Origin of the sequence: Pelagibius sp. 7325 (assembly GCF_037652055.1) — a bacterium.
Taxonomy (GTDB): Bacteria; Pseudomonadota; Alphaproteobacteria; order Kiloniellales; family Kiloniellaceae; genus Pelagibius.
In genome coordinates this window covers 1-113,546 of record NZ_JBBKAH010000009.1, presented here as the reverse complement: position 1 = coordinate 113,546, position 113,546 = coordinate 1, and the positions used below count along the sequence as shown (strand labels likewise).

Below are 113,546 nucleotides of genomic sequence, written 5' to 3'. Positions count from 1 at the left end.
ACCGCCCACCTGCGTTTCCACCGGGGTCACGCTGTCGGCAGTCACGAAGATCAACTCCTTCAAGCCGGCGGCCAGGGCCTCCTTGACCGCGCTCCGCACGGCGGCGCTGTCGCTGTACGGCAGGATGGCGCTGTCGGTACGATCCGGGGTGTCGAAGCCGAGGAGAATCACGGCCTTGTGCGGCGATTTTTTCATCTGGCGTTCACCTTTGTAGCTGGGCGCAGCTGGCTGGAGCTGACGGTAAGACCGCAAATGGGGGGTATTTATTCATCGGACATAACGGCGGCGGCGGGGAAAGGTTTCCGCCCGGTTGCACAATTTCCTCATCAATAGGCCTCGCGATCGCCGATCACCACCAGGGCGGTGCGCAGCAGGATCTTGAGGTCCAGCAGCAGCGACCAGTGCTCGATATAGAACAGGTCGTACTCGACGCGGCGCTGGATCTTTTCCAGGGTATCGGTTTCGCCGCGCCAGCCGTTCACCTGGGCCCAACCGGTAATGCCAGGCTTGACCCGGTGGCGCGCCGCGTAGGCGTCGACCGCTTCCTCGTAGAGCCGTCCCGCCGCCTTGGCGGAGGTCGCATGCGGCCGCGGGCCGACCAGCGACATATTGCCTTTCAGCACGTTGATGAGCTGGGGCAACTCGTCCAGGCTGGTCTTGCGCAAGAAGCGGCCGACCCGCGTCACCCGGGCATCGCCGCGCTGGGTCAGCACCTCGGCGTGGGCGTCGCTCATGTGGTGATGCATGGTGCGGAACTTCCAGCAATCGAAGAGATTGTGGTTGAAGCCGTAACGCTTCTGGCGGAACAGGACCGGACCCGGCGAATCCAGCTTCACCGCCACCGCGATGGCGAGCAGCACCGGCGACAGGAACAGCAGCAGGCCGCCGGCGAGAATGCGGTCCTCCAGGCTCTTGACGATGAAGGACCAGCCGGAGATGGGGCGCTCGAAGAGCTGCATCATCGGCAGATGACCGACCATGGTGAAGCTGCGGTCGGGGAAGCTGAAGGCGGCCAGATCCGGCGCCAGACGAATCGGCACCGGCGTCTTCTCCAGCCGGCCCACGACCTCGCGCAGGCGCTCGTCGGCGGTCCATGGCAACGCGACGATCACCTGATCGACTTGGTCCCGTCGGATGAGATCGATCAGGTAGTCGACGGTGCCGAGCAAGGGAACCCCCTCGCTCTGCTGCGGCACCCGGGTGGCACGGTCGTCGACGAAACCGATCACCCGTGTGTCGGCATCGCCGTGGTTCAGCAGATAGCTGGCAAGGCGGCGCCCCTGATCGCCCGCGCCGACGATCACCGTGCGATTGGCAAAACATCCGGCGATGGAGAGGCCGCGCACCATCTGGCGCAGCGCCAGGCGCCCCGCTACGAGGCCGACGCCGCCGCCGGCGAACCAGCTCAGCGCCCAGGCCCGCGAATAGGTGTCGGACAGCTTCACGAGAAAGGCGACCGCCAGTAGGATGCAGAAGGTCACCGCCCAGGCGGAGAACAAGCTGCCGAGCGGAATGCGCTTGAAGAGAAAGTCGTCACGGTAGACGTCGAAGCGGTGCAGCATCGGCATGGCGATCACCATGCCCAGGAGAATCGCGCCGAGATACTGACCGGAATCCAGCTCCGGGTTCTCAGTCTGCCGCAGGAAGAAGGCCGCCAGGCCTACCAGCCCCAGCATCATCAGATCGCAGATTCGAAACCCGAGTTCCACGGCGATGCGCGAAATCGGACCGGTGTCCTGAATACTCCGCTTGAATCCCAATGCCGCCAGCGCAGCGTCCATCGCAAGTTCCCTCTGTCCAGTCTTTAGTTCGCGTCCCGCGGCAGCGGGCGCTGGTCTCAGGTCAGTGGCAATGCGATCCATAGGTGGTTCCCGCAGTGCGCCGGACCGATTCTTGACGTGGTCCTTGACGCGTGCGGTCGCCTCGACCCGAGCTTCGAATGGGGCACCGGCCGAGACATCCCCTCAACTACTGCACTGCAAAAGACTAACCAACCGAGCGGCGATTCGCTTGTGACTTCGCATGGTTCAAGTTGTGGCTTTTTGCGGTCATGGCGCCGATTGATATGCAGGCGTCTGGAATTGTGCGTGCGCGAAGCTTACCCTGTTTGAATCAGCTTCGGCGCTACGCCGAAGGAATGTTCCGATGTGCACCAATGACGCTTGCCGGCGACACAAGGACCATCCCGGAAACCGTGCGCGTGCCGCGCGCCGAGGGCGTTCGCATGCCAGGGTTCCTGATCATCGGCGCCATGAAATGCGGCACCACAAGCCTCTACCGCCACCTCGGCCAACACCCTGAGATCGGTCTGTCGCGAGACAAGGAGACGGACTTTTTTCTATCGGAGAGCAACTACGCGCGCGGCATCGAGTGGTATGCCGAGCAGTTTCGCGGCGCGCCAGCGGCGGCACGCATTCTCGGCGAGGCCTCACCGAACTATACGAAGTGCAACGAATTCCCCGGAGTCGCCGAGCGGATCTTCCAAACCCTGCCCGACGTCCGGCTGATCTACATGGTGCGCGATCCCGTCGAGCGCTTCGTCTCGCAGTATCTTCACCACGCCAACGCCGGCGAGGTCACTCTCGATCCGCAGGGCATCCTGGACAGCCGCGCGGGCAGGCACTATCTCGACTGCAGCCGTTACTACCGGCAGCTGAGCGAGTATCTCCGCTTTTTCCCTCGGCAACAGGTGCTGGTCGTCTGCCTCGACGAGCTGCACGGCAATCCCCGGGGCCTGCTGCGCGACGTCTTCGGCTTTCTCGGCGTCGATCCGCACGCGGCACTCTGCGACCTGGAGCGTGCTCATAACAGCCGCAGCGACCTCCAGCGTCTGCCGGCCTGGTACTTCGCGGCGCGGCGCTCGCCACTGCTGCGCGGCGTGAAGCAGCGGCTGCCCGCCGGGGTGCGGCGTCTTCTGGTTACGGGCATCAGCCGGGCGGCGGCGCGGCCTCTCCCGGCGGTTGACGATGCGCTGCGCGCCGCGCTGCGCCCGCTGCTGGCCGAGGATGCCGCCCGCTTCCGTGCATTGACGGGCCTGCCCTTCGCCCACTGGTCGGTATGACGTTCAGCCAGGATTTTCCGCAGGAGGCCGCCGAGCCGCCACGCCTCACAGCCGACTGGCTGCGCGTGGGCGAATGGCTGTTCCTGCTCTTCGTTCTGACCATCGCGTCCTATGCGCTGTCGCTGCAGCCGCAGGTGCAGACGCTCTGTTGGTACGCCGCCTATCTCGGCGCCCTGGGACTTTTCTTGCTGCGCTACGGCGCCTTCCTGGGTGGCCTGTGGATCGCCGTGCCGCTGCTGCTCTGGCCGCTCATCGCCGGGCTCTCGTATTTTTGGTCCGACGCGCCCGGGCACACACTGCGCGCCACGGTCCAGCTGGGCATGACGGCGCTGATCAGCCTTTATTTCGGGGCGCGCTTCAACCTTTTCGACCTGGCGCGGGCACTCTTTGTCGTGCTGGTGATCGCCGGGCTCGTCTCCCTCGCGGCGATCCTGGTCCAGGCGCACTTCGCTTACGATCACAACGGCATCGCGCGCGGCATCTTCCCGCACAAGAACGTGCTGGGCGGACGCATGGTGCTGCTGGTGATCTGCTGCCTCGTGCTCTTCGCGGCCGGCTGGCACCGCCTGAGCGTCACCGGTGCCGCGGCGATGGGACTGGTCCTCGTCGCCTTCAGCCAGTCCGGCACCTCCGTCGTGATGGTGCTGGGGCTCTGCGTCCTGGCGCCGCTGCTGCTTTCCTGGCATGCGCCGGCGCCGCTGCGGCTGATCGCCTATCTCGCCGCTGCCATGTTGGCGGCTTGCGGCGTCTGGGCCCTGCTCGCGTTCGACCTCGATCCCTTCGGCATGGCGCTGGATGCCCTCGGCAAGGAGCGCACGCTGACAGGTCGGTCGGTGCTGTGGGACTACGCGGCGGATCTCATCGAGGCGCGTCCACTATTGGGCAGCGGTTTCGACGCTTTCTGGAACGGCGGCGACGCCTCCGCGGCGGGCTACGTCCAGGCGTTGCTGCAGCAGAACGTGAAAAACTTCCACAACAGCTATCTCGACATCTGGGTCCAGCTTGGTGTGGCCGGCCTGGCGATCACCGCGGTGTTCCTTTTAACCTTCGCCTGGCGCGCCTTCGCCCTGCTGCAGCACCACCGCGGCGCCCTGGCAACGCTGCCGCTGTTCTTCCTGGCTTTCGTGGTGACCTATTCGCTCAGTGAATACGCGCTCTTCCGGCAGCACTCCCTGATCCAGCTGCTGCTGGGCGCGCTCTACGTCTCGACCGTCCTGGCCCTGCCCGATCCCAGCCGCCTCCCGGCCCGGCGCCAGGCCTCGCCGGCGAGCTGGGCCGAGACATAGGTAAAGACATGCCAGCCCTTGAAGCTCGCGCCCAGGGCGCTGAGCCAAGCCCGGCGCTTCACCGCGTCGATGACCACACGCCAGTAGAGCCGCTGGTCGATGCTCCGCTTATGACGCTTAAGGGCGGAGAGGAACGCGCCCTCAGCCGCGCCGGCATGGTCGCGCAGCAGCATCCGGTCGACCTGCTGCAGGCGGCGCAAATCCTCCGTCGAATGGCGGGCGGTCAGCGAGTCGGCGCGCACCCGGTAGCGGTAGAGCGGCTGCTGCACCAGGTAGAAGCGCGCGCCGGCGGAATAGCAGGCGAGGTAGAAGGCAAAGTCCTCGGCAAAGCGCAGGCCCTCGTCGTAGCGCAGCGCGTGCTCGGCGAGGAAGCCGCGCCGGATGAGCGGCTTCAGAAAGCCGTAGCTCTTGCGCGGGTGCGCCGGGTCCGGGAGGTTGCCGACGAGGAACTGCGCGGCGCTGAGCGGTGCCGAGTTGGCGCCCTCGCCCGGCGGCAGCATCGGCTCGACCGTACCATCCTCGTCCTCCAGCAGCAGGTTGTCGGCCAGAAGGTCCGCCCTGCAGTCACGCGCCGCGCCGACCAGGGCGGCCAGACGGCCGGGCTCGAAGGCGTCGTCGGCGTCGAGCAGCGCGATCCAGTCTCCCTTGGCATGGGCAATGCCCAGGTTGCGGGCGCCCGCCGGGCCGCGATTGTCGCCCGCCGCGATTGCCTTCACCCGCGGGTCACCCGCCGCGAGACGGCGTGCCAGCGCCAGGGTGCCGTCGCCCGAGGCGTCGTCGACGATCAGGATCTCGATGTCGGTGAGACTCTGTCCCTGCGCCGAGGCCACCGCCGCGGCGAGGCTGTCTTCTGCATTGAAGGCGGGGATGACGACCGAAACGACCGGCATGCGGGGGGCTCCCATCCTGGGACGAGGTCGGTATTCTCGAGGGCGCATCCTAACGGGCCGACCGCCGCCGGCCGCTGGAACAACTTTGTGGCATGGTTGCCAGGATGGCCATGGCCATACTAATGATTCATTTCGCGAAAGCTGCGCCCCATAAACTCCTGATCTCGCAACCAGAGGGCGCGCCGCGGCAGGAAATGCTGAGCTTGCTCTGGACACGCGGTCATAGACGCCCGCTGGCCGGGCCCATTCAAGGGTGACTGCTTGGCAGATATCCGACGCTCCTTCGTGCTTTCCTTCGCCCAGCGCTATTCGGCCCTGGCGATCCAGTTGGGCGCCATGGTGGTGCTCGCGCGTATCCTGACACCGGCGGAGTTCGGCACCTTTGCGGTGGCCAGCGCCCTCGTCACCCTGGCGACGGTGCTGCAGGACTTCGGCGTCGGCAACTACCTGGTTCAGGAGCACACCCTCGATCGCGCGAAGCTGGCCACCGCCTACAGCGTCGCCTTCGTCATCGCCTGGCCGCTCGGCTTTGTGCTCTACTTCGGCAGCGACGCCATCGCCGCCTGGTACAAGCATCCGGACCTTGCGCAGGTGATCGCCACGCTGAGCCTCAGCTTTTTCGTCCTGCCCTTTGGGACGCCGGTGCAGGCGATGATGCGTCGGGAGATGCAGTTCGGGCGCCTTTACGCCCTCGGTGTCGCCGCGGCGGCGGCCACCGCGGGCATCTCGCTCGGCATGGCGCTTGCCGGCTACGGGGCGGTCAGTCTCGCCACGGGTCTCGTTGCCGGCAGCCTCGTCATGGCCTTCGGCGGCCACCTGCTGCGGCCGGGTTTCCTCCTGTTGCGCCCGGGGTTCGCCCATTGGTCCGCGGTCATCAGCTTCGGCGGCAAATCGGCGGCGATCAGCCTGCTGAGCGAAGCCGGCAGCCAGGCCCCCAGCATCGTGGCCGGGCGCATGCTGGGTTTCGATGCCGCCGGCCTGCTGCATCGGGCCACGTCGACCATTCATCTGTACCGCAAGACCGTTCTCGACGGCTTGATGCCCGTTGTGCTGCCGGCCTTCTCCCATCGCCTGCGCAGCGGCGGCTCGGTCGCCAAGCTCTATTTGAAGGGCCTCAGCTATCTCACCGCCATTGCCTGGCCCTTCGCCCTGGGGGTGATCTTCCTGGCCGATCCGTTGATCCGCGTCCTCTTTGGTTCGCAATGGGTCGCGGCGGCACCCCTGGTACAGATCCTATCGGTCATCGCGGCCACCAGCCCGCTGCTGCGCCTCAACCGCGCGGTCTTCGTCGCTTACAACCGCATCGGCACAAACCTCAAGATCGAACTCTTCATTCAGCCGCTGCGCATCGCGCTCGTGATCTACGCCTGCTTCTTCGATCTGCGGACCCTGGCGATCGCGCTGGCCGTGCCGCCAGTGCTCAACGCCATCATCTCGCAGGCGCTGCTGAGGCGCATCGTCAATTACGACATCCGCGACTACTGGCGCAGCCTTGGCCACAGCCTCTTCATCTGCCTGCTGACAGGCCTGCCGCCGGCCGTCACGGTCGCCATCTGGGGCTGGCATCCGGCCGTGCCGCTGCTGTCTCTCGTCGTCGGCGGTGTGGGCGGCGGCCTTGTCTGGCTGCTGGCGATCGTCCTCCTCAATCATCCGGCCCGGCAGGAGCTCGTCACCCTGTGGGCCCGCCGGCCCATGTTGCGTGCAGGCTAACCGGAGAACTGTCCCCTTATGACCGCTAAGTCCAAAAGCAGGCCAGGTGTCGCCATACCCAACCTCTTCCTGGTCGGCGCGGCCAAATGCGGGACCACGGCGATGGCCAGCTACCTCGGCCAGCATCCCGAGATTCACTTTTCCAACCCAAAGGAGCCGATCTTCTTCGGCCGCGACCTGCAGCACGCCTGGCGGCTGCCGAGCCTCGAGAGCTATCTGGCGCTCTTTGAGGAGGGCCGCGACTGCCGCTATCTGGGCGAAGGCACCGTCTGGTACCTCTACTCGCGGACGGCCGCCGAGGAGATCAAAGCATTCAATCCGGATGCCAAGATCCTCATCATGCTGCGCAATCCGGTCGATGCGCTGTACTCCCTCCACGGCCAGTTCCTGTTCAGCGGCAACGAGAGTCACGCCAACTTCGAAAAAGCATTGGCGGCCGAGCCACGGCGCCGGCAAGGCCGCGGCATTCCCCGCGCGGCGCACTTCCCCTCCGGCCTGCTGTATTCCGAGGTGGTGCGGTATACCTCACAGGTCCAGCGCTACCTTGACGTCTTCGGCCGCGACAACGTGCACATTGTGGTCTACGACGACTTCGCGCGGGATCCTCAGGGCGTCTACCGCAACGTGCTGGAGTTCCTCGGCGTCAGCACCGATCATCGGCCGGACTATGCCGTGGTGAACTCGGCACGCAGCATCCGCAGCATCGCGCTGCACCGCTGGCTGATCAACCCACCCGTCGACATCTGGAATCCCGGCCGATGGCTGCCGAAGGGATACCTTGCCCACAGCTTGCAATGGCGAGCCCAGCACCTGCGCGGCAGACTCTACGATCTCAACGTGACCCAGACCAAGCGCGCACCCCTTGCGCCGGCAACCAAGAAGCGCCTGAAGGAGTCGATTGTCGGCGAGGTCGAGGACCTCAGCCGGCTTCTGGACCGCGATCTCAGCGTGTGGATCTGACGACGAGCAAGGGTTTCCAATGATGCAGAGCGTTCCGGCCACAGCGACAGTCAACCGTCTCGCGCAAAAGTCCCTGCGAGCCACCACCGCGCCCCTGCGCCGGCTGCCGGACTTCCTGATCATCGGCGTCATGAAGGCCGCCACCAGCAGCCTCTTCGGTCACCTGCAGCAGCACCCGCGCATCGTCAGCCCCTACAAGAAGGAAGTCCATTTCTTCGACAGCAATTTCGATCGCGGCCCGCTGTGGTACCGCGCCCATTTCCCCCTGGCTGGCGGTGGTGATTCACTGACCGGTGAAGCGACACCCTCCTACATCCTCAATCCCCACGCGCCGGGACGCATCCGCCGGACGTTGGGTGACGTTCCGCTGATCCTGATGCTGCGCGATCCGGTGGACCGCGCATTCTCGCACTATCGCCACATGGTGCGGGTCGGCAAGGAACAGCACTCCTTTGCGGAAGCCATCGACAACGAGGATTTCGTGGCGGCGGAGATGGCGAAGGTGATGTCCGACCCGCGCTACGCGGATACCCAGCTGCGGGACAAGTCCTACCTGCTGCGCGGTTTGTACCTGGAGCAGATCCAGCGCTACCTCGCCCATTTCGACCGCGAGCGCATCCACATCGTCGGTTACGAGGACTTCGTGCGAGCCCCGCAGGAGGCCATGGCCGGCGTCTGCCGCTTCCTCGGGATCGAGCCCTTCACATTCGACTGCTCGCGCCAGCATAATGTCGGCATCGGCGGCAAGCTTGAGCCTGCCATGAAGGCTCGCCTGGTCGACCACTACCGCGAACCCAATCGGGCCCTCTACGACTTTCTCGGCCGCGACTTCGGTTGGACGTCGTGACTGCGCCCGCCCGGGTCTCCGCCGGCATCAGGCAACTCGCGCGAAGCTCCGCCGGATTCCTCACCCGGCTCATCGGCCCCGGCATGCGGGAAGTCCTCTGTCCCGGCCCTGACGAGAGTCCGGTCGCCATGCGCCCTTACCGTCCGGAGACCACGGCCTACCCCGTCTGGGTCGTGGAACCCAAGGATCCGGCGGCCGCGGCCTACGAGTATATCCATACCTTTTTCGACATCTGCCCCTTCAGCCCCAGCCAACGCTACCTGGCGGTGACCCGCATGCCCTATGCCGACCGGCAGCCGGTCTACGGCGACGAAGCCGATGTCTGCGTCATCGACCTTGAAAGCGGCATCCTGCGGCGGCTCTACACGACGAAGGGCTGGGCACTGCAGCTGGGCGCACAGGCGCAGTGGGGAGCGGACGACCGGACGCTTTACACCAACGACGTCATTGGCGGCAGAGCGGTCGGCGTACGCCTCGACGTCACCGGCACAACGCCGCCGCTCGTGCTCGATGGACCGGCCTACCATGTCTCGCCGGACGGTCGGCGGGCGATCGGTCCCGCCCTGGACCTGCTGAACGCCACGCAGCTTGGCTATGGCGTGCCGGAGCCGGTCGGCCGGGAACGCCGCCTGCCGCCGGGCGCCAGCGCGGATGAGGGCCTCTGGTGCAGCGATACGGGAGGCCGCGGAAGCTGGCTCTTCGTCAGCCTCGCCGACTTCGCCCGCCACCTCGGGCTCGACCCAGCCGACAGCAGCGGCACCCTCTATCTCTTTCACAGCAAGCTCAACGCCGACGGCAGCCGGATCATGCAGGTGATCCGCCGCAGCTACCCCAAGGCCAGCGGACGCAAGACCGACCGCTGGGTGGTCAGCCTGGACGCAGCGCAGGAGATGACGGCGAAACGCCGGGACACGGCCATGGCCACCGTCGTCGGCGCCGATGTCCTCGCCCGGCGCGGCCACCACCCCAACTGGCATCCCGACGGGCGCCGGATCGTCCTGAACGCCACCCCCGAAGACGGTGCGCCGATGCTGTTCTGCCAAGCCGCGCAGGACGGCTCCGGCCTCGCGCCGCTGTCCGAACGGATTCCGGGCAGCGGGCACCCCAGCATCGATTCCGGCTCCCGCTACCTCCTGACCGATACCTATCCCTTCGAGCTGCAGCGCTTCCTTGCGCCCTACTACGCCGAGCGGGGCATCGCCTTGCCGGCCGGCGAAGTGCCGCTCCGCCTGGTCGATCTCGGCGCCGAGGAGGAAACCACGCTCTGCACGGTGAACACGCTCGGCATCGACGGGCCGCTCCGCCTCGATCCGCATCCGGCCTGGAGCCGCGACTTCAAGCGGATCTGCTTCAACGGCGCTCCCGAGGGCCGGCGCCGCGTGATGCTTGCGCATCTCGACCGCCTCGCGGTCTGACGGCTACTGCTGTTTGGCCGCCACCGCGCGCGGCTTGAGCGTCCGCGCCAGGCCGTCGCTCCAGCGCTGCGGCACCACGAACTGCGAGGCGAGCCGGACCGCATAAGGTGTCGAGATGTAGCCCGCGCGCCAGCAGCGCCAGAGGGCGCGCAGCACCAATCCCGGATCGCGCCAGACGTAAGGCGGCATCTTGGCGGCGAGCTGTGCGGCGAACTTCCGTCGCGCCGCGAAGGGCAGGATGTCGTGAACGGTCTCCAGCCAGTCGAGCGACAGCAGGAACTTCGGTCGGTGACTCATGCGGTCGGCGCGCTCGTCAGCATGCCAGCGGGTCAGCGGTTCCGCCTGGAAGCGGAAGCGTGCGCCGGCCTGCTGCAGGCGCAGGCAGAAATCGATGTCCTGATGAATGCGCAGTCCGTCGCGAAAGCGCACCCGCGCGGCGAGATCGCGGGCCATGAGCAGCGAGGATGTCTGGATCAGGTTGCCGCGCCAGGGAAACAGGTAGTCACCGATCCCCTCGCCTTCGGCCAGCGGCCGCTCCGGCAGCGTCAAGGTCTCGTGGCCGCGGTCCAGCACCACCTGGCTGTAGTAAACGGCATTACCGGGGGCGCCGTCGGCCAGATATGCCGCCACCTGGCGGCTCAGTTTGCCGGCCGTCCAGACGTCGTCGGAATCGAGGAAGGCGACCAACTCGCCCGCGGCGGCGTCGATACCGGCATTGCGCGCGGTGGCGCCGCCCTGGTTCACCGCCAGGCGGACCCAGTGCACGCGGTCCTGCGCCGCTGGTGGGACCTCCAGCCGAATGGGCCGGGTCGATGCGTCGTCGACCACCACGACCTCGACGGCCGGGTAGTCCTGCGCCAGCACGCTGTCCACCGCGCGCTGCAGTTCGGCCTCCCGGTTGAAATTGGGGACGACCACGCTGACGAGAGGGCGGATTTCTTCCCCGCTCATCACGCTCTTACCCCCAGGGCCTTCGCCTTCACTTGGCGGAACAGCCGCCGCGTCGGGTAATAGGCATCCGGCAGGCGGTCGCGGAAGGCTGCCTGCGGCGCCCGCGCGAGCCGCGTCAACAGGCTGCCGAGCCCCCGGTCACGGGGTTGGAAACTGCTGTAAGGCGTCTTTGCAAGATACTGATAATAAGTACCTTTATACGGATGCATATTGCTGAAATGCCAGGGTTTCGAGGGTGTCGTGTAGTGCACGATCCCCGGATCCGCCAACAGCCGGCGGTAGGCGGGATAACTGAGGGAAAGACCTTCCGGCTCGCTCCACAGCATCGAGGTCTGGAAGTTCCACACCGGCGCCAGTTCACGGATTTCTCCACGGAAAACCGCGTTCAGCGCGTCCTGGTCGTGCGCCCAGAGATGGTCGTGGTGCGCCTCGATGAAACGGATGAGCTTTGCCGTGCCGTCCAGTTCGCGCCAGCGCTTGAGGTTCATCAGCAGGACGCCGGCGTTGAAGTAGCTGGTATCCGGCGGCAGGCCGAGGTCGTCGTGGCGCACGAAGAAGGGGTTGCGCACCGCCCCCAGTACCTTGTCGCCCAGCTCGCTGTTCCACAGCGGCGCGATGTCGTGGCGGATCACCATGTCGCAATCGAGGTACAGCACCTTCTCCTCGCCCTCGGGCAGGATCTCCGGAATGAAAATGCGCAGGTAGGAGGCGTGGGAGATGTGGCCGTCGGTGCGGAAGTGGCTGTAGCGGCTGATGTCGAAGGGCTGGAAACGCAGCGCCGCGTTGCCGAAGCGCGCCGCCACCGCGGCGACCTTGTCGCGGTCGGCGGCGCTCATGTTGAGCGTCACCACCAGGATGTCGAAGCGGTTCGCCGGGTTGTTCTCCAGCAACGAGACCAGGGTTACCGCCAGATGCTGGCTGTAGCCGCCGTCGACGCCGAAGATGAGCTTGATGGGCTGCCCGGTCATAGCTGCCTCAACCGGCGAGTTGCACCGGAGGCGCCGGGGGCGCCTGGGGCGGCCTGGTGCTTTCCGCCAGGATCGCCGCCAGCTCGGCGACCTGGCGCCGGGGATCGATCTCCGGCCGCCGGGCATAGGCGAGCGCCGCGTCGGAGGCTGCCCGGTAGACCGCCGGGTCGTTCCAGAACACCCTCAGTGCCGCCGCCCAGTCGGCCGCCGGGGCATCGTGCGGCAGCACGCGCCCGCCGGCGCCAACCGCCTCCGGCAGCCCGCCGCGGTCGCTGGCCAGTACCGGGATGCCGCTGTAGTGCGCCTCGGTCGCGACGCGTCCCCAGGCCTCCTCCCACTGGCTCGGCACCAGCAGGGTATGGGTCGCGCGGTAGACCTCCCGCATATCATGGGTGCGGGGCTGCAGGGACACGTTCGGATGCGCGGCCACCCGCGCCGCCAGCGCCGCCTGCTCTTCGGCATTCATCGGCCAGCCTTCGACGAAGCGGAACGGAATTTCCGGGCAGAGCGCGGCAATCCGGAAGGCCAGGTCGACGCCCTTAACCGGGTGCGGATTGACGAAGGTGACCTGCTTTGGCTTGCGCAAGGTGCGGTAACGTTCGGCGCGGAACAGCGGGCGGATCACGTCGGGCTCGGGGCCATAGGCGTCACGGAACCGCTCGGCGACGAACCGCGAATTGGCGATGTAGCGCAGCCCGGGCAGCGCGGCAGGATCGCCGCCCAGCTCGTGGAATTCCACGTCGCGCAGATAGACCAGGGTGCGCACGCCGGTCGCCTGGAAGGCCGCCGCCATGCGCAGCGGCTCACCGGCCTGAACCAGGACCACGTCGGGCCGCTCGCGCGCCACGGCTTCGGCGGCGTGGCGGTCGGGATACCAGGCGCGGTGGACGCGGTAACCCGGCAGGCTGTCGGCGATCAGCGGACGGCGGCTGAGCTTCATCAGCACCCGGTTGCGCAGCGCCAGCTTGCCATTGCCCTGCAGGTGAGCCAGAACGGCACAGTCGTGCCCCTGCTCGCGCAGGGCCAGGATCAGCTCGTGGCTGGAGGTTTCCGAGCCGCCGACCCGCTGCGGCAGGTAGCCGTGTCCGGTGGCGAAAAGAATTTTCAGGGGACGACCGGAAAATCGATGTTCAGACAAGGCGGCGTCCTCCAGGTAGGCGCTTGCGCAGGCTCTCCAATCCGTAGAACGCGAGAAAGGGGGTCAGATCTGGATTGCGGGCGAAGATGGATCCCGCCGCCAGCATCCGCCGCCCTTTCAGCGCCTCGACGAAAAGCATGAAGTTGATGTTGAGGTCGGCCGACCACTGGCGCCGGGTCAACGCCTTGTACAGGACCTTGTCGGTCCGCACTTCGTGCAGGCTCAGCAGCGCGCGGTTGGCCGCGCTGAGGGTCCTGAGGTCGGCCAGGGAAAGTTCGCGCGACAGCGACCCCGGCGCCTGCCGGTAGTCGTAGCCGGCCTCCGGATCCGCAACCACGCGCGCACCGGCCAGCAGGCAATCGAGCAGGAAGTGGAAGTCCTCGGCGATGCGCAGCGCCTCGTTCTGACGCAAGTCATGCGCTTCGAGGAATCGCCGCCGGAACAGCGGCTTCAGATATCCCAGCTTGAATCCGCCGGTGAGAAAGAGGTTACGGCACACGAAGGCCGCGGCGGTCAGTTCGCTGCCGAACAGAGGATCGTCCTCCCGCAACGCGTTATGCCACACCTCGCCCGCCGCATCGACCAGGCGCAGGTTGTCGACGATCACGTCGGCATCCCTCGCCTCGCCCAGCATCGTCAGGCGCTCCAGGCGGTCCGGCGCGAAGCGGTCGTCGGCATCGAGCAACGCCACCCAGTCGCCGCGCGCGGCCTTCATCGCACGGTTGCGCGCCGCCGCGGCGCCGGCGTTGCGGTGGGCCCGCAGGACACGGACACGGGGGTCCCCGCGCGCCAGGTCGGCAGCAACCTCGGCGGTGCCGTCGCTCGAGCCGTCGTCGGCAATGACCACCTCCACCGACGCGAGGCTCTGGTTCAGCGCCGAGGTGACGGCGGCGGGCAGGCTGCCGGCAACGTTGTAGGCCGGCAGGACCACGGAGACGCGGGGCGTCGCATTCACCACAGGCACCTCAGTAGTACTTCCGGAAGCTGCGGTCGGCATAGCCCACCATGTAGGGATTGCTCTTGGCGCTGCGGGTCACCTTGGCCTGGCTCATCACCACGCCGGAGACGTGGGCGTGGCAGCGCCGCAACTGCTGCAGGGTCGCCGCCACGAAATGACGCGGGGTCTTCATCCAGCGCACGATCACCACCGTTTGGTCCGCCATCTCCGCAAGAGTTGCGGCATCGGAGACCGCCAAGACCGGCGGCGCGTCGAGGCAGACGAGATCGTACTGCTGCGACGCCGCCTTCAGGAACTTGGCGAGCTTGGGCGAGCGCAGCACGGCCAGCGGATCCTCCACCCGGGTTCCCGGTGCCAGCATCGAGAGGGTCGATTCCTCGTCGATCTTGACGGCCTGCTCCAAGGGACAGTCACCCAGCACGAAGTCGGAAAGCCCCAGCCGCCGCTCCTCCTCCGAAGCGCGCAGATCGCAGTCGATCAGCAGCACATTGAGGCCGCTGTTGGCCAAGGCGGCGCACAGGCTGCGCGAGAAGATCGATTTGCCCTCGTTGGGTACCGACGAGGTGATCAGCAGAACGTTGCCGAGGCTGAATTGCCTGCGATCGACGCGCAGGCCCGCATAGACGTTCTTGTGCGCCTCCGCAAAGGCCGAGTTCGGCTCGCTCTCCAGGAAACGCCCCAGGCCGGTGCCGAGCACCTTGCCGGCCGACACCCTGGGGATCACCGCAAGCACCGGCAAGCCGGTCCCATCCTGCAATTCTTCGGGCGCGCGGTAGCCGCGCACGGAAAGCTCCAGCGCCAGGATGATGAGCGCGCCGACACCACAGGCCAGCACGAAAGCGATTGCATAGTTCAATTTGGTCTTTGGAAACGACGGGCCGGTTGGGATGCTGGCGAGCGAGAGAATGCGCGACTGTGCCTGGTCGTAGTCGAGCTGCGAGGTTTCCTTGTAGCGGTTGAGGAAGCTCTCGAAGACCTGCCGCGTCGCCTCGGCCTCTCGCTCCAGGGCACGCAGCTTCAGTTGTGCGCCATTGAGCGTGTCGGAATCCTGTTGCAGATTTGCGAGCGACGCATTGATGGAGCCGAGCCGCTGCAGCGCGATCTCCTGTTCGTTCTGCAGACCGCCTAGCAGGCGCTGCGCCTCCTCCCGCATCTGTTGCCGCCGCTTGGCAAGCTCGGAGCGCAGCGACACGACGTTTGGATGCTTGGGTCCCAGCGTACTCATCAACTGGGACTCTTCCTGGCGCAGACGCATTTCCTCCAGGCGCAACTCGTCAATCACCGTCGAGGCGACCCCATCGAAGGCGGTTCTGCCGCCGGCGCGCATCGCGGCCTGGAGCCGGGCCAGCCGCTCGTTGATGGTGTCGAGCTCCAGCTGCGCGTCCATCTTCTTGCGGTTCAGCGCGTAGACCTGCTCGGCCAGCAGGGTGCCATCGTCTTCCGAGATGATCGGCGTGGTCTCACGGAACGCCTCCACCGAATGCTCGGCCTCAACCACATCGGTGCGCAGCTGTTCGATACGGCCGCTGAGGAAGGTATTGGCACCGGCGAGGGCCTGCGACTTTAGATTCACCTGGTCCTGGATGTAGGCCTGCGCGACCGCATTGGCGATCTGCTGTGACAACAGCGGATCGTCGGTGGTGTAGGAGACCTCGATCACCCGCGAGGAACCTTGAATGGCAACATCGAGATTGGCGAGGAAGCGGCCGACAACGCGCGTCTCACTGGAACCGCGGCGCTGCCCGTCGGGCGGCGTGTCCCAGGTGCCCGGCGCCTGCGCCAGTTCGACCCCGCGGCGGTTCGCCGGCTCATCGCGCAGCCAGGCGATGACCGGCTGGAACAGGCCCTTGACCGCCGACTTGATCTCGTCGGCGATGCCCGGGTCGGACTCCTCCAGGGCCGGGTTGAACTCGGCGAGGGCGGCAAGGCCCAGAGAGTCCACGACCCGCTTGGCCACCGTCGGCGACTTGATGACCTGCACCTCGCTCTGCATGGTCTCCAGGCTCACCGGAAGGCTGGAGATCACCGACTCGATCTCGATCACGGTCTGTTGGCGCGGCTCGACGATGAGGGAAGCGGTCGCCGTGTAGCGCGGTGTGATGACACCGTTGGCAACGATCGCGGCGGAAAGCGCCACCACGATGCAGGCGGCGATGATCCACTTGCGGCGCCAGACAATGCCCAGCACCTGGAGGATCGAGAGACTCATCAGGCCGTCGGATCGGCGGCTGTCGGGTATCGGCTGTCGCTGCATCGTCATCGACGAGGGTGCTCTCCGCGTTGGTTGAATCCGAACCTATCAAAGCCGTTCAGGAACGTGCTCCTGCCCCCCACCAATGCTCGACAAAAGTCACAGCCGGCGGCGGTAACGCCAAGCACACCAACAAACGACGCTTGAGCGCGCATCATGTTCCGTGCACCTCGCGATATTCGCTGTAGTTCCAGCCGAGGCTGCTGGAAAGGATGCCGAATCCGCGGCAGACGGTATAGAGCGGCCGCACGATGCGGTGCTTGCTCCCAAAGCCGAGCACCAACAGGTTTGCAAGGAAAAGGCCACCGCCCACCGCCACCCGCAGCAGCCCGCGCAGCACATTGAACGGACGCCGCCAGGCACCGCGGCGGCGACCGCGCAGGTAGAGCGCGGCTTCGACGTTGCCCGTGCGGTACCAGCGCCGCAGCAGCCAGGTAAGCCGCGCGCGGCTGGCCGGCACCGTCTCGTAAACCACCGCGTCGGCGGCATAGACGATGCGCCCGCCGGCGTCCAGCAGGTCGCGGAACAGCATGGTGTCCTCGCCGCCGGTCAGCGCGTAGCGGTGATCGAAGCGCAGGCCGAGAGCGGCCAGACGCTTGAGATCGATCAGCACGTTGGCGGTATGGGCATCGTCGATCTCGGCCCCGTCGGCAAAAGCGTGGGTCTCGAAGAAGCGCCCTGCAATCAGCCATTCGGGCGTCGCCGGAGGAAAGACCGGCTCGACCGCGCCCAGCACGGCCGTTGCGCCGCTGCGCCGCTGCGCCGATAGCAAGGCGTCCAGCCAGCGCGGCGCCGGCACTTCGTCGTCGTCGATGAAGGCGACGAAGTCGGCGGCCAGCGCTGTCGCCTTTTCCAAGGCGGCGTTGCGCGCGAAGGTGATGCCGCGGCGCGGCTCGGCGACGTAGTGCAGCGGCCAGGGAAAACCGTCGCGCGCGGCGGCCACCTGCGCCCTGGCCTCGCCCGCCGCGCTGTTGTCCACGATGACGACGGCGAGATCGAGGTCCGCGTTCGCCGGCGCCTGAAGCGCGGCCACTGCCTGCAAGAGACGGGCGAGGCCTTTAGGGCGCTGGTAGGTTGCTGCGCAAAGCGCTACACGCATGACACAGTCCCTCCCGCGCCGGACCGATAGACTGCTCGCTGCCCCGCACCCGCAATCCAGGAGGGTTCTTTTCCATGCGTCCTTCCCGCAGCGGCCTCGCGATCCTCGCCGGCCTGGCGCTGCTCACCGTCGCGGCGCGCGCCGTTGACTCGCCCCCCTTCGTCGACCGCTTGAGTACCTACGACAAGGCGTTCTGGCGCAAGTCGCACAACTGGGCCAACGGCTGGAAGAAGAACGATACCGGCTGGCTGGCCGAGCACGCGTCGGTCGAGGACGGCCGTCTCGTCCTGCGCCTCAGCGATAGCGGCGCCGCCGGCCGGCCCTACGCCTCCGGCGAATACCAGACGCGCGCCTTCTTCGGCTACGGCCGCTACGAAGCCCGCATCAAGGCCGCCGCGGCACCCGGCGTGGTCACCGGCTTCTTCACCTATACGGGTCCCAGCTTCAACGGCGACCCCCACCACGAGATCGACTTCGAATTCCTGGGCAAGTCGCCGCGTCAGGTTCAGGTCAACTACTTCACCGACGGCGTCGGTGGCAAAGAAACCATGATCGATCTCGGCTTCGATGCCTCCGAGGACTTCCACCTCTATGCCTTCGAGTGGCGTCCGGACAGCATCCGCTGGTTCGTCGACGGCCGCCTGGTACATGAGGAGACGGGCGCGCGCGGCCCCCTGCCCTCGGCACCCGGCAAAATCTTTCTGCACCTTTGGGCCGGCAAGGATCTCGACCGCTGGCTCGGGCGCTTTGCCTATCCCGGCCACCCGCTGACGGCGGAGGTCGACTGTGTCGCCTTCCAGCCGCTCGACTCGCCCGATCCGGGGTGTCAGTTCTAGGCGTTCCGTCAAAGGCTGCATGGTCACCCTGCCTTCCGGCTGCTCGCCGGCAGCTCCCAGGTCTGGAAGCGCTCCCCCTGGCGCGACTTCATGAGGCCGATGCCGGTCGCCGCCATGGCGCGCAGGATCTCGACGAACTTCGCCAGTACTTTCGGTACGCCGGCGCGACCGGCGAGATAGAGCACCCCGGCAACCGGCAGTCCGGCCAGCGCCACCAGGCCGAAGCCTTGCAGCGTCAGCCAGAGGCCGGCGGCCAGGGCTCCCAGGGCAAGGAAGTAGATGCCGAACCAACGCAGCACCTTGTGGGACAGGTATTTGAAGCGGTCGAGCGGCGCCAGGCGCTTGAGACGCGGCCGCAGCAGCCGGTGGCAGTTGAAGGCCTGGCAGGCGATACGAATCTTGCGGCGGAACTCGTCGCTACTGTCGGTCGCCGCGCGTTCGTAGGCGATCACCGCGTCGTCGCGCACCACCCGGTAGCCGTCGCAGAGAATCGACAGCGACACATACATATCGTCGATGATGTCCGGCGGCACGGGGCGGTAGAGCGCACGGCGTACGGCGAAGATGGAGCCGTCCGCCCCCATGGTCGAGCCGCTGCGGCTCTCCAGCGCCTTGATCCGTTCCTCCAGGCGCCAGTAGAGCGAGCCGGTGGCCGCCGTCGCCCCTTCGTCGCCGTTGGTGTAGATGAGGTGGCCGCAGACGCAGCCGACGCTGCCGTCGCCGAAAGCACGGCGCAGCGCCGGCAGCGCCGCCGGGTCGAGCATGACGTTGGCGTCGGTGAAGACCACGATGTCGCCCTTGGCCGCCTGCACGAGGGTATTCATGCCGTGGCTCTTGCCGTGACGGTCGGGCGAGGGAAAGACGCGCAGCCACGAGGTTTCGGCCTGCAGCAGCGCCACGGTGGCATCGCTGCTGCCGTCCGAATAGGCGAGAACCTCCAGTTCCGGGTCGTTATCTCGCAGGCGCTTCAGGTTCTCCAGCTTGGCCGGCAGCACCGCTTCTTCGTTGTAGGCGCAGAAGGCGAGCGAAAGGCGCGGCGCTCCGCCATCCGGCGTGGCAGCGGGCCTCAACGCGCGCGCCGGCAGGCGTGAGAGGATCATCGGATAGATCAGATAGGGATAGACCACGGCCAGCGCCGCAAGACCGCAGAGGATGAGCAGGAGGACCGACACGATTCTACTCTCCGCTCGGTTCGAGAAGTTCGGATGCACGCGAAGGGATCGCCGCCCTTCCCCCGGCTCGGCGGGACAAGCCGAGGACCAGTTCACAGAGGTCGCGGGTGTCGTACAGATCGCAGAAGGTCTCGGGCGGCAGCGACAGGATGTGCGCACGCCGCGCCAGATGCTCGTCCATCGAGTACCAGCGCAGGAAGGCGACGAGGTTCTCCACAAACGGCGGCGCGAAGGTATAGCCGAGGCCGAGTTCGCACAGCTTCTCGCCGGTCTGGGTGCCGCTGGCAGCCAGTGCGACGGCACCGAAGTAGCCGCCCTCGTAGACCCGGTTCGGCAGCAGCCAGTCGGAGTTGGTGCCCGCGTCGAGAAAATCGAAGGCCCAGGTCAGGTGCACCCGCTCGTAGATCGCCGCCAGGTCGTCCGGGTTCCGGTACTCGCCATCGTAGATCATGTTGGGATGGTCCGCGATGGCATGGCGGAAAAAGTCCAGCCCGGTCTCCGTCGGCACGCCGCGCAGGTAGATCTCCACCTTGTCCGGCAGCGCCGCGGCGATCTCGCAGAGCATCGCCAGGCTCCTGGGGCAGCGCAGGGTGCCAAACCAGCCGATCACCCACTTGTCCGGCGCCGCTTCGGCCAGCGGCGCCGCAGGGCGCTCGACGGCGGCGGCCTGGGCGAAGCTGATCTTGTTCTCCAGCAGGAATGTCCGTCCCCGATAGCCTTGCAGGCGGCGGAAGTAGTGGCGCTCGAAACCCGGCGAGGAGATCACCAGCAGGTCGGTGCGGCGCAGGATCCGGCGTTCGGCCCAGCGGAACAGCGCCGCGACCGGCCCCTTGCCGACGAAGACCCGCTGCACGTCCAGCACCTCGTAGACGAGCGGCGCCGTCGACCGGCTGAAGACTTTTGCGGCCAGCGCCAGCGCGGCCATGTCGATGTTGCGCGCATAGATGAAGTCGGCATCGCGCAGGGCCGCGCGGTGCCGCCACAGCTTCGGCAAGGCCCCCAGCAGAGCCCTCAGCCGCCTGCCGTAGTGGCGATCCTCCGTGGTGCCGAGGTGCAGGTTCTCCCAGAACGGCGTGAAGTCGCGGGCGAACTTGTCGCGCCGAAAACAGAACCCGACGACGCGCAGGCCCAGCCCCGTGAAGGCGCGGATGCGCTTGATTACCGTACTTTCGGCTGAATCGTGGCCGAAGAAAGCGACGCAGCCGGTGAGCGGCGGCGCAGGCGCGGCTCCCTCACGCACGGCTCCCTCACGCTCTGGCACGGGCAGCCTCCTCGCGCTGGCTCGCCGTGACCGACTTCTCCCAGTCCACCGCGGTGGTGATGATGACGTCCAGATTGTCGTAGCGCGGCGACCAGCGCAGGGTCCGGCTCAAGGCGCCGACCTCGGCGACCAGGATCGGCGGATCGCCCGGCCGGCGCGGCGCCCGGCGCGGGTTGAGCGCCTGGCCGGTGCAGCGCTCGACCGCTGCCAGGACCTCGCGCACCGAATAGCCGTGGCCGTAGCCGCAATTGAGGCTGCAGCTGTCACCACCCGACTCCAGATATTCCAGCGCCGCCAGATGTGCCGCGGCGAGGTCGGACACATGGATGTAGTCGCGCACGCAGGTGCCATCCGGCGTGTCGTAATCGTCGCCGAAAATGGCGATGGAGTCGCGAACGCCGGCGACCACCTGGCTGGCGATCTTGATGAGATGGGTGGCGACGGGCCCGAGCTGGCCGCTGCGGCCTTGCGGGTCGGCGCCGGCGACGTTGAAGTAGCGCAACGCGACGTAGCGCAGGTCCGTCGCTGCGGCGAGATCGCGCAGCATCCACTCGATGACCAGCTTGGAATTGCCGTAGGGGTTGATCGGCCGGGTCGGCGCGTGCTCGGCAATCGGCACCTGCGGCGGGGCGCCGTAGACCGCCGCGGTCGAAGAGAAGATAAAATGTTCGATTCCGGCGCGGCTGCAGGCTTCCAGCAGGTTGCGGCTGACCGCGACGTTGTTGGCGTAGTAGAGCAGCGGCTCGCTGACCGACTGTTCGACCAGGATGCTGCCGGCGAAGTGAATGACCGAGCCGATGCCGTGCTCGGCGATCAGCGCCTCCACCAGCCGCCGGTCCCCGGCGTCGCCCTCGATGAAGGTGACGTCGTCCGGCACCAGGCTGCGGCTGCCGGTAGAGAGATTGTCGAGAACGACGACGGGCCTGCCCGCCTGGCGCAGCGCGATCACCGTGTGGCTGCCGATGTAGCCGGCGCCGCCGGTGATCAGGGTCGCTTGCCGTTCTGCCATTGCTGGATCTCTCCGTTCCGCCTCACGCCCTACGCAACCCAATCCTTCCGGCCGCACGCAACAGCCGGTCGCCGCCAGCGGTGCCGGCAGCGCGGATCCAATCCTCCTCCCAAAGAATGCCGAACCAGTGCCCGTCCGCTTGCGCGGCGGACGGCGGGCGATTGCCTGTGCGGCCTGGCCGCTTGCGCTCCTTACGGAGCCAAGCCGACCAAACTCACCCACCCAGCTACGGCGGCCCGATTAACTCGGTCTCGTTCGTTGATTCCAGTTCCAATGGCAACGCAGAGTGTTAACCGCTTTGGCCTCTTCTGCCTGTAGCAATTGTTTGTCAGATTTGGGCACCGCGATGTGCACACCTTGGTAATCGCAACGGTAGTTGTAGGTAATCGAACTTTTCACCCGCCCAGCCGTTGATTAAAAAGGCAGGCGTTGCGCCGTCTGATCCATTGCCGCGAGTCGGCTTGCGGGTCCCCGGAGGCGACCAGGCAGACAACTCTCAGACGGGCAGCAGGCGGCGATCGTGACCTTCGAGCAGCGGCTTCACGCAGAGGCTCTCAAGTTCCTTTACAATTATTGGCGACAACTGGTGCGCGGCCGTCTGGTTCCCAGCCGCGCCGACATTGATCCCGGCCGCATCGCCGCGGTTTTGCCCCATATCGGCTTATTCGACGTCGAGTCGAATCCGCGCCGCTACCGAATCCGGCTCATGGGCACGCGCATCGTCAGCTGGTACGGCTGCGATCTCACCGGCCGCTACCTCGATGAAATCGACTTCGGCACCAGTGACAGCTTCACCTTCTCGGTGCTGGACCAGGTGGTCGACCGCTGCGTTCCCGGCTACATGAGCGGGGAGTACACCAAGCAGGACGGGCGGGTGATTCGCTACGAGCGGCTCTATATGCCGCTCTCCAACGATGGTGCGACGGTGAACATGGTGATCGGCGCCGCCCTGCGGCTGCCGCCCGAGGCCGCGATCACCGGCGATTGCCTGGACCTGAAAACGCCGGCCGGGAGCGCTGCGGACAGCGAAGCAGCCACCGCCGAGGCCTGATAACCAATTGTTAAGAGTCGGCCGTCACGCTTGGCAGCAAGCGGCACCAGGAGTCGCCGCCTGTTGCGAGACACCCTCGGCCCCGGCCCCATTGGGCGGGCCAACCACTTCGGGACGGATAGCAGCCGTGGCCAGCGCAGTAGCCTCACTGGGCGCCAAGACCACCACGCAGAACCGGCGTGAATGGCCGCGCTATCAGGCGGAGAAGAATTTCGCCCTGGCGGCCAGGGTCGGTGGCAAGCTGCTGCCCTGCACCGTCGCGGACGTCTCCCTCGGCGGCGCCAGGGTGGTGTTCGACTCGGAGGTGGCCGTGGGGGAGACCTTCGAACTCAGCCACACCGGCGGCGAAGCCGTGGTCTGTGCCCGGGTATGGCAGAGCAGCCGCGAGGTCGGCATCGAGTTCGACTTCTCGGAAGAGTCGCTCGGCCTCATCTCGGTCTGCATCCGCAGCATCGTCGATCTCGAGCCCCAGACCGCCGGATAACCCCCGCCGGGCAGCTCGCCCACCCCGCATCGGAAATGAAACGGGCCGCTTCGCAGCGGCCCTTCTTGCATCGGCTGTGTCAGAGGCCCCGCCAGCGAAAAGCGGAGCGGATGCCGTCAGTCGGACGCGACCGCACGGTTGCGGGATAACGCCCAAGTTGCAGACCCGTACTCGGAGCCCTCGTCGTTGACGGCCTCCTGCAACAGCGCGTCATCGCTCCTTTCCTCGCGCTCGCTCAGCACCTTGTCGAGGGGCCGAAGCGGACGCCGAAGGTAAGGGCTGACGAAGGTAGCGCGGCTCCCTGAGCCAAACTTTTTCACGAGGTTTGCCCGAATTTCTGCTGTTTGTCTGACGGTTGCGCAGGATGCTCGCACCGGCCCGTTAACCTGTCAACGAAGCCGCCCCCCGGCCGCCTGTGGAACTTGGGGGTAAGTAGGATTTCAACTTTGGCTTCAATGACTAAGAAGGGTCCCACGACCACCGCGAGGGTCGGCCGCCGGCAAGGCAAATACCACTTTTGCGTGAATAGGAACCCTTGCGCGAGCGGCCCGGGTTCAGCCGGCCAGGGACCGGCGCCGCTCGGTCTGGCGGGACAAGACCTCGAAAAGCGCGGTATCGCCGTCCAGTCTGCCCGCCCGAATCGCCTCGACGAGCAAAGCCTGCACCGCGGCGTCGGATGATGACTCGGGTCCGGGCTCCCCCCGCCCGGCAATTTCCCGCAACAGCCGCCGGGTTTCCCCATCCACCGTGGCGCCGGCTTCCGCTTCCCGCGCGGCAATCTTCATGGCGTTGGCAATCAGCCGCGCACGATAGCGGGCGTCGCCCTGCAACTGCGGCAGCAGCGTCTCGAGCAGTTCGCGCCGGGCCAGCTCAAGAAGACGCGGGGCGGCGGGCTCGCCGCCGCGGGGCTTTTCCGCCGTCATGCGGTTTTCTCCCAGCGCTGCGGCGCGGTCTGGCGCAGAATCTCCGCCTCTACTTCCGGCGGGTAGACGCGGCCGGTCAGCGCCAGCTCCAACGAATCCTCGCCGCCCGAGAGCGTGCGCTCGCCCTGCTGGAGGGCGATGACTGCCCAGCGGATGTGCGCCATGACTTCCCAGAAGGCGACCGCCGCGGGGTCGACGCGCCGCCCGGAGCCGCTTTCGTAGCCGTGGTAGAACGGAGCGCGCGGTGCGATACCGCCGGCCTCCAGTTCAGGATGGGCGTAGCGCCAGCAGGCGGCACAGAACCAGCCGAGGTCGCTCATCGGGTCGCCCCAGTCGGCGAACTCCCAGTCCAGGATGGCGGTGAGGCCCTGACGATCCACCATGTAGTTGCCGGTGCGGAAGTCCTGATGCACCAGCACCGGCGGCACCGGCGGCGGCGCGTGCAGTTCGCACCAGCGCAGTCCCCATTCCAGCGCCAGGAAGCCGCCGCCCAGCTCGTCGAGATAGCGGCGGTAGAGCGCGATGGCTGCTTTGGCCGCGTCCGCCGGCGGCTCGCCGAGAAAGCCGAGCTCGGTGCGTGGCGGCGTCACCGAGTGGATGCGCGCCAGTTCCTCGCCCAGGCGCGCGGCCAGTTTGTCGCGGTCGCCGCCCAGCTCGGCGTCCTTCATCAGGCGGTGCGGCGCGGCCGTCCCGGCCACGCGGCGCATGACATAGAAAGCCTTGCCGAGCACGCCCTTGTCCGCGCAGAGCCACAGCGGCTCCGGCACCGTGATCCCCGCCTGCCGCGCCACCGACAGCAGGGCGAATTCCTCGGCGCGGCTGCGGCTGACGGCGACGCCAGAAGGCGCGTCGGTGCGCAGCACCGCTTCCAAGCGGCCCGCGAAGGCGCCGCCGTGAATCGCCAGATCGAGCAGCCAGTTCTCCTGGATCGCGCCGCCGGAAAGCGGGCTTGCGTCGAGGATCTCGACCGCCTTTGCTCCCGTCGCCTTGGCGAGAAAGGTTTCCAGAGCCGCCTTGTTGCCGGCGAGACGCGACTCCTCTAGGGCTGCCGTCATTCCCAGCCCCAGAAGTCCGTACCCTCCGCCAGGAAGGCACGCGCCAGCACCATCTTGTGCACCTCTGAGGCGCCGTCGACCAGACGGGCCTGGCGCGCGTAGCGGTACATCCACTCCAAGGGCGTGTCCTTGGAGTAGCCCTTCGCGCCCAGCAGCTGGATCGCGGTATCGACCGCCTTGTGCAGGGTGTCGGCGACCTGGATCTTCGCCATGGAGATTTCCTTGCGCGCGAAGTCCCCGCTGTCGAGCTTCACGGCGGCGCGCATGGTGAGCAGCCGGCCCAGTTCGATCGCCATGGCCGCCTCGCCCAGCAGCCACTGCACGCCTTCGTGCTCGGCGAGCGGCATGCCGAAGCTTTGCCGCTCGGCGACATGGGGCCGCGCGATCTCCAGCGCGCGCCGCGCCATGCCGAGCCAGCGCATGCAGTGCGTCAGCCGCGCGGTGCCGAGGCGGATCTGCGTCACCTTCAGGCCGTCGCCGACGTTCATCAGGCGGTCGCCGTCGGGGACCCGCAGGTTGTTGAAGCGCAGCTCGCAGTGCCCGCCGTGCTCCTCCGGCCCCATGATGGGAATGCGGCGCACGATCTCCAGGCCCGGCGTGTCGCGCCGGAATAGGAAGGCGGTGAGCCCCTTGCGCGTATCGTCGGAGGTGCGGAAGACGCCGATGAAGTGCTGGGCGGCATCGGCGCCGGTGATGAACCACTTGTGCCCGTTCAGCACCCAGCCGTCGCCGTCGCGCTCGGCGCGGCTCAGCATCAGGCTCGGGTCGGAGCCGGCACCCGGCATCGGCTCGGTCATGGCGAATGCCGAGCGGACCTTGCCGTCGACGATCGGCTGCAGCCAGCGCTCCTTCTGCGCCTCGCTCGCCACCTTCTCCAGCAGGATCATGTTGCCGTCGTCGGGTGCCGCGCTGTTGAACACCACCGGCCCGAAGATCGAACGACCCATCTCCTCGTAGCACGGCGCCATGGCGGCGACTCCCAGCCCCTGCCCGCCGCGCGCCTTGGGCATCTGCAGCGCCCAGAGGCCGGCGGCCTTGGCCTTGGCGCGCAGCACGTCCAGGCGATCCGATGCAATGTTCTCATGCGCGTCGTAGGCGGCCGGATCGGCCTCCAGCGGCATGATCTCGCGCTCGACGAACTCTCTGATCTGCAGCCGCAGGCTGTCGACCTCGGGGGCCAGGGAAAAGTCCATCTGCGATCCTTACCGCCTCGGGAGGTTAGCGTTCTGTCGTCACAGCGCCGCGGATTGGCCGCCGTCGACCACCAGCACGCTGCCGGTGATATAGCGCCCGGCGTCGGACGCGAGCAACAGCAGCGCGCCGTCGAGATCGTCAGGGGTGCCGAAACGTTTCAGCGGCACCCGCTTGCGGAGGCTCTCGCCGGCCGGGCCGGTCAGGAAGTCGCGGTTGAGGTCGGTCTCGATATAGCCTGGCGCGAGGGCATTCACCCGGATGCCGTGGCGCGCCCACTCGGCGGCGAGCGCGCGGGTCAGATTCACCAGGCCGCCCTTGGAGGCGCAATAGGCCGGCACCTGGCCGGAGCCCGCGAGGCCCAGGATCGAGGCGATGTTCACGATGGCACCGCCGTGGCCCAGGCGCGTCATGTGCTCGGCCACCGCCCGGGCCATCAGCCAGGCGCCCTTCAGGTTGGTGTCGACGACGCGGTCCCAGTCGGCCTCGGAGACCTCAAGGGCCGGCTTGCTGTCGGCGACACCGGCGTTGTTCACCAGGATCGAGATCGGCCCGAGCTCGGTCTCCGCCGCCTTCACGCAGGCGGCGACCGAGGCCGAATCGGCGACGTCGAGGCGCAGCGGAATGGCACGCCCGTCGCGCGCGGCGATCTGCTTTTCCAGTTCGACCAGCGGCTCCAGGCGACGCGCCGCGATGGCGACCTTGGCACCGGCCGCGGCGAGGGTCCGCGCGGCGTGGTGGCCGAGGCCGCTGGAGGCGCCGGTGACGATGGCCGCCTTGCCCGTCAGGTCGAAGCTCTTCAGGGGGCCCGTGGGAGAACTGGTCACAGCGCGGCCGCCCGGTCGCGCAATACGAACTTCTGGATCTTGCCGGTCGAGGTCTTGGGCAGCGCGCCGAATACCACCGTACGCGGCACCTTGTAGTGCGCCAGCATGTCGCGGCAGAAGGCGACGATCTCCTCCGCGGTCGCTTTCTCTCCCTCCTTCAGCGTCACGAAGGCGCAAGGGCTCTCGCCCCACTTGGCGTCGGGCCGCGCCACGACGGCAGCCTCCAGCACCTTCGGATGGCGGTAGAGCGCCTCTTCCACCTCCAGGCTGGAAATGTTCTCGCCGCCGGAGATGATGACGTCCTTGGAGCGGTCCTTCACCTCGATGTAGCCGTCGGGATGGCAGACCGCCAGGTCGCCGGTGTGGAACCAGCCACCCTTGAAGGCTTCCGCGGTCGCCTTGGGATTCTTCAGGTAGCCCTTCATCACCGTATTGCCGCGCAGCATGATCTCGCCCAGGGTCTCGCCGTCATGCGGCACCGGCGTCATGGTCTCCGGGTCCATGACCACGGCGCCTTCCAGGGTCAGGTAGTTCACGCCCTGGCGCGCCATCTTGCCGGAGCGCTGCTGCAGGCCGTAATCCGACCATGCCTCCTGCCAGGCGCAGACCGTCGCCGGGCCGTAGGACTCCGTGAGGCCATAGAGGTGGATGACGCGAAAGCCGTTGGCCTCCATCGCCTCGATGACCGCGCTGGGCGGCGCCGCGCCGCCGGTAGCACAGTCGACCGTCTGCGGGAATTTCACCTTAACCGCGTCCGGCGCGTGGGCCAGGAGGGTCAGCACGATGGGCGCGCCGCACATATGGGTGACGCCCGCGTCGCGGATCAGCGGATAGATCACCGCCGGATCGACCTTGCGCAGGCAGACGTGCGTTCCATTGGCCGCGGTCACCGCCCAGGTGAAGGTCCAGCCATCGCAGTGGAACATCGGCAGGGTCCAGAGGTAGACCGAGTCACGCCCCAGGCCGAAGGTCAGCATGTTGCCGACCGCGTTCAGGTAGGCGCCGCGGTGGTGGTAGACCACGCCTTTGGGATTGCCGGTGGTGCCGGAGGTGTAGAGCAGCGACAGCGACTGCCACTCGTCCAGCGGGTCCTCGAACGTGTCGGCGGCATCGCCCTCGGCCAGCAGGTCTTCGTAGATGAGATCGCCGATCAGCTCGCCGCCCTCGGCCCCATGGTAGTCGGCCTGCGCGTCATCGATGTCGACCACCAGCGGCTTGGCTTTGGTCAGCGCCAGCGCCTCCTTGATGACGCCCGAGAACTCGCGGTCGGTGATGAGCACCTTGGCCTCGCCGTGCTCCAGGATGAAGGCGAGCGTGCGCGCGTCGAGGCGGATGTTGAGGGAGTTCAGCACCCCGCCCATCATCGGGATGCCGTAGTGCGCCTCCAGCATCGGTGGGATGTTGGGCGCCATGATGGCGATGCAGTCGCCGCGCCCCAGACCGCGCCGGGTCAGCGCCGAGGCCAGGCGGCAGGCACGCTGGTGAAACTGGGCATAGGTGAAGCGCTGGGCCCCATGCACCACCGCCAGCTTTTCGGGATAGACGGCGGCGGCGCGCTTCAGAAAGGTGACCGGCGTCAGCGGCGCCGTGTTGGCGGCGTTGCGGTCCAGGCCCCGCTCATAGATTCCCTGCCCGGCCTGCGAGTCGCTCCCTGCGACGGTACGTTCCATGCGGCATCCCCAGAAATCCGGCTGCTTTCACCTTTTCGCGACCCCGTTTTCGTCTCGGGGCTTCGTGCGGTATGGTTGGGGCGAAGGCCCGGCAGGTCAAGCCCCCAGAGAACCCGCGACACGCCCCGGAAAGGCGGATTTCCATGATCCAGATCGACATCTTCTCCGACACCGTCTGCCCGTGGTGCCTGATCGGCAAGCGGCGCCTGGAAAAGGCCCTGGCCGAGCGCCCGGACCTCGAGGTCGCCGTCCACTGGCGCGTGTTCCAGCTCAATCCAATGATGCCCAAGGCCGGCATGGAGCGGCAGAGCTACCTCTCCATGAAGTTCGGCGGCGCGGAGAACGCCGAGATCATCTACAACCGCATCCGCCGGGCCGGCGCCGAGGAAGGCATCGACTTCGCCTTCGACGCCATCGCCCGCACGCCCAACACGGTGAACTCCCACCGCCTGGTGCGCTGGGCCGCTGGCCAGGACCGGGAGACCGAGGTGGTGGAGGCCCTGTTCCAGGCCTACTTCCTGCGCGGCGAGGACATCGGCGCGATGGCCGTGCTGGTCGCCGCGGCGGAGGAAGCCGGCCTCGATCCCGCCGAGGCCCGTGCCTTCCTGGAGAGCGAGGCGCTGGAAGCAGAGATCGTCGAAGAGGACCGCCAGGCCCGCGGCCTCGGCATCGACGGCGTCCCCTGCTTCATCTTCAACGGCCGCCACGCCCTGGCCGGCGCCCAGCCCCCCAAGGTGCTGGTCCAGATGCTGGACCTGGCGCAGCAGGAAGTCGCCGAGACGGTGGAGTAAGTTTGGGCGCTGGAAGCATCATGACGAATGCCGAGCTCTCCAACATCTATCGAGCCTATATCGCCTGCCTGAACGACCAGGATTGGGCAAACTTGGGGCAGTTCGTCCACGAGGACGTTCAGTATAACGGCGAACGGATCGGATTATCCGGATACCGCGAGATGCTGGAGGCCGATTTTCAGGCGATACCAGATCTCCACTTCGAAATCCAGTTGCTGGTTTGCGATCCGCCGCGCTTGGCGACCCGCTTGCGCTTTGACTGCACGCCTACCGGAATGCTGTTCGGCTACCATGTTGACGGGAAGCGGGTCTCGTTCACTGAAAATGTGTTCTATGAGCTTCGAGATGAACGGATCCTGAAGGTCTGGTCGGTCATTGACAAGGCCGCCATTGAATCTCAGTTGCCCGGTCCGAAGTCCTCGAACTTGTCGACGGCGGCGCGGTCATAGCCGAGGCTCGCCACCATGAGCTGGCGGGTATAGGGGTGTTCCGGCGCGTGGCTGCGCAGACGTTCGACGGAGAGTTCCTCCACCACGGCGCCGCGGTTCATCACCGCCAGGTCGTCGCACATGTGGCCGACCACCGAGAGATCGTGGCTGACCAGGATATAGGTGAGGCCGTGCAGCTTCTTCAGACGCTGCAGCAGGTTCAGCACCTCGGCCTGCACCGAGACGTCGAGCGCCGAGGTCGGCTCATCCAGCAATAGAATCTTCGGCTCCAGGATGAGCGCGCGGGCGACGGCGACGCGTTGGCGCTGGCCGCCGGAGAGCTGGTGCGGATAGCGGAAGCGGAAGTCGGGCCCCAGGCCCACTTCGCGCAGCACCCGGTCGATGCGCGTCTCCGGGTCGTCGAGGCGGTGGATCGACAGCGGCTCCATGAGGATGCGGTCGACGGTGTGGCGCGGGTGCAGCGAGCCGTAGGGGTCCTGGAACACCATCTGCACCGTCTTGTAGAAGGCCTTGTCGCGCTTGGGGCCCAGCGTCCGTCCGGCGACGGAGATGCGTCCGGTCCAGGTCGGATTGAGCCCGCTCATGGCGCGCAGCACGGTGGACTTGCCCGAACCGGATTCGCCGACCAGGCCGAAGGTCGTGCCTTCGGGCACCCGGAAGCTCACGTCGCGCACGGCATGCACGCGGTCCTCGCCCTCGCCGAAGACGACGTTCAGCTTCTCCACTTCGATCATGGCGCTCATGGGATCATCGCCATCAGAGTCCATGCTCCAGCCACGCGGGGTCGCGCTTCAACACCGGCAGGTCGCCGCCGGCGGCGTCGAGGCGCGGCAGGCAGTTCAAGAGGCCGCGGGTGTAGGGATGCTTGGCGGCACCGAGGTTCTTGGCGTCGCAGATCTCCATGATGCGTCCCGCGTACATGATGACCACCCGGTCGCAGAACGAGGCCACCAGGTTGAGGTCGTGACTGATGAAGATCAGGCCCATGCCGCGCTGGCTTACCAGGTCGTCGAGGATCGCCAGCACCTGCAGCTGCACCGTGACGTCCAGCGCCGAGGTCGGCTCGTCGGCGATCAGCAGGTCCGGATCGGGGATCAGCATCATCGCGATCATGATGCGCTGGCCCATGCCGCCGGAGACCTCGTGCGGATAGGCGCGGAACACGCGCTCCGGGTCGCGGATGCGCACCGCCCGCAGCATCTCCAGCGCCCGCTTGTTGGCCTCGGCGCGCGAGACCTTCTGGTGGGTGCGGTAGGCCTCGGCGATCTGCTCGCCGACGCGAATCACCGGGTTCAGCGAGAACTTGGGGTCCTGCATGACCATGGAAATGCGCTGGCCGCGGATCTGGCGCATCTGCGACTCGCTGGCGCTCTGCAGGTCGGTGCCGTCGAATTCCAGGCGTTTCGCCGTGACGATGCCGGGGCGCGAAACCAGGCGCAGGATCGCCCGCCCGGTCATCGACTTGCCCGAGCCGGACTCGCCGACGATGCCCAGCTTCTCGCGGCCCAGCGAGAAGGAGATGCCGCGCACCGCCTCCACCAGGCCTTTGCGGGTCGGGAAGCTGACCTTCAGGTCCTCGACGGCAAGAAGCGGCTTGTCGCGCTTTGCGGTTTCGCTCATTCCCTTCTCACTCATCCCCCTCTCACTCATCCCTGGCCCCCGCTCTTGGGGTCGAGCACGTCGCGCAGGCCGTCGCCCAGCAGGTTGAAGCCCAGGCTCACCACGAAGATGGCGATGCCGGGCACCGTGGCTACCCACCACTGGTCGAGCAGCACCCTGCGTCCGGCCGAGATCATCGCGCCCCACTCCGGCAGCGGCGGCTGTGCGCCAAGCCCCAGGAAGCCGAGGCCGGCGGCGATCAGGATGATGCCGGCCATGTCGAGGGTCACGCGCACGATGAGCGAGGAGGTGCACAGCGGCATGATGTGCGACCAGATGATGCGCATCCTGCCCGCCCCCTGCAGGCGCACCGCGGCGATGAAGTCGGAGTTGCGGATGGTGATGGTCTCCGCCCGGGCGATGCGCGCGTAGGGCGGCCAGGAGGTGATGGCGATGGCGATGATGGCGTTCTCGATGCCGGGCCCCAGCGCGGCGACCAGCGCCAGCGCCAGCACGAGTTTTGGGAAGGCCAGGAAGATGTCGGTGACGCGCATCAGCACGCTGTCGACCCAGCCGCCGAAGTAGCCGGCGGAGGTGCCGACCAGCAGGCCGATCGGCGCCGCGATGATGGCGACGAGAATCACGATGTAGAGTGTCAGGCGGCTGCCGTAGACGATGCGCGAGAAAATGTCGCGCCCCAGGTCGTCGGTGCCGAACCAGTGCTGGGCGGAGAAGAACTGCAGGCGGTCGGCCAGCACCTGAGCGTTGGGATTGTAAGGTGCGATCAGCGGCGCGAAGATCGCGACCAGGATCAGCGTCAGCACGATCCCAAGGCCGAGCATCGCCAGGTGATTGCCGCGGAACCCCAGCCAGGCGATGTAGAGCCGCCCGAGACGGGCCTGCCGCCGCGACGCGGGCGAGCCGCTGAGCAGCCAGGCGCGCCAGCCGCCGGCGAGAGGTTCGCTCTGGCTCGTCATCGCGCCCTCGGATCGAGGAGTTTATACAGCAGGTCCGACAACAGATTGACCCCGATGAAGACGGCGCCGACCACCATGGTGGCGCCCAGCACCGCGTTCATGTCCGCCTTCAGCAGCGACTGCGTGAGGTAGTAGCCGAGGCCGGGCCAGGCAAAGACGATCTCCGTCAGCACCGAGCCCTCCAGCAGGTTGGCGTAGCTGAGCGCGATCACCGTCACCAGCGGCACCCAGACGTTGCCGAGGGCGTGCACCCAGATGACGCGCCACTCCGGCACACCCTTCACCCGCGCGGTGGTGATGTATTCCTGGCTCAGCTGCTCCAGCATGAAGCTGCGCGTCATGCGGCTGATGTAGGCCAGGCTGAAGTAACCGAGGATGGATGCCGGCAGCACGACGTGGCTGGCGGCGTTCCAGAAGATCTCCCATTCCCCGGCCATGGCCGTGTCGATGAGCAGCACGCCGGTCACCGGTTCGACCAGGCCGTCATAAAAGACGTCGAGGCGTCCGGGGCCGGGCACCCAGTCGAGCTTGGCATAGAACAGCAGAAGGCCCATGAGGCCGAGCCAGAACACCGGGATGGAATAGCCGAGCAGGCCGACCACGCGAATCGCCTGGTCGGGCCAGCGCCCGGCATAGACGCCGGCCAGGACGCCCATGGGCACGCCCAGCAGCACGCCGAAGAGCGTGGCGACGGTGGCCAGCTCCAGGGTCGCCGGGAAGACCCGCTTGATGTCCTCCAGCACCGGGTTGGCCGTCAGCACCGAGTAGCCGAGGTCGCCCTGCACCACGTTGCCGACGTAGATGACGAACTGCTCGTAGAGCGGCCGGTTGAGGCCCAGCTCTTCACGCACCCGCTCGACGACGTGTTCGGGCGCGCGGTCGCCGACGATGGCCAGCACCGGATCGATCGGCACCACGCGGCCGATGATGAAGGTCACCAGCAGCAGGCCGAGAAAGGTCAGCAGCAGCGTCGTTGCGAGGTTGAGCAGCGTGCGCAGGGGACGCGGCAGGGACAGGCTTCTAAAGCCTGCCCCTGCCTTGGACAGTCTGTCCGTCTGGTTGGTCACGAAGGATCAAACCTTCCCTCGGTCGCGACTATTCCTTCGTCACTTCGTGGTAGAGGTTGTCGTCAAAGGCCGGGCCCATGATGAAGCCCTTGGTGTCCTTGCGGATCGCCGCCACCTCGGTCTGCTGGTACATGATGACGAAGGGCGAGACCGCCTGGTGAACCTTCTGGATCTCCTGGTACATCGCCGCGCGCTTGGCCGGGTCACTCTCCAGCACCGCCGCATCGGCTTCCTTGGTCATCTCCGGAATGTCCCAGGCGTTGCGCCAGGCCAGCGGCTTGGACTGGGCGTCGTCCGAGTTATCCGGATTGCGCGCGAAGGTATCGGCGTTGGTGTGCGGGTCCTGATAGTCAGGGCCCCAACGGCCGATGTAGATGTCGTGATTGCGCGCGCGGTACTTGGTCAGCGTCTGGCTGCCGTCGCCCGGAATGATCTCCAGCTCGACGCCGGCCTGGGCGAAGGTCGCCTGGATCGACTGCGCCATCTCCATGATCGGCGAGATGCTGCGGGTGTCCATGGTGACCTTGAAGCCGTTGGGATAGCCGGCTTCGGCCAGCAGCTGCTTGGCCTTGCCGATATCGAGATGGAAAGGCTGGGCCTCCAACGCGCCAAGCAGGCCGATCGGCAGGAAGGCCTGGTGCACGGTCATGAGATCGCGCACCACCGTTTCTTCCATGCCCTGGTAGTCGACCAGGTACTTGAGGGCCTGGCGCACCTTCGGCTTGGAGAGAGCCTCGTGCTTCTGGTTCAGGCCGAGGTAGTAGATGCCGCCCTTGCGCCCGCTCTGGATATAAAGGTCCGGGTTCTTGCGCACGGTCTCAAGCTGGTCGGGGCCGAGGTTGCGGGCGATGTCGATGTCGCCCTTCTCGAGCAGCAGCTGCTGGGTGGCCGTCTCCGCGATGTGGCGGATGATCACCCGCTTCATCGCCGGGACGCCGCCCCAGTAGGCGTCATTGCGCTCCAGGGTCAGCAGCTCGTTGGCCTTCCACTGGCCCAGCTTGAAGGCGCCGCTGCCGGCGTAGTTGGTCTTCAGCCAGTTGTAGCCGAGGTCGCCGTCCTGCTCGTGCTCCATGACCAGCTTCTTGTCGACCACCGAGGCGATGGTGGCGGTCAGGCAGTACAGCACCAGGGTCGGCGCGTAGGCCTTGTCGGTCTCCAGGACGAAGGTCATGTCGTCGGTCATGCGGATCTTCTCCGCGACGTTGTCGGCGGTGAAGCCGAACTGCGTCAGGATGAAGGCCGGCGACTTGTCCAGGATGACGGCCCGCTGCAGCGAGAAGACGGCATCCTCGGCGGTCATCGGATTGCCCGAGGCGAACGTGATGCCCGGGCGCATCTTGAAGGTATAGGTCTTGCCGTCGTTGGAGATCGTCCAGGATTCGACGGCCTCGCCGTAGATGTTCGAAACGTCCTCGGGATCGTAGCCGATGATGCGGTCGTAGGTGTTGCCGGCGTACTCGGCGGCGCTGAACTCGAAGATTTCCGCCGGGTCCAGCGAGATGATGTCGTCAAAGGTCCAGGCCATGACCAGCGCGTCGCGCGGTGTCGCGGCCTGCGTCGGGACTGCGGTAACGGCCATGAATGCCGCTACGACACAGGCGATTAGCTTCCTCACGTTAAGTCTCCCTGTCTGTCGCCCCATTTCGGAGCCGGTGATACTTTGCGAGATTTTCTGCGGCTCTCTCTTGCAATGCCCTGGCATTGTAACCAGTCCCATCGCTTGGTCCATAGCCGATCGCTTACGCGAATCTGCGATTTGTATCAATACAATAAGCAGGAAACCAGGGCGCAGATGTACACAGACAAGCGGCCTCAGGCGGCCAGCTTCACCAGCGAGTCCAGCATCGCGCGCACGCCCTTCCTGCGCGCGTCCTCGTTGTCCCAGGTCCGGCGGCGCGCCTGCCCGGCCGCAGGATCGGCGCTTGACTTAGAGTACGCTCTAACCCCTAGCATCCCGGGCATCGTGACGAAAGAAGGGCGGATATGAAAATCGGAGAACTGGCCACCCGGTCGGGACTCTCGGCCCACACCATCCGCTATTACGAGCGGATCGGCCTGCTGCCTTACGCAGACCGGGATGCATCGGGTCAGCGTGATTACGACGCATCGATTCTGGTCTGGATCGAATTCCTCGATCGCCTGAAAACCACCGGAATGCCGATCCGGGAGATGCTGCGCTATGCCGCCTTGCGCGAACAAGGCGTGGGCACGGAACCGGAGCGACGTGCCATGCTGGAGCGGCATCGCGAGCGCGTGCGTGCCCGTGTGGCCGAGCAGCAGGCCGCCCTTCTCGTCCTCGACGCCAAAATCGCCGGCTATGCCGGCACAGAAAAGAGGATGAAGGAATATGATGCAGCCCTACTCACAGGCCGGCGAAAGCCGTCTGGAACGCGGACGCCGCGCGCTCGCCGAAATTGACGGCGAGGCCGGAACCAGGGTCATCGACGCCTTGGCCGATATCGCCCCGGACTTCGCGACCTATATCCTCGAATTTCCGTTCGGTGATATCTATTCCCGGCCCGGGTTGGGCCTGCGGGAACGCGAAATCGCTTCTATCGCCGCCATGGCCGCCATGGGCACGGCCCCGGCACAACTGAAGGTCCACATCGCTGCCGGCCTGAACGTCGGACTCAGCCGCGAGGAAATCGTGGAGATACTCATGCAGATGGCCGTTTACGCCGGCTTTCCCGCCGCCCTCAACGGTCTTTTCGCCGCCAAGGAAGTCTTTGCCGACGCACCGCCCAGCGACTGAGCCCCGCCTCAGGCGGCCAGCTTCACCAGCGAGTCCAGCATCGCGCGCACGCCCTTCACGCGTGCGTCCTCGCTGTCCCAGGCGCGGCGGTAAACCAGGGTGTGGTCGGGCCGCAGCTTCACCTCGCCGGCCTGTTTCTGGATGAAGGCGATGAGTCCGGCCGGGTTGGCGAAGCTGTTCTTGTGGAAAGCCACCGTCGCCCCCTTGGGCCCGGCGTCGAGCCGCTCCACCCCCGCCTCGCGACACAGGCGCTTGATGGTCATGATCTGCAGCAGGTTGTCGACCTCCGCCGGCAGCGGCCCGAAGCGGTCGACCAGCTCGGCCGCAAAGCCGTCGATCTCCTGGTGGTCGACCAGGGTAGACAATCTGCGGTAGAGACCGAGGCGCAAATTCAAGTCCGCGACGTAGGTATCGGGGATCAGCACCGGCATGCCGATGTTGATCTGCGGTGTGAAGCTCTCGGCCGCCGCCGCGGCGGCCTCGCCGCCTGCCCGGGCGGTCGCCACCGCCTCCTCCAGCATCTGCTGGTAGAGCTCGATGCCGACTTCACGGATGTGGCCGGACTGTTCCTCGCCCAGCAGGTTTCCGGCGCCGCGGATGTCGAGGTCGTGGCTGGCGAGCTGGAAGCCGGCGCCCAGGCTGTCGAGCGTCTGCATAACGTGCAGGCGCTTCTCGGCGGCGGCGCTGAGGATGCGCCCCGGCGGCAGGGTGAAGTAGGCGTAGCCGCGCACCTTGGAGCGTCCGATGCGGCCGCGCAGCTGGTAGAGCTGGGCCAGGCCGAACATGTCGGCGCGGTGCAGGATCATGGTGTTGGCGGTCGGGATGTCGAGGCCGGATTCGACGATGTTGGTCGACAGCAGGATGTCGTACTTGCGGTCGTAGAAGTCGGTCATCACCGCTTCCAGCTGGGTCGCCGGCAGCTGGCCGTGCGCCACCGCCACCTTCACCTCCGGCACCAGCTTTGCGAGGCGCTCCTGCAGCTCGGCGAGATCGGCCACACGCGGGCAGACGTAGAAGGATTGGCCGCCGCGGTAATGCTCGCGCAGGATCGCCTCGCGCACGATCACCGGATCGTAGGGCAGCACGAAGGTGCGCACCGCCAGGCGGTCGACCGGCGGCGTGGCGATCAGGCTCATCTCCTTCACGCCCGACATGGCGAGCTGCAGAGTGCGCGGGATCGGCGTCGCCGTCAGGGTCAGCACGTGGACATCTTCGCGCAGCGCCTTCAGTCGCTCCTTCTGCTTCACGCCGAAGTGCTGCTCCTCGTCAACGATCAGCAGCCCGAGATCCTTGAAGACGATCGACTTGCTGAGCAGCGCGTGGGTGCCGACGACGATCTCCACGCGGCCCTTGGCGAGGTCCTCCTTGGCCTGGGCGGCGTCCTTGCCCGCGACCAGGCGCGACAGCTGGACGACGCGCACCGGCAGGCCGTTGAAGCGCTCCTTGAAGCTGCGGTAGTGCTGGCGCGCCAGCAGTGTGGTCGGCACCACCACCGCCACCTGCTTGCCGGACATCACCGCCAGGAAGGCGGCGCGCAGCGCGACCTCCGTCTTGCCGAAGCCGACGTCGCCGCAGACCAGACGGTCCATCGGCCGGCCCGCCGAAAGGTCGCCCAGCGTATCCTCGATGGCGCGCAGCTGGTCCTCGGTCTCCGGGAAGGGAAAGCGCGCGCAGAACTCGTCGTAGAGTCCTTCCGGGCGCTCCATCGGCTCGGCGCTCTTCAGCGCGCGGGCGGCGGCGACCTTGATGAGGGCGTCCGCCATGGCCTTGATGCGCTCCTTCACCCGCGCCTTGCGCGCCTGCCAGTTCACGCCGCCCAGCTTGTCGAGCTCGACGCCCTCGCTCTCCGAGCCGAAGCGCGACAGCACCTCGATGTTCTCGACCGGCACGTAGAGCTTGTCGCCGCCCTGGTAGATGACCTTGAGGAAATCGTGCGGCGCGCCGGTGGCGTCGAGAGTCTCCAGCCCCTCGTAGCGGCCGACGCCGTGGTCGACGTGAACCACCAGGTCCGTCTCCTGCAGGTCGGAGATCTCGGTGAGGAAGTTCTCGGCGCGGCGGCGGCGCTGTGCCGTGCGCGCGATGCGCTCGCCCAGGATGTCCTGCTCGGTGAGGAAGAGGACACCGTCGGTGTGAAAGCCCTTTTCGATGGCGAGCGCGGCAAGCCCGACCTTGTCCTTCGGCAGCGTGTCGAGCGCGGCCCAGCCATCGAGCCGCTCGCCGGCAAGCCCGGCGTGCTCCTGCAACAGGTGGGCGAGGCGATCGAGCGCGCCGGCGCTCGAGGCCGTCAGCACCACCCGGCCGCCGTCCTTCAGCTCCTGAACGACGTCGGCTCCGACGGCATCGTAGATCTGGCCATGGGTGCCGCCGCTCTGCAGGGCGGCGCGCTGCTCGGCATAGTCGAGACCCGGGCGCCCGCCGGCGTCCACCACCGCCGGCCCCTCCGGCGCCGCGAAGGGCGTGAACTGGCCGCCGGGGCGCGCCGCCAGGCCGCGCTCCCATTCCTCGGCATCGAGGTAGAGGTCGCTCGGCTCCAGCGCCTTGTAGATCCAGCCGCCGCTTTCGCCGCCGCCTTCCAGGGATTTTCGCGCCTCGTAGAAATCGAGAATGGTTTCCAGCCGCGTGTCGCGCGCCTCACGAGCCTGGTAATCCAGAGTGACGCCGGCCTCCGGCAGGTAGTCCAGCAGGGTCACCAGCCGCTTGTGGTAGAGCGGCAGCCAATGCTCCATGCCCGGATGCGCGCGCGCCGCGCTGACCGCCTCGTAGAGCGGATCGTCGCGCGTTGCGCCGAAGCGCTCGCGGTAGCGCGTGCGGAAGCGCTCGACGGCGTCGGGGTCAAGGATCACTTCGCTGACCGGCTTCAGCGCCAGGCTGTCGATGCTGCCGGTGGTGCGCTGGCTCAGGGGATCGAAGCGCCGCAGGCTCTCCAGATCGTCGCCGAAAAAGTCGAGCCGCACCGGCTGTTCCTGGCCCGGCGGGAAGACGTCGACGATGCCGCCGCGCACGGCAAACTCGCCGGGCTCGCCCACGGTCTCGACCCGGTAGTAGCCGTTCTCGGCGAAGAAAGCGTTGAGGCGGTCAGCCGGCACCGTGCCGCCCACCTCCAGCAGCATGATGCGGCCTTCCAGGGACTCCGGCGCCGGAACCCGCTGCAGCAGGGCGTTCACCGTGGTGACCACGACCTGCGCCTTCCCGCCCCCGGAAGCTCCGGAAAGCGGCTGCAGCAGGCGGGTCAGCACGTCCAGGCGGCGGGCGACGATGTCGCGGTGCGGGCTGACCCGGTCGTAGGGCAGGCAGTCCCAGGCCGGGAAGACCAGCACCTCGATCTCGGGCGCGAAGAAGGCGAGACAGTCCACCAGGCGCGCCGCCTGGGTATCGTCCAGGGCGACGTGCAGCCAGCGGCGGCTGCCCGACTCCGCCAGCAGCCTGGCAAGGGCGAGGGCATCAACGCCGGGCGGGGCGGAGGCAATGGTCTGGCGCAGGGCGGACTCCGCCCCTGGAAACGTCGAAGCGGTCACGGAATCCGTCATGAAGATTTCAGCGGTTTTTCAGATCAGAAAGTCAGAAAGCAGGGCGCTCAGCGGCCGGGCGGTTGGAATTCGAAGGCCAGCAGCAGGCGCGTCACGTCATCGTCGTAGTCCGCCGGCGGCTGGCCGCGGCCCAGGATCCAGTCGTAGACCACCGGCTCTGGAACGTCCAGCAGGGCCTCGAAGCGGTCGAGCTGTTCCCTGCCAAATCCTGACAGGTGGGCGTCGGCGAAACTGCCGATCAGCAGGTCCATTTCCTTGGTCCCGCGGTGCCAGGCGCGAAAGCGCAGGCGCTTGCGGCGGTTCTCGATGGTTTCGGTTTTGGTCATTGGTCCCTAGGATATAAGCCCAACGAACCCCTTTGTCAGGCTCTTCCCGGCCGGAATCTCCCTTGCGCCCCGAGATCCTCTTTCCGCTGTTCGCACCCGCCACCAGTCTCTCCGGCGTCGGGCCGCGCTTTGCCAAGCTCTTCGAGACGCTGACCGGCGGGCCGGCGGTGCTCGACCTCTGCTGGCACCTGCCCTCCGGGCTCATCGACCGGCGCTACGCCCCGCCCCTGGCCGAAGCGCTGCCCGGGCGAATCGCCACCCTGACGGTGACGGTGGACGAGCACCGGGCACCGCCCACCAAGCGTCAGCCCTACCGCATCGCCTGCCACGATGCCACCGGCACCATCGAGCTCGTCTTCTTTCACGCCCACCGCGACTACCTGATGAAGATGCTGCCGCCGGGCCAGATCCGCGTGGTCAGCGGCAAGGTCGAGGTCTTCAACGACCGCCTGCAGATGACCCACCCGGACCACATCGCCGGCCCGGAGGCGGCCGAGAGCGTACAGACCGTGGAGCCGGTCTACCCGCTGACCGCCGGCCTCACCTTGAAGACCGTCGCCAAGGCGGTGCACGCGGCGCTGCAGCGGGTGCCGAAGCTGCCGGAGTGGCTCGATCCGGCGCTGAAGAAGCGCGAGGCCTGGGAGGACTGGCACGCAGCGCTGGCGCGCAGCCACGCGCCCCACGAGGAATCCGACCTCGCGCCGCTGTCGCCGCACCGCCGCCGCCTGGCCTATGACGAGCTGCTGGCCAACCAGCTGGCCATCGCCCTGGTGCGCGACCGTCAGCTGAAGCAGCGCGGCCGCGTGCTGAAAGGCGACGGGCGGCTCTGCGACAAGGTGGTCGCCTCCCTGCCCTTCCAGCTGACCGGATCGCAGCGCATGGCGCTGGCGGAGATCGCCGGCGACATGGCCGCCGAGCACCGCATGCTGCGCCTGCTGCAGGGCGACGTCGGCAGCGGCAAGACGGTGGTCGCCCTGCTGGCCATGCTGACCGCGGTGGAGGCCGGCTGCCAGGCCGCGCTCATGGCGCCGACGGAGATCCTCGCGCGCCAGCATTTCAACACCATCGAGCCCCTGGCGCGCGTCGCCGGGGTCGGCATCGCCCTCCTCACCGGGCGCGACAAGGGCAAGGCGCGGCAGGCGATATTGGAGGGCCTCGCCGCCGGCACCACCGCGATCGTCGTCGGCACCCATGCCTTGTTCCAGGAAGACGTCGCTTTCAAAGACCTCGGCATGGCGGTGATCGACGAGCAGCACCGCTTCGGCGTTCACCAGCGCCTGACCCTCACCGGCAAGGGCAAGGCGGTCGACGTGCTGGTGATGACGGCGACGCCGATCCCGCGCACCCTGATGCTGACCGCCTACGGCGACATGGACGTGTCACGGCTCACCGAGCGCCCGCCGGGACGCCAGCCGATCGAGACCCGCACGCTGCCGCTCGACCGCCTGCCGGAAGTGGTCGACGGCATCGACCGTGCGCTGCAGCGCGGCGCGCAGGTCTACTGGATCTGTCCGCTGGTCGAGGAATCGGAGAACAGCGACCTCGCCGCCGCCGACGACCGCCACCGCACCCTGCAGCAGCGCTTCGGCGGGAAGGTAGGGTTGGTGCACGGGCGCATGAAGGGACCGGAAAAGGACGCCGTCATGGCCAGCTTCGCCGCCGGCGATCTCGCCGTGCTGGTCGCCACCACAGTGGTCGAGGTCGGCGTCGACGTACCCAATGCCACGGTCATGGTGATCGAGCATGCCGAGCGCTTCGGCCTGGCCCAGCTGCACCAGCTGCGCGGCCGCGTCGGGCGCGGCAGCGGCAAGTCGAGCTGCCTGCTTCTCTGGCAGGGTCCCTTGGGCGAAACCGCGCGCGCGCGCCTCCAGATCCTGCGCGAGACCGACGACGGTTTCCGCATCGCCGAGGAGGACCTGAAGCTGCGCGGCGCCGGCGAGCTGCTCGGCACCCGCCAGAGCGGGCTGCCGGAGTTCCGCCTCGCCGACCTCGCCGTGCACGACGACCTCCTGGCGACCGCGCGCGACGACGCCCGCCTCATCCTCGACCGCGACCCTGAGCTGGCCGGCGAGCGCGGCAAGGCCCTGCGCGTCCTGCTCTACCTCTTCGAGCGCGACGCGGCGGTGAAGTATCTGCGCTCGGGCTGACCTGCGCCGCTTCCGCATGGGGTTGCATTGCATGCGAAAGTATTTCGACCTGGAGTGCAATCTGTGAGAATTTCGCCCGGCGCGCGGTTAAGCCCTTGTTAGCCGTGACAGGCGACACTGGCACCGGAATAACACCGCTATGGACCGCACCTCACGATGCCGGGCTTCGTCACCACCGAGCGCCGCCTCATCCTTCGGGTCGAGGACTACTGGAATTACCTGCGGCAGGACCGCCTGTTTCCCCGCACGGCCGACATCGACCCCGTCGAGCTGGGCGACGACTGGTGCGACTGCTTCGTGATGAGCCCGGCCGAGCCGCCCGAGGAGGCCACCTTCCTCTTCATCGGCCCGCGCCTGCTGGAGAGTGCGAAGCTGCCGGAAGACTGGGCCAGGGCGGCCGAGCGCCGCGTGCGCGACTGTCCGCCCGGCTCCATGCTGGCGCGCAGCGTCCAGTACGTCGGCCAGGTGCTGCACACGCGCGTGCCGGTGATGGTCGAAGAGACCTTCCAGGAGGACGGCGAGGAGGTGAAGCTGCGCGGCACCCTCTTTCCGCTGTCCAGCGACGGCGAGACCATCGATGCCATCCTCGGCGCCGCCAACTGCGCGCGCCAGGAAGCGCTGAAGCTGGAACAGCCGGCGGCCTGAAGACGGTCTCCCTTTCTACACACTTCTGATGTCGTCCCGGCATCCGTTCCTACGACTTTCGCACATCTCTATCGGACACTCAGCTTGTCATCCCGGCCAAGCGAGCGGAGCGAGCGCGAGCCGGGATCCACGGCAGAGGCCGGGCGCCGGGCCTTGTCCGAGAGGTTAGATTGCAGGCGGTGGTGAAAGTCAGCGGCTGAGGCCGCTTCAAAGGTCGCCCTACTGCGGCGGCCGCTTCAGCGACTTCTCATGACGGATTGCAATGCGGAGCGAAAGAAAGCCGGGCCGAGGCGCGGAGCCTATTCTCGCCATGGACCCCGGCTCGCGCTCGCTGACGCTCGCTTGGCCGGGGTGACGGCCTAGGGAGCGAGAGAGAAGCGAAGCCCGCAAAGGCGGGGGAAATCCTCAACCGCTCTTGGCCAGTGGCGCCGGCGTGCTTTCCTCGGGCTCGGCTGCGTCGCCGACCTCGCGGTCGGGCGGCGTGACGATGCCGCCGGAGACCACCATCTTGATGCCCTCTTCCACCGTCATGCTGAGGATCTGGGTTTCCCGGCGCGGCAGGAACAGCAGGAATCCCGAAGTCGGGTTCGGGGTGGTCGGCAGGAAGACGTTCACCGTGTCGTCCGGCGTCAGCTCCTGAATCCCGCCCTCGGCGGGACCGGTGATGAAGCCCAGCGCCCAGCAGTTCTTGCGCGGATACTCGAACAGGATGACCTCGCGGAAGGCGCGCGATTGCTCCTTCAGCACCGTCTCGAAAATCTGCTTCACCGCGCTGTAGAGGCTGCGGATCACCGGCATGCGGGCCAGCAGGCGCTCGCTGGCCGACACCAGGCTGCGGCCGACGAAGCCGGCGGTGAGGAAGCCGATCATGATGAGCCCCAACACCACGATCACCACGCCGAGGCCGGGAATCGAGAACGGCAGGTAGGTTTCCGGGTTCCACGGCGCGGGGATGTAGGGCGTCACCGTGCCGTCGACGAAGGCGACGAACTCCCACGCCAGCCAGACGGTGATGGCGATCGGCGCGGTCACCAGGATACCGGCGAAGAAGTAGTTGCGCAGCCGCGTGATGAAGCCGGGACTGCGCGGCTCCTGCGTCTGCTTGCGGCGGCGGCGCTTGCGCCCGTTGCCTTCGACGTTCTCTGCCCTATCGGACTGCGCCGCGACCTGTGCTTTCGCCGCCGCGTCCACCTCGGCACCTTCGAAGTTGGCCTGGTCCGGCACCACGATGCCGCCGGAGATCACCAGCTTGATGCCCTCCTCCACCGTCAGGTCCAGGTGGTGAACGTCCTCCTTCGGCACGAACAGCAGGAAACCGGTGGTCGGGTTCGGCGTCGCCGGCACGAAGACGTTATAGACCGTCGCCGCGGTAAGGCGCTGCACCTCGCCCACCGTCGTGCCGGTGATGAAGCCGACGGCCCAGCAGCCGGGCCGCGGGTACTCGATCAGCACCACCTCGCGGAACGCGGCGGAGGACTGCGACAGTACGGTCTCGAAGACCTGCTTGGTCCAGCTGTAGACCGACCGTATGACCGGCACCCGCGCGACGATGCGCTCGCCGATGCGCATGGTCACGCGCCCGAGGTAGCCGGCGGCGAGGAAGCCGATCAGGGTCAGGGCCACCAGCGCAACGATGAGGCCGAGCCCGGGCACGCCGAAGGGCAGGTAGCTCTCCGGGTTCCACTGCGGCGGAATGATCGGCGTGATGCGGTCGTCGATGAAGGTGATGACGCGCCAGGTCAGCCAGAAGGTGATGCTGATCGGGGCGGTGATCAGCACACCCGCCAGGAAATAGTTTCGCAACCGCGCGGTCGCGCCGTTCTTGTTAGACTCGGCCACCCGACGTGGCTCCTTCCTTGCTGGTCAGGGCCGGCATCTCCCGGCTTGGGAGACGGGCCGCCGGCCGCGCTTCAGTTCCGCTGCCGCGGATATCTCGAAATTCAACGGCTTGCTAACGAACGTCAACCGATTGTCTGAACCCTTCCCGCTCGTCCTATGATATGGGAACCGGCGGGCAGGTTGCTAGAGCCAGACATTCCCATCTGCGCTTCCAAGAAAGGCTTAAAGAAACGCCAGAAGCGCCGCCAGGGTTTCTTCCGGCGCCTCCTCGGCGAGGAAATGGCCGCAGGGCAAGGCCCGGCCTTCGACCGTCTCGGCCCGCTGCCGCCAGAGCCCCAGCACGTCGTAGCAGCGCTCGATGACGCCGAGTTGTCCCCACAGGACCAGCAGCGGCGGGACGAGCTTGCGGCCGCGGTCGGCACGGTCGTGCTCCAGGTCGATCGTCGCCGCCGCCCGGTAGTCCTCGCAGGTCGCGTGGATGGTCGCCGGGTCGCGGAAGCAGCGCTTGTACTCCGCCAGCGCCTCCGGCCCGAAACAGCCGCCGACCTTCGACCACTTGCCGATCTTTTTTTCCAAGTAGTAGTCCGGATCGGCAGCGATCATGCGCTCCGGCAGGTCAAACGGCTGGATCAGGAAGAACCAGTGATAGTAGGCCTCGGCGAAGGCGCGGTCGGTCGCCTCATACATGTCGAGAGTCGGCGCGATGTCGAGCACCGCCGCCTTGTCGACGCGCGCGCCATGATCGAGCAGCAGCCGGTGGGTGACCCGCGCGCCGCGGTCGTGGCCGACAACGCAGAAGCGCTCGAAGCCCAGTGCCGTCATGACCTCGGCCTGGTCCGCGGCCATCGCGCGCTTCGAATAGGCGGCGTGAGAAGAATCCCCGATCGGCGCGCCGCTCTCGGGCTTGCCGCTGTCGCCGTAGCCGCGCAGGTCCGCGCAGACCACGGTAAAGCGCTCGGCCAGGCGCGGCGCGATCCGGTGCCACATGACGTGAGTCTGCGGATAGCCGTGCAGCAGCAGCAGCGCCGGGCCGCTGCCGCCCAGGCGCAGATTGATCTCTGTGCCGCTGACGGCCACGCGCCGCTGCTCAAAGCCCTCGAACATCCTGGCCTCGCTCATCTTCTGGGGTCAGCGGCAAGGCTGGCGCCTCGCGCGCGCCGCGTCAACGCGGGCACGGAGAACCGGCACAATGCTGGAGAAGCAAATCCCGAATCAAAAACGCCGGGGAAAGCTTCCCCGGCGTTGGTGCGGCTGAGAGGACTCGAACCTCCACTCCCTTGCGAGAACTAGCACCTGAAGCTAGCGCGTCTACCAATTCCGCCACAGCCGCATCGCCGTGTACAGGTTAGGTGAGGACCCACCTGTCTGATTCCGAGCCCGGACGATTGGTGCGGCTGAGAGGACTTGAACCTCCACGGAGTTTCCTCCACAGCGCCCTCAACGCTGCGCGTCTACCAATTCCGCCACAGCCGCAGACTGTCCGCTGGCATGGCCACCGGCTCGGAGCGGGAGTTATAGCGTCCTCTTCCAAAAGGGCAATGGAAAATTCTGTCCCCAAGCGGCTCAAAATCGACCGCTGCGCAGGGCAGCGCAAGCGACGGCAAAAAGCACTGGACGGCGATCGTGCAGAGACGCCATCTTGCAGCCGGCCCGCCCTTGCTCCCGGCCCTGCCGCCTTGCGCTGCCCCGGCGTGGCGCTCCTGCCTCGGCGACCCTGCCGCCGGCGCCAAGCCGGAAATGTCCCTCGCGAAAGACCCGAGATGAAGACCGCCGCTCTGATCGCCTTCCTTGCCGTCATCCTCGTGGTCACCCTGCTGGCTGGAATCTACCTTTGGTGGAGTCTCGGAGACGTCGACATCAGCATCCACGGCCTCATCGCCATGACCCTCGGATGCCTGGTTTCCCTGGCGCTGGGCGGCGGGCTGATGTTCCTCGTCTTCTACTCAAATCGTCGAGGTCACGACGATGAGCACCACCGTGGCCCGCCTCACTGAACACGACGAAAAGCTTAATTCCCAAGCCTCTAAGGGGAGGTTTTTGCGGCCTTGACACAAAAAGGTCACCCCGGCCTGGAACGTCAGAATATAGTCTCAATTTCAGGGTGAGGCTGCAGGAAACGAGACCCTGCCTCCCTGTATGACTTCATGTCTACCAACCCCCGAAGACGGCCGGGGCCCTCGTTCTCCTGCAGCTCCCCGTCCTCTCCCCACTACCTGGAGCCGTCGTCCCTGCCGCGGGTGCGGCTGCGATCGTGGCCAGGGATAAGCCGGGGAAGTCCGGGGTGAGCTCGGGGGCGGATTCGGCGGTGACACGTCCCCCGGAAGCTCCGACCCAAGGCACCGGTGAAGTCCCTTGTCCTGTGAAACAGGGGCCGTCATCATGCCGCATGGATAACACGGTCCAGCTAGACCTCTGCGCATTCCGTGACCGCTTGGTCGCCCGTCGCCGCGAACTCCTGGATCTGGCAGCGAGCAGCGCCGACAGCCGCAAACCCGTCGAGCTCGACCAGACAAAAGTGGGCAGGCTCTCACGCATGGATGCCCTGCAGAACCAAGCGATGTCTCTGGAGGCGCAGCGGCGGCGCAAGCGCGAGCTGCTGCGCATCGAGGCCAGCCTGAAGCGCCTCGAGACCGGCGACTACGGCTACTGCGTGGCCTGCGGCGAGCAGATCCCGCTGCGGCGGCTGGAACTCGACCCGACCTTGCCGACCTGCATCGGCTGCGCTGGCGGCGGTGCCGCGGATTGATCCCTCACTGTCCGCTCCGATGATGCGCGGTTCCACCCGACTCGCCCGCGTCCCGGCCACCCGCCGCCTCTGCGCCTGGGCCGCAGCCTGGCTGTCGCTGGCCCTGCTTGCCGCCCCGGCCCCTGCGCAGGAGACGGCGCCCGTCGAGGAGCCGCCGCGCACCACCTGCTGGCGCGGGTGGGGCTACCTGCTGGACGGCGCGACCGGCGGCTACAAGAGCCAGGAGATGCTGCTCGTCACCATCGGCAGCCCGCTGTGGGAAGCAGGCCGGCCGGTCGAGCTGTTTCTGCTCGACCGCGCCAGCGGTCTCATCTCCGAGATGCCGTCCTTCACCGTCACACCGGAGAACCCCCGCCTCTACTACCGTGGCCGGCTGAACTACGTGGACACCACGGCCGCCATCACGGGCTCCCAAGATCGCATCGTCATCGGCCTCAGCCACATCGAGCCGGCCAAGGACGGCGTGCCGGAAAAAGAACGCTACAACCGCTGGGCCTGCGGCTTCCCCGAAGAATAGACGAGCCGAATACTACCGGCTGTCTGCTTTTATCTACATACTTTGGATTTATTTTAATATTTAGACGAATACTGAACAACATGGTTAACAAAATATAAAAAATATCTTGAAGTTTTCCTGACGTCGCTCATAATGTTCTTTACGGATATTTAACCACCTGGGCGCCGCCGAACGGTGCCCGAGACGGGACGCGGAGCGATGTTGGCAGTCTTGCAATGGATCTACGGCCCCGATGCCGCCTCGGATCCCTACTACCATCTGCTGCACGACTTCGTCGTGCTGATGCCCTGGTGGTACCCCTACATGTGGCTTGGCATCATCACCGCGGTCACCGGCTGGCGTGTCCTGCGGCGCTGGCGCCAGCGCCGCCAGAGCCGGGCGGGCCTGCGCCGGGTGCGCAGCCGGGTGCTGCGGCTGGCCGACGCACCGGCGGGCGGCAGCCGGCCCTGGCTGCCCGAGGCGGCGAACGACGATCTGCCCCTGGCCGTCGCGCGCCAAGCCGGCGCCGGCGACTAAGCACTCCGTCTCAAGGCTCCCTGGCGGCAGATCCTGCCGGGCCGATCCTGCCCGCCGGCACGCCACCCGCCGACAACGCCCCTGAAATCAGCCGTTTTGCCGCCGTCCGCGGTGGCCCGGGAATTGCAACTCTCCCTGCAGGCCCCGGCGGATCTTCGTGGGGGCGCCTGAGAAGCGAGAGGGAGAGCCCCATGACCCTGGCGGAATTGACCGGACTCGACGGCCGCGGCAACAGCACGCTGCAATGGTTCCACCGCTCCAGCGGCAAGCCGAAGGAACGCCTGCGCATGCTGGAGGACGCCCTGGCGGTGCCCGAGCCCACGCCCGAACCGGTTTCCGCCGGCGCCTTCGTCGAGCAGATCGAGGAGACCATCCAGGAGCAGTCCAAGCGCGAGATCATGTCCGTGCTGGTGCACCTGAAGCAGAACGAGATCCGCGCCCTCGTGCGCCGTGCCGCGCACGCCAAGGGCCGCTATCTGGCCGCACTGATGGAACTGCCGCGCAGCCAGTGCAGCCGCAAGACCGCGATCGAGGAACTGACGCTTGCGCGGCAGGAATATGAAGAGCTTGAAAAGGGCCTGGAAGTGCTGCGCCAGCTGATCCTCGACAACGACGTCCAGATCACCGGCGTGCGCTGAAGCCGGCGGGCGCCCACACGGCGCCGCTGGCCGTCTCGGAAAGCGTCAGTTGACGTAGAGGACGTCGCTGTCCGGCTTCGGCAGCGTCAGAATGACGGACTCGGAATTGCCGCTCAGGCGGTTGAGCAGTTCTTCGGTCGCCCTGGGGCAGGCATTGACCACGTCCAACGCCAGATCGCCGTTGGAGTTCACCCGCGCGAAGATTCCGGCACGGAAGGCATCGGAGATCCAACGCGCTGCATCGAAGAAGTTTCGGTCAGACATTGCTCAACCTCGTTCATGCTCTCGCATGCCCCAAGCCTGCACCTTTTGTTTTAACGTTCGGTTACCATCGGACGTTCCCGGTTAACCCGGAATCCCGAAGCGGAACCTGGGTTCGGCGCCGCCATCCCCTGCGCCCTTAACCGCTGGCGCGCCCGGGCGCTTTACCACGCGCAGCCCGCAGCCGCCGCCGACCTCACGGGCGTACCACATCTTCGTGAGGGGTGGTCCCCTTCGCCGCCGGAAATGGCTATATCTGCCGTGCCGCCCGCGCTTGAGCGAAAGGAAGCTGATGCGGATCGATGACCTGGTTCCCTGGACCGACAGAGCGGGACGCTTGTCGCTTTTGCACGCTGCGGCCTTCGCGGCGGTCATAGCGCCTGCGCTGTGGATCGCCTCCGCCTTCGTGACGGGCGGCCTCGGTGCCGAACCGTTGAAGGCCGCAACCCACCTGACCGGCACCTGGACGCTCTACTTCCTGCTCGCCTCGCTGGCGGTGACGCCGCTGAAGGGCCTGCTCGCCTGGTCCCGGCTGGTTGCCATCCGCCGCATGCTGGGCGTCGCCGCCTTCGCCTATATCGCCGGCCACCTGACGCTCTACATCGGCGACCAGAGCTGGAACCTCGCGAAGGTCGCCAGCGAGATCGCCAGCCGCATCTACCTGACCATCGGCTTTGCCGCCCTGCTCGGTCTGGCGGTCTTGGCGACGACCTCCTTCGACGCGGCGATGCGACGCCTCAGGCGCAACTGGAAGCGGCTGCACCGCGCGGTCTACGTCCTGACCGCGCTGGGCCTGCTGCACTTCTTCATGCAATCGAAGTCCGACGTCTCCCAAGCGGTGCTGCTGAGCGGCGTCTTCGTCGGCCTGATGCTGCACCGCCTGGCAGTCACGCCGCGCACGCCGGCGGGCATGCTCGCGGTGGCGGTACTGTCGGGCATCGCGGCAGCGGCGCTGGAATTTGCCTGGTACGCGGCCGCCAGCGGCATTCCTGCCGGGCGCGTGCTGCTGGCCAACCTCGATTTCAGCTACCAGGTCAGGCCGATGTGGTGGGTCATGGCGATCCTCGCGCTGCCGCTGCCGGCGATGCTGCTGCGGCCGCTGCGTGGTCATGCGGGATTGCGCAAGGCTCTGCGGCTGCCGTCCTGAGACGCGGACGGCGGCAGCGCCGGGCAGCCGCAGCGATGCGACAATCCGCCTCCTAGTTTCTCCTTGCGGCGGCAGAGTGCCCTGCCGATTCTCTGCTGTCGGCGCCTTTAGCGCAGCGGCGAAAATTCATGGGCAGCGGCGGGACTGCCGGGATCGAGGGAGAAGACGGCTTGCTGAGCCCGAACGACAAGGCTGCTCTGCGCTTCGTCCTGCGTCACCTGGCCATGGGGCTGGGCGCCGGAGCACTGTTCGGCATCGCCATCCTGGCCGCCGACCTCGCCGGCCTGCGCAGTCTGGCGATGGGCAGCGACTCTCCCTGGCTGGTCATCTTCCTGCTGTTCTTCGGCCTCTTCATCACCTTCGGCTCGGTCTCGCTGGCCGCCAATCTGATGCTGCTGGCACGCGACGACCAGGACACCCGCGAAGACGACTGAGGAACGTCCCGATTGAAGGTGACGCCACTGACGGCGGTGCGCCGGCCACAGGGAGCTTGCAATTTGCCGCCGCGGCGCCTACCTACATACCAACGATCTTTGGCCGACGGACTGGGCCGCTTCGCTGCGTCATCGACGGGCGTGCACGTTTCAGACTAACTCCCCAAAATCGACCATCCGGGCAATCGGCCGCGACTTGCGCGCCGAACCCCACGTGCAACCCGTATACATGAGGCAATTCCCATGACTTCAGGCACCGTAAAGTTCTACAACGACCAGCGCGGCTACGGCTTCATCCAGCCGGACGATGGCCAGAAGGACGTCTTCGTCCACGCCACCGCCCTTGAGCGCGCCGGCATTCTCGGCCTGCGCGAAGGCCAGAAGGTGAAGTTCGAGACCGAGACCGACGCGCGCAGCGGCAAGCTGGCCGTCGGCGCCATCGAGGTCGAGTAACGCACAGCGGCCCAAAAGGGCCGCCTTGCAAGCTGAGAGCCGCCGCCCGCAAAAGGGCGGCGGCTCCCTGCTGACGTCTCCGGGGCTGTACCCCGGGCTGTGACGCCGGACGATTCTCGAGATTTTTATCTTTGGATGCGAAGCTGGCGACAGGCTGATTGAAAAGACCGACTGACTGAAATAACCGACTAGCTGAACCGCAGACGTGAACGAGAGACAGCACGCCGGCGCCTACGCCGCCCCCGCACCGCAGCCATGGATCCGTCTGCTGGCCGCCTACCGCGATCCCAGTTCAGTCCGCAGCCTTTTCGAGGTCGCGGTGACCCTGCTGCCGTTCGCCGGGTTGTGGGCACTCGCCTGGGCGGCGGTCTATCTGGGCTATTGGGAAGTCTCTCTGCTGCCTTCCCTGCTCGCCGCCGGCCTGCTCCTGCGTCTCTTCATGATCCAGCACGACTGCGGCCACGGCGCCTTCTTTCGCCAGCGTCGACTGAATGACTGGCTCGGGCGCGCGATCGGCGTTCTCACACTGACGCCCTACGACGCCTGGCGGCGCGCCCACGCGGTGCACCACGCCAGCTCGGGCAACCTGACCCGGCGCGGCACCGGCGACATCGATACCCTGACCATCGGCGAGTACCGGAGCCTCGGCTTCTGGGGCCGCCTGCGCTATCGCGCCTACCGTCACCCCCTGGTGATGTTCGGCCTCGGCCCGGCCTATCTCTTTCTGCTGCGCCACCGCCTGCCGCCCGGCCCGGGCCGCGGCCGGCGGGACTGGATCAGCGCCATGGCGACCAACCTCGCCGTGGCCGGCCTCGCCGGCGGCCTGATCTGGGCGGTCGGCGTCGGGCCATTCCTGCTGGTCCAGCTGCCGATCACCCTGGCGGCCGGCGCCGCCGGCATCTGGCTGTTCTTCGTGCAGCACCAGTTCGAGGAAACCTACTGGGCCGCCGGCGCCGCGTGGTGTCCGCAGGAGGCCGCGCTGCGCGGCAGCTCGCACTACCACTTGCCGGGCATCCTGCGCTGGCTGACGGCCAACATCGGCATCCACCACGTCCATCACCTGGCCAGCCGCATTCCCTTCTATCGCTTGCCGCGCGTGCTGCGCGACTACCCCGAACTCGCCGCGGCGAGCCGCCTCACCCTGTGGCAGAGTCTCGGCTGCGTACGCCTGGCCTTGTGGGACGAGACGCAGAAGCGCCTGGTGACCTTCCGCGAGGCACGCGGCCAATAACAGGCCGGCGTGCGGGCTGATTCCGCCGCGGCTCTTGGCGTCCTGTCGATTGAAATACATGGGTAAATGGCGAGCCCAGGGGGATTCAGACTACGTCCGCCGTTGGGGGCCAGCCAGCGCCCGCCCCTCTTCCGTCTGGCGGTACTGCCCGCCACCGTCAGGCGTGTATGCAAGGCGTCTTCCAGGAAGATCGCTTAGTTGGCAGGGGTAACGAACACCTCTCAGCCCTTCCCTCATAGCGGTTGATGAACCGCCCCTCCTTGGGCCGCGCGATGCTGTCCCTCCTTGGACCGCGGAGCCGCATGGTGGCGCAAAGCTGCATCCAAGGGATGCCTTAGCAGCGACTCCGATCGCCCGGCTATGCTTGGCCCGTCTGCCCTTTGTTGGCGCGCAATTTCGTATTCAAGGCTGAGCTAGACGAAACAATTGGGGGGTGACCGTGATGGAAGATGAAAAGGCATACGAGCGCGCACCGAACTGGCTTGCCAAGGCGTGGGCCGGGTTTCTGGAATTTGGAAATGCATATGCAACGGCAATCGCCGTGGCGATCATCGGCTTGTTCGTAACTGGTGCTTTGGGAAGCGCCGAACTGCGCGTCAAGAACTTTGAGCTAGCAGTCAACGTGCTTTCGAACCCAGAGACGCCTCTTCAGGTGAAGGTGTTCGCAGTGGATGTTCTTAAGGCGACGATACCGGATGGTGTGGTCTTGTCCGAAGACATGGAGGAAAGCCTAAAGCGCGGGACACTAATTCTCTCAGCAACCGGAACAGCTTCGATCAAGAGTTCGGTTAGCGGCGGCGGTGCTACGATTCAAAAATGATCAAAGCTGTCGCCAGCCATTGCCGAGTGCTTCCGACCGCCGCGGATGGACACGGATGCGCGGCTGGTGCACTGAAAGAACGCAGCAGAGGTCAAACCATTGCTTGAAGCAGAAGCGCTACCTCGGTCGGGATCGTCGCGAAAGTGATGCCGAGCAGCAGGAAGCCGAGACCGTACAGTTCCAGGTGTATACCGCCAATCACGGCTTCCTCTAATTTCTCGTGATGCCGTTGCTCGGCCTCTTGGAGCTTTGCAGTTGCGTTCTGCAACCCCTCCTCTGCATCGGTGCGTAGCTTCTTAATATCGTCTTTCACCATCGAAAATCGATTCCACAGTGCGTCAATATCTTCTTCGATGTGATCCAGCCGCTTGTTTATGTCGCTGGTTTTCGACGTGGCTCGAGCTTCACCGAAGGATGTGCCGAGGATTGTCGTCTCCATCTCTATGATGGTCCCCTTCGGTTTCTTCGGTCTGAAAAAATTGCGCACAAGCTCTTTTAAAGAAGGTTTACCGAATAGCCTTCGGGATTCCGTAAGGCCAACAACCACCGTCAACAAACCGGCAATTTGAAGGCCCAATCCCACCCATCGAACGCGATTCTCTAAGGCCGGCTGACCTCCGAACAAGAGTGGGGCCACCACTGCGCAGAAGAGCACTAGGAAGCATACCCAGATACACCATCTGGCAATCTGTTCACCTGTCCCCAAACAAATGTCTCCGACTTCCCCTGTTACCCTTAGCGCTACCCCTGGCGTTTTTCTGGCTGCTTAACTTTCGGCTAAGTGCTGGTGAGCCCGGGAGGATTCGAACCTCCGACCCGCTGATTAAAAGTCAGCTGCTCTACCTCTGAGCTACGGGCCCCCAAAACGAGGGAAACGGCGCCCTTCCGGGCGCGGCGGGCGCACCTTAGTGGGCGCTTCCCGCCCGGTCAACCAAATGCGGGCCCGCCTCGCCTCGCCTCGCCTCGCCCCGGCGCGATGCGCCCTAGGCTTCGTCCTTGAAGGTCTGGCGGCGGCGCGAGGAGCCGTCGCCGGTCTTCTGCTCGACGTCGAAGCGGTCGCGCAGCCGCTCCGCCACGCGCGCGCTGACGAAGCTCGAGATGTCGCCGCCCAGCCGGCCGATCTCCTTCACGAAGCGCGAGGAGATGAACTGCTGGCGCTCCGAGGCCATGAGGAACACCGTCTCGATCCGTGAATCGAGACGCGCGTTCATCGCCGCCATCTGGAACTCGTATTCGAAATCGGAAACCGCGCGCAGGCCGCGCACCAGCAGGCTGGCCCCCACCTCGTTGCAGAAGTCGATCAGCAGGTTGTCGAAGGCGCGCACCTGCACCTCGGCGCCGTGGGTGTTCATCTCCGCGACGTCGTCGCGCACCATCTCGACGCGCTCGTCGATCGAGAACAGGGGGCCCTTGCCGGCATTGCGCGCCACGGCGATGACCAGGCGGTCCGCCACCTTGCAGGCCCGCCCGATGATGTCGCGGTGGCCGTTGGTGATGGGATCGAAGGTACCGGGATAGACCCCCACCAGGGGACGGCTCATGATCAGGGCCCTCTTCTTTCCTGCGCCTCTACCTTATGCGTCGTCGCCGGCGCCCTCATCGGCGTCCGCACCGCCGTCGGGTGCGGTGTCGCCCGGGATGCTGTTATCACCCTCATCCGGGCCCTCTTCGGCACCCTCTTCTTCCGGCAGGTGCGCCACCGAGACGATACGCTCGCTCTCGTCGATCCGAAACAGCATCACGCCGCGCGTGGTGCGCCCGGCGATGCGGATGTCCTCGACCGGACTGCGGATCAGCTTGCCGCCGTCGGTGACCAGCATGATCTGGTCGCCCGCGGCCACCGGGAAGGCGGCCACCACGCCGGCCTCGCGCCCGCCGCCGCGCGACAGGTCGAGGTTGCCGATGCCCTGGCCGCCGCGGCCGGTCACGCGGTACTCGTAGGACGAGGTGCGCTTGCCGTAGCCGTCGTCGGCGACCGAGAGGATGAACTGCTCGCCCTCGGCCAGCTCGTCGAGGCGCTGCTGCGAAAGCTCACCGTTCTCCTCGGACCCGCCGTCGCCGCCATTCTCCCTGGCGCCGCCCTCACCATCGCCGTTCTCGCCGCGCCGCCTGGCGATGGCATAGCGCAGGTAAGCATCGCGCTCCTCGGTGCTCTCGGCCTCGCCGGAGCGCAGGATCGACATCGAGATCACCTTATCGGCCTTGGCCAGCCTGATGCCGCGCACGCCGATCGAGGTGCGCCCGGCAAAGACGCGCACGTCGGAGACGCTGAAGCGAATGCACTTGCCGCCGGCCGTCGCCAGCAGGATGTCGTCGGCTTCCGTGCAGGGGCGCACGGCGACCAGTTCGCCGTCGTCCTCCTCCAGCTTCATCGCGATCTTGCCGTTGGCCGCCACGCGCACGAAGTCGGACAGCTTGTTGCGGCGGACGTAGCCGGCGGAGGTGGCGAAGACGACGAACATGCTGTCCCAGGTCGTCTCGTCCTCGGGCATCGGCATGAAGGTGGTGATCCACTCGCCGTCCTGCAGCGGCAGCAGGTTCACCAGGGCCTTGCCGCGCGACTGCGGCGAGCCGATCGGCAGGCGATAGACCTTCAGCTTGTAGACCATGCCGAGCGAGGAGAAGAACAGCACCGGCGTGTGGGTGTTGCAGACGAAGACCTTGCTGACGAAGTCCTCGTCGCGCGTCGCCATGCCGGCACGGCCCTTGCCACCGCGGCGCTGGGCGCGATAGGTCGACAGCGGCACGCGCTTGATGTAGCCGCCGTGGGTGACGGTGACCACCATGTCCTCGCGCTGGATGAGGTCCTCGTCTTCGTGCTCGAAGCCGGCGTCGATGATCTGGGTGCGCCGCGGGGTCGCGAAGCGCTCCTTCATCTCCAGCAGTTCGCCGCGCATCACGTCCATGAGACGGTCGCGCGAGGCCAGGATCTCCAGGTAGCCCTTGATCTCGGCGGCGATCTCTTCCAGTTCCTGGGCGATCTTGTCGCGCTCCAGGCCGGTCAGGCGCTGCAGGCGCAGCTCCAGGATGGCACGCGCCTGCAGTTCCGACAGCTGGTAGGTGCCGTCCGGCCCGACTTCGCGCCCCGGTTCGTCGATGAGGGCGATCAGCGGCGCCACGGTCTCGGCCGGCCAGCGCCGCCCCATCAGGCCCTCGCGGGCGGCGGCCGGATCGGGAGCGGCGCGGATCAGCTCGATCACCGGGTCGATGTTGGCCACCGCGATGGCGAGGCCGACCAACAGGTGAGCACGGTCGCGCGCCTTGCCCAGGCGGAAAGCGGTCCGGCGGGTGACGACCTCCTCACGGAAGTCGATGAAGGCGGAGATGATGACCTTGAGGTCCATCAGCACCGGCTGGCCGGAGGAAAGCGCCAGCATGTTGCAGCCGAAGGAGCCCTGCAGCGGCGAGAAGCGGAACAGCTGGTTCAGCACCACATCCGGCTCGGCTTCGCGGCGCAGTTCGATGACCACGCGCAGGCCCTGGCGGTCGCTCTCATCGCGCAGGTCGGAGATGCCCTCGATGGTCTTGGCGCGCACCAGTTCGGCGATGCGCTCCAGCATGCGCGCCTTGTTCACCTGATAGGGCACCTCGGTGACGACGATGGCCTTGCGGTCCTTGCGGATCTCCTCGATGGAAGTGGCCGCGCGCACGCGCAGCGAGCCGCGCCCGGTGTGGTAGGCGTCGCGGATGCCGGTGCGGCCCAGGATCAGGCCGCCGGTCGGGAAGTCCGGCCCCGGCACGTGCTCCATCAGGCGGTCGATGGAGATCTCAGGGTTGTCGATGTAGGCGATGCAGGCGTCGATCACCTCGCCCAGGTTATGCGGCGGGATGTTGGTCGCCATGCCCACGGCGATGCCGCCGGCGCCATTGACCAGAAGGTTCGGGAAGCGCGCCGGCAGGACCACCGGCTCCTTCGTCGTCTCGTCGTAGTTGTCCTGGAAATTGACCGTGTCTTCGTCGATGTCCTGCAGCAGCGCCTCGCTGGCCGCACGGGTCAGGCGCGCCTCGGTGTAGCGCATGGCCGCCGCCGGGTCGCCGTCCATCGAACCGAAGTTGCCCTGGCCGTCGATCAGCGGCAGGCGCATCGAGAAGTCCTGCGCCAGGCGCACCATGGTGTCGTAGATCGCCGCGTCGCCGTGCGGGTGATACTGACCCATGACGTCACCGACCACGCGGGCGGATTTGCGATACGGCCGGTTCCAGTCGTAGCCGGCCTCCTTCATCGCATAGAGGATGCGCCGGTGGACGGGCTTCAGGCCGTCGCGCACGTCGGGCAGCGCCCTGGCCACGATCACGCTCATGGCGTAATCGAGGTAGGAGCGTTTCATCTCCTCCTCGATAGTGACCGGCGTAATGTCGAAATCGGAAGTCGGCTGCGAAGGATCGGACAAGAGAACTGCCTTGAGAAGACGCCCGGACCCCACGCCCGGACAACGGTTTTTTGCCCCCGGATTTGCCTATCTGGAAGGCCGGAAATTTCACCCAGAAAGCGACCGCACCGGCCGGGGTTTCCCGGCCGTTCCGGCAGCATCCCGGCAGGCCGCCGGGAGAGCCGGAAAAACCGCGGGAATGTCCCGCGATTCGTCGCCTCGACTATAGCAATCCCGCGCCTTCGCCACAACTCCCGCAACGCCGAAGCCGGGCGAAATTGTCTTTTATTATCAGGTGGTTAAAACAAGGTTCCCGGGGCTTCCTGCAAAACCGTGCCGGGCGCCGGAAAACGGCCGCTTCAGGGCCGCGGATCGCGTGCGTTAAGCGGCCCCGCCGAGCCGCTTGCGGCCTTCGCCGCGGGCTTTGCCGGAGGGCGCTTGCGTGGTCTCGGGCAAGCTCTGGGGCGTGACCGCCGGTGGGCTTCCTGGCAGCGTCGAGGCGACCGCGCGGCCGGGCAGTTCGACGCGCGCCGTGGTGCCCTTGCCGAGTTCGCTCTCCAGCGTCAGCCGGCCGCCGTGCAGCTCGACCAGGGCGCGCGAGAGCGGCAAGCCCAGGCCGGTGCCCTGGGTGTCGCGGTTCAGTGCCTCGTGCACCTGGCCAAAGGGCGACATGACCTTCACGATGTTCTCCGGCGCGATGCCGATGCCGGTATCCGACACGCGCACGACGATGCCCGCCGCCCCGTCGCTTTCCGCCTCCAGCAGCACGCGGCCGCCGGCGGGCGTGAACTTCACCGCGTTGGACAGCAGGTTCACCAGGACCTGCTTCAGCTTGCGGGCGTCGCAGCGCAGGCTGGGCAGGCCCTCGGCGACCCGCAATGTCAGGGCGAGGCCCTTGTTCTGCGCGGCGTCCTCGATGAACACGCGGCACCGCTGGACGAGCGAGCCGCAGTCGACCTCCTCCTCCCACAGCTCCAGCTTGCCGGCCTCGATCTTCGAGAGGTCGAGCAGGTCGTTGATGAGGCTCAACAGGTGCTGGCCCGAGACGTGGATGTGGCGCGCGTACTCGTGATACTGCGGGTGGTTCAGCGTGCCCAGCGTCTCCTCCGCCATGACCTCCGAGAAGCCGATGATGGCATTCAGCGGCGTGCGCAGCTCGTGGCTCATGTGGGCCAGGAAGTTGGACTTGGAGCGGTTGGCCGCCTCGGCTTCCTCGGCGGCGCGGCGCAGGCTGCGCTGGGCGGCGATCTGCGAGGTGATGTCGTCGAACACGACGACGGCGCGCAGGCTCGACAGCCGCCGCTCGACCGGAGTCACCGCAAGGCGCACCGGCAGCGGCGCGCCGTCGGCGCCGCGGATCACCGTCTTCTCGACCTGGCGCGCCCGGCCGTCGGTGAGCGTCGCGGCGATCGGCAGCTCTTCGCCGCCGCCCTCCTGCAACGGACGCAGGAAGTCCTCGACGTCGCCGCCGATCATCTCCTCCAGGCCGCGGCCCAGCAGGCGCGCCGCGGCGGGGTTGGCGAAGGTGACGCGGCCGTCGGCGTCGAGGCCGACGATGCCGTCGGCGGCGGCGCCCAGGATGAGCTCGCTGCGCTGGCGCAACTCCATCAAGGCGTTCTCCGCCCGCCGCGTCTCGATCGCGAAGGCGGCCAGGTAGGCCAGCCTCATCTCAGGGCCCTCGGCATCGGGAAGCTGCGCCGGCAGGCCGCCGGCAAAGCCGAGGACGAACCAGCCGAGCGGGCGTCCGCTGGTCGCCTGCAGCGGAACCGCCCAGAGCGCCTCCTCGCCCCTCACGGCACTGACGTGCGCGCCGCGGCCGTGCAGACAGCGGCTGAAGAATTCCGGCAGGTCCTCGACGCGCCGTCCGGCGAACACCGCGCCCGTCTCGCGGCGGCGCGGCGCGATGACGGCCGCCACACGCTCGCCCGCTGGGTCGAGGGTGACGATCATGCAGCGGTCGGCCAGGCGGTGCCGTTCGGCGAAGCGGGCCATGCGCAGCAGCACGCGCTGGAGCACGATGCCCTTGGCCAGAGCCTCCAGCACCAGGCCGCGCTGGCGCTGCAGCTGCTCGGCGCGGCGCTGCGCCAGGATGTTGCGCCCGATCAGCCAGGCGGCGAGCCCGCCGGGAGGCAGCAGCAGGGCGACCAGGGCGATGAAGGCGGCGTTGCCGAGCCGGCGAAAGCGCTCGGCCTCGCCGGTCATGTCGACGTCGACCTTCAGGGCGCCGCGGTTGCCGTCGCCGGCCGCCAGCGGCACATGGGCCTCGCCGATCACCAAATGGGTGCCGGCAAGCTCCTCGTAGATCACCGTGGAGACGGTTTCACCGCCTTCGACAACCCGGCGCAGGGTCTCCGGGTTGAGCGCATTGCGGAAGTTGCCCGACCAGTTGGAGAGCGCCACCATGCCGTCGCGGCGGATCACCTGGTAGTCGCGCACGCCGCCGGCCGCGCCGGCGAATTCGAAGATGCGCTGGTCGTCTTCGCTCACCAGGCCGGCGGCGAGGATCTCGTCGAGGCCGCGCAGCCGCGACTGCAGGAACTCGGCCCAGTGCACGGCAGCACCGGTCGCGGTGGACTTGATCAGATAGCGCTCGACCTCGCGGATCGTCATCAGGCAGGCGGCCAGGGCGCCGACGACGATCAGCACGATGGTGGCAAGCAGGCGCAGGTCCTTGTCGAGATAGCGCAGGCGCCGCCGCAGTCGTCGCAGACTGCCCGGCCGCCGGCGGCTCTCGCCGGACCCGCGCGCGCTGGCCCGTCCCTCGGTCATGCGTTCAGCCGGAAGCCCTGGATCATCTCCGGCGTCACGTAGCCGAGGCTGCCGGACATCAGGTAGTCGAGGTGGATGCGGAACACCCGGCCGGCATCCGGGTCGCGGTTGGCCCAGGAGAACCAACGCGGCACCGCCAGCTTGGTGAAGGCCAGAACGTCGTCGTCACCCAGGCGCGACACCTCGACGCCGGCGCTGTCGAACTCGGCCCAGGCGCGCTGGTCGGCAGCCTCGATGCTGGCATGGTGATGCACCGAGTAGATGCGCACCTCGTCCTCCAGGAACGCCTGCATCTTCGGCGGCAGGGCCTGCCAGGCCGGCATTGCCACGGTGATGTCCATCAGGTCCACCGGCTGATAGATCGACATGAAGCCCGGCGGGCCCATGGAGACGTACTTGGCGACGTTCTGGAAACCGAGCGCGAGGTTCACCGCCGGGCCCACGTAGTCGGCGGCGTCGATCATGTCGTTGGCCAGGGCATCCAGGATTTCCGAACCCGGCAGCATCGTCGTCTTGGCGCCGGCGGCCTGGAACAGTTCGGCGACCATGCCGCCCGGCATGCGGATGCGCAGGCCCTGGAAGTCCTCGATCGAGCGGATCGGCTTCTTCGAGTGGATGATGTTGGCGCCATGGCGCACCGGACCGAGGTAATACATACCCTGGCGGGCGAAGATCTCGCGGGCCAGCTCGATGCCGCCGAGGCTGTAGTAGAACACCTCCCACTCGTGCGGCTGGCGCAGGCCGAGCGGATAGGCCGCCAGGAAGACCGCCGCCGGCACATGGCCGGACCAGTACTGAGTGAAGGAGTTCATGGCATCCAGCTCGCCGCGCCGCAGGGCGTCGAACAGCTGGAACTCGCCGACCTTCTCGTTGGCGCCGTAGGGCTCGAAAGCCAGCTCGCCGGAGGTGCGCTCGACGATGCTGCGGCACCAGGCCTTGAAGGTTTCCAGGCCGACGCCGCCGGGCCACGACGTCTGGATCTTCCAGGTGGTGCCCACCGCGCGCCCGGAAACCACGGCGGGGGCGGCAAGGCCGGCCCCGCCGGACAGGCCGCGAGCCGCGGCAAATCCGGCACCGGCGCCGACGGCCAGCCCGGCCGCCGCCCCGGTCAGGAAAGCACGGCGGTCGCCGTGCGCTTTGGACTGGTTGGTCATCGCATAGACTCCCTCGCGACCGGACGGCACGCGCGCTACGCGCGACACCGCGGCCGGTCATTCGCCTAGCCGTCCAATATGCGCACAAACGATGGGAAAATGCTTAAGACGGCCGCCCGATTCCGCTAGCGGCCGGGGCGCAGGGTCCTGGTAATTTAGGAATATTTACCATTACCGCAAACGGCGAGAAAGGCGCGCCCGCGCAGTGCCAAACGATAGCCTGACGGCAGGCTCTCGGTGAGGCCGAATTCCTTCAGCTTGCGCACCCTGGTCTTCACGGCCGCCTTCTGCATGCCCAGGGAAGCAGCAATATCTGCGGCGGTAATCCCGTCGCGGCCCGCGATCAGTCGCAGGGTCGCCAGGGTCCAGGGCCCGTCACGGCTGGCCGCATCCAAGCGCGCGAGGTGCTTGCTGAGCGCCGCCGCGTCCGCGCGGCTCACCGTCTTGCGCTTGCGCAGGGCTTCCCGCGGGTCCGGCCCGGCCAGGTGGAAGGCGATGCGGTAGAGCGTTCCCGGCCGACCGCGCTCCAGCTCGGCACTCAAGGCCGCGACGCTCGCATAGCCGGCGTTGCGGGCATCGGCGGTGCTGATCTTGTCCGCCGTGACGGCCTCGATCCGGTCGATCGCCAGAACCCCGGCAGCCGTGCGCAGGCTGCCGCCGGCTTTCACGGTCGGCCGTGCCCAGCGCCGGAACGCCAGAGTGATCTCACCCCGGGCAATGCGCTCCAGTACGGCTTGCTTGAAGAGCATTCCAGGCTCCGCGCGCGATGGCGGTCAAACCGCAGGATCGCCGGGGAGCGCCTACGGCCATCTAGAAAGGAATTTCGTCGTCCAGGTCGCCGCCGCCCGAGCCGCCGCCGCCGAAGCCGCCGCCCTGGCCGCCGGAGCCGCCCCCGGAACCACCGGAACCGCCGCCGAAGCCGCCGCCGGGGCCATCGTCGGAATAACCGCCGCCACCACCGCCGTCCTGGCGGCCGTCCAGCATGGTGAGTTCGCCGCGGAAGCGTTGCAGCACCACCTCGGTGGTGTACTTCTCCACGCCGCTCTGGTCGGTCCACTTGCGGGTCTGCAGGGCGCCTTCGATGTAGATCTTGGAGCCCTTGCGCAGGTACTTCTCGGCCACCTCGCAGAGCTTCTCGTTGAAGATGACGACACGGTGCCACTCGGTGCGCTCGCGCCGCTCGCCGGAGTTGCGGTCGCGCCAGGTCTCCGAGGTGGCCAGCGACAGGTTGGCGATCTTCATGCCGTCCTGGGTGCTGCGGATCTCCGGGTCGCGGCCCAGGTTCCCAACCAGGATGACTTTGTTCACACTCCCTGCCATGCCGTCTTTCTCCGTTTTCTGCGCGATTCGAACCTTACGAGGGCGCGGACTCTACCCGCCCGGCCGGGCTCTGTCAGCCCCCCTGGAGGCCCCTGACACGGCCTGTCAGCAATGGCTTATCCACAAAGGGTTGAACGGCGCCGGGGGGCTCGATTTTCCCTCCGCCATTCGCCATATTGACGGTATCGGCGGCTGGCCGCCACCGAAACCCCGATCAACGGTAGTCCCACGATTTCCAAGCCCCCGAGAGGCTGTGCCTATCTGATGCCCAAAGACATGCCTAATGGCCGGGCCCCCTCCCTGGAGGGGCCGGTGATCGCGATCCGCGGCGCGCGCGAGCACAATCTGAAGAACATCGACGTCACCCTGCCGCGCAATCAGCTCGTCGTCATCACCGGCCTGTCCGGCTCCGGCAAGTCGTCGCTCGCCTTCGACACCATCTACGCCGAAGGCCAGCGCCGCTACGTCGAATCCCTCTCGGCCTACGCGCGCCAGTTCCTGGAGCTGATGCAGAAGCCCGACGTGGACTCCATTGAGGGCCTCTCGCCGGCGATCTCCATCGAGCAGAAGACGACCTCGAAGAACCCGCGCTCCACCGTCGGCACGGTGACCGAGATCTACGACTACATGCGCCTGTTGTTCGCGCGGGTCGGCGTGCCCTATTCCCCGGCGACCGGCCTGCCGATCGAGAGCCAGACCGTCAGCCAGATGGTCGACCGCGTCATGGAGATGCCCGAAGGCACCCGCCTCTACCTGCTGGCCCCCATCGTGCGCGGGCGCAAGGGCGAGTACCGGAAAGAGCTGGCCGACCTGCAGAAGCGCGGCTTCCAGCGGGTGAAGATCGACGGCACGCTCACCGAGATCGACGAGGCCCCGGCGCTCGACAAGAAGAAGAAGCACGACATCGAGGTGGTGGTCGACCGCCTCATCGTGCGCCCGGGCATTGAATCGCGCCTGGCCGACAGCTTCGAGACCGCGCTGCAGCTGGCCGACGGCCTGGCCTTCACGCAGGAAGCCAAGGCAGGGGGGGAGATCACCACCTTCTCGGCCAAGTTCGCCTGCCCGGTCTCCGGCTTCACCATCGAGGAGATCGAGCCGCGCCTGTTCTCCTTCAACAACCCCTTCGGCGCCTGCCCGTCCTGCGACGGCCTCGGCATCACGCTCTATTTCGATCCCGAGCTGGTGGTGCCCGACCCCGGCCTGTCGCTCAGCGGCGGCGCCGTGGCGCCGTGGTCGCGCTCGGCGACGCCCTCGCCCTATTACCAGCAGACCCTGGACAGCATCGCCAAGCACTTCAAGGTCTCGACCCGCACGGCCTGGGAGGATCTCAAACCGCAGGTGCGCGAGACCATCCTCTACGGCTCCGGCAAGACCGCCATCACCATGACCTACGAGGACGGGCTAAGGAGCTACAAGACCGCCAAGCCCTTCGAGGGCGTCATCCCCAACATGGAGCGGCGCTGGCGCGAGACCGACAGCGACTGGGTGCGCGACGACCTCGGCAAGTACCAGAGCAACAAGGCCTGCACGGTCTGCAACGGCCACCGCCTGAAGCCGGAAGCCCTGGCGGTGAAGCTGGACAAGCTGCACATCAGCGAAGTGGCGGAGTTCTCCGTCGCCCAGGCGGCGGCGTGGTTCGCCGACCTGAACGGCAAGCTGAAGCCCAAGGACCAGGAGATCGCCGCGCGCATCCTGAAGGAGATCAACGAGCGCCTGCGCTTCCTGGTCGACGTCGGCCTCGACTATCTCACCCTCAGCCGCGGCTCGGCCAGCCTCTCCGGCGGCGAGAGCCAGCGCATCCGCCTCGCCTCGCAGATCGGCTCGGGCCTGACGGGTGTGCTCTACGTGCTGGACGAGCCTTCCATCGGGCTGCACCAGCGCGACAACGAGCGCCTGCTGGAGACGCTCCGCCGCCTGCGCGACCTCGGCAACTCGGTCATCGTGGTGGAACACGACGAGGACGCCATCCGCAGCGCCGACTACCTGGTAGACATGGGCCCCAAGGCCGGCGTGAACGGCGGCCGGGTGATCGCCGAGGGCACGCCCGAGGAGGTCATGCGCCACCCGGAGAGCCTGACCGGCCAGTACCTGACGGGCCTGCGCCAGATCGAAGTGCCGCGCATCCGCCGCGAGGGCCATCCGGGCCAGCAGGTCAGGATCCTCGGCGCCACGGAGAACAACCTGCAGAACGTCGATGCCGCGATTCCGCTCGGCACCTTCACCTGCGTCACCGGCGTCTCGGGCAGCGGCAAGTCGACCCTCATCATCGAGACGCTCTACAAGGCGCTGGCCCGCCGCCTGCACAAGGCACGCGCCAACCCCGGCGCCCACAAGACCATCGAGGGCATCGAGTACCTCGACAAGATCATCGACATCGACCAGTCGCCGATCGGCCGCACGCCGCGCTCCAACCCGGCGACCTACATCGGCGCCTTCACGCCGATCCGCGACTGGTTCGCGGGGCTGCCGGAATCCAACGCGCGCGGCTACAAGCCCGGGCGCTTCTCCTTCAACGTGAAGGGCGGGCGCTGCGAGGCCTGCCAGGGCGACGGCGTCATCAAGATCGAGATGCACTTCCTGCCCGACGTCTACGTCCAGTGCGACGTCTGCAAGGGCAAACGCTACAACCGCGAGACCCTGGAGATCACCTTCAAGGACAAGTCGATCGCCGACATCCTGGACATGACGGTCGACGAGGGCGTCACCTTCTTCAAGGCGGTGCCGTCGATCCGCGTGAAGCTGGAGACCCTGCAGAAGGTCGGTCTCGGCTACATTCACATCGGCCAGCCGGCGACCACGCTGTCCGGCGGCGAGGCGCAGCGCGTGAAGCTGTCCAAGGAACTGTCGCGCCGCGCCACCGGCAAGACGCTCTACATCCTCGACGAGCCGACCACCGGCTTGCACTTCGAGGACGTGAAGAAGCTGCTGGAAGTGCTGCAGGCGCTGGTCGACCAGGGCAACACGGTGCTGGTCATCGAGCATAACCTGGAGGTCATCAAGACCGCCGACTGGATCCTCGACCTCGGTCCCGACGGCGGCAACCGCGGCGGCCGGCTGGTCGCCGCCGGTACGCCGGAAGAGGTCTCGCGCGTCGCCGAAAGCCACACCGGCCAGTACCTCATCCCCTATCTCCGCACGCCTGCCAAGAGCAAGAAGAAGCGGGCATGAGCGCCGCCACCGCACTCATGACCTGCCGCCTGGCGACGGCGGCGGACGCCGACGCGCTCGGCGCCCTCTTCCACGAGAACGCGCGCCACTACTTCGGGGACAAGGCCCCGGCGCTGGAGGCGATGACCGCGCACGTCCGCGACGACGTGCTGGCGCCGCATGCCAACGTGGAGATCCTGCTGGCGGAGCAGGACGGCAGGGCCATCGGCTTTGCCAGCTTCGCGGTGGTGCACCCCGCCCCCGACCTGACCGGCCAGCTGTTCCTGAAGGACCTCTTCGTCACCGAGGGCGCGCGCGGCGGCGGCAGCGGCGAGACCCTGCTGCGGGCGCTGGCGAAGATCGCGCTGGAGCGCCGCTGCAGCCGCCTGGACTGGACCGCGGAGGACTACAACCCCCGCGCCCTTGCCCTCTACGACCGCATCGGCGCCAAGCGCCTGCCGGAGAAGGTCTACTACCGCTTCGACGGCGACGCGCTGAAGGCCTTCGCGGGCGGATCGGATGGACGCCTCGTCCTTCGAGACGGGCCTATCGGCCCTCCTCAGGACGAGGCTTGAGTCTCAATAAGGTCCTCATCCTAAGGAGGCCGCGCGAGCGGCCGTCTCGAAGGACGAGGCTTGAGTCTCAATAAGGTCCTCATCCTGAGGAGGCCGCGCGAGCGGCCGTCTCGAAGGACGAGGCTTGAGTCTCAATAAGGTCCTCATCCTGAGGAGGCCGCGCGAGCGGCCGTCTCGAAGGACGAGGCTTGAGTCTCAATAAGGTCCTCATCCTGAGGAGGCCGCGCGAGCGGCCGTCTCGAAGGACGACGACCGTGGCGCCGCTGATTGGCGACGCCCTCAATCGCCCCTAATCCGCGCCGCCCGAGGGCTGCACCTCCGGATCCGGTCCGCGGCGCGCCGGGCGCAGGCGGCGGGTGACGCCGCGGATCGTCACGTAGAACACCGGGGTCAGGAAGAGGCCGAACAGGGTCACGCCCAGCATGCCGGAGAACACCGTGACGCCCAGCGCCTGGCGCATCTCGGCGCCCGGGCCGGTGGCGACCGCCATCGGCACCACGCCCAGGATGAAGGCGAAGGCGGTCATCAGGATCGGCCGCAGGCGCAGGCGGCAGGCCTTCACCACGGCGTCCACCAGGTCGTCGCCGTTATCCTCGGCCTGCTTGGCAAACTCGACGATCAGGATCGCGTTCTTGGCCGCCAGGCCGACCAGCACGATGAGGCCGACCTGCGTCAGGATGTTGTTGTCGAAACCGCGCAGGGTGATGCCGACCATCGCAGAGAGCACGCTCATCGGCACGATGAGGATGATCGCCAGCGGCAGGCTCCAGCTCTCGTACTGCGCCGCCAGGGCGAGGAACACGAAGAGCACGGACAGCCCGAAGATGAAGATCGCCGTATTGCCGGTGTTGCGCTCCTGATAGGCCAGTTCGGTCCATTCGTAGTCGGTGCCGGGCGGCAGCACCTCCTCGGCCAGCCGCTCCATGGTGTCCAGCGCATCGCCGGTGGAAACGCCCGGCGCCGCATTGCCCTGCACCGGCACCGAGACATACATGTTGTAGCGCTGCACCAGGTTGGGGCCGGAAACGTCCCTGATCTCCACCAGGGTGCCGAGCGGCACCAGCTCGCCGGTCGCCGCGCGCACCTTGAGGCGCTGGATGTCCTGGCGCTCCATGCGGAACTGCTGGTCGGCCTGGGCGCGCACCTGGTAGATGCGTCCGAAAGCGTTGAAGTCGTTCACGTAGGAGGTGCCGAGGTTGATCGACAGGGTGTCGAAGATGTTGGCGATCGGCACGTCCAGCATCTGCGCCTTGCGGCGGTCGATCTCCAGGAAGAACTGCGGCGAGGACGCGCTGAAGGTGGTGAACACGCCGGTCAGGCCGGGCGTCTGGTTGCCCTGCCCCATGATCGCGTAGGCGGCCTGCAGCACGCGGTCCATCTCGGCGCTGTTGAGGTCGCGCAGCTGGATCTTGAAGCCACCCGAGTTGCCGACGCCGCGCACCGAGGGCGGCGGCACGGCAATGATGAAGGCCTCCTCGATCGCCTGCAGCCGGCCGTACAGCTGGCCGATGATCGCCTTGTCCGGCAGGCCCTGCTCGATACGGTCCTTGAAGGGCTCGAGCCCGGCGAAGATCACCGCCGAGTCCGTGGCATTGGTGAAGGTCGCGCCGGAGAAGCCGGCGAAGGCGACCGCGTTGCGCACGCCCGGCGTCGCCTGGATGATGTCCGAGGCCTCGCGCGTGACCGCGTCCGTGCGCGCCAGCGAGGCGCCCTGCGGCAGCTGGACCACGACGATGGCGTAGCCCTGGTCCATCGGCGGAATGAAGCCGCGCGGCGTGGTCTGCAGCATGTAAACCGTGGCGCCGAGCAGCCCGGCAAACAGCAGCAGCATGCCCGCCACGGTCGTGCGGTGGCCGACCAGGAATCGAATGGTTCTGCCGTAGGCCTCGCTCATCCGGTCGAAGCCGTTGTTGAAGGTGTCCGCGGCATAGCGCCCGACGACCGCCAGCGGGAAGCGCGACGGCTTGCCGCCGTGCGGCTTGAACAGGATCGCCGCCAGCGCCGGCGAGAGCGTCAGCGAGTTGGCCGCCGATATGATCGTGGCGACGGCGATGGTGATGGCGAACTGCAGGTAGAACTGGCCCGAGATGCCGGGAATGAACGCGACCGGCACGAACACGGCCGTCAGCACCAGGGCGATGGAGACCACCGCGGAGCCGACTTCGTCCATGGTGCGGTGCGCCGCTTCGCGCGGGCCGTAGCCGAGCCGCATGTTGCGCTCGACGTTCTCGACCACCACGATGGCGTCGTCGACGACGATGCCGATGGCCAGCACCATGCCGAAGAGAGTCAGCATGTTGATGGAGAAGCCGAAGGCCTGCATGACCGCGAAGGTGCCGATCAGCGAAACCGGGATGGCGACGATCGGGACCACCGCGGTGCGCCAGGACTGCAGGAAGATGAGAACCACCAGCACCACCAGCAGCACCGCCTCGAACAGGGTCTCGTAGACCGCATCGATCGACTCGGCGATGAATTCCGTGGGGTTGTAGACGATGCGGTAGTCGATGCCCGGCGGGAAGTCCTGCTTCAGCTGCTCCATGGCGGCGATGATCTCGTCGGCCGTCTGCAGCGCGTTGGTGCCCGGACGCTGGAACACCGCCAGCGCCACGGCGGGCTTGCCGTTGAGGTAGCTGTTGGTGATGTATTCGCGCGCGCCGAGCTCGACCCTGGCGACATCCTGCAGGCGCACGAGACGGCCGTCATCGCCGGCCTTGACGATCACCGCGCGGAACTCACGCGGATCCTCGAAGCGGCCCTGGGTGCTCACCACGTACTGGAAGGCGTTGTCGCCGGGGTTCGGCGGCGCGCCGATGGAACCGCCGGAGACCTGGACGTTCTGCTCGCGCAGCGCATCCACGACGTCGCTGGCCGACAGCCCGTAAGCGGCCAGCTTGTCGGGGTCCAGCCAGACCCGCAGCGCGAACTCGCGCTCGCCGAACAGCAGCAGGTCGCCGACGCCTTCCAGCCGCAGCAGAATGTCGCGCACCCGCGAGCGGGCGTAGTTCGAGACGTAGAGCTGGTCATAGCTCTCGTCCGGCGAGAGCATGTGGACCACCATCATCAGGTCCGGCGAGGACTTCGTGGTGGTGACGCCGAGACGGCGCACCTCCTCGGGCAGGCGCGGCTCGGCGATGGCCACGCGGTTCTGCACCAGCACCTGCGCGGTGTCGAGGTCGGTGCCCAGCGCGAAGGTGATGGTCAGCGACATGGCGCCGTCGCTGGTGGAGTAGGACGACATGTAGAGCATGTGCTCCACGCCGTTGATCTCCTGCTCCAGCGGCGTGGCGACCGTCGCGGCGACGGTCTCCGCGTTGGCGCCCGGATAGTTCGCGCGCACCACGATGCTGGGCGGCGCGATCTCCGGATACTGCGCGATCGGCAGCGCACCGTAGGCGATGAGGCCGACGATGACGAGGACCAGGGACAACACGGTCGCGAAAATCGGCCGGTCGACGAAGAAATGGGCAAAACGCATGGTCTGATTCCCTGCCCGCTAGCCCTGATCGGCCGTCGGCGGCAGTTCCACGAGATTGGGCGTGACCGTCACCCCCGGGCGCACGCGCATCAGGCCGTTGATGACGATGGTCTCGTCGCCTTCCAGGCCCTCGCGGATCACGCGGTAGCCGTGCAGCCGCGGACCGGGACGAACCTGTCTGGCCGAGATCTTGCCGGCCGCGTCCACCACGTAGACGATGCGGCGGTCCTGGTCCGACGAGATGGCCTCGTCGGGAACCATCACACCACGGTAAGGCAGCGAGCCGGGGATGTTGATGGTGCCGAATAGGCCCGGCTGCAGCACCAGATCTGGGTTCGGCAGCACGGCGCGCACGCGCACCGTACCGGTGCCGGGGTCGACGCGGTTCTCCGCGAAGTCCAGCTCGCCCTCGAAGGAACCGTCCCGCTCGTCGGCCGTGCGGACCCTGACCTTCAGCGAGCCCGCGCCTTCCTGCAGCGCGACGCCCTTCGTTCGCGCATCGCGCGCGTAGGCCAGGAAGGAGCGCTCGTCGATGTCGAAGTAGAAGTAGATCGGGTCGAGCGACACGATGCGCGTGAGCAGGGTATCGTCAGCGGTGACGAGGTTGCCGACCGAGATGAAGTTGCGGTCGATGCGCCCGCCCACCGGCGCCTTGATCTCCGTGTACTCGAGATCGAGCCGTGCGCTCTCCAGCGCGGCCTTCGCGCCCAGGACCTGCGCCCGGCTGGCCAGGAACTCGTTTTCGCGCTCGTCGAGGGCACTCACCGAAATGTTGCCGCGCTTGGCCAGTTCCCGCGCGCGCTCCAGCTGCTTGGTGGTGAACTCGACCTGCGATTCGGCGACCGTGAGGTTGGCCTCCGCTTCGGCCACCGCGGTCTTGAACGGCCGCTGGTCGATGGTGAACAGCAGATCGCCTTCCTTGACGATGGCGCCGTCGGTGAAATGAACCTTCTGCAGATAGCCGCCGACCCGTGCCCGCAGGTCGACCTCGTCCACCGCCTCGAAGCGGCCGACGAACTCGTCGTCCTCGACGACGTCGCGCACCACCGGCTTGGCCACGCTCACCGAGGGCGGCGGCGGAGCGGGCTGCTCCTGGGCGGTGCCGCCGGCCTCGTCGCCGCAGGCAGCCAGCGCCGCCAATAAAGCCGCGGCTGCCGCTGCCCTGGTCAATGCACCACCAAGGGCCGTAGCCCGGGCAAAGCTATGCATGCAAATATCCCCTCATCTCGCACCCGCCCACTCAGGTGCCCAACGGCCGGAGACGCAATCCCCGGATCGATTAATCTATGTTAATTGTGCCGCAGCGCAGCAATTGCAAGATGTCGCCTGGACCAGGGGGGTTGCAATCCTTGCATGGACCCGCCGCGGGCCGCAGATTTAGCCGATGACCGCCCCGTTGCCAACGAGTCCCGGGCCCACCGAGGACACACTCCTGACAAGTTCCGTACGCGCCCACGGGCGTGAGCGGGCCCAACCGGCGATAGACTGGCTGCTGTCGGTGCGGCTGGAGCCGCAGCGCGTCGCCCAGCTGTTCGACGGCTTCCTCCGCCAGCTGAACGCCCTCGGCGTGCCGGCGGAGCGCTCCACCCTGCACCTGACGCAGCTCCACCCGCAACTGCGCGCCCGCACGGTGTTGTGGGAGGCCGCCGCCGGCGGCGCGGTGGAGATCCCGCGGGCGCACGGGGTCGAGGAGACTGACCTTTTCCTCAAGAGCCCGGTGCGGCTGATCATGGCCGGCGCGCCGGCCCTGCGCCGCCGCCTCGCCCTGCCCGGCTGTCCCATCGACTTCCCGATCACCGAGGACCTGGTGAAGGAGGGCTATGTCGACTACACCGCCCGCCCCCTGCCCTTCAGCACCGGCGGAATCAATACCCTGACCCTGGCGACCCGGCGCGCGCGCGGGTTCAGCGACCTCGACATCGCGACGGTGGAGGCGGCCATGCCGCTGTTCGGCCTGCTGCTGGAACTGCGCAACGCCTATCGGACCGGCCAGACCCTGATGGAGACCTACCTCGGCGCGCGCAGCGGCCGGCGCGTCCTGGCGGGCACCATCAAGCGCGGCGACGTGGAGCGCATCAACGCCGTCCTGTGGACCTGCGACATGCGCGATTTCACCGGCCTCTCCGCGGCCTTGCCGATGCAGGAGATCGTGCAGCTGCTGGACGACTATTTCGAGGTCATGGCGCGGGCGATCGAAGCCAACGGCGGCGAGATCCTGAAGTTCATCGGCGATGCGATCCTCGCCATCTTCCCGATCGAGGAACGGCAGGCCGGCGACGCCTGCCGCGCCTGCCTGGCATCGATGCAGGCGGCGCGCCAGGCACTGGAGAACCTCGAGCGTCTGCGCGCCGGGCGCCGCGCCGCCGGCAAGGTGGACTGCCGCTGCGGCATCGCGCTGCACGTCGGCGACGTCATGTACGGCAACATCGGCGCCGCCGACCGCCTGGACTTCACGGTGATCGGCCCGGCCGTGAACCTGGTCAGCCGCATCGAGACGCTGAGCCGCGACCTGCCGGTGCCGCTGGTCTACTCCGCCGCCTACGCCGCCCACTGGCCGGGCGCCAGCCGCAGCCTGGGCTTTCATGCCTTGAAGGGCTTCGCCGAGCCCCAGGAAACCTTCACCCTGGCGGATCCCGACGCGCCCCTTCCGCAAGCGCCCTCGACCGGCAACTGAGCGTACGGCAATTGAGCATCCGGCGAGGCTAAATCGGGGGCTTTCGGCGGCCCGGCGGCGGCGCTATGGTCGCCTCATGAACGAGACCCCGACGAAGCCCATCCACGTCATCGGCGGCGGCCTGGCCGGCAGCGAGGCCGCCTGGCAGATCGCCCGCGCCGGCGTGCCCGTGGTGCTGCACGAGATGCGCCCCGAGCGCAAGACCGACGCCCACCAGACCGACGGCCTGGCGGAGCTGGTGTGCTCCAACTCCTTCCGCAGCGACGATGCCGAGAACAACGCCGTCGGCCTGCTGCACGAGGAGATGCGCCGCCTCGGCTCCCTCATCATGGCGTCGGGCGACGCCACCAAGCTGCCCGCCGGCGGCGCGCTGGCGGTCGACCGCGACGCCTTCTCCCAGCGGGTGACCCGGCAGCTTGCCGACGAGCCGCTGGTGACCCTGGCACGCGGCGAGGTCGACGGCCTGCCGCCCGAGGATTGGGACTCGGTAATCGTCGCCACCGGCCCGCTCACCTCGCCGGCGCTCGGCAAGGCCATCGGTGCCTTGAGCGGCGAGGACGAACTCTCCTTCTTCGATGCCATCGCGCCCATCGTCTACAAGGAATCCATCGACTTCTCCAAGGCGTGGTTCCAGTCGCGCTACGACAAGCCGGGCCCCGGCGGCGGCACCGCCGACTACGTGAACTGCCCGCTCACCGAAGCGCAGTACGCCGCCTTCATCCAGGCGCTGCTGGACGGCGAGAAGACCGACTTCAAGGACTGGGAAAAGTCGACGCCCTACTTCGAGGGCTGCCTGCCCATCGAGGTGATGGCCGAGCGCGGTCCCGAGACCCTGCGCTTCGGGCCGATGAAGCCGGTCGGCCTGCACGACCCGCATACGGACGCGCGGCCCTACGCGGTGGTGCAGCTGCGCCAGGACAACGCGCTCGGCACCCTCTACAACATCGTCGGTTTCCAGACCAAGCTGAAGTACGGCGAGCAGGCGCGCGTCTTCCGCATGATCCCCGGCCTGGAGAACGCCGAGTTCGCGCGGCTCGGCGGCCTGCACCGCAACACCTTCCTCAACTCGCCCAAGCTGCTGGACGCGCAGCTGCGCCTCAAAGCCCAGCCGCGCCTGCGCTTTGCCGGCCAGATCACCGGCGTCGAAGGCTATATCGAGTCCGCCGCCATCGGTCTCCTGGCCGGCCGCTTCGCCGCCGCCGAGCGCTTGGGGCAGAACTTCGCGCCGCCGCCGCCGACCACCGCGCACGGCGCCCTCCTGGCGCACATCACCGGCGGCGCCGAGGCCGAGACCTTCCAGCCGATGAACGTGAACTTCGGCCTCTTCCCGCCGCTCGCCCCGCCGCCGGGGAAGCGAAAAGTGAAGAAAAAGGACCGCAAGCCGGCGTATTCCGCGCGCGCCCTGGCCGACCTCGACGCCTGGCACAGCGAGACCGCCGCGGCGGCGGAGTGAGCGGCGATCGACCTCGTCCTTCGAGACAGCCGCTTCGCGGCTTCCTCAGGATGAGGTCAATCAAAATGCCATTCTATCCTGCCTCATCCTGAGGAGCCGCCGCCAGGCGGCGTCTCGAAGGACGAGGCAGGATCGGCACGGAACCTTTCCGCCCCCCTCAATACCGCCCGCGCCAGTGGGCCCAGGCCATGCGCCAGACGCGGCCGGGCGCGGGCGTCTGCGCCTGCGGGGCCAGGGGGTCGTTGCCGGCGCGGCGCAGCTGCTTCAGGTAGAGGTCGGCCAGACGCGCCGGCAGCAGGGCCGGCAGCGCGGCGCGCGGCACATCTTTCGCGACGCGGCGCGCCGCCGCCAGGTGCTCCGCCGCGGCGTCCATGAGGATGCCGGAGACCCGGCGCAGCCCGGGCGATGAGCGCAGCTCGAAGAGATCCTGCAGGTCGACGCCCGCCTCGGCCGCGAGGTCTGCCGGCAGGTAGCTGCGCTTCTGGCGCGCGTGCAGCGGCAACGCGCGCAGCAGGCCGAGATAAGCCCAGGCGGGCCCCAGGTGGTCGGCGGCCCGGCGGCTCGCCGCGTCCTCGGCGCCGAGGATCTTCAGCGCCAGGTGCAGCAGCGCGGTCGAGCTGCCCTCGACATAGACGCGCAAGTCATCGAGGTCCGCCGGCGGCTCCGGATCGAGATCGAAGGCGCGCGCATCGATGATGGTCTCCAGCGCGGCCTGCGGCAGGTCGCGGGCGGCGATCGCCTCGGCCAGCGGCTGCACCACCTCGTGCTGACGCGGGTTGCCGCCGTAGATGCCGTCCAGGCTCTCGCGCCACCACTGCAGCCGGATCTGCCCCAGCATCGGCTCGCTCACCACCTCGGCCGTCTTCGCGATTTCATGATTGAAGGCGTAGAGCGCGAAGAGATGCTCGCGCTCGGCTTCCGGCGCGAAGAGGCTGGCGAGGTAGCGGTCGCGGTCGTGCCGCTCCACCAGGGCGCCGCAGGGCGAAAGTTCTTTCATCGGTCGCGGCCTTTGCCGTCCCGGGGCATCGCTTGGCCGCCCGCCGCGGCCTCTCTATGCTGGCGCGAGGCGACTCCGAAGGCGCGGCGGCCCTGCGCGGCAACTTCATTCAGCGAGATGAAAATGGCTGGCTTCCTCACGTCTCTGCCCCACGCGATCCTGGCGGGTGTCATCCTGGCGGTGTTGTTGGTGCTCGGCACCCTCGGCTTGCCCGGCAGCCTGGAGGGGCTCGACCTCTACGTCTTCTGTGCGGTGCTGTTCCGCTGGCTGCATGTGCTGAGCGGCATCATGTGGGTCGGCCTGCTGTTCTACTTCAACTTCGTGCAGATCCCCAGCATGGCGAAGATCCCCGACGCGCAGAAGCCGGCTATCGGGAAAGTCATCGCGCCGGCCGCCCTATGGTGGTTCCGCTGGGCCGCCGTGGCAACACTGGTGACCGGCCTGGTGCTGGCACAGCTGAACGGCTACCTCGTCGAGGCAATCACGCTCGGCCTGATGGACGCCGTGGACAAGCACACCATGATTGGTATCGGCATGTGGCTGGGCACCATCATGTGGTTCAACGTCTGGTTCCTCATCTGGCCGAACCAGAAGCGCGTCCTCGGCCTGGTGGAGACCGACGCGGCAAGCAAGGCGCGCGCCGCCCGCACGGCCCTCATTGTCTCGCGCCTCAACACCGCCCTGGTGTTTCCCATGCTGTTCGCCATGGTCTCGGCCCAAAATCTCTACTAAGCACCTCTTCTAGACGTCCGCCCCGAAAGACCCTTCGCCAGTAGGGATGATAGAAAGCGCCTGATGCGCTAGACTGACGCTTCCGGTCTTATCTCCGGGCCAAAGCCGTGAAATTTCAGCATTTGCCCCGCACCCGCGGCGGATTGGTGTTGGAACTTTATGCGCTTCCGACTAATTGTGCCTGGAGAAGCAAAGTCGCCGAACCGGCCGGACCGGGCCGGACGGCATCCTATTGGACAGAAGAGAAATAGAAAGAGAGACGGCATGGCGTTCGAGCTTCCCCCCCTGCCCTATGCGCAAGACGCACTGGAGCCGCACTATTCGGCCAACACCCTGAGCTTCCACCACGGCAAGCACCACAATGCCTACGTGACCAAGCTGAACGAGCTGATCGAGGGCACCGACAATGCCAAGAAGTCCCTCGAGGAGATCATCAAATCCAGCTCCGGCGGTCTCTTCAACCAGGCTGCCCAGGTGTGGAACCACACCTTCTTCTGGAATTCGATGAAGCCCGGCGGCGGCGGCAAGCCGAGCGGCAAGCTGGCCACGGCCATCGACAAGGCCTTCGGCAGCCTCGACAAGTTCAAGGAAGAGTTCAAGACCAAGGGCGTCGGCCAGTTCGGCAGCGGCTGGGTCTGGCTGGTCAAGGAAGGCGGCGAATTGAAGATCGTCACCACCGGCAACGCCGAGACCCCGATGACCAAGGGCCAGACGGCCATTCTCACCTGCGACGTCTGGGAGCACGCCTATTACCTGGACTACCAGAACCGGCGCCCGGACTTCCTGCAGTCCTTCCTCGACAACCTGGTGAACTGGGACTTCGCGGCGAAGAACTTCGACGCCGCCTGATACCTGCCGGGATACGAAGTAAAAAGGGGTCCGAAAGGGCCCCTTTTTTGTTGCCGTCAGTCCACCGCGATCAGTGCCGCGGCGACCCGGCGGTCTTCCGCCATCAGCACGTTGTAGGTGCGGCAGGCGGCGCCGGTGTCCATCGGTTCCAGCGCCACGCCGCGCGCCCGGGCCGCCTCGCGCAGCGCCGGCTCGATGAAGGCCATGGCCTTGCCGCAACCGACCAGCAGTACTTCCACCGGCGGCTCGGCCGCCAGCACCGGCTCCAGGCTTTCGAGGGTGAGTTCACCGATGGCCGCCAGCGGCCAGGGTGCCGACCAGTCCGGCAGCACCAGCACCGAGCCGCGATAGCGCTCGCCGGCGACCCTGAAGCCGCCGTCGCCATAGCTCTCGATGACCTGGCGTCCCTGGGGAATGAGCGGTGTGACGTCCATCTCCGCTCCTTTCTTTCGGGTTGTGGGTCTTTCGGGTTGCTGGTTAGGAAGAAGCCTTGGCCGCGCTCGCTGCCACCGGCTCCGCATCGTCCTCGCCGCCGCGCCGCAGACCGATGTAGGACAGCAGCGGCACCGCGAGGCCGAAGGACGAATAGGTGCCGATCACCACGCCCCAGATGAGGCCGGCGGTAAAGCCGCGGATGACCTCGCCGCCGAAGAAGAACAGCGCGCCGAGCGCCAGCAGCGTGGTGAACGACGTCAGGATGGTGCGTGACAGCGTCGTGTTGATGGCGCGGTTCAGCAGCCCCACCAGCGGCAGCTTCTTGTAGCGGCGCAGGGTCTCGCGCACGCGGTCGAAGATCACCACGGTATCGTTGATCGAATAGCCCGCGATGGTGAGCACCGCCGCCAGGGTGGCCAGGTTGAACTCGATCTGAGTCAGCGAATAGAAGCCGATGGTGGCGATGACGTCGTGCAGCAGCGCGATCAACGCGGCGACGCCGAACTGCCATTCGAAGCGGAACCAGATGTAGATGCCGATCGCCGCCATGGCCAGCATGGTGGCCAGGAAGCCCGCTTCCTTCAGTTCGTCACCGATCTTGGGGCCGACATACTCCTGGCGGCGCGATTCGACGTCCGGGCCCAACGCCTCCATGACCTGCTGGATGACGTGGATCTGCTCGCTCTCGTCGCCTTCCGGGCGGCTGATGTTGATCAGCACGTCGGTCGGCTCGCCAAACTGCTGCAGCGTCACGTCGCCGATGCCGAGACTGTTGAGGCGGTCGCGCAGCTGGCCGAGGTCGGCCGGCTGCGGCGTGCGCACTTCGATGAGGATGCCGCCGCGGAAGTCGACGCCGAGGTTGAGGCCCTTGGTCAGGAACAGACCCGCCGAGGCGACCACGATCGCCAGCGAAACCAGCAGGAACAGCGCGCGGCGGCGCATGAAGTTCAGGTTGGGCTCGACGGGAAGCCTGCGGATGAGAGCCATGGCGTTGCTTCCTAGATCGCGAGGGCCTGGGGCCGCCGGCGGCGCAGCCAGGTCGCCACCATCAGGCGGGTGACCATGATGGCCGAGAACATGGAGGTGATCAGGCCAAGCGACAGCGTCACGGCGAAGCCCTTGATCGGGCCGGAGCCGAAGTGGAACAGCAGCAGCGCGGCGATCAGCGTCGTCAGGTTGGAGTCCAGAATGGTCGACAGGGCGCGGCGGTAGCCGGCGTCGACGGCGGTCACCGGCCCGCGTCCGTTGCGCACTTCCTCGCGGATGCGCTCGAAGATCAGCACGTTGGCGTCGACCGCCATGCCGATGGTCAGCACGATGCCGGCGATGCCCGGCAGCGTCAGCGTCGCCTGCAGCACCGAGAGCGCCGCCATCAGCAGGATGAGGTTCACCATCAGCGCGACGCTGGCCATGGCACCGAACAGGCCGTAGGCCAGCACCATGAAGACCACCACGAAGACGAGGCCCAACACCGAGGCGATCTCGCCGGCCAGGATCGAGTCCGCGCCGAGGCCCGGGCCCACGGTACGCTCTTCCAGATAGGTGACCGGTGCAGGCAGCGCGCCGGCGCGCAGCAGCAGCGCCAGGTCGTTGGCCGTCTCCACCGTGAAGTTGCCGGAAATCATGCCGCGCCCGCCGGTAATCGGCTCGTTGATCACCGGCGCGGAGATCACCTTCTCGTCCAGGATGATGGCGAAGAGCTTGCCGACGTTCTCGCGGGTGGCGTCGCCGAAGCGCTTGGCGCCCAGGGTATCGAAGGCGAAGTTCACGACCGGGCGGCTGTTCTGGTCGAAGCCCGAGGTGGCGTCGGTCAGATGGTCGCCGCTGACCATGATGCGCTTGCTAACCACGTAGGCCGCGGGTCCTGCCCGCGCGTCGTCGGCCGCCGGCAGCACTTCGGACGACGGCGGAATCTGCCCGTTCGGCGAGACGTTCTCGTTCACGAAGCGGAAGCTCAGCACCGCGGGCGTGCCGATGATCGCCTTGAGGCGCTGCGGGTCGTCCAGGCCCGGCACCTGGATGATGATGCGGTCGTCGCCGTGGCGCTGGATCGCCGCCTCGCGCGTGCCGGTGTCGTCAATGCGGCGGCGCATCACCTCGATGGCCTGCGACATGATTTCGTCGGTGCGCTGGCGCATCTCGGCCTCGGTGTAGGCGACGCTCATGCCCTGCTCGCCGACACCCTCGATCTGCACGCCGGTCTGCACGCGGTTAATCGCCTGGCGCGCGTCGCTGGCGTCGTCGGCGTTCTCCAGCGTCACCCGGACGGCGTCGTTGACGAGGCCGAGCTCGCGGTAGCCGATGCCCGCCTCGTTGAGGGCGCTGCGCACGGTGTCGGCGAGGTTCTCCCGATCTTTCTCGAAGGCGTAGGCCAGATCGACGCCGGCCAGCAGGTAGACGCCGCCGCGCAGATCCAGCCCCAGGCTGATCTGCTGGTGCGGAATCACGCTGCCCTCGTCGGCCATCTGCGTCGCCTGGTCGCGGGTCAGCAGCAGGTTGGGCGCGGCGAAGACGACCCCGGCCAGCACGACCAGGAGAATCAGGATGACTTGCCAGCGGGGCAGATGAACCATCGGCTAGGGCGCTTTCCAGAGCCGTCCCGACCCCCCAAGGGGGATCAGGACTTCCAGGGGATCAGGACTTGTTGCCGGGCTTGTTGCCGCCGAACAGGCTGCCGAGCAGGCTCTTGGGCTTGCCGCCGGCATCGTTGGCCGCGGTCTGCGTGCCGCCGCCGGGCGCCGCCTCGGTGCGGCTCAGCACGTCGGAGATGGTGTGGCGGACCACCCGCACGCGCACGCCTTCGGCCAGTTCGACCTGGGCCTCGGTGTCGCTGATGATCTTGGTGACCGTGCCGATGAGGCCACCGGCCGTGACGATCTTGTCGCCGCGCCTGAGGGCGGAAACCATCTCGCGGTGCTGCTTGACCTTCTTCTGCTGCGGACGGATCAGCAGGAAGTAGAACACGACGAAGATGAGGATGATCGGCAGGAGGGACTGGAAAATATCCGCTCCACCGCCACCGGCAGCCTGGGCATAGGCTGGCGAAATAAGCATACTTTGAGACCTCTTCCGAGCAGTCAGACCGGCGGACTATAACGGCACGTGCGCGAATTGCAACGCCACGGGAAAGCCTGCCCGTACCGCTGACCGCGGATTGACCGAAAGCCCGCGCCGCAATAGATTTTGCGGCCAAATTCAGCCTGTTAAGTTACGTTCTTTGGAGCATAGATGAGCAGCCCCGACAGTGACAACCTCCTCCCGGTTCTCCAGCGCATCGCGGAGGCCTTGGAGCGACTCGCCCCTGCGCCCTCTTCTGCGGTGGCCATGGACGGGGCCGACGCCTTCGTCTGGCACCCCGAACACGACCGGCTGGAGCCGGTTCACCATGTAAATCGGGTCGACATTGCGCTGTTGCAAGGCATCGGCCGCCAGGCGGAGACGCTTTACCGCAATACCCGCCGCTTCGCCGAGGGTCTGCCCGCCAACAACGCCCTGCTGTGGGGCTCGCGTGGCGCCGGCAAGTCGTCGCTGGTGAAGGCGGTCCACGCCAAGGTCAACGAAGACTTGCCCGAGGGCCCGCGCCTCGCCCTGGTGGAGATCCACCGCGAGGACATCCCGACCCTGCCCCGCCTGCTGGCCCGGCTGCGCGGCGTGAACCGACCCAGCGTGCTGTTCTGCGACGACCTCAGCTTCGACGGCGAGGACGCCAGCTACAAGTCGCTGAAGGCGGTGCTGGAAGGCGGCGTCGAGGGACGCCCTGCCAACGTTCTCTTCTACGCCACCTCCAACCGGCGCCACCTGATGCCGCGCGACATGATCGAGAACGAGCGCTCGACCGCCATCCACGCCTCCGAGGCCGTGGAGGAGAAGGTCAGCCTCTCCGACCGCTTCGGCCTCTGGCTCGGCTTCCACAACTGCGACCAGGACACCTTCTTCGCGATGATCGAGGGCTACGCCGAGCGCTACGGCCTCGATCTGCCCAAGGACCAGCTCCACGCCGAGGCGCGCGAATGGTCGGTCACCCGCGGCGCCCGCTCCGGCCGCGTCGCCTGGCAGTACATCCAGGATCTCGCGGGACGCCTGGGCAAGACGCTGCAGGATTGAGCAAGACTGGATGTCGTCCCGGGGGGGTTGACCCCGGGGCCCATTGGCGTCAGCGCGTGGCGATACGGTGTGATGGTTGCATCCCGCCGGCCGCAAGCACGGGAAGCTCTGTCCACGATCGATCAATCGGCCAGGGCATTGGGTCCCGGGGTCAAGCCCCGGGACGACAGCGTCAACGTGGCGTGAGAAGAGCGTGTCTCAATCCCTAAGGCTGCGGCGCTTCCGCCCGCTCCTTGGGGCCGTAGTCGCGCAGCACCGAGGCCACTCTCAGGCGATAGTTGGCGAAGATCTCGTGGCGGCCGCGGCCCTGCGCGGCCTGGTGCTCGGCGTGTTCGCGCCAGCGCTTCACCGCGTCCTCGTCGCGCCAGAACGACAGCGAGAGCATCTTGCCCTCCTCGGTCAGACTGGTGAAGCGCTCGACGGAAATGAAGCCGTCGATCTGTACCAGCTCGGCCTTCAGCGACGCGGCGATGTCGAGATAGGCGTCGCGGCGGCCGTCCTTCGGCCAGACTTCAAAAATCACCACATGCATGGACGGCAGTCCTCCTGATCGCGTGCTCCGATCACGCAGGGGGGCAGTCTGGCGCTGCACCGGCGGCCGGTCCAGCCGCCTCGCTGCGGCGGCGGTCGAATTATGCCTGCGGCAAAGCCTGCTGCGGGAGCAGCTTTGCCGATCCCTTGCCCAGGTGCTTGATGTTCTGCACCGCCGCGAGCATGGGGGCGTCCAAGGGGCTCACCCGCTCGGCGGCGACGATGCAGACCGCCCCGGACCAGGGATTGGGGGCGCCCGGCAGGAAGACCACGACCTCGCCGCTCGGCAGGCGCTCGATCTCGAAGGCGAGCTGGCTGTAGTCGTCAAGGCGTACCAGCACGCTGCGCATCTCTGTATCGCTTTCGGCCTCGACGACGCTTTCGGTCATGCCCTTCACGAAGTGATAGAAGGGCACGTGCGAGAGCACGCGGGCCTCGAGCGCCTTCACCAGCCGGCCGGCGGCCGCGGCCCGCGCGACGAGCCCCGCCACGAAGCAGACGGCCAGGATCAGCGCCACGGCGAGCAGGTCCACCAGAATGATCTCGCCGGCGGTATCGACGCTCGGCAGGGCGGTGGTCAGCGGCTGGGCGATGCCGCGCATGAAGACGAAGGCCTTGCCGAGAATGAAGATCACCACGATGAAGGGCACCAGGAAGACGATGCCGCCGATCACCGTGGTTTTCACGAAGCCGCTCCAGGTTGCCATGGTCTCCTCCCGCACCTGTTGGTGGCGACAGGATAGCACCTGGTGGGAGGTTCGGGGGCCAGTCTCGCAAGACGCTGGAAGAAGCCTGACGGCCTGATTGACATCGTGCTTCGAGACGCTCGCTACCGCTCGCTCCTCAGCATGAGGTCAATCTTTTCAAGCACTACCTCATCCTGAGGAGGCGCGTCAGCGCCGTCTCGAAGGATGGGCCACAGGTCGGAACCTTTTTTTCAGCAACCTGCTAATCCGCGGCCGAGGCTGTGCGCGGGGAGAGCTGGGCTTCCGGGTTGACGGCGCGGGTGCCGCGGCGCACCTCGAAGTGCAGCTGCGGTCGGTCGACGTGGCCGCTGCTGCCGACCCGCGCGATGGTCTGGCCGCGCTGCACGGTGTCGCCGGCGGCGACCAGCAGTTCCTCGTTGTGGGCGTAGGCGGTGACCCAGCCGTCGGCGTGCTTGACCAGCAGCAGCTTGCCGAAGCCCTTCAGCTCCTGCCCGGCATAGGCGACCACGCCGTTCTCGGCGGCGCGCACCGGCGTGCCGCGCGGGGCGGCGATGTTGATGCCGTCGTTGTGCTCGCCGCCGGCCTTGGCGCCGTAGGACGACAGCAGCGGCCCCTGCACCGGCCAGAGGAACGAGGAGCCGGCGCGCGCCGGCGGATTGGCCAGCGCCGCGCGGACCTTCTCCGGCGTCCGCACGACGGACGGCGCCGGTGCCGCGGATTCCGGGGTCGTGACAGCGGTCTTCGGCGCCTCGGCCGCGGGCTCTCCCATCGGCTCCTGCGACGGCGTGTAGGCGACCTCGGTCGGCGCCGGCTCGTTGTCGACCGCCGAGCCCGGCGTCGGCAGGATCAGCTTCTGGCCCAGCGGAATCGTGTAGGGCGGCTGGATGTCGTTCAGCCGCACCAGTTCGCTGCGGTCGATGTCGTAGCGCTGGGCGATGTTGTAGATGGTGTCGCCTGCGGCGACCTCGTGGATCTGCGCGTTGGGCACCGTCAGCGCTTGGCCGACGGTCAGCGCATAGGGCGGCTGCAGGTCGTTGGCGTCGATCACCGCGCGGATCGGCAGGCCGAAGCGCCGCGCGATGCCGTAGAGGCTGTCGCCCTTGGCCACCACGTAACGCCCGCCCCCTGGACGCCCGCCCCCTGGACGCTCACCGGCGGGAGCCGCCGCGACCTGCTGGACGGCCGGTTGTGGGGCGGCGGGTCGAGGGGCAGCGGGTTGAGAGGCGGCGGGCTGGGTCGCCGGCAAGGCCGTCTGGGACACGGTCTGCGGCGCCAGTTCCTGCACCTCGACGTCGATGATGCCGGGCGGCGTGCTGGCGACGCCGGCGGTGCCGGCCGGCGCCGGGCTGCTCCAGCCGGCAAGGTCGGCCGGCGGCGCCGGCTTGCGCAGCGGCAGCGGCGGCGGATCCTTCGGCGTCACGTAGCCGACCGGCCGGTAGCTCGGCGTCGCGAAGCAGCCGGCCAGCACCAGGGCCGAGCACAGCAGCGCCGCGGACTTCAAGGCGAGACCCGTCCCTTTCATGCAACGTCTCCCCGCCGTTGCAGCTGATCGTTGCCCTCCTCCTGGGCTTCCTGGCCCCTGATGACCTGGCCGGGAACGCCGGAGACCAGCGGCACGAAGCGCACGTCGGTCAGGTGTTCCTCCTTGACGCCCTCGGGCGTGCGGGTCAGACGCAGCAGCGCCTGGTCGCGCGAGGTCTTGCCGACCGGCAGGACCATGAGCCCGCCCTCGGCCAACTGGTCGACCAGCGCGCCGGGAATGCTGCTCGCCGCGGCCGTCACGATGATGCGGTCGAACGGCGCCTGCTCGCGCCAGCCCTTCCAGCCGTCGCCGTGGCGCGCGGTGATGTTGTGCAGGCGCAAGGCGAGGAAGCGCGCCTCGGCGGTCTTCAGCAGCTCCTTGAAGCGCTCTATGGTGTAGACGCGCCGGCACAGGCGCGACAGCACCGCCGCCTGGTAGCCCGAGCCGGTACCGACCTCCAGCACCTTGGTGCGCCGGCTGGCGCGCAGCGCCTGGGTCATCAGCGCCACCACCTGCGGCTGGCTCAGGGTCTGGCCCTGACCGATGGGGATCGCCATGTTCTCGTAGGCCTGATGCCGGAAGCTTTCCGGCGTGAAGGCATCACGCGGAATGCGCTCGATGGCGGAGAGGACCTCGGTGTCCGCGATCCCCGCACGGCGCAATTCCATAATCAAACGGATCTTGCGCGAAGCGACCATCAGCCGAATATCCCCCGCATGCGTTTCATGGTGTCCCGGTGCGTCAGGTCCAGGTGCAGCGGCGTCACGGAGATGCCCCCGCGCGCGGTGACCGCCAGGTCGGTGTCTTCGTCCCGCGAGTCGTCGGCCTGGTAGCCGCCGATCCACACGAAGCGGCGCCCGGAAGGATCCTCGCCCTCGGTCACCGTGGTGCCCTGGTCGCGCCGCCCCTGGCGGCAGACCTCGATACCGGTGACCGATTCAGGCGCCACCGCCGGGAAGTTTACGTTCACCAGCAGGTCCTTCGACCACGGCATGGCGACCAGCTTGCGCACGATGTCCGCCAGGTACTGCTCGGCCACCTTCCAGCGCACCGAGCCGTCGGGCTGGCGCTGCTGGCTGAAGGCGATGGCGCGGAAGCCGAGCAGCGCGGCCTCCATGGTCGCCGCGACGGTGCCCGAATAGGTCACGTCCTCGCCCAGGTTGCCGCCATCGTTGATGCCGGAGAGCACGATGTCCGGCGGACAGTCCCGCATGATCTGGTGCTTGGCGATCAGCACGCAGTCGGTCGGCGTGCCGTCGACGGAGAAGCGCTTGGCGCCCAGGCGGCGTTCGCGCAGCGGCCGGCGCAGGGTCAGCGAGTGGCTGGTCGCCGACTGCTCGGTTTCCGGCGCGACCACCCAGACGTCGTCGCTCAGCGTCTTGGCGAGCTTCTGCAGGATCTTCAGGCCGGGCGCGTGAATGCCGTCGTCGTTGGTGACGAGGATCCGCGCCTTCCTGAGATTGAGGGTGCCCTTAGCCATGCGGTTCAACCATCGGCGGCGATGACCTCCAGCCCACCCAGGTAGGGTCGCAGCGCGTCGGGGATTTCGATGCTGCCGTCGGCCTGCTGGTAGTTTTCCATCACCGCGATCAGGGCGCGCCCGACCGCGACGCCGGAGCCGTTCAGCGTATGCACGAAGCGGGTACCCTTATCCTCACCTTCAGGTCGGAAGCGCGCCTTCATGCGACGGGCCTGGAAGTCCACGCAGTTGGAGCAGCTCGAGATCTCGCGGTAGGCGTCCTGGCCGGGCAGCCAGACCTCGACGTCGTAGGTCTTGGCCGCCGAGAAGCCCATGTCGCCGGTCGACAGCACCATGGTGCGGTACGGCAGGCCGAGGCGCTTCAGCACCGCCTCGGCGCAGCCCACCATGCGTTCCAGCTCATCGGCCGACTGGTCCGGCGCGGTGACCGAGACCAGCTCGACCTTCTCGAACTGATGCTGGCGCAGCATGCCGCGGGTATCGCGCCCGGCCGAACCGGCCTCCGAGCGGAAGCAGGGGGTCAGCGCGGTGACGCGCAGCGGCAGCGCCTCGGCGGCGACGATCGCGTCGGCCACGAGGTTGGTCAGCGGCACCTCGGCGGTCGGGATCAGCCACAGGCCGTGGGTCGTGCGGAACAGGTCCTCGGCGAACTTCGGCAGCTGGCCGGTGCCGTACAGCGCCTCGTCGCGTACCAGGAACGGCGGCGCCACCTCGGTATAGCCGTGCTCGGTGGTGTGCAGGTCCAGCATGAACTGGGCCAGCGCCCGGTGCAGCCGGGCGAGCTTGCCGCGCATGACCGCAAAGCGCGCACCGGAGAGCTTGGCCGCCGCCTCGAAGTCCAGCAGCCCCAGCGCCTCGCCCAGGTCGTAGTGCTCCTTGGGATCGAAGTTGAACCTGCGCGGCTCCAGGTGGCGGCGGACCTCCACATTGGCGCTCTCGTCGGCGCCGTCGGGCACCTCGGGCAGCGGCGCGTTGGGCAGGCCGCTCAGGAGATCCTGCAGTTCCTCGCCCAGCCGGCGCTCGCCCTCTTCCGCCTCGGCCATCTTGTCCTTGAGACCCGCCACCTCGGCCATCAGCGCCGCGGCGTCCTCGCCCTTGCGCTTGGCCTCGCCGATCGCCTTGGACGCCTCGTTGCGCCGGGTCTGCAGCGTCTGCAGCGCGGTCTGCGCCTCGCGGCGCCTGGCATCGAGGGCGAGCACCTCGCCCGACCGCGCCGCGAGACCGCGTCGCGTCATGGCGCTGTCGAAGGCTGCCGGTTCCTCGCGGATCCATCTGATGTCGTACATAGGGGCAAGCGACTCGGGTTTGTTACAGGCGAATCGGGCCACTTATAAGGCCCCGCCAGCGCCTCTGTCCACGTCCGACTCGCCCGATTCGCTCAAGAAATACCGCAGGAATCCTACACTTAGCCTCAATGGCCAGGGCAACGCCGAAGGCCAAACCGCTCACGCGACTCGTAAATCGGCGCCGAGCTAAAGTGATTTCTGAAGTTGCGGGCCGGAGGGGGTCGGATCCACCGCGGCCGACCCGCGCTGGTCGACCAGGTAGTCCGTCGCCACGGCGCCGATCCACATGCAGGTGAGCGCCAGCCATGCCGTCAGGGCAAAGGTCGAGCCGCCGGTGACGCCGGCGCCGATGGCGCAGCCGCCTGCCAGCATGGCGCCGAAGCCCATCATCGCCGCGCCCGAGAGGTAGCGCCGCATGGACTTCGCCCCCTCGAAGCCCTCCAGCTTCCATTCGCGCGCCGCCAGCGCCGCCAGGGCGGCGCCGATGAAGACACCGGGGATCAGGCCGATGTCGAAGTCGACAGCATCCTCAGCGGTCATAAAATACATGAGGGTATCGGCGGAGGGACCTGAAAACGTGAGACTTTCGATCTGAACGGGATCGAAGGCCTGGGCCGCGACCAGGGCCGTCAGCAGCCAGCCCGCGCCCACCGCGAAGCCGACGCCCGAGCCGAACACCAGCACCGGCCAGCCTATGCCGGCGCGCCGCGAGACGACCAGGGCGACGGCGGCCAGCACCGCGCCGACGGCGACCCCGGCATAGGGTCCGAGGCCGAAGAAGCTCGTCAGCTCGATGTTGGCGGCCCCGGTGGTCCAGAGGCCCGCCAGGCTGTTGCGCAGCGGCGCCAGCACGCCGTGCAGCGACATCTGGGCGGTGACGGCGAAGACCAGGCCGGAGAGCAGCGCGCGCAGGTTGCCCGAGGCCGCCAGCACCAAGAGGCGCCCGGAGCATCCCCGCGTCAGCACCATGCCGGCACCGAACAGCAGCCCGCCGATGACGGCGCCGGAGATCGAGCCCGGCGAGGCCAGCCAGCGCGCCTGCTCCAGCGGCACCAGGTCGGCCAGCGTGAAGGCCTGGGTCCAGAACACCGCGGTGGAGAAGCACAGCAGCCAGACCGACATGCGGTCGCCGAGCCGGCCGCGGGCGAACTCGACGGTCGCCGCGCGCAGGCAGAAGCGGCTGCGCTGCGAGGACACGCCGAAGATGACGCCGACGGCAATGCCGATGAGCGCCGCCGCGCCGGTATCGCCGGTGATTTCGAGAATGCCGCTGATGTCCATGCCGCCCGATCCAGGCCCGATCAAAGGAGGTCCCTATTTCCCATTTTTTTAGCGGGAATAGGTGAAGGGCTCCTTGATTCAGATCACCCGGGAAAAGGCGTCCGTACCCCTAAGGCTCAGGGCGCCGGCGGAACGACGTCCTTGGAGGACCCGCTGCTGTTGTCATCGGGGCCGTCATCGTCATCATCGCCGCCGAGATCGAGGTCATCCTCGGCCTCCGCCTTGGCACGCTTCTTCTCGACCATGCGCGCCATGAGGATGGAGATCTCGTAGAGGATGATGATCGGCACCGCCAGGCTGAGCTGGCTCAAGGGGTCCGGCGGCGTGAAGATCGCCGCCACGATGAAGACGCCGACGATGGCGTACTTGCGCTTGGCCGCCATGCCCTGGGAGGTCGTCAGGCCGACGCGCGCCAGGAGTGTCATGACCACCGGCAGCTGGAAGCAGAGTCCGAAGGCGAAGATCAGCTGCATGAGCAGCGAGAGATACTCGTTGACCTTCGGCTCCAGCTGGATCGGCAGGCTCGTCTCGGTCGCCGGCACCTCGAAGCCGATGAAGAAGGTCGCCGCCATCGGGAAGATGAGGTAGTAGACCAGCGCGCCGCCCAGGAAGAACAGGAAGGGCGTCGCGGCCAGGAAAGGCGCCAGCGCCGACTTCTCGTGCTTGTAGAGGCCCGGCGCGACGAACAGCCAGAACTGCACCAGGAAGATCGGAAAGCAGATGAAGGCGGCCGCGAAGAAGGCGACTTTCACATAGGTGAAGAACACCTCGGTCAGCGCGGTGAAGATCAGGCGGCGCTGGTGCTCGGCGATGCCGTGTTCCAGCATGACGTCGGCCAGCGGCTGCGCCAGGTACTGGAAGATCGGCTGGGCGAAATAAAAGCAGATCAGGAACGTGACCAGCAGCGCCACCACCGAATAGAGCAGCCGCTGGCGCAGCTCGATCAGGTGATCGAGCAGCGGCATCTTCTTGTCTTCGGGAGCGTCGGTCGTGGTGGTCATCTGAGGGTCATGCGGACTGCTTGGAACCCTGGCTGGCCGGGCCGGCGGGCTCCGGCTCCGCCTTGCCGCCGGCGGCCGGCGCTTCGGCCGGCGGCGTCAACGAGTGCGGCGGCGCGGGGCTGGCCGGCTGGCTGATCATCTTGGCCGCCGCCTTATCCGCGTTGCTGCCGGCGTTGCTCCCGGCCGGCTTGGCGCTGTCGTCGCGGCGGGACGCCTCGTGCTCCACCGAGCGTACCTCCTTGCCGACCTCGTCGTCCGGGTCGATAGCGTTGGAGAGGGTGCGCTTCAGGTTGCCGCCGCGCGTCGCGTCCAGCGCCTTGCGGGCGTCTTCCAGTTCCGCCTCGCGCACCATGTCGTCGATGCCGGACTGGAATTCGCGCGTGAGGGAGCGCGCCTTGCGCATCCACTGCGCGACGGTCTTCATGGTCTTGGGAAGGTCCTTGGGTCCGATCACAATCAGCGCAACGAATGCGATGATCGCCATCTCGGACCACCCGATATCAAACATGACCGCCCATCATCGGCAGGGGGTGGCGGGGAAGCGCAAGACGCCCGGCGTCAGCCGTTCGCCGCCTTGTCCTTTTCCCCGGAGGACGACATCGCGGCGGAGTCCTGGTCGATCACCTTGGGACTGTCGCCCGCCGTTTCTTCTTCCTTCTTCTTACCGTCTTCCTTCAGGCCCTTCTTGAAGGCATTGATGCCCTGTCCCATGTCGCGCATCAGCTTCGGAATCTTGCCGCCGCCGCCGAACAGAACGAGCACCACGGCCAGAACGATGAGCCAGTGCCAGATACTGAAACTTCCCATTCCGGGATCTCCCTCAAACTTTGATCGTAACCGCCTCTTGGGGCGGACTATCGCAAAAAGGCCCCGCCGCCGCAACGCTCCAGCGCAATAGGGTTAACCGTCACGTCCGCCACCGTTTCCAGGAAAAACAAAGGCTTGCGAACGGTCGAGCGCCACCGCCAGGCATTGTTTTTCCGGCGGCAGGAAACGGCCGGGCACCCTGGCATGAAAGTGGGGTGCGGTGTCGGGTAATTCCAGGCTGCGCAGGTGGACGAGGCTGGTGCGACCCATCAGGCGCGAGGCCATCACCGTCACGCTGTGCGGCGGCACCGCACAGCCGTCTTCGACCGGCGTCAGGTGCAGCGCCTCCGGGCGGATCAGCACCTGCACCGCGCTGCCCTCCGGCTGTCCGCCGGCCGCCACCGCGCCGAAGGGCGTGGCCACCTCTCCCGCCTTAACAACGCCTTCCATGTAATTGATATCGCCGAAAAAAGAGGCGACGAAGGCATCCACCGGCTCATAGTAGAGATTGGCCGGCGTGCCCAGCTGCACGATGCGTCCGGCGCGCATCAGGGCGATGCGGTCGGCCATGAACATGGCCTCTTCCGGATCGTGGGTCACCATCAGCGTGGTGGTGCCGCTCCGCTTCAGCACGTGCAGGGTGTCGTCGCGCACCTGCTGGCGCAGGCGGGCGTCGAGGTTGGAGAAGGGCTCGTCCAGCAGCATCACCCGCGGCCGGGGCGCCAGCGCGCGGGCCAGGGCGACGCGCTGCTGCTGGCCGCCCGAGAGCATGTGGGGATAGACCCCGGCGGAGGCGCTCATGCCGACCAGGTCCAGCGCCGCGCTCACCCGCTGGCGCCGCTCGGCGGCCGGCAGGCGGCGCAGGCCGAAGGCGACGTTGTCGGCGATGGTCAGGTGGGGAAACAGCGCGTAGTCCTGAAACACCAGCCCGACCGATCGGTCCTCGGGCGGCCGCTCGCGGTCCGCGCCGGCGACCACTTCGCCCTCGATCAGCACGCGGCCCTGCTGCAGGTGCTCCAGCCCGGCGGCGACCCTCAGCGCCGTGGTTTTGCCGCAGCCCGACGGCCCCAGCAGGCACACCACTTCGCCGCGTTCGAGCGTCAGGTTGAGGTCGTCGACCGCCAAAAGGTCGGCGAAGGCATGGCTGACATGCTCCAGGGAAAGCGCGGACATGGATTCAGGCCATCTGCTGCTCAGGAAGCCGGCGGCGCACCCGCCGGCTCAGCCGGCACTCCGCTGGCGGCGCTGCGCGAAATCGTCATCGTCGCCCCCCTCTTCCGCGTCGCCCCCAGCTTCCGCATCGGCGTCGTCGTCGTCGTCCGCGTCGTCATAGTCCGCGTCTTCCACGTCCGCCGCCTCGGCCTCCGCGTCATCGTCGGCATGCGCTTCGAGGCCGTCCTCGTCTTCCGCTTCGTCCGCGTCCTCCGGGTCGCCATCCTCGACGTCGCTGGACTCGTCGTCGGCGGACTCGTCGTCGGCGGTTTCCTCGTCATCCGACGCCTCGGCGGCTTCCGCGCGCGCCGCGAGGTCGACTTCCTGAGGCAGCAGGTTCTCGCCGAAGGTCTCTTCCAGCAGCTCGCGCTCGCTGGCCTCGGTCATCTCGCCGTCGTCCTCGTCGTCCTCGTCCACGACTTCCGGCGAGATCTCGCCGGCAGCCGGCAGCAGGCCGCGGTCGCCGAGCGCGGTGATCGCCGGGCGGGCGTCGAGCAGGCCGGCGGCCTTCAGCTCCTCCACACCCGGCAGGGCATCGAGGCCTTCCAGGCCGAAATGGTCGAGGAAACTCTCCGAGGTGCCCCAGGTCACCGGGCGGCCCGGCGTCTTGCGGCGCCCCTTGGGACGGATCCAGCCGATCTCCAGCAGCGCGTCCAGGGTGCCCTTGGAGAGCGCGACGCCGCGAATCTCCTCGATCTCGGCGCGGGTGACCGGCTGGTGATAGGCGATGACCGCCAGGGTCTCCAGGGCGACGCGCGACAGCTTGCGCACCACCTTGTTCTCCAGCTCCATGCGCGGAGCGAGGTCCGGCGCGGTGCGGAAAGCCCAGCGCCCGCCGCGCTTCACCAGGTTCACGCCGCGGTTGGCATAGAGCTGCTCCAGGTCGTTCAGCAGCGCGGTGACGTTGGTCTCATCGGGCAGGAAGCGAGCGAGCTGGGCCGGCGCCAGCGGCTCGGCGGAGGCGAACAGCAGGGCCTCGACGAGGCGCAGGTTGTCGAAGTCGGTCGCCTCCTCGTCGTCGCCGCCGGCCGCCGCCTCGGCATCTTCATCCTCGGCTTCGTCGTCGTCGGCCTCTTCGTCGTCAGCATCGCCGTCTTCGAAGTCAGCCTCCTCGCCGTCGTCGGCCGCCGCTTCATCGGCATCCGCTTCATCGGCTTGGGCGGCGAGATCATCCTCGACGTCGTAATCCTCCTCGCCGGCCTCGTCGCCGTCTCGATCGGCATCCGAGCCGGCAGCGTCCATCTCGGCCGCTTCGAACTCGGCCATTTCGGTCTCGGGCACGTCGCTCTCGACCATGTCCACTTCGGGCAGTTCCGCTTCCGGTGTCTCGGCGGTCATACTTGCTCCTGTTGATCCTCGGCGGCGCTGCGCAGGTAGATGGCCCCGAAGGTCCCCTCCTGGCGGATCTGCAGCTTGCCTGCCTTGCACATTTCAAGGGTGGCGACGAAGGTCGAGGCCAACGCCGAGCGGCGCAGCAGCGGATCCTGCTGCAGGTCCTGCGGCAGGAAGGCCGCCAGCGAGCGCCAGCCGGGCATGCGGCCCAGCATGGCCGAGAGCCGCGTCACAGCCTGATCCACCGAGTAGAGCTCCGTGGCATGGATCTGCAGGTTCTTGGGGCCCTGCTTGGCGCGCTGGCGGCCATAGGCCTTCAAGAGGTCGTACAGCGTGGCGTCGTAGGTGGTTGTGGTGCGCGTGCGCGGGCGCTCAGGCGTGCCGCGGCCGAAGATGTCGTTGCCCAGCTGCGGCAGGAGAATCAGCTTCTCGCCGGCGTCGCGCATGGCCTGCAGGCGCTGCATCTGGAACTTCAGCGCGGCGGCCATCTCGGCGCCGCTCGGCTCCTCCTCGGTGCCGGTCTCCGGCAGCAGCAGGCGCGACTTCAGATAGGCCAGCCATGCGGCCATCACCAGGTAGTCGGCGGCCAGCTCCAGGCGCAGGGTGCGGGCCTCGCGCACAAACTCCAGGTACTGCTCGGCGAGGTCGAGGATGCGGATGTGCTTGAGGTCGACCTTCTGCTCGCGCGCCAGCTCCAGCAGCACGTCGATCGGCCCGGCATAGCCGTCCAGTTCAAGCAGCAGGCGGTCGCGCACCGCACTGCGCGCGCCCTCGATGCCCTCCTCGAAGGGGACCACATCACTCACGCCGGATCCCTCACGCTCGGGGGTCTCTCAAACGGTGGTTGCAAATCTCAGGCTCCTCACGCCATCGGCCTTACGACAGTCCCGCCAGCCAGGTGAAATACGGCATCAGCCAATTCACCGGGGTGCGAATCACCAGGTCGAAGAAGGAAAGGTTAGCACCAATGAAGCGGCCTGCGTAGGGCAGCACGAAGAAGGCCGCAATGAGGATCAGCAGGCCGTAGCGCTCCATCCGGGCCAGCGGCGCGGCCAGGCCGATGGGCAGCAGGCCGACGGCGATGCGCCCGCCGTCCAGCGGCGGCAGCGGCAGCAGGTTCAGCACCGCCAGCACCAGGTTCAGAAAGATCGAGTTCAGCAGGGTGAGCTGCACCCATTCCGCCGCCGCATCGGGCAGCAGCGCGGCCGGGTGGAACAGCAGCGCGGAGATCACCGCCAGCAGGAAATTGGACATCGGCCCGGCGGCCGCCACGTAGATCATGTCGCGGCGGGGCTTGCGCAGGCGGTGGAAGGCGACCGGCACCGGCTTGGCGTAGCCGAACACGAAGGGCAGCGGCGAGAGATAGAGCAGGAAGGGCAGCACGATGGTACCGAAGGGATCGACGTGCTTCAGCGGGTTCAGCGTCACCCGGCCCAGCTTGTAGGCGGTATCGTCGCCATAGGACCAGGCGATGATGCCGTGCGCCGCCTCATGCAGGGTGATCGCCAGCAGGATCGGCAGGATCCAGGTGGAGATCGTATAGGCCTGGGCGGTGAACTCGATATCGAGGTCCGGCATCATGCGATATTCATGAGGCCGTCAAGGCGGCGCTGCAAGGCCGCCTGATCGACCGCCTCGGGCCGGCCGAGACGCGCCCGGCCGGCGGCAATGCGCCGCTGGGCCTCGGCCGTCAGGGGCCCGACCGCCGCGGCCACCTGCTCCATCTCCTCCGGCTTGCCGTTGCAGTGCAGGGCGACGTCGCAGCCGGCGCCCAGCGAGGCCTGGGCCCGCTCACCCAGGCTCCCCCGCAGCGCCTCCATCGAGAGGTCGTCGGACAGCAGCAGGCCGTCGAAACCGATCTGGCCGCGAATCACGCCGGAGATCACGCCCTGCGAGGTGGTCGCCGGGCGATCGGCGTCGAGCGCCGTGTAGACCACGTGGGCGGTCATCGCCCAGGGCGCGTCGGCCAGAGCCTGGAAGGGCTTGAAATCCGTCGCCGCCAGTTCCGCCGCGCCGGTGTCGACCACCGGCAGTTCCTTGTGGCTGTCGACACGGGCGCGGCCGTGGCCGGGGATGTGCTTGACGATCGGCATGACGCCGCACTCCAGCATGGTCTCGCAGACCACGCGGCCGAGGTCGGCGACCAGTTCCGGATCGCCGCCGAAGGAGCGGTCGCCGATCACGTCGTGCGCCCAGAGGAACTGCAGGTCCAGCAACGGCACGCAGTCGACGTCGATGCCGAGGTCGGTCAGCTCGGCGGCGATCATCGTCGTGTTGATCCGCAGCGCCTCGTGGGCGCGCGCCCGGTCATGGCTCGCCATGCGCCCGAAGTAGCTGGCCGGCGGTGCCGCGCGCCAGTGCGGCGGCTTCAGGCGCGCCACCCGGCCGCCTTCCTGGTCGATCAGCACCGGCGCGTCGTCGCGCCCGACGCTGGCGCGCAGGGCCGCCACCAGGTCGCGCAGCTGGCCGGGGTTCTCGCAGTTGCGGGCGAAGAGGATGAAGCCGAAGGGGTTCGCGGCGCGGAAGAAAGCTTCTTCCTCGGCACCGAGGGAGAGCCCCGCGCAGCCATAGATCGCCGCGGAGGGCGTCTTCGGATCGGTCATGTCTGACATCAGCGTTGCTTGACGAGGCAGTCCTGGTTGCGGGCCTTCAGCTTGGCACAGATATCGGCGGCCGCCGCGCGGCTGGGGAACGGGCCGGTCTGCACACGGAAGTATGTCGTGCCCTGGATGTCGGCCTGCTCCAGCGCCAGCGGTCGGTCGCCCAGCAGCCCCGGATGGGCGGCGGTCAGGCGCTTCCACTCCGTGGCGGCGGCGGCCTGCGACTTCACCGAGGAAAGCTGCAGCACCACGTCGCCGGCGGTCAGTGCCGCAACCTGGTTGCCGGCCGGGTCCGCCGCCGGCGCTGCGGCCGGGGCTTGGTTCTCACCGTTGGCGGTTTCCATCGGCTGCTGCTCCAGCAGCTTGGCGATCACGTCGCCGCCGCCGGCGGCGCCATCCGCCGGCTTGGGGATCGGCTTGGCGATGCCGCCCTCCGCCAGTTCAGACTCGGCCTCCGCCGGTTCGCCCGTCTCGCCCTCGCCCAACTCGCCCTCGAGCGCCTCTTCGGCCAGGTCCGGGCTCTCGGTCGTGTCCGCGGTGCTCTCTTCCACGATCTGCGGGACCGCGGGAATGCTGTCGGGCTGCAGGCCTTGCGGCTCCGCCTGTGCCGTCTGCGGGGCCTCCGGCAGCGGTTCCGGCGGCGCCGGAATTTCCGGGCGCGGCAGCAGGCGTTCGACGCGCTGCGTGCCCGCGCCGGCCTCGCCGGGATTCAGCACCTCGATACCCTGGTGCTCGACCACCATGCCGCCGGGCTGCTCGGGCTTCACCTTCTCCGGCATCGGCTCGGCGCGCACCACCGGCAGCTCGTCGCTGGTCATCTTGCCGGTGCCCCAGGTGTAGGCGTACCAGACGATGGCGCCGAAGCAGAAAACGGCGGCGAGGGCGGTGACGATAGGCACCAGGTTGCGTCGGCTGCGCAGATCGGCCTCCAGTTCGGCGGTGTCGTCGGCGAAGGCTTCGCTACGCCCGTCGCGCGCACGGCCCTCGCCCCTGTCTTGTCCATAGATGATCCGGCGCATGCCCTCGTCGCTGAAAGGACGGTCGCTGTGCGGCGGCGGACCGGCGGTCAGATCGTCATCTGACCCTCTGCCGCGCCCCTGATCGCTCGCCATCTAGCGCAACTCCTCAACCGGCGTAACGCCGAAGATCTCCAGGCCCGAGGCGACCACGAAGGCGACCGCCTGCACCAGCGCCAGGCGCGCCGCCGTCAGCACCGGGTCGTCCGGCAGCAGGAAGCGCAGTTCGGCATGGTCCTTGCCCTTGTTCCACTGGCCGTGAAAGGCCCCGGCCAGGTCGTAGAGGTAGAAGGCCACACGGTGGGGTTCGTGCGCTTCCGCCGCGCTTTCCAGCAGGCGGGGCCATTCCGCCAGGAGCTTGATCAGATCAAGCTCCCCCGAGTCGGTCAAGCGCTCCAGGTCGGCCCCCGCCAGGGCCTGGGGATCCAGGGAAACCGCCGGCATTTCCGCCTCGGCATGACGCAGGATGGAGCGGCAGCGGGCGTGGCAGTACTGCACGTAGAAGACCGGGTTGTCGCGCGACTGCTCGGTCACCTCGACGAGGTCGAAATCCAGCGTCGCGTCGTTCTTGCGCGTCAGCATGATGAATCGCACGACGTCCTTGCCGACCTCCTCGATAACCTCGCGCAGGGTGACGAAACTGCCCGAGCGCTTGGACATCTTCACCAGCTCGCCGCCGCGCTTCAGGTTCACCAGCTGGCAGACCTTCACGTCCAGGTCGCCCTTGCCGTCGGTCAGCGCCTTGACGCCGGAGGTCATGCGCTTGATGTAGCCGCCGTGGTCGGCGCCCCAGACGTTGATCATCAGCGCGAAGCCGCGGCGGAACTTGTCCAGGTGGTAGGCCATGTCGCCGGCGAAGTAGGTCCACGAGCCGTCGGACTTCTTCAGCGCGCGGTCGATATCGTCGCCGAACTGGGTCGCCTTGAACAGCAGCTGCGGGCGCGGCTCCCAGTCCTCGGGCGTCTTGCCCTTGGGCGGCTCCAGCACGCCGGTGTAGACGAGGCCGCGCTCTTCCAGGAACTTCAGCACCTCCTCCACGCCGCCGGCCTCGACCAGCTTGCGCTCGGAGGAGAAGACGTCCTGATGCACACCGAGGTAATCCAGGTCATCGCGGATCAGGTCCATCATGGAATCGATGGCGAACTGGCGCACGGCCGGCAGCCAAGCGGCCTCGTCCTTGCCGAGCCACTTGTCTCCGTCGCGCCTGGCCAGCGCGGCGCCGGCGTCCTTCAGGTAGTCGCCGGGATAGAGCCCCGCGGGGATCTCGCCGATCTCCTCGCCCAGCGCCTCGCGGTAGCGCAGGTAGGCCGAGCGCGCGAGCGTGTCGACCTGACCGCCGGCGTCGTTGATGTAGTACTCCTTGGTGACCGCGAAGCCGACCTTGGCCAAGAGGCCGGCCAGGGCGTCGCCGACCACGGCGCCGCGGGCATGGCCGACGGTCAGCGGCCCGGTCGGGTTAGCCGAGACGTACTCCACGTTCACCGCCTGGCCCGCGCCCATGTCGCTGGCGCCGTAGGCGGTGCCTTCGCTGAGGATATCGCCGAGACGCGCGTACCATACGGCCGGCGCCAGGCGCAGATTGATGAAGCCCGGGCCGGCCACCGCAACCTCGGTCACGTCGGGGTGGCGGCGCAGCCGCTCGACCAGTCCCTCGGCGAGCTCGCGCGGCTTCATGCCCGCCGGCTTGGCCAGCACCATGGCGGCGTTGGTCGAGAGGTCGCCATGGGAGCGGTCGCGCGGCGGCTCGACGGCGACACGCGAAACATCGAGGCCGGAGGGCAGCGCACCGGCGGCCGCCATTTCCTCCAGCTCGCCGACAACAACGTCCTTGAAGTACTTGAAAAGGTTCATGCGTTCCTGACTCGGATATCGAAATTCTTGGCGTGCTCGTCCAGCGCGTAGCGGTCGGTCATGCCGGCGATGTAGTCCGCCACCAGGCGGGCCCGTCCCGCCTCCGGCAGGTCCCGCGCCTGCACCTGCCACTCGTCCGGCAGACAGTCGGGGCGCGCCAGGTAATGCTCGAAGAGTTCGTGCACCACCCGCCGGGCCTTGGTGGTCATGCGGTTGACCTTGTAGTGCCGGTACATGCGGGCGAAGAGGAAGGATCTGAGGGCGCGGTCGTTCTGGCGCATCCCGTCGGAAAAGGCAACCAGCGGCGCCGCCAGGTGGCGCACCGCCGCGGCGCTGTCCGGTCGCTGCGCCTCGACGCGCCGGCGGGTCTCGGCCAGCAGGTCGGTGACCATGTGGTCGATGAGGCGGCGGATGGTCTCGTGGATCAGGCGCCCCTCCTCCAGCCCGGGATAGCGCGCCGCCACCTCGGCCAGCACCGGGCCGACCAGCGGCAGGTCGCGCAGGTCGTCCAGCGAGAACAGCCCGGCCCTGAGGCCGTCGTCGATATCGTGGTTGTTGTAGGCGATGTCATCGGACAGCGCCGCCACCTGGGCCTCGGCGGAGGCGAAGGTGGCGAGTTCCAGATCGCGCTTGTCGCGGCAGTAGGCGGCGACGGTCGCCGGCACCGGCTCGTTCTTCTGCGCCGCCGGCCCGGTCAGGGGGCCGTTGTGCTTCACGATGCCCTCCAGCGTCTCCCAGGTCAGGTTGAGGCCGTCGAACTCGGCGTAGCGTCGCTCCAGCAGGGTCAGCACGCGGAAGGTCTGCTCGTTGTGGTCGAAGCCGCCGTAAGGTTTCATCGCCGCCTTCAGGGCGTCCTCGCCGGCGTGGCCGAAGCAGGTGTGGCCCAGGTCGTGGGCCAGCGCCATGGCCTCCGCCAGGTCCTCGTTGAGGCCCAGCGACCGGCTGATCGAGCGGGCGATCTGCGCCACCTCGATGGAGTGGGTCAGCCGCGTGCGGTAGTAGTCGCCCTCGTGGTAGACGAAGACCTGGGTCTTGTACTTCAGGCGCCGGAAGGCCCCGGCATGGACGATGCGGTCGCGGTCGCGCTGAAAGCAGGAGCGCGTCGGGCTCTCCGGCTCGGCGAAATCGCGCCCGCGGCTTTCCTCGGGCCGGCAGGCGAAGGCGGCCGGCGGACTCGGCAGAGGCGTTTGTTGGTGCAACATGGCCGCGACCCTACGGCCTTGCGGACCTTCGCGCAACGGCGGTTTTCCGCGCCATTCGGCGGGTTTTCGGGGGTTTCGGCACCCCCCGCCGCAGGCCTCTCCGGGGACCGATTTGACAAGCCCGCCGGACTCCCTACATCTTGGGTGTCTCCCCGGCCTTTCGGGCCGGCGGAACGTGGTTAAGGAAAAGCGATGACGACAGCGGCGGATACCCTGGAATTCTCCCTCTCGGCGCGGGCGGCCAAGCGGATCGCCTACCTCATCCAGCAGGAGGGGCAGGCGGACTTGATGCTGCGCGTCTCCGTCTCCGGCGGCGGCTGCTCGGGCTTCCAGTACGGCTTTTCCTTCGACGACACGGTGAACCCGGACGACCGCACCTTCCAGCGCGAGGGCGTCACCGCCGTGGTCGATGAGACCTCGCTGGAACTGCTGGCCGGCGCCCAGGTCGACTTCGTCGAGGATCTCGGCGGCGCCGCCTTCAAGATCACCAACCCCAACGCGACCTCTTCCTGCGGCTGCGGCTCGTCGTTTGCGATTTGATCGCCTGCGCGATCTGGCCTAAAGAACTGGGCCATGACCGCTACCACCACCACGATTGCGACCTGGAACGTCAACTCCATCAAGGCGCGCCTGCCCAACGTCCTGGCGTGGCTGAAATCGGCCGCGCCGGACATCGCGCTGCTGCAGGAGCTGAAGTGCATCGACGACAACTTCCCGCGCCTGGAGATCGAGGATCTCGGCTACAACGTCGTCACCCACGGCCAGAAGACCTATAACGGCGTCGCCATCCTCGCCAAGTCGCCCATCGAGGACGTCATGACCGGCCTGCCCGGCAACGACGGCGACGATCACGCGCGCTATCTGGAAGCGACGATCGGGGGCCTGCGCGTCGCCTCGATCTATCTGCCCAACGGCAACCCCATCAAGACCGAGAAATTCCCCTACAAGCTGGCCTGGATGGACCGCCTCATCGCCCATGCCCAGGAACTGCTGGCCAGCGAGGAGCCGGTGGTGCTGGGCGGCGACTACAACGTCATCCCACAGGACGAGGACGTCTACGACCCGCGCGCCTTCGCCGGCGATGCCCTGGCCCAGCCGGAAAGCCGCCAGCGCTTCCGCACCCTGTTGAACCTCGGCTACACCGACGCCTTGAGGGCGCTGCACGCCGAGCCGCACCTCTACACCTTCTGGGACTACCAGGGCGGCGGCTGGCAGAACGACCACGGCCTCAGGATCGACCACTTCCTGCTGTCGCCCCAGGCCGCCGACCGGCTGGAGGCCTGCGACGTCGACCGCGGCCCCCGCGGCGAGCCCAAGGCCTCCGACCACACCCCCGTGGTCTGCCGCCTGCGCGACGGGGCCTAGCCGTGCCGATCAACCTCGTGCTTCGAGACGCTCGCTCCCGCTCGCTCCTCAGCATGAGGTCGATTGAGTGTGAGTCTTGCCTCATCCTGAGGAGGGCCGGCAGGCCCGTCTCGAAGGACGAGGCAAGACGCCGCCGCGCAACTCTCGCGACCGGCTAGGGCACATGCCCTTCATCCCGCTGCACGACACCACGCCGCGCACGCTGCTGGCGCGGCCGTGGACGACCTACGGACTGCTAATCGTCAGCATCCTCGCCTATCTGGGCCAGATGGCCGGCGGCCAGGAAGGCTTCGTGCGGCTGGTCTACGGGCTCGGCGTCATTCCCGCGGTGCTGACCGGCAGCGCCGGGCTGTCGCCCGAGTTGGTGATGGCCGATCCCTTCGTCACGCTCTTGTCATACCAGTTCCTGCACGGCGGCTTCATGCACCTCGCCGGCAACATGCTCTTCCTCTGGGTCTTCGGCGACAACGTCGAGGACGCCATGGGCCATGCCCGCTTCCTGCTGTTCTACCTGGTCTGCGGCGTTGCCGCGGCCCTGGCGCAGGTCGCCTTCAACCCCGCCGAAACGGCGCCGCTGATCGGCGCCAGCGGATCGATCTCCGGCGTGCTCGGCGCCTACCTGATTCTGCATCCAAAGGCGCGGGTGCTGGTGCCGATCGTCTTCATTCCGCTCTACCTGCCGGCCTGGCTGCTGCTGCTCTTCTGGTTCGGCTTCCAGTTCTTCGCCGCCTTCGGCGGCCCGGCCGCGGAGAATGTCGGCTGGTGGGCGCACATCGGCGGCTTCGTCGCCGGCGCCGTGCTCATCTTCGTCTTCCGCTACAAGGCGGTGCCGCTGTTCGGCCTGGGCGATCCGCCGACCGGCGTCGTGCTGCGCGGCGGCACGGTGCAGCGGCACCGCCGACGCCCCGACCATTATCCGGACGAGGCGACCACGACCCGGCGCCGCAACGACCCGCCCGGCGGATCGCAAGGGCGGCGCAAGGGGCCCTGGGGCTGAGGCTCTAGAGTGATTTCGGCAGGTAGCGCGCGTACCAGGCGCTGACCAGCAGCACCACGCCCAGCACCACGAAGACCGACGAGAGCGGCGCCACCGTCAGCACCGCCGCGTAGGCGGCGGCGGGGAGCAGCTGCGAGGCTTCGATGTAGGTGCGGAACACCGAGGTCATCTCCGAACGCTCGTAGTGGTGCACCGCGCGCAGGAAGGGAATGTTGCCGAGCGCGTCGAGCGCTGCCGCGCCGATGGCGGCGAAGACGAAGAGCGCGGCGGTGACCAGCGGACTCGGCTGCAGCAGGCCGGCGACGATCGAGGTCACGCCGCTCAGCACCGCGGCGCCGATGATGATGCGGCGGATGCCGTGGCGCCGCCCGATGCGCCCGACCAGCGGCGCGAAGAACAGCAGCCCCTGCCCGGCCGAGAGCATCACCGCGATGATCGCCTCGTCGCCGCCCTGCTGCACGATGTAGAGCGCCGGGTAGACGAAGAAGGTGGTCCAGAAGGTGCTGCGCCCGAAGGGAATGATCCAGGCAAGACGCAGGCGCGGCTGGCTGAGGTAGCGGCGGATGTTGTTCCACGGCATCGGCGCGCGCCGCGTCGCCGGCGCCACGGTCGGGCTCTCGACGATGCGCAGATACCAGAAGTAGGCGAGCGCGGCGAGCGCGAAGCCGGCACTCACCAGGCAGACCGGCAGCAGGCCGACCTCGCTGTAGAGGAAGATGCCGAAGGCCGGGCCGATGAACCAGGAGATGCCGAGAAAGGCGAGCCGCAGCGGCTCGCTGGCGACGAAGTCCTTCCGCCGGATGTAGTCCAGGATATAGAGATTGAGAGCGATGTTCACGCTGACCACCGCGAGACTGCGTATCTGCAGCGCGGTGACGAAGGGCACCACCTCGGACAGCAGCATCAAGAGCGGCGCGGCCACCATGCAGAGGGTGCCGAAGGAGAAGATCCACTTGCGCCGCACGCCCAGCAGCAGCAGCGGCACCATGAAGCTGGTGGCGAAGGCGACAATGCCGACGCCGGCGTAGACCAGGCTGATGGTCTGCGCCTCGACCAGCAGGGCATGGGCCTCCAGCGGGATGACACCGGCGATGATGGCGCGGGAGAAGGCCTCCACCGCGGAGAGAACGGCAAACTCGCGCGCGCCGGGCCGGTCGACCACGCGCAACCACATCGGAAACCGGATTTCCACGCTGAACGCCTTGCTGAAGAACTTCGACCGCCGCGATGCCCCGCCGAGACCTGCACGGGCGGCGGGCGCGTCACGCCGTCACAACTTGTCTGAAATCACGCCGCTTTGCCAGAGCCAGCGCTGCAATCAGGCCGCGGACCGTGGCTGCGGATAAACGCCTCGTCCCCAAGTTTTGCCTACGCGACGCCGCCGCGGCGTCGCGTAGGCAGGCGAGACGCGGTCCTCGCGGCCCGCTCCTCAGGATGAGGCTTGAGTTTCTCGAGCGAAAACTGGAATCTGCTTCCTCCCTTAACAAGGTCCTCATCCTGAGGAGCCCGCGCAGCGGGCGTCTCGAAGGACGAGGGCCGTGGCGCCATGGAGGGCCTGGCCTGCCCGCCTTCGTTTACATGCTGCGCTGCGCCGACGGCAGTTTCTATGTCGGGTCCACAAGGAAGTCGCTGGAGGAACGGATTGCCGAGCACAATGCGGGCATCCCCCGAAGCTACACCTCCTCTCGGCGACCGGTGACGTTGATGTGGTCCCAGGAGTTTGACAACTTCACCGATGCGATTGCCGTCGAGCGCCAGATCAAAGGTTGGAACAGGGCCAAGAAAGAAGCCCTGATCAAGGGCGACTTCGCCTTAATCCGGCGCCTGGCGTCGCGTAAGTCCGGATAGTCGCCTCTTCCTTCGAGACGCGGTCCTCATGATCCGCTCTTCAGGATGAAGCTTGGATATCGGATTCACACAAGGTCCTCATCCTGAGGAGCCCGCGCAGCGGGCATCTCCAAGGACGGGGACGCAAGCTTACGCAGAGACCCTGATCGCCGGCAGCACGTTGCCCAGCACGCGGGCCACCTCGCCCGGCGCCTGCTTGAACTGCAGGCCGACGACGCGGCCGCGCTGCCACACCACCGTGGCCGGCAGCCCTTCGAAGCGGTCGCCGTACAGGGTGACGCCGCCGCTGCAGGCGCGTTCCTGGCTCAACGCCACCTTGGCGCCGCCCAGCGACATGTTGAGGATGGTGCAGTCCATCTGGCCCTTGCCCCACTTCAGGGTGCCCGGCCACAGCACCGACCGCCGGAGATAGCGCCGCCGCCCCTCCTCGTCGCCGACGTGGGCGAGGATTTCCTGGAACACCGCGTCCTGGGTCTCGGGGTCGCCGAGGAAGCGCAGTTCCGCAGTGTCGCCGTCGCGGCTCATCACGCGGCACGCCAGCTGGCCGAAGCCGCTGATCGACAGGAACAGCTCGCGCGGCTCCGCGGCGAGGGGCTCGCTCAGGCGCACCTGGGCACCGCGCCGCGACAGGGTGACGATCTCGCAGTCGAGAACGCCGTCGGGGCTCTGCAGCTTGCCCGGCTGCTCCACCGCGATCCGCTGTTCGATAATACTTGCTTCCGCCATCGCACCACTGCCCTGCTCGTCCCTCGCAAGGGACCCCCACCTGCCGTCCCGGCGCCGCGCGCAGAGCACGGCCCAGGAAAGCACTCCGCATCGCGAGTATTGCGCCGCTCCGTTAACAAGTGGCGAAGAGCACAAATCGCCGAAAAGGCGAGAAATCCCGCGGAAAGTCCAGGAAACTCAGGGCTTTGGCGCTACTCTGCGGCGACCGGCTGGAACACCGGGCCGCCCGGCATGATGCGCAGGCCGGGGCGCAGGCGGCGGAACGGCAGCTCGCGATTGTCGAGCACCACGGGGCCCGGCGACACCACCACCAGCACCGCCTCGGCGATGGGCTGGAAGTCGGCGCGGAAGTGGACCGAGGATTTCAGCGCCAGGATCTTCTGGGCGCTCGGCTCGACGCCCAGGTGGCGCAGCATCGCCTGGTCGGCCAGCTGCACCTTGGCCGAGGCGACGGCGACCTGCACGCCGTCCTTCTGCAGCAGGGCGGTCTTGCCCAGCTTCATGTGGGCGCCCTTGTAGAACGGTCCGGTGCCGGTGCACTGGCCGTCGCCGAGACGCACCACCGTGAAGGTCGCCTCGTAGGGCGCGTCGCCCGGCACCCGCGAGCGGCCGCCGAGGGCCAGGGTGATCTCCGCCCCTTCGCCCGCCGCATGGGCCGCCTCGGCCGCCGCCGGATCGTAGAGGTTGGCCAGCACGGCGCCCTCGGCGCGCTCGGAGATGAGCGCCCGCAGCAGGCCGGTGGTGTCGGCATTGCCGCCGCCGCCGGGGTTGTCCTGCGCATCGGCCAGCACCACCGGCTTGTCGGCATGGGCCGCGATCCGCATCGCCTCGCGCACCGCCTCGGTCGGCTGCAGCGCCTCCAGCGCGAAGCCCGACTCGCGCTCCAGGGCGGCTTCGAAGAGGTTGTCGGCGGCAGCATCGGCGGCGGCCTGCGAGGTCGCGTAGGCGACCAGCGAGGCGCCGGCGCCGGGGAAGTCGGCCGGGCAGAAGCCGCAGGCGAAGGAGACCCCGGCGACACCCGGCTCCTGCGCCAGCAGCTTCACCTCGCGGTAGACCTCCTTGGCCGGCCCCTCGTAGGTGCAGCCGCTGGTCAGCGGGATCATGAAGGGCATCTGCCGGAACGCCTTGAAGCGGCCGCCCTCGCCCTTCAGCAGCGCGTCCAGCTGCACCGCGACGCGGCGGCCGGTCGCCGCCATGTCGACGTGCGGATAGGTGCGGTAGATGTCGAGATAGTCGGAGAGATCGACCATCCGCTGTGTCACGTTGGCGTGGAGGTCCAGGCTGACGGCGATCGGCAGGTCCGGCCCGACGAGATCGCGCACGCGGGCCAGCAGCTCGCCCTCGCCGTCATCGACGTGCTCGGCGACCATGGCGCCGTGCAGATCGAGATAGAGCGCATCGAGTTCCTTCAGCCTGACCAGCTTGGCGAGATCTTCCAGCAGCATCGCCGCGACGCGCTCGTAGGCGTCCTCGGTCACCTGGGCCGAAGGCGTCGCGTTGGTCCACACCAGCGGCAGCAGCTCATGACCCTGCGCCTTCGCCGCCTCGACGTAGCCGGCGACCGGGATGTTGATGCCGGCGATGGCATCGAACAGCGCCGCGCCGCGCGTGAGGCCCGGCCAGGCCCCCGGCTTCAGGAAGTCGTCGTAGGTCGCCTTCGACGGCGCGAAGGTGTTGGTCTCGTGCTGGAAGCCGCCGAAGGCGATGCGGGCCATGTCTGCCGGTCCCTCGCTTCTAGATATCCGCGTAGACGCTAAATGTCGGCGTAAACATGGGTCTCGGCCGCGGCGCCGGGATGGGTCACGGCACCCTTGTAGGCCGGGCCGACGGTGGCGGCATAGCGCCAGATGGCGCCCGACTGGTAGTCGTGCTTGCGCGGCTGCCACTTGGCCTTGCGCTTGGCGAGTTCGTCGTCGGAGAGCTCGACGTCGATGGTGCCGGCGACGGCGTCGATGACGATGATGTCGCCGTCCTCCAAGAGGCCGATGGGACCGCCAACCGCCGCTTCCGGGCCGACGTGGCCGATGCAGAAACCGCGCGTGGCGCCGGAGAAGCGCCCGTCGGTGATGAGCGCGACCTTGTCGCCCATGCCCTGGCCGTAGATCGCGGAGGTGGTGGAGAGCATTTCGCGCATGCCCGGGCCGCCCTTGGGTCCTTCGTAGCGGATGACGATCACCTCGCCTTCCTTGTAGTCGCGGTTCTCGACCGCCTTGAAGGCGTCCTCCTCGCAGTCGAAGACGCGGGCCGAGCCGCGGAACTTCTGGTTCTTCATGCCGGCCACCTTCACGATGGCGCCTTCGGGAGCCAGGTTGCCTTTCAGGCCGACGACGCCGCCGGTCGGCGTGATCGGGTCGGCGCAGGAGCGCACGACGTCCTGGTCCTTCGGCAGCGTGACGCCTTCCAGCTGCTCCGCGATGGTCTTGCCGGTCACGGTGATGCAGTCGCCGTGCAGGTAGCCGCCGTCCAGCAGCGCCCGCATGATGACCTGCACGCCGCCGATCTCGAAGAGATCCTTGGCGACGTAGCGGCCGCCCGGCTTCAGGTCGGCGATGTAGGGCGTCGAGCGGAAAATCTCGGTGACCGCGTGGAGGTCGAAGTCGATGCCGCACTCGTGCGCGATGGCCGGCAGGTGCAGGCCGGCGTTGGTCGAGCCGCCCGAGCAGGCGACCACGCGCGCGGCGTTCTCCAGCGCCTTGCGGGTGACGATGTCGCGCGGGCGGATGCCCTGCGCCAGCGCGTGCATGACGGCGTGGCCCGAGGCCTCGGCATAGGCGTCGCGCGATTCATAGGGCGCCGGCGCGCCGGCCGAGCCGGGCAGCGCGAGGCCGATGGCCTCCGACACGCAGGCCATGGTGTTGGCGGTGAACTGGCCGCCGCAGGAGCCGGCGGAGGGACAGGCCGCGCATTCCACCGCGTGCAGTTCCTCGTCGCTGATCTTGCCGGCGGAGTGCGCGCCGACGGCCTCGAAGACGTCCTGCACGGTGATGTCCTTGCCGTGCAGGCGGCCCGGCAGAATGGAGCCGCCGTACATGAAGACCGAGGGGACGTTGAGCCGCACCATGGCCATCATCATGCCGGGCAGCGACTTGTCGCAGCCGGCCAAGCCGACCAGCGCGTCGTAGCAGTGGCCGCGCATGGTCAGTTCGACGGAATCGGCGATGAGATCGCGGCTGACCAGCGAGGACTTCATGCCCTGGTGGCCCATGGCGATGCCGTCGGTCACCGTGATCGTGCAGAACTCGCGCGGGGTGCCGGCGGCGGCTTTGACGCCGCGCTTCACAGACTGGGCCTGGCGCGACAGCGAGATGTTGCAGGGCGCCGCCTCGTTCCAGCAGGTCGCCACGCCGACGAAGGGCTGGGCGATCTCCTCCTCCGTCATGCCCATCGCGTAATAATAGGAGCGATGCGGCGCGCTCTCCGGGCCGACCGAGACGTAGCGGCTCGGCAGCTTGGACTTGTCGAAGGTGGGGTTGGGCTTGGAATCGAGCGGCATGGTCGGACGGTCTCCCTCTCTTGATCCCTCAAGGATTTTCGTGATTTAGCGCGGAGAATAGCGGGCCGGACCGGGCCCCACCACCGCGAAATGCGAATGCCGCTATGCGCTGTCCGGGACGCGGGAGCGCGAGATGCACGCTTACCCTAGTCGCCTCCCAACGCGTCATCCCGGCCAAGCGCGCTTGCGAGCGCGAGCCGGGATCCACCGGACGACCAGGCGTCCGGCCTCGACTAATCGGTTGCTGACAGCCGCAACTCTAGCAACGCTGGGAGCCCGCGCCTTCGGTAGACCCCGGATCGCGCTCGCTGACGCTCACTTGTCCGGGGTGACAAATGGGGCGGGCGGCAGCGATCACCCGCGCTTGGAAACCGCCTTCCAGGCCAGCGGCAGCACCGCGGCGGCGAGGCCGATCTTGAAGACCGCCCCCGGCAGGAAGGGATAGAGGCCGAAGTCGAGCACCGGCTTGTCCCAGCCGATCAGGGCGCCGAGGTAGAGCACGCCCAGGGCGAAGATGATCGCCGTGCCCAGCACCATGGCCGCGAGGGTCTTCAGGACGCTGCGGTCCCAGCCGCGCTCGGCCAGCCAGCCGACGGCGATGGCGGCCAGCAGGAAGCCCAGCAGGTAGCCGCCGGTCGGCCCGGCCATGTAGGCGAGGCCCAGGCCCTTTTCCGGCGTGCCGGCGAAAACCGGCAGGCCGACGGCGCCCTGGGCCAGGTAGAAGGCCACGGTGGCGCCGCCCAGGCGCCAGCCGTAGGCCATGCCGATGACCAGCACGGCGAAGGTCTGCATGGTGATCGGCACCGGGTAGAAGGGCACCTGGACCTTGGCCGAGGCGTAGAGCAGCAGCGAGCCGACCAGCGCCAGCAGGCTCGCCCGCGCGAGGCCGTTCATCTCCGCCAGCTTCCCGTGGCTGGGCCACAGGGCCGCCGCCAGGGTGTCGTGCCGTACTGCAGTATCCGTCATTGCCATGTCGTGCCGTTCCCTTCCGTGCCGAGTGTCGGATTCTCGCGAAGTTTGTAGCCCATCTTACAGCGCCCGGCGATAGCTGCTGTCAAGTATCAGGTCCTTGCGCGGCCCGGTGACGCGCCACACAACGCGCCAAGTATCCGCATCCAGCACCGTGAACGCGCCCTCGTAGCGGTCGGGACCGCAGAGATGCACGCAGCCCCAGGCGCCGCCCGTCAGGTCGAGATCGTGGAAGAAGCGGCCGTCGCGGAAGTGGACCGCGGCGCGCGCCGACGCGGGAAAGGCGTAGCGGTAGGACTGCAGCGCGGGTCCCTCGTAGACCGGATGGGCATGACCGCCGATGCTGAGGTGGCCCGCTTCCCGGTACAGCAGGTCGCCGCCCTGTTCCGTGAAGACCGCCTCCCCGTTCAGACTGCCGCGCTGGCCGGCGCGGCGATCGTCGAGCGATCGCTCCAGCCGCCATATTCCATGAAGAAACATCTTCAAATCATTGATCTGAAGATGTTTTACTTCGTTCTCCACGACGACTATCCACCGCCTTATGCGGAAGCGAGCCGGTCCAATGCACTCTGCAGCTTCGACAGGGTCTGGCGGCTGTCGGCGAGCCGCTCGCGCTGCTCGGCGACCACATCGTCCGGCGCCTTGGCGAGGAACTGCTCATTGGAGAGCTTCTTGTCGAGCTTCACGATCTCGCCGTTCAGCTTGTCCATCTCCTTCTGCAGGCGCTGGCGCTCCTGCGCGAGGTCGATGACCTCGGCCAGCGGCAGCACCAGGGCGCACTCGTCCAGCACGTCCTGCACCGAGCCCTTGGGCACCGGCTGGTCGAAGACGAGGGTCTCGACGCGCGCCAGCGTCCGGATGAGCGCCTCGTGATCGGCGAAACGCGCCTTCGATGCGGCGGAGGCGTCGTTCACGATGAGGGCGATCTTGGCGCCCGGCGGCACGTTCATCTCCGAGCGCACGGCGCGGATCTGGCTGATCAGGCGCACCACCCAGCCGAGGCTGGCATCGGCCTCGGCGTCGATCAGGCCCGCATCGAAGGCGGGCCAGTCGGAGAGCGTCATCAGGTTCTCGCCGACCCCCCCTTCACCTGGGCCGCTCTGCTGCCAGAGCTCCTCGGTGAGGAACGGCATGATCGGGTGCAGCAGGAAGAGCGCCTTGTGCAGCACCCAGAGCGCGGTGGCGCGGGTCTCCGCCTTGGCCGCCGCGTCGTCGCCCTGGAACAGCGGCTTGGCGAATTCCAGGTACCAGTCGCAGTAGGTGTTCCAGATGAACTGGTAGAGCGCCTGGGCCGCCTCGTTGAAGCGGTAGTCCTCGATAGCCTTGCGCACCTTGGGCTCGGTCTGGGCCAGCTGGCTGACGATCCAGCGGTTCACCCGCTGTTGATTGGCGGCGGGATCGTAGCCGGGCTCGTAGCGGCACTCGTTCATCTCGCAGAAGCGCGCCGCGTTCCAGATCTTGGTGCAGAAGTTGCGGTAGCCCTCGATGCGGCTCTCCGACAGCTTGATGTCGCGGCCCTGGGCGGCCAGCGCGGTCAAGGTGAAGCGCACGGCGTCGGCGCCGAACTTATCGATGAGGTCCAGGGGATCCAAAACGTTGCCCTTGGACTTCGACATCTTCTGGCCCTTCTCGTCGCGCACCAGGGCGTGGATGTAGACGGTGTGGAAGGGCACCTCGCCGTCCATGAAGTGCAGGCCGTCCATCATCATGCGGGCGACCCAGAAGAAGATGATGTCAAAGCCGGTGACCAGCACGTCGCCGGGGTAATAGCGCTTCAGCGCCGGCGTCTCCTCCGGCCAGCCCAGCGTCGAGAAGGGCCACAGCGCCGAGGAGAACCAGGTGTCCAGCACGTCGGGATCGCGGGTGAGCTCCACCGCCTTGCCGTAGTGCGTCTTCGCCTGCTCTGCCGCCTCGCTCTCGTCGTGGGCGACGAAGACCGCGCCGTCCGGCCCGTACCACGCCGGCACCTGATGGCCCCACCACAGCTGGCGCGAGATGCACCAGGGCTGGATGTTGCGCATCCACTCGTAATAGGTCTTCTCCCACTGCTTGGGCACGAAGACGGTCTTGCCGCTTTCCACCGCGGCGATGGCGGGCCTGGCGAGGGTTGCCGCGTCGACGTACCACTGGTCGGTCAGATAGGGCTCGATCGGCACGCCGGAGCGGTCGCCGTGCGGCACCGTGTGCCTGTGCGGGTCGATCTTCTCCAAGAGGCCCAGCGCCTCGATATCCGCGACCACCTGCTTGCGCGCCGCGAAGCGGTCGAGGCCGCGATAGTCTTGCGGCACCGCGTCGTTCATGTGGGCGTCGCGGTCGAAGACGTTGATCATCTCCAGGCCGTGGCGCTTGCCGACCTCGAAGTCGTTGAAGTCGTGCGCCGGGGTGATCTTCACCGCGCCGGAGCCCTGCTCGGGATCGGCGTAGTCGTCGGCGACGATGGGGATGCGCCGGCCGACCAGCGGCAGCACCGCGAACTTGCCGACCAGGTCCTTGTAGCGTTCGTCGTCCGGATGCACCGCCACGGCGGTGTCGCCCAGCATGGTCTCCGGGCGGGTCGTCGCCACGGTGATGAAGCGGCCCTCTTCCCCTTCGATGGGATACTTGAAGTGCCAGAGGTGGCCGTCCGTCTCCTTCTGCTCGACCTCCAGGTCGGAGATCGCGGTGTGGAAGCGCGGGTCCCAGTTCACCAGCCGCTTGTCGCGATAGATCAGCTTCTCGCGGTAGAGCTGGACGAAGACCTTCAGCACCGCCTGCGATAGGCCCTCGTCCATGGTGAAGCGCTCGCGCTGCCAGTCGCAGGAGGCGCCCAGGCGGCGCAGCTGCTTCAGGATCGTGCCGCCGGACTGCGCGCGCCACTTCCAGACGCGCTCGATGAATTCCTCGCGGCCGATCTGGCGGGTGTTGCCCGGCGCCAGCGGCATGCCGCGGTCCAGCTCGATGCCCTCCGCGGCCAGCTGGCGCTCGACCACCATCTGCGTCGCGATGCCGGCATGGTCGGTGCCCGGCTGCCACAGCACGTCGCGGCCCTGCATGCGCTGGTAGCGGCACAGGATGTCCTGGATCGTGTTGTTCAGCGCATGACCCATGTGCAGGCTGCCCGTGACGTTGGGCGGCGGGATCATGATGGTGAAGGGTTCTTTGCTCTCGTCGAATTTGGCCGAGAAGGCATCGGCGGCCTCCCAGCGGGAATACTGCCGAGCCTCGACCTCGTCGGGCGAATAGGTCTTCTCCAGCATTGCTGGCCGTCCTCTTGCACTGTCACCGTGATGGGGCGCGCGAGCGCGCGTCAGCGCAGGGGTCTAGCAGATGGGGCTGGCTTGCGCCATAGGGCGGGGCGGCGGGCGTCCCACTCAGGCTGTCATCCCGGCCAAGCGAGCGCTAAGCGAGCGCGAGCCGGGAACCACCGACGGACCGGGCTCCGACCTCACCATAGGCTGGTCGGGGCATTCCGCCATTTTACGCGGCAATACGGGAGCTTGGCGTTGCCGTAGTCCCCGGATCGCGTTCGCTGGCGCTCACTTGTCCGGGGTGACAAGTGAGAATACGGTTGAACAACAGGAAATATCTTATTGAGAAACCTACTGATCCTCGGCGCGACGCACCATCTTGCGGATCTCCTCGCGGACGATGCGCTCGACCAGGTCGGGAAGGTTCTCGTCCAGCCAGCCCTTCAGCTCGGGGGCCAGGGACTCGCGCACCAGCTCCTCCAGGGTCCGTCCGCCGCCGATGGCGACAGCGCCGCCCTGGCGGTTGGCCATGGCGGCCTTGGTGACCGCCGCGAGGGAAGCCGTGGCCAGCGCGGAGGTATCGGCCGAGACGTACTCGTTGCCGTCGTCCTCGCCGGCCGGCGCCAATGTCTGGCCCGTGGCGGCCTCGCCGGCGTCCAGGTCCTCTGCGCCGAGGTCTTCTGCGCCGAGGTCTTCTGCCCCGGAATCCTCGGCCGCCGCCATCTCGGCGGCTGCCTCTTCGGCGACGACGTCATCCGCCGCGTCGGCGGACTCTTCAGCGGGTTCTTCCGCTGCTTCTGCTTCCGGCTCGGGCTCTGATTCCGGCTCGACCTCTACGGCCGCCTCTTCCGCGGCCGCCTCCGGCACTTCCTCCGGGGTCTCCTCGGCCGCTTCGGCGGCGTCGCCGGCGGCTTCCGCCGCCTCGTCGCTTGCCGCCTCGGAGCCTGCGTCCCCGGGGGCTTCCTCGGCGGTTTCCGGCTGGGCCTCAAGGTCGACGATGCTGCCGTCCTCGGCGACCATCTTGGTCAGTTCCAGGATGTTGTCGGCGCCCCGGCCGCCGGCGGCCGCTTCGGCGGCTGGCGGCGGTGCGGCTTCAGGCGCAGGCGCAGGCGCAGGCGCGGCGGCCGCGGGCTTTGGCGCA

Annotated in this window: 103 protein-coding genes and 3 tRNA genes (1 of these 106 running past the window's edge); 36 read left to right on the top strand and 70 right to left on the bottom strand. The window is 67.5% G+C overall.

The annotated features are described in order from the left end of the window. Both WDC82_RS18925 and WDC82_RS18920 read right to left on the bottom strand, forming a co-directional pair. A protein-coding gene (locus tag WDC82_RS18925) for a hypothetical protein (RefSeq protein WP_340118946.1) crosses the window boundary here: on the bottom strand, nt 1–195 show its beginning. It extends 561 nt beyond the left edge of the window; only the first 195 of its 756 coding nucleotides appear in the window; its start codon is at nt 193–195; its stop codon lies beyond the left edge, outside the window. Nucleotides 196–326: 131 nt separating this feature from the next. Further along, a complete protein-coding gene (locus tag WDC82_RS18920; protein ID WP_340118945.1) occupies nt 327–1,781 on the bottom strand; it encodes an undecaprenyl-phosphate glucose phosphotransferase in 1,455 nt (484 codons plus the stop codon). 374 nt (nt 1,782–2,155) lie between these two features. Here WDC82_RS18920 and WDC82_RS18915 point away from each other — a divergent pair, with 374 nt between their 5' ends. Both WDC82_RS18915 and WDC82_RS18910 read left to right on the top strand, forming a co-directional pair. After that, nucleotides 2,156–3,061: a sulfotransferase gene (locus WDC82_RS18915; protein ID WP_340118944.1), complete on the top strand. Its 906-nt coding sequence runs from the start codon at nt 2,156–2,158 to the stop codon at nt 3,059–3,061. Further along, complete coding sequence (locus WDC82_RS18910; RefSeq protein ID WP_340118943.1) at nt 3,058–4,347, top strand: O-antigen ligase family protein; 1,290 nt, start codon at nt 3,058–3,060, stop codon at nt 4,345–4,347. The genes WDC82_RS18915 and WDC82_RS18910 overlap by 4 nt, the downstream gene beginning before the upstream one ends. Here the strand turns inward: WDC82_RS18910 and WDC82_RS18905 are convergent. Beyond that, the gene (locus WDC82_RS18905) at nt 4,260–5,237 is read right to left on the bottom strand and encodes a glycosyltransferase family 2 protein (protein WP_340118942.1); all 978 of its coding nucleotides are present in this window, start codon (nt 5,235–5,237) and stop codon (nt 4,260–4,262) included. The two genes, WDC82_RS18910 and WDC82_RS18905, sit on opposite strands and share 88 nt — an antisense overlap. 261 nt (nt 5,238–5,498) lie before the next feature. Between WDC82_RS18905 and WDC82_RS18900 the strand changes: the two genes are divergently transcribed. From WDC82_RS18900 to WDC82_RS18885, 4 genes are read left to right on the top strand one after another with little or no spacing between them, the layout of a single operon-like run. Next, entirely contained in the window at nt 5,499–6,947 is a 1,449-nt protein-coding gene (locus tag WDC82_RS18900) for a lipopolysaccharide biosynthesis protein (RefSeq protein WP_340118941.1), read from the top strand. An 18-nt stretch (nt 6,948–6,965) separates the two neighbouring features. Then, a complete protein-coding gene (locus WDC82_RS18895) occupies nt 6,966–7,907 on the top strand; it encodes a sulfotransferase (protein ID WP_340118940.1) in 942 nt (313 codons plus the stop codon). Between the two features lie 19 nt (nt 7,908–7,926). Beyond that, nucleotides 7,927–8,754: a sulfotransferase gene (locus WDC82_RS18890; protein ID WP_340118939.1), complete on the top strand. Its 828-nt coding sequence runs from the start codon at nt 7,927–7,929 to the stop codon at nt 8,752–8,754. Next, on the top strand, nt 8,751–10,169 hold the full coding sequence (locus WDC82_RS18885; protein WP_340118938.1) for a hypothetical protein: 1,419 nt from the start codon (nt 8,751–8,753) through the stop codon (nt 10,167–10,169). Before WDC82_RS18890 ends, WDC82_RS18885 begins: the two co-directional genes overlap by 4 nt. 3 nt (nt 10,170–10,172) lie before the next feature. Here WDC82_RS18885 and WDC82_RS18880 read toward each other — a convergent pair whose 3' ends face one another. The 6 genes from WDC82_RS18880 to WDC82_RS18855 form a co-directional block, all read right to left on the bottom strand. Further along, nucleotides 10,173–11,120, bottom strand: coding sequence for a glycosyltransferase (locus tag WDC82_RS18880; protein WP_340118937.1), 948 nt, complete (start codon nt 11,118–11,120; stop codon nt 10,173–10,175). Continuing rightward, on the bottom strand, nt 11,120–12,088 hold the full coding sequence (locus WDC82_RS18875) for a glycosyltransferase family 8 protein (protein ID WP_340118936.1): 969 nt from the start codon (nt 12,086–12,088) through the stop codon (nt 11,120–11,122). Before WDC82_RS18875 ends, WDC82_RS18880 begins: the two co-directional genes overlap by 1 nt. A 7-nt stretch (nt 12,089–12,095) precedes the next feature. Beyond that, a complete protein-coding gene (locus WDC82_RS18870; protein ID WP_340118935.1) occupies nt 12,096–13,226 on the bottom strand; it encodes a glycosyltransferase in 1,131 nt (376 codons plus the stop codon). Then, entirely contained in the window at nt 13,219–14,181 is a 963-nt protein-coding gene (locus WDC82_RS18865; RefSeq protein ID WP_340118934.1) for a glycosyltransferase family 2 protein, read from the bottom strand. The genes WDC82_RS18870 and WDC82_RS18865 overlap by 8 nt, the downstream gene beginning before the upstream one ends. Nucleotides 14,182–14,191: 10 nt before the next feature. Continuing rightward, nucleotides 14,192–16,444, bottom strand: a complete 2,253-nt coding sequence (locus WDC82_RS18860) for a polysaccharide biosynthesis tyrosine autokinase (RefSeq protein ID WP_340118933.1) — start codon at nt 16,442–16,444, stop codon at nt 14,192–14,194. Nucleotides 16,445–16,589: 145 nt separating this feature from the next. Then, nucleotides 16,590–17,534, bottom strand: a complete 945-nt coding sequence (locus WDC82_RS18855; protein ID WP_340118932.1) for a glycosyltransferase — start codon at nt 17,532–17,534, stop codon at nt 16,590–16,592. A 74-nt stretch (nt 17,535–17,608) separates the two neighbouring features. Here WDC82_RS18855 and WDC82_RS18850 point away from each other — a divergent pair, with 74 nt between their 5' ends. Beyond that, complete coding sequence (locus tag WDC82_RS18850; RefSeq protein ID WP_340118931.1) at nt 17,609–18,370, top strand: glycoside hydrolase family 16 protein; 762 nt, start codon at nt 17,609–17,611, stop codon at nt 18,368–18,370. Between the two features lie 23 nt (nt 18,371–18,393). Here the strand turns inward: WDC82_RS18850 and WDC82_RS18845 are convergent, their stop codons facing one another. Genes WDC82_RS18845 through galE form a run of 3 tightly spaced genes read right to left on the bottom strand, consistent with a single transcriptional unit; the run spans nt 18,394 to nt 21,812 of the window. Further along, nucleotides 18,394–19,542 carry a glycosyltransferase family 2 protein gene (locus WDC82_RS18845; protein ID WP_340118930.1) on the bottom strand — a complete coding sequence of 383 codons (1,149 nt, stop codon included), beginning with the start codon at nt 19,540–19,542 and terminating at the stop codon, nt 18,394–18,396. A 4-nt stretch (nt 19,543–19,546) separates the two neighbouring features. Further along, a complete protein-coding gene (locus tag WDC82_RS18840) occupies nt 19,547–20,803 on the bottom strand; it encodes a glycosyltransferase (protein WP_340118929.1) in 1,257 nt (418 codons plus the stop codon). Continuing rightward, entirely contained in the window at nt 20,790–21,812 is a 1,023-nt protein-coding gene (gene galE, locus WDC82_RS18835; protein ID WP_340118928.1) for a UDP-glucose 4-epimerase GalE, read from the bottom strand. Before galE ends, WDC82_RS18840 begins: the two co-directional genes overlap by 14 nt. 520 nt (nt 21,813–22,332) lie before the next feature. On the opposite strand from galE, the gene WDC82_RS18830 reads away from it, so the two are divergent. After that, the gene (locus WDC82_RS18830; RefSeq protein ID WP_340118927.1) at nt 22,333–22,863 is read left to right on the top strand and encodes a PAS domain-containing protein; all 531 of its coding nucleotides are present in this window, start codon (nt 22,333–22,335) and stop codon (nt 22,861–22,863) included. Nucleotides 22,864–22,990: 127 nt separating this feature from the next. Further along, nucleotides 22,991–23,347 carry a PilZ domain-containing protein gene (locus tag WDC82_RS18825; protein ID WP_340118926.1) on the top strand — a complete coding sequence of 119 codons (357 nt, stop codon included), beginning with the start codon at nt 22,991–22,993 and terminating at the stop codon, nt 23,345–23,347. A gap of 554 nt (nt 23,348–23,901) precedes the next feature. Here the strand turns inward: WDC82_RS18825 and WDC82_RS18820 are convergent. From WDC82_RS18820 to WDC82_RS18800, 5 genes are read right to left on the bottom strand one after another with little or no spacing between them, the layout of a single operon-like run. Next, nucleotides 23,902–24,270, bottom strand: a complete 369-nt coding sequence (locus tag WDC82_RS18820; protein WP_340118925.1) for a DUF6285 domain-containing protein — start codon at nt 24,268–24,270, stop codon at nt 23,902–23,904. Then, entirely contained in the window at nt 24,267–25,325 is a 1,059-nt protein-coding gene (locus WDC82_RS18815) for a phosphotransferase family protein (protein WP_340118924.1), read from the bottom strand. Before WDC82_RS18815 ends, WDC82_RS18820 begins: the two co-directional genes overlap by 4 nt. After that, a complete protein-coding gene (locus tag WDC82_RS18810) occupies nt 25,322–26,518 on the bottom strand; it encodes an acyl-CoA dehydrogenase family protein (RefSeq protein ID WP_340118923.1) in 1,197 nt (398 codons plus the stop codon). The genes WDC82_RS18815 and WDC82_RS18810 overlap by 4 nt, the downstream gene beginning before the upstream one ends. A 39-nt stretch (nt 26,519–26,557) precedes the next feature. Then, nucleotides 26,558–27,343: a glucose 1-dehydrogenase gene (locus WDC82_RS18805; protein ID WP_340118922.1), complete on the bottom strand. Its 786-nt coding sequence runs from the start codon at nt 27,341–27,343 to the stop codon at nt 26,558–26,560. After that, nucleotides 27,340–29,013, bottom strand: a complete 1,674-nt coding sequence (locus tag WDC82_RS18800; RefSeq protein ID WP_340118921.1) for an acyl-CoA synthetase — start codon at nt 29,011–29,013, stop codon at nt 27,340–27,342. The genes WDC82_RS18805 and WDC82_RS18800 overlap by 4 nt, the downstream gene beginning before the upstream one ends. 143 nt (nt 29,014–29,156) lie before the next feature. Between WDC82_RS18800 and WDC82_RS18795 the strand changes: the two genes are divergently transcribed. Then, entirely contained in the window at nt 29,157–29,804 is a 648-nt protein-coding gene (locus WDC82_RS18795) for a DsbA family oxidoreductase (RefSeq protein ID WP_340118920.1), read from the top strand. A 20-nt stretch (nt 29,805–29,824) separates the two neighbouring features. After that, nucleotides 29,825–30,253 (top strand): ester cyclase, encoded by a 429-nt coding sequence (locus WDC82_RS18790; protein WP_340118919.1) that lies wholly within the window; start codon nt 29,825–29,827, stop codon nt 30,251–30,253. Here WDC82_RS18790 and WDC82_RS18785 read toward each other — a convergent pair. The 5 genes from WDC82_RS18785 to WDC82_RS18765 form a co-directional block, all read right to left on the bottom strand. Continuing rightward, the gene (locus tag WDC82_RS18785) at nt 30,202–30,987 is read right to left on the bottom strand and encodes an ABC transporter ATP-binding protein (RefSeq protein WP_340119098.1); all 786 of its coding nucleotides are present in this window, start codon (nt 30,985–30,987) and stop codon (nt 30,202–30,204) included. The genes WDC82_RS18790 and WDC82_RS18785 overlap by 52 nt on opposite strands. A gap of 22 nt (nt 30,988–31,009) precedes the next feature. Beyond that, the gene (locus tag WDC82_RS18780; RefSeq protein ID WP_340118918.1) at nt 31,010–31,873 is read right to left on the bottom strand and encodes an ABC transporter ATP-binding protein; all 864 of its coding nucleotides are present in this window, start codon (nt 31,871–31,873) and stop codon (nt 31,010–31,012) included. 26 nt (nt 31,874–31,899) lie between these two features. After that, nucleotides 31,900–32,829, bottom strand: a complete 930-nt coding sequence (gene nikC, locus WDC82_RS18775) for a nickel transporter permease (RefSeq protein ID WP_340118917.1) — start codon at nt 32,827–32,829, stop codon at nt 31,900–31,902. Then, complete coding sequence (locus WDC82_RS18770) at nt 32,826–33,839, bottom strand: ABC transporter permease (protein WP_340119097.1); 1,014 nt, start codon at nt 33,837–33,839, stop codon at nt 32,826–32,828. The genes nikC and WDC82_RS18770 overlap by 4 nt, the downstream gene beginning before the upstream one ends. Nucleotides 33,840–33,924: 85 nt before the next feature. Continuing rightward, complete coding sequence (locus tag WDC82_RS18765) at nt 33,925–35,475, bottom strand: ABC transporter substrate-binding protein (RefSeq protein WP_370661568.1); 1,551 nt, start codon at nt 35,473–35,475, stop codon at nt 33,925–33,927. 404 nt (nt 35,476–35,879) lie between these two features. Between WDC82_RS18765 and WDC82_RS18760 the strand changes: the two genes are divergently transcribed. Together WDC82_RS18760 and WDC82_RS18755 are read left to right on the top strand one after the other, a co-directional pair. Beyond that, on the top strand, nt 35,880–36,314 hold the full coding sequence (locus tag WDC82_RS18760) for a MerR family transcriptional regulator (protein ID WP_340118915.1): 435 nt from the start codon (nt 35,880–35,882) through the stop codon (nt 36,312–36,314). Between the two features lie 31 nt (nt 36,315–36,345). Further along, nucleotides 36,346–36,648, top strand: a complete 303-nt coding sequence (locus WDC82_RS18755) for a carboxymuconolactone decarboxylase family protein (protein WP_340118914.1) — start codon at nt 36,346–36,348, stop codon at nt 36,646–36,648. An 8-nt stretch (nt 36,649–36,656) separates the two neighbouring features. Here WDC82_RS18755 and mfd read toward each other — a convergent pair whose 3' ends face one another. Next, nucleotides 36,657–40,175 carry a transcription-repair coupling factor gene (gene mfd, locus WDC82_RS18750; RefSeq protein ID WP_340118913.1) on the bottom strand — a complete coding sequence of 1,173 codons (3,519 nt, stop codon included), beginning with the start codon at nt 40,173–40,175 and terminating at the stop codon, nt 36,657–36,659. A 47-nt stretch (nt 40,176–40,222) separates the two neighbouring features. Beyond that, nucleotides 40,223–40,501 (bottom strand): succinate dehydrogenase assembly factor 2, encoded by a 279-nt coding sequence (locus WDC82_RS18745; RefSeq protein WP_340118912.1) that lies wholly within the window; start codon nt 40,499–40,501, stop codon nt 40,223–40,225. A gap of 62 nt (nt 40,502–40,563) precedes the next feature. Between WDC82_RS18745 and recG the strand changes: the two genes are divergently transcribed. Then, nucleotides 40,564–42,648 carry an ATP-dependent DNA helicase RecG gene (gene recG / locus WDC82_RS18740; RefSeq protein WP_340118911.1) on the top strand — a complete coding sequence of 695 codons (2,085 nt, stop codon included), beginning with the start codon at nt 40,564–40,566 and terminating at the stop codon, nt 42,646–42,648. Between the two features lie 156 nt (nt 42,649–42,804). After that, complete coding sequence (locus WDC82_RS18735; protein WP_340118910.1) at nt 42,805–43,293, top strand: PAS domain-containing protein; 489 nt, start codon at nt 42,805–42,807, stop codon at nt 43,291–43,293. Nucleotides 43,294–43,698: 405 nt separating this feature from the next. On the opposite strand, the gene WDC82_RS18730 is transcribed toward WDC82_RS18735, so the two are convergent. The 4 genes from WDC82_RS18730 to WDC82_RS18715 all read right to left on the bottom strand — a co-directional run bounded on the left by WDC82_RS18730 (nt 43,699) and on the right by WDC82_RS18715 (nt 46,605). Further along, nucleotides 43,699–45,132, bottom strand: a complete 1,434-nt coding sequence (locus WDC82_RS18730; protein ID WP_340118909.1) for a DUF502 domain-containing protein — start codon at nt 45,130–45,132, stop codon at nt 43,699–43,701. 222 nt (nt 45,133–45,354) lie between these two features. Continuing rightward, a complete protein-coding gene (locus WDC82_RS18725) occupies nt 45,355–46,251 on the bottom strand; it encodes an alpha/beta hydrolase (RefSeq protein WP_340118908.1) in 897 nt (298 codons plus the stop codon). Between the two features lie 124 nt (nt 46,252–46,375). After that, nucleotides 46,376–46,462 (bottom strand) — tRNA-Leu (locus WDC82_RS18720). Between the two features lie 56 nt (nt 46,463–46,518). Continuing rightward, nucleotides 46,519–46,605: transfer RNA gene (locus WDC82_RS18715), tRNA-Leu, on the bottom strand. A gap of 287 nt (nt 46,606–46,892) precedes the next feature. Between WDC82_RS18715 and WDC82_RS18710 the strand changes: the two genes are divergently transcribed. From WDC82_RS18710 to WDC82_RS18690, 5 genes are all read left to right on the top strand, one after another. Beyond that, nucleotides 46,893–47,126 (top strand): hypothetical protein, encoded by a 234-nt coding sequence (locus WDC82_RS18710; RefSeq protein WP_340118907.1) that lies wholly within the window; start codon nt 46,893–46,895, stop codon nt 47,124–47,126. 392 nt (nt 47,127–47,518) lie between these two features. Beyond that, nucleotides 47,519–47,878 (top strand): TraR/DksA family transcriptional regulator, encoded by a 360-nt coding sequence (locus tag WDC82_RS18705; RefSeq protein ID WP_340118906.1) that lies wholly within the window; start codon nt 47,519–47,521, stop codon nt 47,876–47,878. 19 nt (nt 47,879–47,897) lie between these two features. Further along, nucleotides 47,898–48,395 carry a hypothetical protein gene (locus WDC82_RS18700; RefSeq protein WP_340118905.1) on the top strand — a complete coding sequence of 166 codons (498 nt, stop codon included), beginning with the start codon at nt 47,898–47,900 and terminating at the stop codon, nt 48,393–48,395. A gap of 198 nt (nt 48,396–48,593) precedes the next feature. Further along, a complete protein-coding gene (locus WDC82_RS18695; RefSeq protein WP_340118904.1) occupies nt 48,594–48,911 on the top strand; it encodes a hypothetical protein in 318 nt (105 codons plus the stop codon). A gap of 191 nt (nt 48,912–49,102) precedes the next feature. After that, nucleotides 49,103–49,549, top strand: coding sequence for a hypothetical protein (locus WDC82_RS18690; RefSeq protein ID WP_340118903.1), 447 nt, complete (start codon nt 49,103–49,105; stop codon nt 49,547–49,549). Between the two features lie 45 nt (nt 49,550–49,594). Here the strand turns inward: WDC82_RS18690 and WDC82_RS18685 are convergent, their stop codons facing one another. Beyond that, the gene (locus WDC82_RS18685; RefSeq protein ID WP_340118902.1) at nt 49,595–49,813 is read right to left on the bottom strand and encodes a hypothetical protein; all 219 of its coding nucleotides are present in this window, start codon (nt 49,811–49,813) and stop codon (nt 49,595–49,597) included. 289 nt (nt 49,814–50,102) lie between these two features. Here WDC82_RS18685 and WDC82_RS18680 point away from each other — a divergent pair, with 289 nt between their 5' ends. The 5 genes from WDC82_RS18680 to WDC82_RS18660 all read left to right on the top strand — a co-directional run bounded on the left by WDC82_RS18680 (nt 50,103) and on the right by WDC82_RS18660 (nt 53,895). After that, entirely contained in the window at nt 50,103–50,957 is an 855-nt protein-coding gene (locus tag WDC82_RS18680) for a ferric reductase-like transmembrane domain-containing protein (RefSeq protein WP_340118901.1), read from the top strand. Between the two features lie 170 nt (nt 50,958–51,127). Then, nucleotides 51,128–51,391: a hypothetical protein gene (locus tag WDC82_RS18675; RefSeq protein ID WP_340118900.1), complete on the top strand. Its 264-nt coding sequence runs from the start codon at nt 51,128–51,130 to the stop codon at nt 51,389–51,391. A 243-nt stretch (nt 51,392–51,634) separates the two neighbouring features. Further along, a complete protein-coding gene (locus WDC82_RS18670; RefSeq protein ID WP_340118899.1) occupies nt 51,635–51,844 on the top strand; it encodes a cold-shock protein in 210 nt (69 codons plus the stop codon). A 205-nt stretch (nt 51,845–52,049) separates the two neighbouring features. Next, the gene (locus tag WDC82_RS18665; RefSeq protein ID WP_340118898.1) at nt 52,050–53,075 is read left to right on the top strand and encodes a fatty acid desaturase; all 1,026 of its coding nucleotides are present in this window, start codon (nt 52,050–52,052) and stop codon (nt 53,073–53,075) included. A 442-nt stretch (nt 53,076–53,517) separates the two neighbouring features. Beyond that, the gene (locus WDC82_RS18660) at nt 53,518–53,895 is read left to right on the top strand and encodes a hypothetical protein (protein ID WP_340118897.1); all 378 of its coding nucleotides are present in this window, start codon (nt 53,518–53,520) and stop codon (nt 53,893–53,895) included. Nucleotides 53,896–53,986: 91 nt separating this feature from the next. Here the strand turns inward: WDC82_RS18660 and WDC82_RS18655 are convergent, their stop codons facing one another. From WDC82_RS18655 to WDC82_RS18620, 8 genes are all read right to left on the bottom strand, one after another. Beyond that, complete coding sequence (locus WDC82_RS18655) at nt 53,987–54,334, bottom strand: hypothetical protein (protein ID WP_340118896.1); 348 nt, start codon at nt 54,332–54,334, stop codon at nt 53,987–53,989. Nucleotides 54,335–54,680: 346 nt separating this feature from the next. Next, nucleotides 54,681–54,755: transfer RNA gene (locus WDC82_RS18650), tRNA-Lys, on the bottom strand. 123 nt (nt 54,756–54,878) lie between these two features. Further along, nucleotides 54,879–55,436 (bottom strand): pantetheine-phosphate adenylyltransferase, encoded by a 558-nt coding sequence (gene coaD, locus WDC82_RS18645; RefSeq protein ID WP_340118895.1) that lies wholly within the window; start codon nt 55,434–55,436, stop codon nt 54,879–54,881. A 33-nt stretch (nt 55,437–55,469) separates the two neighbouring features. After that, nucleotides 55,470–58,286, bottom strand: a complete 2,817-nt coding sequence (gene gyrA / locus WDC82_RS18640; protein ID WP_340118894.1) for a DNA gyrase subunit A — start codon at nt 58,284–58,286, stop codon at nt 55,470–55,472. A 360-nt stretch (nt 58,287–58,646) separates the two neighbouring features. Beyond that, the gene (locus WDC82_RS18635) at nt 58,647–61,034 is read right to left on the bottom strand and encodes a PAS domain-containing sensor histidine kinase (protein ID WP_340118893.1); all 2,388 of its coding nucleotides are present in this window, start codon (nt 61,032–61,034) and stop codon (nt 58,647–58,649) included. Next, nucleotides 61,031–62,188 carry a TRAP transporter substrate-binding protein DctP gene (gene dctP, locus WDC82_RS18630; RefSeq protein WP_340118892.1) on the bottom strand — a complete coding sequence of 386 codons (1,158 nt, stop codon included), beginning with the start codon at nt 62,186–62,188 and terminating at the stop codon, nt 61,031–61,033. Before dctP ends, WDC82_RS18635 begins: the two co-directional genes overlap by 4 nt. Nucleotides 62,189–62,343: 155 nt before the next feature. Next, entirely contained in the window at nt 62,344–62,937 is a 594-nt protein-coding gene (locus tag WDC82_RS18625; RefSeq protein ID WP_340118891.1) for a hypothetical protein, read from the bottom strand. 61 nt (nt 62,938–62,998) lie between these two features. Further along, the gene (locus WDC82_RS18620; RefSeq protein ID WP_340118890.1) at nt 62,999–63,508 is read right to left on the bottom strand and encodes a single-stranded DNA-binding protein; all 510 of its coding nucleotides are present in this window, start codon (nt 63,506–63,508) and stop codon (nt 62,999–63,001) included. Nucleotides 63,509–63,784: 276 nt separating this feature from the next. Here WDC82_RS18620 and uvrA point away from each other — a divergent pair, with 276 nt between their 5' ends. Next, nucleotides 63,785–66,676 (top strand): excinuclease ABC subunit UvrA, encoded by a 2,892-nt coding sequence (uvrA, locus tag WDC82_RS18615; RefSeq protein WP_370661567.1) that lies wholly within the window; start codon nt 63,785–63,787, stop codon nt 66,674–66,676. After that, on the top strand, nt 66,673–67,230 hold the full coding sequence (locus WDC82_RS18610) for a GNAT family N-acetyltransferase (protein ID WP_340118888.1): 558 nt from the start codon (nt 66,673–66,675) through the stop codon (nt 67,228–67,230). The genes uvrA and WDC82_RS18610 overlap by 4 nt, the downstream gene beginning before the upstream one ends. A gap of 289 nt (nt 67,231–67,519) precedes the next feature. On the opposite strand, the gene WDC82_RS18605 is transcribed toward WDC82_RS18610, so the two are convergent. Then, a complete protein-coding gene (locus tag WDC82_RS18605; protein WP_340118887.1) occupies nt 67,520–70,708 on the bottom strand; it encodes a multidrug efflux RND transporter permease subunit in 3,189 nt (1,062 codons plus the stop codon). A gap of 18 nt (nt 70,709–70,726) precedes the next feature. Then, nucleotides 70,727–71,917 carry an efflux RND transporter periplasmic adaptor subunit gene (locus WDC82_RS18600; RefSeq protein ID WP_340118886.1) on the bottom strand — a complete coding sequence of 397 codons (1,191 nt, stop codon included), beginning with the start codon at nt 71,915–71,917 and terminating at the stop codon, nt 70,727–70,729. Between the two features lie 175 nt (nt 71,918–72,092). Here WDC82_RS18600 and WDC82_RS18595 point away from each other — a divergent pair, with 175 nt between their 5' ends. Then, on the top strand, nt 72,093–73,382 hold the full coding sequence (locus WDC82_RS18595) for an adenylate/guanylate cyclase domain-containing protein (protein ID WP_340118885.1): 1,290 nt from the start codon (nt 72,093–72,095) through the stop codon (nt 73,380–73,382). Between the two features lie 76 nt (nt 73,383–73,458). Next, on the top strand, nt 73,459–74,835 hold the full coding sequence (trmFO, locus tag WDC82_RS18590) for a methylenetetrahydrofolate--tRNA-(uracil(54)-C(5))-methyltransferase (FADH(2)-oxidizing) TrmFO (RefSeq protein WP_340118884.1): 1,377 nt from the start codon (nt 73,459–73,461) through the stop codon (nt 74,833–74,835). 157 nt (nt 74,836–74,992) lie between these two features. Here the strand turns inward: trmFO and WDC82_RS18585 are convergent, their stop codons facing one another. Next, a complete protein-coding gene (locus WDC82_RS18585; protein ID WP_340118883.1) occupies nt 74,993–75,832 on the bottom strand; it encodes a phytoene/squalene synthase family protein in 840 nt (279 codons plus the stop codon). A gap of 123 nt (nt 75,833–75,955) precedes the next feature. On the opposite strand from WDC82_RS18585, the gene WDC82_RS18580 reads away from it, so the two are divergent. Then, a complete protein-coding gene (locus tag WDC82_RS18580) occupies nt 75,956–76,564 on the top strand; it encodes a urate hydroxylase PuuD (RefSeq protein WP_340118882.1) in 609 nt (202 codons plus the stop codon). A gap of 264 nt (nt 76,565–76,828) precedes the next feature. Then, on the top strand, nt 76,829–77,413 hold the full coding sequence (locus WDC82_RS18575; protein WP_340118881.1) for a superoxide dismutase: 585 nt from the start codon (nt 76,829–76,831) through the stop codon (nt 77,411–77,413). A 56-nt stretch (nt 77,414–77,469) separates the two neighbouring features. Here the strand turns inward: WDC82_RS18575 and WDC82_RS18570 are convergent, their stop codons facing one another. The 4 genes from WDC82_RS18570 to yajC form a co-directional block, all read right to left on the bottom strand. Continuing rightward, nucleotides 77,470–77,847 carry an Mth938-like domain-containing protein gene (locus WDC82_RS18570; protein ID WP_340118880.1) on the bottom strand — a complete coding sequence of 126 codons (378 nt, stop codon included), beginning with the start codon at nt 77,845–77,847 and terminating at the stop codon, nt 77,470–77,472. Between the two features lie 43 nt (nt 77,848–77,890). After that, nucleotides 77,891–78,835: a protein translocase subunit SecF gene (gene secF / locus WDC82_RS18565; protein ID WP_340118879.1), complete on the bottom strand. Its 945-nt coding sequence runs from the start codon at nt 78,833–78,835 to the stop codon at nt 77,891–77,893. A gap of 11 nt (nt 78,836–78,846) precedes the next feature. Beyond that, nucleotides 78,847–80,421 (bottom strand): protein translocase subunit SecD, encoded by a 1,575-nt coding sequence (gene secD, locus WDC82_RS18560; RefSeq protein WP_340118878.1) that lies wholly within the window; start codon nt 80,419–80,421, stop codon nt 78,847–78,849. A gap of 61 nt (nt 80,422–80,482) precedes the next feature. Continuing rightward, the gene (gene yajC, locus WDC82_RS18555; protein ID WP_340118877.1) at nt 80,483–80,902 is read right to left on the bottom strand and encodes a preprotein translocase subunit YajC; all 420 of its coding nucleotides are present in this window, start codon (nt 80,900–80,902) and stop codon (nt 80,483–80,485) included. 174 nt (nt 80,903–81,076) lie between these two features. On the opposite strand from yajC, the gene WDC82_RS18550 reads away from it, so the two are divergent. Next, the gene (locus WDC82_RS18550) at nt 81,077–81,952 is read left to right on the top strand and encodes an ATP-binding protein (protein ID WP_340118876.1); all 876 of its coding nucleotides are present in this window, start codon (nt 81,077–81,079) and stop codon (nt 81,950–81,952) included. A gap of 205 nt (nt 81,953–82,157) precedes the next feature. Here the strand turns inward: WDC82_RS18550 and WDC82_RS18545 are convergent, their stop codons facing one another. The 18 genes from WDC82_RS18545 to WDC82_RS18460 form a co-directional block, all read right to left on the bottom strand. Beyond that, a complete protein-coding gene (locus WDC82_RS18545; RefSeq protein ID WP_340118875.1) occupies nt 82,158–82,484 on the bottom strand; it encodes an antibiotic biosynthesis monooxygenase in 327 nt (108 codons plus the stop codon). A 100-nt stretch (nt 82,485–82,584) separates the two neighbouring features. Further along, entirely contained in the window at nt 82,585–83,190 is a 606-nt protein-coding gene (locus tag WDC82_RS18540; protein ID WP_340118874.1) for a DUF502 domain-containing protein, read from the bottom strand. Nucleotides 83,191–83,431: 241 nt separating this feature from the next. Further along, nucleotides 83,432–84,712, bottom strand: a complete 1,281-nt coding sequence (locus WDC82_RS18535) for a M23 family metallopeptidase (RefSeq protein ID WP_340118873.1) — start codon at nt 84,710–84,712, stop codon at nt 83,432–83,434. Beyond that, nucleotides 84,709–85,413 carry a protein-L-isoaspartate(D-aspartate) O-methyltransferase gene (locus WDC82_RS18530; protein ID WP_340119096.1) on the bottom strand — a complete coding sequence of 235 codons (705 nt, stop codon included), beginning with the start codon at nt 85,411–85,413 and terminating at the stop codon, nt 84,709–84,711. Before WDC82_RS18530 ends, WDC82_RS18535 begins: the two co-directional genes overlap by 4 nt. Then, nucleotides 85,410–86,192 carry a 5'/3'-nucleotidase SurE gene (surE, locus tag WDC82_RS18525; protein ID WP_340118872.1) on the bottom strand — a complete coding sequence of 261 codons (783 nt, stop codon included), beginning with the start codon at nt 86,190–86,192 and terminating at the stop codon, nt 85,410–85,412. Before surE ends, WDC82_RS18530 begins: the two co-directional genes overlap by 4 nt. Nucleotides 86,193–86,197: 5 nt before the next feature. Beyond that, nucleotides 86,198–87,478, bottom strand: coding sequence for a serine--tRNA ligase (gene serS, locus WDC82_RS18520; protein WP_340118871.1), 1,281 nt, complete (start codon nt 87,476–87,478; stop codon nt 86,198–86,200). Between the two features lie 186 nt (nt 87,479–87,664). Beyond that, nucleotides 87,665–88,759 carry a YeeE/YedE family protein gene (locus tag WDC82_RS18515; protein ID WP_340118870.1) on the bottom strand — a complete coding sequence of 365 codons (1,095 nt, stop codon included), beginning with the start codon at nt 88,757–88,759 and terminating at the stop codon, nt 87,665–87,667. 116 nt (nt 88,760–88,875) lie between these two features. After that, on the bottom strand, nt 88,876–89,760 hold the full coding sequence (gene tatC, locus WDC82_RS18510; RefSeq protein WP_340118869.1) for a twin-arginine translocase subunit TatC: 885 nt from the start codon (nt 89,758–89,760) through the stop codon (nt 88,876–88,878). 7 nt (nt 89,761–89,767) lie between these two features. Continuing rightward, nucleotides 89,768–90,268: a Sec-independent protein translocase protein TatB gene (gene tatB / locus WDC82_RS18505; protein ID WP_340118868.1), complete on the bottom strand. Its 501-nt coding sequence runs from the start codon at nt 90,266–90,268 to the stop codon at nt 89,768–89,770. A gap of 50 nt (nt 90,269–90,318) precedes the next feature. Further along, nucleotides 90,319–90,567 (bottom strand): twin-arginine translocase TatA/TatE family subunit, encoded by a 249-nt coding sequence (locus WDC82_RS18500; protein WP_340118867.1) that lies wholly within the window; start codon nt 90,565–90,567, stop codon nt 90,319–90,321. 93 nt (nt 90,568–90,660) lie between these two features. Then, nucleotides 90,661–91,740, bottom strand: a complete 1,080-nt coding sequence (locus tag WDC82_RS18495) for an ABC transporter ATP-binding protein (RefSeq protein WP_340118865.1) — start codon at nt 91,738–91,740, stop codon at nt 90,661–90,663. Between the two features lie 48 nt (nt 91,741–91,788). Continuing rightward, the gene (gene scpB, locus WDC82_RS25230; protein ID WP_370661565.1) at nt 91,789–93,117 is read right to left on the bottom strand and encodes an SMC-Scp complex subunit ScpB; all 1,329 of its coding nucleotides are present in this window, start codon (nt 93,115–93,117) and stop codon (nt 91,789–91,791) included. After that, a complete protein-coding gene (locus tag WDC82_RS18485) occupies nt 93,114–93,917 on the bottom strand; it encodes a ScpA family protein (protein ID WP_340118864.1) in 804 nt (267 codons plus the stop codon). Before WDC82_RS18485 ends, scpB begins: the two co-directional genes overlap by 4 nt. A gap of 70 nt (nt 93,918–93,987) precedes the next feature. After that, nucleotides 93,988–94,689 carry a site-2 protease family protein gene (locus WDC82_RS18480; RefSeq protein WP_340118863.1) on the bottom strand — a complete coding sequence of 234 codons (702 nt, stop codon included), beginning with the start codon at nt 94,687–94,689 and terminating at the stop codon, nt 93,988–93,990. Then, the gene (gene nagZ / locus WDC82_RS18475) at nt 94,689–95,723 is read right to left on the bottom strand and encodes a beta-N-acetylhexosaminidase (RefSeq protein WP_340118862.1); all 1,035 of its coding nucleotides are present in this window, start codon (nt 95,721–95,723) and stop codon (nt 94,689–94,691) included. The genes WDC82_RS18480 and nagZ overlap by 1 nt, the downstream gene beginning before the upstream one ends. Then, nucleotides 95,723–96,823, bottom strand: coding sequence for an SPOR domain-containing protein (locus WDC82_RS18470; protein WP_340118861.1), 1,101 nt, complete (start codon nt 96,821–96,823; stop codon nt 95,723–95,725). Before WDC82_RS18470 ends, nagZ begins: the two co-directional genes overlap by 1 nt. Further along, nucleotides 96,824–98,578: an arginine--tRNA ligase gene (gene argS, locus WDC82_RS18465; protein ID WP_340118860.1), complete on the bottom strand. Its 1,755-nt coding sequence runs from the start codon at nt 98,576–98,578 to the stop codon at nt 96,824–96,826. Beyond that, the gene (locus WDC82_RS18460) at nt 98,575–99,780 is read right to left on the bottom strand and encodes a deoxyguanosinetriphosphate triphosphohydrolase (protein WP_340118859.1); all 1,206 of its coding nucleotides are present in this window, start codon (nt 99,778–99,780) and stop codon (nt 98,575–98,577) included. The genes argS and WDC82_RS18460 overlap by 4 nt, the downstream gene beginning before the upstream one ends. 192 nt (nt 99,781–99,972) lie before the next feature. Here WDC82_RS18460 and erpA point away from each other — a divergent pair, with 192 nt between their 5' ends. The 3 genes from erpA to WDC82_RS18445 all read left to right on the top strand — a co-directional run bounded on the left by erpA (nt 99,973) and on the right by WDC82_RS18445 (nt 102,142). Beyond that, a complete protein-coding gene (erpA, locus tag WDC82_RS18455) occupies nt 99,973–100,320 on the top strand; it encodes an iron-sulfur cluster insertion protein ErpA (protein WP_340118858.1) in 348 nt (115 codons plus the stop codon). A 33-nt stretch (nt 100,321–100,353) separates the two neighbouring features. Further along, nucleotides 100,354–101,145 (top strand): exodeoxyribonuclease III, encoded by a 792-nt coding sequence (locus WDC82_RS18450; RefSeq protein WP_340118857.1) that lies wholly within the window; start codon nt 100,354–100,356, stop codon nt 101,143–101,145. Nucleotides 101,146–101,308: 163 nt separating this feature from the next. Then, complete coding sequence (locus WDC82_RS18445) at nt 101,309–102,142, top strand: rhomboid family intramembrane serine protease (protein ID WP_340118856.1); 834 nt, start codon at nt 101,309–101,311, stop codon at nt 102,140–102,142. A 4-nt stretch (nt 102,143–102,146) separates the two neighbouring features. Here the strand turns inward: WDC82_RS18445 and WDC82_RS18440 are convergent, their stop codons facing one another. Beyond that, on the bottom strand, nt 102,147–103,316 hold the full coding sequence (locus WDC82_RS18440) for an MFS transporter (RefSeq protein ID WP_340118855.1): 1,170 nt from the start codon (nt 103,314–103,316) through the stop codon (nt 102,147–102,149). A gap of 404 nt (nt 103,317–103,720) precedes the next feature. Between WDC82_RS18440 and WDC82_RS18435 the strand changes: the two genes are divergently transcribed. Then, nucleotides 103,721–103,990: a GIY-YIG nuclease family protein gene (locus tag WDC82_RS18435; protein ID WP_340118854.1), complete on the top strand. Its 270-nt coding sequence runs from the start codon at nt 103,721–103,723 to the stop codon at nt 103,988–103,990. A gap of 129 nt (nt 103,991–104,119) precedes the next feature. Here the strand turns inward: WDC82_RS18435 and WDC82_RS18430 are convergent, their stop codons facing one another. The 7 genes from WDC82_RS18430 to WDC82_RS18400 form a co-directional block, all read right to left on the bottom strand. Continuing rightward, a complete protein-coding gene (locus WDC82_RS18430) occupies nt 104,120–104,716 on the bottom strand; it encodes a PilZ domain-containing protein (RefSeq protein ID WP_340118852.1) in 597 nt (198 codons plus the stop codon). Nucleotides 104,717–104,907: 191 nt separating this feature from the next. Next, nucleotides 104,908–106,431 carry a M81 family metallopeptidase gene (locus WDC82_RS18425; RefSeq protein ID WP_340118851.1) on the bottom strand — a complete coding sequence of 508 codons (1,524 nt, stop codon included), beginning with the start codon at nt 106,429–106,431 and terminating at the stop codon, nt 104,908–104,910. 38 nt (nt 106,432–106,469) lie between these two features. Beyond that, a complete protein-coding gene (gene ilvD / locus WDC82_RS18420) occupies nt 106,470–108,209 on the bottom strand; it encodes a dihydroxy-acid dehydratase (protein ID WP_340118850.1) in 1,740 nt (579 codons plus the stop codon). Nucleotides 108,210–108,563: 354 nt separating this feature from the next. Then, nucleotides 108,564–109,175 carry a biotin transporter BioY gene (locus WDC82_RS18415; protein ID WP_340118849.1) on the bottom strand — a complete coding sequence of 204 codons (612 nt, stop codon included), beginning with the start codon at nt 109,173–109,175 and terminating at the stop codon, nt 108,564–108,566. Nucleotides 109,176–109,238: 63 nt separating this feature from the next. Next, nucleotides 109,239–109,658, bottom strand: a complete 420-nt coding sequence (locus tag WDC82_RS18410; RefSeq protein ID WP_340118848.1) for a DUF6314 family protein — start codon at nt 109,656–109,658, stop codon at nt 109,239–109,241. Between the two features lie 59 nt (nt 109,659–109,717). Beyond that, nucleotides 109,718–112,414, bottom strand: a complete 2,697-nt coding sequence (locus WDC82_RS18405) for a valine--tRNA ligase (protein WP_340118847.1) — start codon at nt 112,412–112,414, stop codon at nt 109,718–109,720. Nucleotides 112,415–112,756: 342 nt separating this feature from the next. Then, on the bottom strand, nt 112,757–113,546 hold a 790-nt coding region (locus WDC82_RS18400; protein ID WP_340118845.1), incomplete at its 5' end, for a DUF2497 domain-containing protein.

Coding starts and splice junctions, on each gene's coding strand:
- WDC82_RS18920 (WP_340118945.1), bottom strand. CDS start 1,781: ATGGACGCTGCGCTGGCGGCATTGGGATTCAAGCGGAGTATTCAGGAC.
- WDC82_RS18915 (WP_340118944.1), top strand. CDS start 2,156: ATGACGCTTGCCGGCGACACAAGGACCATCCCGGAAACCGTGCGCGTG.
- WDC82_RS18910 (WP_340118943.1), top strand. CDS start 3,058: ATGACGTTCAGCCAGGATTTTCCGCAGGAGGCCGCCGAGCCGCCACGC.
- WDC82_RS18905 (WP_340118942.1), bottom strand. CDS start 5,237: ATGCCGGTCGTTTCGGTCGTCATCCCCGCCTTCAATGCAGAAGACAGC.
- WDC82_RS18895 (WP_340118940.1), top strand. CDS start 6,966: ATGACCGCTAAGTCCAAAAGCAGGCCAGGTGTCGCCATACCCAACCTC.
- WDC82_RS18890 (WP_340118939.1), top strand. CDS start 7,927: ATGATGCAGAGCGTTCCGGCCACAGCGACAGTCAACCGTCTCGCGCAA.
- WDC82_RS18880 (WP_340118937.1), bottom strand. CDS start 11,120: ATGAGCGGGGAAGAAATCCGCCCTCTCGTCAGCGTGGTCGTCCCCAAT.
- WDC82_RS18875 (WP_340118936.1), bottom strand. CDS start 12,088: ATGACCGGGCAGCCCATCAAGCTCATCTTCGGCGTCGACGGCGGCTAC.
- WDC82_RS18860 (WP_340118933.1), bottom strand. CDS start 16,444: ATGACGATGCAGCGACAGCCGATACCCGACAGCCGCCGATCCGACGGC.
- WDC82_RS18855 (WP_340118932.1), bottom strand. CDS start 17,534: ATGCGTGTAGCGCTTTGCGCAGCAACCTACCAGCGCCCTAAAGGCCTC.
- WDC82_RS18850 (WP_340118931.1), top strand. CDS start 17,609: ATGCGTCCTTCCCGCAGCGGCCTCGCGATCCTCGCCGGCCTGGCGCTG.
- galE (WP_340118928.1), bottom strand. CDS start 21,812: ATGGCAGAACGGCAAGCGACCCTGATCACCGGCGGCGCCGGCTACATC.
- WDC82_RS18820 (WP_340118925.1), bottom strand. CDS start 24,270: ATGACGGCGGAAAAGCCCCGCGGCGGCGAGCCCGCCGCCCCGCGTCTT.
- WDC82_RS18815 (WP_340118924.1), bottom strand. CDS start 25,325: ATGACGGCAGCCCTAGAGGAGTCGCGTCTCGCCGGCAACAAGGCGGCT.
- WDC82_RS18810 (WP_340118923.1), bottom strand. CDS start 26,518: ATGGACTTTTCCCTGGCCCCCGAGGTCGACAGCCTGCGGCTGCAGATC.
- WDC82_RS18800 (WP_340118921.1), bottom strand. CDS start 29,013: ATGGAACGTACCGTCGCAGGGAGCGACTCGCAGGCCGGGCAGGGAATC.
- WDC82_RS18795 (WP_340118920.1), top strand. CDS start 29,157: ATGATCCAGATCGACATCTTCTCCGACACCGTCTGCCCGTGGTGCCTG.
- WDC82_RS18790 (WP_340118919.1), top strand. CDS start 29,825: ATGACGAATGCCGAGCTCTCCAACATCTATCGAGCCTATATCGCCTGC.
- WDC82_RS18785 (WP_340119098.1), bottom strand. CDS start 30,987: ATGATCGAAGTGGAGAAGCTGAACGTCGTCTTCGGCGAGGGCGAGGAC.
- WDC82_RS18780 (WP_340118918.1), bottom strand. CDS start 31,873: ATGAGCGAAACCGCAAAGCGCGACAAGCCGCTTCTTGCCGTCGAGGAC.
- nikC (WP_340118917.1), bottom strand. CDS start 32,829: ATGACGAGCCAGAGCGAACCTCTCGCCGGCGGCTGGCGCGCCTGGCTG.
- WDC82_RS18765 (WP_370661568.1), bottom strand. CDS start 35,475: ATGGCCGTTACCGCAGTCCCGACGCAGGCCGCGACACCGCGCGACGCG.
- WDC82_RS18760 (WP_340118915.1), top strand. CDS start 35,880: ATGAAAATCGGAGAACTGGCCACCCGGTCGGGACTCTCGGCCCACACC.
- mfd (WP_340118913.1), bottom strand. CDS start 40,175: ATGACGGATTCCGTGACCGCTTCGACGTTTCCAGGGGCGGAGTCCGCC.
- WDC82_RS18745 (WP_340118912.1), bottom strand. CDS start 40,501: ATGACCAAAACCGAAACCATCGAGAACCGCCGCAAGCGCCTGCGCTTT.
- WDC82_RS18735 (WP_340118910.1), top strand. CDS start 42,805: ATGCCGGGCTTCGTCACCACCGAGCGCCGCCTCATCCTTCGGGTCGAG.
- WDC82_RS18725 (WP_340118908.1), bottom strand. CDS start 46,251: ATGAGCGAGGCCAGGATGTTCGAGGGCTTTGAGCAGCGGCGCGTGGCC.
- WDC82_RS18710 (WP_340118907.1), top strand. CDS start 46,893: ATGAAGACCGCCGCTCTGATCGCCTTCCTTGCCGTCATCCTCGTGGTC.
- WDC82_RS18705 (WP_340118906.1), top strand. CDS start 47,519: ATGGATAACACGGTCCAGCTAGACCTCTGCGCATTCCGTGACCGCTTG.
- WDC82_RS18700 (WP_340118905.1), top strand. CDS start 47,898: ATGATGCGCGGTTCCACCCGACTCGCCCGCGTCCCGGCCACCCGCCGC.
- WDC82_RS18695 (WP_340118904.1), top strand. CDS start 48,594: ATGTTGGCAGTCTTGCAATGGATCTACGGCCCCGATGCCGCCTCGGAT.
- WDC82_RS18690 (WP_340118903.1), top strand. CDS start 49,103: ATGACCCTGGCGGAATTGACCGGACTCGACGGCCGCGGCAACAGCACG.
- WDC82_RS18685 (WP_340118902.1), bottom strand. CDS start 49,813: ATGTCTGACCGAAACTTCTTCGATGCAGCGCGTTGGATCTCCGATGCC.
- WDC82_RS18680 (WP_340118901.1), top strand. CDS start 50,103: ATGCGGATCGATGACCTGGTTCCCTGGACCGACAGAGCGGGACGCTTG.
- WDC82_RS18670 (WP_340118899.1), top strand. CDS start 51,635: ATGACTTCAGGCACCGTAAAGTTCTACAACGACCAGCGCGGCTACGGC.
- WDC82_RS18660 (WP_340118897.1), top strand. CDS start 53,518: ATGGAAGATGAAAAGGCATACGAGCGCGCACCGAACTGGCTTGCCAAG.
- WDC82_RS18655 (WP_340118896.1), bottom strand. CDS start 54,334: ATGGAGACGACAATCCTCGGCACATCCTTCGGTGAAGCTCGAGCCACG.
- coaD (WP_340118895.1), bottom strand. CDS start 55,436: ATGAGCCGTCCCCTGGTGGGGGTCTATCCCGGTACCTTCGATCCCATC.
- WDC82_RS18635 (WP_340118893.1), bottom strand. CDS start 61,034: ATGACCGAGGGACGGGCCAGCGCGCGCGGGTCCGGCGAGAGCCGCCGG.
- dctP (WP_340118892.1), bottom strand. CDS start 62,188: ATGACCAACCAGTCCAAAGCGCACGGCGACCGCCGTGCTTTCCTGACC.
- WDC82_RS18625 (WP_340118891.1), bottom strand. CDS start 62,937: ATGCTCTTCAAGCAAGCCGTACTGGAGCGCATTGCCCGGGGTGAGATC.
- WDC82_RS18620 (WP_340118890.1), bottom strand. CDS start 63,508: ATGGCAGGGAGTGTGAACAAAGTCATCCTGGTTGGGAACCTGGGCCGC.
- uvrA (WP_370661567.1), top strand. CDS start 63,785: ATGCCTAATGGCCGGGCCCCCTCCCTGGAGGGGCCGGTGATCGCGATC.
- WDC82_RS18610 (WP_340118888.1), top strand. CDS start 66,673: ATGAGCGCCGCCACCGCACTCATGACCTGCCGCCTGGCGACGGCGGCG.
- WDC82_RS18605 (WP_340118887.1), bottom strand. CDS start 70,708: ATGCGTTTTGCCCATTTCTTCGTCGACCGGCCGATTTTCGCGACCGTG.
- WDC82_RS18600 (WP_340118886.1), bottom strand. CDS start 71,917: ATGCATAGCTTTGCCCGGGCTACGGCCCTTGGTGGTGCATTGACCAGG.
- WDC82_RS18595 (WP_340118885.1), top strand. CDS start 72,093: ATGACCGCCCCGTTGCCAACGAGTCCCGGGCCCACCGAGGACACACTC.
- trmFO (WP_340118884.1), top strand. CDS start 73,459: ATGAACGAGACCCCGACGAAGCCCATCCACGTCATCGGCGGCGGCCTG.
- WDC82_RS18585 (WP_340118883.1), bottom strand. CDS start 75,832: ATGAAAGAACTTTCGCCCTGCGGCGCCCTGGTGGAGCGGCACGACCGC.
- WDC82_RS18580 (WP_340118882.1), top strand. CDS start 75,956: ATGGCTGGCTTCCTCACGTCTCTGCCCCACGCGATCCTGGCGGGTGTC.
- WDC82_RS18575 (WP_340118881.1), top strand. CDS start 76,829: ATGGCGTTCGAGCTTCCCCCCCTGCCCTATGCGCAAGACGCACTGGAG.
- WDC82_RS18570 (WP_340118880.1), bottom strand. CDS start 77,847: ATGGACGTCACACCGCTCATTCCCCAGGGACGCCAGGTCATCGAGAGC.
- secF (WP_340118879.1), bottom strand. CDS start 78,835: ATGGCTCTCATCCGCAGGCTTCCCGTCGAGCCCAACCTGAACTTCATG.
- secD (WP_340118878.1), bottom strand. CDS start 80,421: ATGGTTCATCTGCCCCGCTGGCAAGTCATCCTGATTCTCCTGGTCGTG.
- yajC (WP_340118877.1), bottom strand. CDS start 80,902: ATGCTTATTTCGCCAGCCTATGCCCAGGCTGCCGGTGGCGGTGGAGCG.
- WDC82_RS18550 (WP_340118876.1), top strand. CDS start 81,077: ATGAGCAGCCCCGACAGTGACAACCTCCTCCCGGTTCTCCAGCGCATC.
- WDC82_RS18545 (WP_340118875.1), bottom strand. CDS start 82,484: ATGCATGTGGTGATTTTTGAAGTCTGGCCGAAGGACGGCCGCCGCGAC.
- WDC82_RS18540 (WP_340118874.1), bottom strand. CDS start 83,190: ATGGCAACCTGGAGCGGCTTCGTGAAAACCACGGTGATCGGCGGCATC.
- WDC82_RS18535 (WP_340118873.1), bottom strand. CDS start 84,712: ATGAAAGGGACGGGTCTCGCCTTGAAGTCCGCGGCGCTGCTGTGCTCG.
- surE (WP_340118872.1), bottom strand. CDS start 86,192: ATGGCTAAGGGCACCCTCAATCTCAGGAAGGCGCGGATCCTCGTCACC.
- serS (WP_340118871.1), bottom strand. CDS start 87,478: ATGTACGACATCAGATGGATCCGCGAGGAACCGGCAGCCTTCGACAGC.
- WDC82_RS18515 (WP_340118870.1), bottom strand. CDS start 88,759: ATGGACATCAGCGGCATTCTCGAAATCACCGGCGATACCGGCGCGGCG.
- tatC (WP_340118869.1), bottom strand. CDS start 89,760: ATGACCACCACGACCGACGCTCCCGAAGACAAGAAGATGCCGCTGCTC.
- tatB (WP_340118868.1), bottom strand. CDS start 90,268: ATGTTTGATATCGGGTGGTCCGAGATGGCGATCATCGCATTCGTTGCG.
- WDC82_RS18500 (WP_340118867.1), bottom strand. CDS start 90,567: ATGGGAAGTTTCAGTATCTGGCACTGGCTCATCGTTCTGGCCGTGGTG.
- WDC82_RS18495 (WP_340118865.1), bottom strand. CDS start 91,740: ATGTCCGCGCTTTCCCTGGAGCATGTCAGCCATGCCTTCGCCGACCTT.
- scpB (WP_370661565.1), bottom strand. CDS start 93,117: ATGACCGCCGAGACACCGGAAGCGGAACTGCCCGAAGTGGACATGGTC.
- WDC82_RS18480 (WP_340118863.1), bottom strand. CDS start 94,689: ATGCCGGACCTCGATATCGAGTTCACCGCCCAGGCCTATACGATCTCC.
- nagZ (WP_340118862.1), bottom strand. CDS start 95,723: ATGTCAGACATGACCGATCCGAAGACGCCCTCCGCGGCGATCTATGGC.
- WDC82_RS18470 (WP_340118861.1), bottom strand. CDS start 96,823: ATGGCGAGCGATCAGGGGCGCGGCAGAGGGTCAGATGACGATCTGACC.
- argS (WP_340118860.1), bottom strand. CDS start 98,578: ATGAACCTTTTCAAGTACTTCAAGGACGTTGTTGTCGGCGAGCTGGAG.
- WDC82_RS18460 (WP_340118859.1), bottom strand. CDS start 99,780: ATGTTGCACCAACAAACGCCTCTGCCGAGTCCGCCGGCCGCCTTCGCC.
- erpA (WP_340118858.1), top strand. CDS start 99,973: ATGACGACAGCGGCGGATACCCTGGAATTCTCCCTCTCGGCGCGGGCG.
- WDC82_RS18450 (WP_340118857.1), top strand. CDS start 100,354: ATGACCGCTACCACCACCACGATTGCGACCTGGAACGTCAACTCCATC.
- WDC82_RS18445 (WP_340118856.1), top strand. CDS start 101,309: ATGCCCTTCATCCCGCTGCACGACACCACGCCGCGCACGCTGCTGGCG.
- WDC82_RS18440 (WP_340118855.1), bottom strand. CDS start 103,316: ATGTGGTTGCGCGTGGTCGACCGGCCCGGCGCGCGCGAGTTTGCCGTT.
- WDC82_RS18435 (WP_340118854.1), top strand. CDS start 103,721: ATGCTGCGCTGCGCCGACGGCAGTTTCTATGTCGGGTCCACAAGGAAG.
- WDC82_RS18430 (WP_340118852.1), bottom strand. CDS start 104,716: ATGGCGGAAGCAAGTATTATCGAACAGCGGATCGCGGTGGAGCAGCCG.
- WDC82_RS18425 (WP_340118851.1), bottom strand. CDS start 106,431: ATGGCCCGCATCGCCTTCGGCGGCTTCCAGCACGAGACCAACACCTTC.
- ilvD (WP_340118850.1), bottom strand. CDS start 108,209: ATGCCGCTCGATTCCAAGCCCAACCCCACCTTCGACAAGTCCAAGCTG.
- WDC82_RS18415 (WP_340118849.1), bottom strand. CDS start 109,175: ATGACGGATACTGCAGTACGGCACGACACCCTGGCGGCGGCCCTGTGG.
- WDC82_RS18410 (WP_340118848.1), bottom strand. CDS start 109,658: ATGTTTCTTCATGGAATATGGCGGCTGGAGCGATCGCTCGACGATCGC.
- WDC82_RS18405 (WP_340118847.1), bottom strand. CDS start 112,414: ATGCTGGAGAAGACCTATTCGCCCGACGAGGTCGAGGCTCGGCAGTAT.